The sequence below is a fragment of the Flavobacterium lipolyticum genome, assembly GCF_020905335.1.
Taxonomy (GTDB): Bacteria; Bacteroidota; Bacteroidia; order Flavobacteriales; family Flavobacteriaceae; genus Flavobacterium; species Flavobacterium lipolyticum.
Map to the genome: position 1 here is coordinate 1268773 of NZ_JAJJMN010000002.1, position 115343 is coordinate 1384115.

Below are 115343 nucleotides of genomic sequence, written 5' to 3' on the forward strand. Positions count from 1 at the left end.
TTGTAGGGAGAGGCAGAAAGCCCGGGAAAACTAATAAGCTTATTTCTGGCAAAAGTAAGATTTAGGCTGGTTGTCCACTTAAAGTTCTGAGTATTGAAGTTTTGGGTCCTTAGAGTGAATTCAAATCCTGTGTTTTGCACAACAGCATCTAAATTGGCCTGCATTGACTGAAACCCTGTAGTTCCTGCCAAAGGTATACCAACCAGCTGATTGGATGAACGGTTCTGATACCACGCGGCTGTTAGAAATATTTTATCCTGCAGGAATCCCACTTCCAGAGCAGCTTCAATTTTTTTATTGGTTTCCCATCCAAAATCAGGATTATAAAGCCGTGATGGCTGCAATCCTACATTTGAATCATAATTAAATCCCGATGAGGTATAAGTATCAAGAAACTGGTAATCCCCGATCTGGTCATTTCCTGTTGTTCCATAACTTGCACGAAGTTTGCCAAAACTCAACCATGAAATATCGTTTAAAAATCCTCCTTTAGTGAAAATCCATGCCATGCCCACGGCTCCGAAATTGGCAAACTGATTACCCGGACCAAATCGGCTTGAACCGTCCCGTCTTCCTGTAAGGTTTACAATATAACGGTCCTGCCAGTTATAGTTGATCCTTCCGAAAAAAGCCTGATATTTATACAGTGCATCATCACTATATAAGACGCGCACTGTAGATGCAGATGCCAGATCATAGATCAAATCATTTGATGTGAAACCACTTCCGAATTGATACAGTCTCTCGGTACTCTGGCTCTGGAAAGTTCCTCCCACCAGAATATTGATTTTACCAAAAGTCATTTCTTTTTCCCAACTTATCTGGGGCTCCACTATCCAGGACTGCCTGTCTGTATTATTTAAATAAATACCGGAAAAGGCACTTGTCAACTGATAAGAAGGATTATAGATGGTAGATGGAGAAGTTCTGGTTTCCTGGTGTCTTAAGTCGGTAAAACCAAAATTACTTTTCAGAACTAAATTATCCAGCAAATCATAAGATAATACAGCGCTAGTAACAAGGTCATTCGTTTTGGATCTGAACTCTGCATCTCTGTAACGAAGCGGATTCTGCCAAGTTCCATTTTCCCAATTTAAATTGCCGGCCGCATCATACAGCGCAGGCGCATTTGGCGCCAGATATCTAGAGATCGCAGTCAGATCATACGCAGGCTGATCATTATCCTGAATATTGTATCCTGCTGAAAAAGTGAGTTTAAACCTATTATCTTCTGAACGATGGCTCATGCTGAACTGTGTCCCTCCTTTCTTGTACATATACTGGCCGGGGAATACGGTAGACTCTGTGTGATAGGTACTGCTCAATAAAAACTGCGTTTTATCAGATCCGCCCGAGAGCGCGGCCTGCACATCCGTTATCTGCGCAGTACCACCTAAAAATTCTTTCTGCCAATTTGTTTCACGATTCTGGTCCCATGTCCCGTTTATATCATAGTCCCATGGATTATACTGATTGAGACCATCATTGATAAAAGCTTGTTTTCTCATTGTAAGATACTGCTGGGTACTCATCAGTTTCATAAATTTAGTTACGGCGCCGGCGCCGGTTGCAGCTTTGACACTCACAACAGTTTTTCCGCCTTTTCCTTTTTTAGTAGTGATCAGCACCACACCATTGGCACCTCTTGACCCATAGATTGAGGTGGCGTCAGCATCTTTAAGTATCTCGATATTTTCTATTGTATCAGGATTTATACTATTGAGCGGACTTGTAACGGTTGGAAATGTGGAGGCTGTCTGATTATAGCCAATAGGATCCGAGGCGTACGGAACACCATCTATTATGTAGAGTGGATTATTACCATCACTTCTAATACTGTTCTGTCCACGGATTTTAATATCGAATCCTCCACCGGGAACCCCTGTCGTCTGTGTAATGCTTACACCTGCCATCCGCCCCTGCATAGCTGCAAGCACATTTGTTACGGGCTGGTTTTCAATATCTTTTGCGGTGATTCGAGCAATGCTTCCTGTACGTTCGCTTTCTTTAATGGAATAGTATCCTGCATTGATCTTCACTTCCTTTAGAGTTGTGGTATCATACTCTAATGAAATATCTATTGATTTTCGATCCTGAACAGGAACAAGAACAGTCTTAAATCCTATAAAAGAAACGATCAAGGTATCCGATGACAAAGCAGAAAGATTGTACTGACCACTGTAATCAGAAATAGTTCCGGAACCACGCTTGTTTTTTATGGCAATAGTTACCCCAGGAAGCGGATTAACACCATCGCTAATAGTTCCCTTAACCTGAAACTGTTGAGAAAATAAAATACTATGCCTGATAGATTTCTCGGCATAAACAGATGAAAAAGAAAAACACAGCCAGATAAAAATTAGGCAATAAAGAGCTTTCCCATCCTTGTTAAATGAAAAAATATTCATAATATTGGATTGGTTAGTTAAACGATGATTTGATTAGCTATGGTCCTCTGCTCTAGTTTAGTCGCTGCTGTAGAGGACCATTTTTTATGCATCAAGTAAACGGCTTAATGTTCATAAGAGAGATGAATTATCTATTTCACAGTCATAAGTTTTTAGAAGGTTTGACTTTATGATGCGAAACTTAAAAAAAATGAAAGGAATATCGCTAAGAATAATAAGAGTTGAGTATAAAAAAAGGCATGGAACTCAGCTTACTGCCTTAGAGGTACTGGTATACCGTGCAACAATAAGTGAGCCCACGCCTATGGCGTGAGCATCTTACTTATTATCTCGTTGCAAAATTACCAGTTTTCTAAGGCGAGATTCTAAGCGAATGCTTCAATATTTTTTTGAAGAGTCGCAAAAATACGATCCTTTGAGGATCATATGCAAATATAATATAAAATATTCCATTGTTCGTGATCGCGAACACTTTTTTTAGTGCGTTTACTTTAATTTGTTAAAATAACTATATGATAATTGCCAAATGACTACTAAAAGTGAAGCTATACAAAGAAATATACTTATCAATAAGTATATCTGCAATTATATTTCGCAGCGTTGGATTGTCAATAGGGTTGATGAAAATGGCAACGAAGTTACTAAAAGACAGTATGCAAAAGAATGTAATTTAGCAACTTCAACGATAACCAAATTGCAAAGACCGGATGGATATAATATACCTTTCGCAATTATAAGTGCCATTTGTAATAAAGAAAATATAGTATTGTCAACTTTTTTTTCTGATTTTGAAAAAGAATACGGGATTTCAATCATTGATAAATATTTAGATAAGAAATAAAAAAAAGATGCTGAAGCATCTTTTTTTAGGATTATAATATTGATAAACAATCGTATATGTAAATTTTAGTTATTTTTATATTTTTAAATTAATATTCAAATATGAAAATTATTAACCCTGAATTTACTGTAATTACAATTGGAATCTCTTTTGTTATTTTGGGCTTTATTATTAGATATAAAATTAATAAACGTAGATTTAATCGTAAAGGTCCTGGTGGTTTACAACATTTTAAAAATTATGAACAAGCTTGGTTAGTAACGTTAATTGAAAGAATATTAATGGTACTATCTTTTATTATGATTGCTACTGGTATAATATTCTCTGTAGCAGTTGTATTTTTTTAAAACTTGTTCTCTCTCATTCTTAATCATAATATATTTAAAAATACCTTCCAATGGTATTTTTTTTATTAAACAGGTATTTATACGGTAGGCTTGTCATCACTAAAGAATTATTTTGCAACTTTTTTAATGACACAAATTACGTAAAACCGTAAACTAAAACAAAATCGGTTTTGTATGTTTGATTCTGAAATTTAGACAATGACATAAAGCTATCTAAAACAGTACTTATTTAAGTAAGTTTATCGCCTAAGTAAGTTGTAGGCAATGCAACCAAAATTGCGCAAAAAACCAAGAATAAAAGACAAAACCTTATCATAAATTTTGAACTATGGGATTATTTGATTTTCTAAAAAAGAAAGAGTTTGAAGAAATAAGAACCCTAAAAGAAAAACTTGAAAAATTTAAATCTATTATTAATATTCAAGATGAGGTTGATAATAAAAAGAAAAAATTAGAACTATTAATTTCACAGAAAGAATCTGAACTGGAGTTACTGATTAAAAACAAAACACGTGAAATTTCAGAAAAGGAAATAGAGCTAAATAAAATTATTTCTGACAAGGAAGTCGAATTTAATTCAACAATTGAGAACAAAAAACAGTCAATAAATTATATTCAAAAAGACTTTGACGAATTAAATCTAAATTATCAAACAGCACTTGAAACATACACACGACTTCGAAAAGATGTTAGTTTATATGAATCAAAATTAGATTTAATAGAATTTGGAATTTATGAACCAATCTATGATTTTGAAAAATCAGAAGATTATAGAACTGAACAAAATAGAATCATTGAAGAACAAAAATTGATGATTCAATCAGAAACGGCTGCAACTTGCAGAACAGAATGGACAATTGATGGAAGTGTTACAAAAGGTAGAGCAACCACTAAAAAATATATAAAATTAGTGCTTCGTGCTTTTAATGGTGAATGTAATTCTCAAATTGCAAAAGTTAAATGGAATAACGTTAATCAGATGAAAGAACGCATTCATAAATCATATGAAACTTTGAACAAACTTGGTGATGGTTATTCAGTTAGCATTTCTTACGAATTTCTTGAACTTAAATTAAAAGAAATTACTCTTGAATATGAGTTTCAAGTAAAAAGACAAGAGGAAAAAGAAGAAATGCGAGCTATTCAAGAAGAATTACGAGAAGAAGAAAAAGCAAGACGTGAATTTGAGCAAGCTCAAAAACAAGCTGAAAAAGAAGAAGAAACTTATCAAAGAGCTTTACTAAAAGCAAGAAAAGAAGTTGAAAAAGCAACTGGCGAATTACAAGAAGAATTGAATTCTAAAATTTTAATTCTCGAACAAGAATTATTAATAGCTCAAGAAAAAAAAGAACGAGCATTGTCTATGGCTCAACAAACAAAACGAGGGCACGTTTATATAATTTCTAACATTGGTTCGTTTGGAGAAAACGTTTATAAAATTGGTATGACAAGAAGACTTGAACCTATTGATAGAGTGAAAGAACTTGGAGATGCTTCTGTTCCGTTTCAATTTGACGTTCACGCTATGATTTATTCAGACGAAGCGAGAACTTTAGAATGCGAACTTCATAAAGCGTTTTCTAATAAAAAGGTAAATATGTTAAACTACAGAAAAGAATTTTTCAATGTTAGTTTAGAAGAAATTGAACAGAAAATTGACGAATTAGGATTTGAAGCAGAATTTACAATTTTACCAGAAGCAATGCAATATAGAGAAACATTAGCTTTATTGGAAAAAATGAATTCTACCGAAGAAACTAAAACTATTGAAGAGATAATTGCAGAAGAATACCCAAATAGCTTAAATTAAGCACTGCCTACAACAGCTACAACGAATTTGGGCAATTGGCATAATGGGAAGTTGGTTTTGTATTTGGGATGATTTACTTCGTATATTAGCTACGCTCGGGTGGCAAATCCGAAGAATGGACTAAATTTAGTTCAAAACCTACTGTTGTAGCAGAACATTAACGGGAAGCTAACAAAATTGTAGATAAAAATCTTTAAATATATGTTTATATTCGATAACAAAAACATTCCTTCTCAATTATTATTGCCCTCAAATTCAGATGAGGATATAAACATATTAATAGGTGAAAATGGTAGTGGTAAAAGCACTTTATTAAATGATCTTTCAAAATTCCATTTAGGTCAAAATTATAATGTGATAGCAATTGCTAATACAATTTATGACAAATTCAATTCGCGGAATCTTCATTTCAAAATACTTAGATCTTCGTTAGGCAAAACATTAGCAAGAAACACAATTGTCAATGCTTTTAAAATTTTAGCAAATGATGATTTGAAAAGACTACGAAACATTGCAAATACATTAGAATATATTGGTTTTGATCCTGTAATAAGTTTTAAATTAAAAGGTGTTAATCCGGATTTTCGAGACAAAGTAATAGATTCGGAATTACCTGGTGAAGAAATAGAAATCTTGATGTATTTTTTAAATAGATATGTGGATAGAGAATTTTACGAAGAAAAAATTGTAAATATAAATTTCAATAATGAAAAATTTGAAGATATCAAAAATTCTTATCTACTAACAATGTTCTTGTATGAGAAACAGTTAAAATCTTTAAAGCTAATTCGTGGAATAGACATATATCTACATAAAAATAATCAACATATTCCTTTAAACAAAGCAAGTTCAGGAGAATTAACTTTGGTAACATCTCTTATTTATTTGACCTCTGTCATAACTGAAAATTCTGTCATATTAATTGATGAACCCGAAAACAGTTTGCATCCGAAATGGCAAATAGAATACATAACGAGAATTAACAACCTATTTTATTTCTATCAACCAAAAATTATTGTTGCAACACATTCTCCATTAATAATAAATGGTGCAGAAATGAATTCCCAAAATTTAAAAATATTTAAAGGGACGAATGGAAACTTTATTCTTGAACTAAATGAAAAAATTAATGTTGAAGAAATTTATCAAGAATATTTTGATGTAACAACACCTGAAAACCGTTATTTATCAGAAAATCTTATAGACAAAATGAATTTGTTGGCTTCTAAAAATATTGGATTAGATGAATTTTTAAAAGAAATAAATAACATTCAAGATAATTCATATGATGAGAAGCAAAAAAAATTGCTCGATGAAGTTTTAGAAATGGGAAAAAAAATAATCACTGATTTAGAATAGATGCCTTTAAATTTTGAAAATCAAGATCATATAAATATTAGAACCGCCATTACTGCAGGTGGAAATGTTTGGGCAAATCCACTTCTTAATGAAGTTAAAAGAAAAATAAAGGATTACTACATTGAAAATGAATTGCCAAAATGCTGTTACTGTAGCAGATTATTTGTTGGCGAATTCCGTATGGTAATCGACATAGAGCATATTTTGCCACAAAGTAAATATTCAAGCCTTAGATTTGAAGAACTAAACTTAAATGTTGCTTGTAAAAGATGCAATATGGAAATTAAAAAAGCTAGGTTAGATTTTATTGTTGATGAAACCATAATTGGAACAAATTATTATCAATCCCAACATTATAAAATAATTCATCCAAATATTGACAAATATGATGATCATTTAAAAATAATTACAGGGAGAAATGGGAATATAATTTTAAATAAATACGTTATTTTAACCAAGAATAAAGGTCAGTTTACATATGATTATTTCGAATTGAAAGAATTTGAAATGAATAATTTAAACGAAGCTCAAGGAATTAAAAAGCTATCAACATTATCTCGTGAAATTCCAGATTATTTAAGAAATCAAATAATAAAAATTCTATCAAAAATAAAATAAAAGCCTATAATTAAAACACGTTTCTAGAAATTTGGAAATTAGTTTAATCGAAACAAAAGAAAGAATTATAAATTTTATTAAAAGTATTGCATTAGGAGTCGCACTCGTGGAGAAAGACGATCTTACTTCTGACTATAAAGCATAGAAATAAATAAAAACTTAATAACTGAATTCAAGACTGAATGCGAAGGGAGGTTCGATTCCTCGCTTTCTCCGCCAATCAAATAAAATATGGAAATAAAAAGCTTTAAAATTCCCGGCGAATCAACTAAACGACAATGGGCAGTTTATTTATTCATAGCAACTCCTAGAGATAAAAATGAAGTTATAAAACTTTATGTTGGTAAAGTTGGTGATAATCGTGACGGATGTAATCCCGTAATTTCAAGAATAGGAAATCATTTTTCTTACAATAAAATTCATTCTCAAATTAGAAATAAAATCGAAAAAACTGACGAATATGATTATGAATATTTTTATTGTCATTTTGGAGAATATGAAGATAATGCGCAAATTAGACTTGAAAGTAAACAAAAGATCAATGAGTTAGAAAGAGAACTTAATCGTAAAATTCAAAAACAAATTTTTGGCGATTTAAAATACATTCTACTAAATCCATACGGAGGAAAATATGTTACAAAAACTAAAAAATTGAGTAGAAACATTTTGAGCGAAACTGAAATAAATATTTTAGATAAACTAATCGAAAAAGCACTATCTACCAACAGCTACAACGGATTTGGACAAGAGGGTTAATTGTAAAGTTGGTCTTGTATTTGGGATGATTTACTTCGTCTATTAGCTACGCTCAGGTAGCAAATCCGAAAATGGCCATAAATTAGTAGCCCCCCCTTTAGCACCAGAACATCACTAGTCAATGTAACCGACTAACCTAAAAAACTTATTTTACTAAAACATGTTAACAAAAAATATGATTGACAATTGTAAAAAACTTTTTCAATTGTACATTCCGAATCTTTTAACTTATTACACCGAAAAAGATTTTTTAACTTTATTAGAAAACTTATATTCTTTTACTCTTTTAAACGATGGAAAAACTGCTAATAGTAATTTTGTAGCAACTTTCTTGATGCTAGTTGAAGAAGTCAAAAATAATAGCAGCCATGAATTAAGAAATGAACTGGGATATTTCAATTATTTATTAGGTCAATTTGAAAAGGTAAAAAAAAACAAAGAATTTAAAAACCTTGTCAAAGGCGTAATCAATAATTTTGAAAAGAATGATTTTAAAAATGTATTAGCAGAAATTGCTGTATGTCTCCATTTATCAACTAGAGCGGAATTAGTAAAATACGAAAGAGTTTTACAAAATAAAAAAAGTATAGATTTCGAGTTTAAAGATGACGGAAACAATCTTTTTTTAGTCGAGGTTTATAATATTGATTACAATTCAACCAAATATGAAATTGGCAAACCGTTTGAAAAATTTATCTGTGAACGATTAGAAAAAAAATTCAATGACAAATCTGCAAATCTAGATAACGATCTTAAAAGTAGATTATTAATTTTCCCTGTTATTCATGGGTTAACAATTGACATCGTTCGAGAAAACAAATTGTTTTTGACAACACTTAACAAAAAAAGATTTTATGAGAATGGTTTCAATAGTTTTAATCCTATGTCATTTGCTAAGGTCCAAGGAACATACTTCGATTTATTCACGATGGAAGAAATCGCTGAGGGAGAATTGAAACGATAAAAAACAATTAATTGTAACACCCGTTTCTAGACATTTTCAAATTTAGTAGAATTACCGTTTACGTTATTTTTAGCCGAAAATACTTGTTTTCACAACTTTCAACGTCTAGAAGAATGAGAACTTAATAATTAAAATTTTAAGATGCTTCCGCATCTTTTTTTATGCTCAATAAAAGTTTAAAACAGGTATTTATACAGTATTCTTTTAAGTCTAAAAGAACTATTTTGCAACTTAATATAAAATACATTATGCAAAACCGTAAATTAAGACAACAGCGGTTTTATCTATCTGATATTGGGATTTCAACAACACTGTTTAATGGAAGATATTAGTCAGTTAACAATCATTTAAAGACAGTAATAATCAATAAAATAAATTTAATGAAAGAATATGCAGTAATTTTCGACACCAATTCTTATCGATATTTAGTAAATGAAAAAACTGAAGAGCAACAAAAGACTTCATTAGCCGAAATAAAAACATTAGAGCAAAAAAAGAATATTATTCCTTACGCTTCAGTTATTGTTGGAATGGAAATGTTGGCAAATTTAACAGAGTCTGATTATGGTTTTAATTTTAAAGACTGCCTAAATGGAGTTAAGACTATGGCAACCCATTGTCAAGAAGATGATGGAGAGACTCTTCGCATATTTCCACATGCTGCTTTGCATATTACAAAATCATATTTCAACTTTATACCTACTGAATTGGAAGATCGCGTACGCAATCTTGGAGGAGTAATTAATGATTTAAAGAAGGATTCTAAATCAGCTGTAAAAACACATAGGGAGAGAAATACATTTGATGATATCAAGCAGTATATAGATGGCGAAGAAGCAACGTTTTCAAGTCAAATTACAATTCTGATTGAAGGCGTTAGACAAGAGATTATAAATAAGCATCCTAAAATCGCAAAAAAACAATTACGTGCTAAACTTTTGGATTATATAGAGAATGGTGTTTTTGAGCCGTTAATGGCTTTCGCAGTTATACTTGCAGTTTCATCAAAATACCAAATTCAATTACCAGAAAGCGAAGTCATAAATCGAGCATTTTCTCTTAATATAGAATTTCCTCTCTCAGTAGGTTTTTTTAGATGGGTAGCATATAAAATTGTAAATGACGATATAGATATGTCATCCAAAACTTCTCGAGAAAAGAGATGGAATTGGGTTTGGGACTACCACGTTTCGTTTGCTTTAAATGAAAGCACACTGTCAGGACGAGAAATTATTATCGTAACTTCTGATAAGGATATGACAGAAATGGTTGGAGATTTTGGTTATTCCAATAAAGTCTTTACACTTACTGAATACATAGAATTTCTAAAAGAATAAGCCCACTTGTAACAGCTAAAAACGGATTTGGAAATTTAGTTTGTATTTGAAGTGTTTTGGAAATCCGAAAATAAGGCTTAACATATTGCAAAAATGATTCTATACATAAAACATTATTGAATGACCAAAACAAAGACAATTAAAAAAATTAACAGAAATTAAACATCTAAAATATGGACATTCAGGCATACATCCAAAAAATGAAAGACTTTCAAAGTCAAGGTTTAAATAATTATCAGTTTAAAAGCATTTTGATGACTGACTTTAAGCAAAGTTAATTTATTAAAAGCAGAATGTTTTATCCAGCCCCGATTGCTACGCCAGTTCGCTTCGCTCGTGTGAAGCGGAAATCCTTTTCTGCCGGAGTCCGGCATAAAAGATTGAAGCGAAAAACGGGAGAAGCTGGCATAATCAAATAAGGAAATCAAAAAAAATGGGGCTTAAAAACCCCATTTTCTTCTTTTAAAAGTAAGTAAGACTGCTGAAAATTATTTCTTAGACTCCTCAATAGAAACTTTTCTAAACTCTTTCAATAATTTTTCAATTTCCAGTGTTGATTTGCGGGCTCTTGCCCCTGCTGCCTTAACACCTTTTTCAATTAAAGATTCAGATTCTGTTTTAAATGTTTCGATCTCGGCGTTTATTTTTGCTACTAAATCTTTCATGATACTCTATTTATTAAAATTAAGACCGCAAAAATAGCCTTTTACTTCAGTTTACCAAATCACAACCTTAAATTGCTTACATCATCACTGATTGTTGTAAAAAAACATTATTTTCTATACTTAGATCTTATTGATTTCCTTAATAAAAAAGGAGGGCAGGCATCCGGTTTTGGCATGAAAAGCCTGCGCGAATTTCTGGGTACTGCTGAATCCCGCTTCATCAGCGAGTGCCTTATTTGAATATTTTCTTATTTTTTTATCTTCCTTCAATAAAGTAACAATATGATCGATTTTAAGATCACTGATATAGGTTACAAACTTTTTACCTTTATGGTTCCTTATCACACTGGATAAATATTTCGGATTAGAATTTATTCTTCTCCTAAATCGTTTACAATAATTAACTGCATCTTATTCCAAGATTATGCTTACTCATACATTAAAAAATCGTACTCATTACATTTTTTGCATTATAAAAGCCTATTAGTTGGTATTTTTAATAAAGAAATTAAAAACTTAGGTAGAAAACTCTAAAATTCTAATCACATGAAAAGCAAAAAAAACTTTACCGGCGCCATCGGTGCGTGGCTGACTAATGAGCTACATCCAGCAAACGCGACCTACAGCTCACCCAACAGCAATTTTAGTTCTATTAAGCTCAACGGGATATACAGCACCCTTGATTACCTGAGCATCGGCTGGTTTGGCGTGGATATGAGTAACCCTAGCAGTCCCACCCTGCAAACCAGTAACACATATCTTGCACAACAGGTTTTAGATGCCCGTGCACAAAACCCGGACATCACCATATTTGCTTTACTGGCCTATACCCAAGAAATCACCAACGATCTGCAAACGATCATCAACAACCCCGCCCTGCTGACCACTTTTGCGATCAATGTTGCCAACTTTCTGGCTAACAATGACCTCAATGGTTTCGACATTGATTGGGAACAGCCCACGAGCCAACTCTCTCATAAGCAATGTGGCTACTGGCTCAACGCATTGAGTAAGGCTTTCGGGGATACCTATTATCTGGCCATTTCGGCGAGTTCTAACCAGTCCGGTAATGTCAACAACCTGAATGCGGATGCTGTGAATGCCAATGTGGATGTGTTCAATTTGCAAAGTTACTGGGTTAGCGATCCTAGCGTATTTATTGCACACGGCATCAATGCCGATCTATTGGGATTCGGTGCTTATTTAGAAAGTGGTGTCACTGCGCTTTATGCTTCTCAGCAATACGCTGCTGGGATTCAGTACTAGAATAAGCAATACCCCTACCAAACTATGATGAGTTGGCGGCTTGATTCCTCCAACTGGCCTTTCGAGCAAAGTCAGCAACTATTGATGCGGCCATACCTGACCGGCCAACCCGATGTGGTTGTGTTCGACGATGGAGCCATCTTGAATGCGCAAACTACTCCTACTATTATCCAAAGTATCGTTATCCGTAGCGGAGATGTTGTGGATGCCATCCAATGTACCAATGCCAGCAGCGACGGCTCGTATGTGGTACAACTATTACAACACGGTGGTGATGGCGGCAATGGGAATAATCCGATCAATCTCACAAATGGTCTCACCGCTTTCAGTTACGTAACAGGCTACTGGTACGGACAAAATGTGGTAGTTCAAATCACCATCAACGGCACAAGTTATCCCGCCACCATTAATCCCAATGTAGTTGATACACAAAATTTTCAGGTGACTGCTCCGGCGGGTAGAACTATTATTGCATTCAGTGGACAAACCTGTTATGTGAATTTGGCAGGCGGAGGTTTCAGTTGGGTGTTATCGCAGATCAACGGAGTATTCGGTTAGTGATTTTTTATTCCCTCTTGTGCTCGTATGCAACGAGTGCCTACATAATACTTAAAAGATAATTGTAGCGTTTGTAACGCGGGCAATAAAAAAAGGTTCTTAATATGTTTTATTAAGTAGTAAGTATCTAAAAAGCCACATTGCAAACGCTTTGATTTAGTTTATACAAGTAAAAGGGTACTCGTTCAAAACAATCAACAGATTGAGTTTTTACAGGAAGTTATTTTTGTAGTTTAAATCAGCTATATTTACGTTCAAAATAATAAAAAATGGAGGTTTTGAGACAAACTGACGTTAGCAGCTATGATAACGCTTACATGGAAGGAAACTCAAAAATATCTCATATTTATCATTTTATTATTTTTCCTTCTTGCAATCAGCATTTCAGCCATTGGCTTTAAAGAAAAAGTAGAAGATATGATAATACATATTTTTTCATATACAGCAATTATAATCTTCTTGATTTTTCTCTTCTACTGCATATTCAATGTTACTTTAAGGATAATAATGCTGTTAAAGGAATCTAACTTCCTTATATTGGATTATACTAGTTACAAATATTGTATTTTTTTAAAATTTGATATAAGCCATATTCCTAATCATTTGAATAACTGTAATATAAAATCGTACAAAACAAAAGGATATTTTGCTATAAAATAAAACATAGCAATATTTATAATGATAAAAACGTAATCAAAGATATTGCAAACTGGATAAATGAAAAAACAGTATAAAATTTTAAATTTCTTAATTTAAAGTCACAGCTGCTAAAACAGCTAGAGTTCCTTGCCTGCGTAGCACGAACAATGAAACCCGTGTTGAACGGAACCGCTGAGATTCCGCAACTATGGTTTTTTCGTAAAGATTTTACTCAAAAGCAAAATGCTTCTCTCCAGCCCCGATTGCTACGCCAGTTCGCTTCGCTCGTGTGCAGTGGAAATCCTTTTCTGCCGGGGTTCGGCATAAAAGATTACTTCACTTACTTTTTATCTCAATCGCAGTTCAGTAAACTTCGTTTACAGCGTAAAGCGGGAGAGGCTGCCTAATGAAAATGCCTCATGATTCTGCTTCAAATTTACTTCAGTTTACTAAACCACAGGCTTAAAACTTCATGCATCATAACTAACTGCTCAAAAACAATATTCCTTAGATCTTATTAATTTCCTTAATAAAAAAGGAAGTAGGGCATCCGGTTTTGGCATGAAAAGCCTGCGCGAATTTCTGCGTAGTACTAAATCCCGCTTCGTCAGCCAGTGCCTTATTTGAATATTTTCTTATTTTTTTATCTTCCTTCAATAAAGTAATAATATGATCGATTTTAAGATCACTGATATAGGTTACAAACTTTTTACCTTTATGGTTCCTTATCACACTGGATAAGTATTTCGGATTAGAATTTATAATTGCCGCAAGCTTGGCTGCATTTAAGTCTTTTAAAAGAAATTTTTTATCGCTTTCAAATTTATCGAGTTTTCTGAGTATCTGCGCCACGGTCTCTTTACTGATATCATCAATGACTTTTCCGCCGTTTCTGCTTTGAACTCTAGGCTGCAAGGAAGCCTTTTTATTCATTGCCTGTTCAAATTTTAATTTATAGATTTTTTTACTCCTGAAATGTGTTACGGCAAAAAACAGAAGTCCTGAAAACAGCACAATGGTAATACCGCTAAAGATAAGATCATTGTATTTTCTTTTATTCAATAAATTCTCAATTTTATTTTTATCTTCTATCAGCACTTTTGTATCATAGACTTTACGGATTCTACCCGACAGATAAACGTATCGGCTACTGAGCACACTATCGGCTTTGAGTAGTTTTTTGATGTAAAAAAGTTCTTTACTCAGATCCTGCCTGCCTTTGTAATATTTTATCAGAAGTTCATAATTCTGCCTAAGATCCGGACGAATGTAATTTTTACTCTCAAAAATCCGGTCTACTTTCATAAAGTAAGGGAGTGCCTTTTCGTGTTTGTGAAGATCCCAGTAACTTTTCCCAAGGTAGAAATAGCCCACAGATTCATTTGCAAAATCTTTGTTTTTAATTATCCCGGGAAGTGACGCATTGATGTTTTTTAAGGCATCCGAGTAGTTGCTTTTAAAATACTGATTGATGCCTTCGGAGTGCATAAAATACACTTTCATATCCTCATTGGAGAGTCTGCGGCCCTCCTGAATCCCTTTCTCATTTATCTCAGAGCACAAGCCGTAGTTTCCCATCCTGTTATAACATAAGCCGAGTGAGTGTAATGAATTGAGGTAGGCTCTGGGGTTATGTGCGTTGAAATAGTCAATGCACTCTTTAAATAAAGAAACAGCTTCATCATAAAAACCCAGGTAATACTTAATCTGGGCTAGATTGTATTTGACTTTATAAATTAGGTAATCATCATTTGTTTTTGAAATAAAATTATCAGCAATAAGGTAATGGTCTAAAGCCGACTTATATTTTTTAAAGGAGTAAAAGACAATTCCTTTTGAGAGATAAGCTGAACCGATCAGCGCATCATTTCCAGACTTTCTGGCGGTATAGATCATACTGTCGGCATAAACCAATTTTAATTTATCAGGGGCATAATGAAGGTAGTTTTTATATCCATTTACGATTTCCTGTTCATTTTTTTCTCTTTTAGCTTTCCCAAGGAAATACGCAAGATAAACTAACTGGCTGCTGTGCTCTGATTCTTCAATCCTGTCAAATAAATAATCAAAGGATTTGCCGTAAAGCGAGTCAGGTAATCTCAGTGAATTCCAGCCGGCAGAAACCTCCTGGGCCAGACATAAAAAAAGAAGTCCGAATTGTATTTTAAGCATAGATTGATAATTAAAAATGGAACAATATTTATCAAAAAATGCTTTTGCTTACTACAATTTTCAGATCTGCAGATCATAAGTAAAGCATTCTGTAAAAAAGAGCTTCAAATATAACGTAATATATTGATAACAAAGGCTTAACTTTTAAAAAACAGGGTGTGGATTTTCGGAAAATCCATAGTTGAAATTCCGAAAATCCACAGATGAGAGTTTGCAGGGCTGAATTGATGATTCTAGATTTGCGGTGAATTCAAAAGCAAAAAAAATGGCATCGTGCTGTTTTAAAGTTCTGCTTACCCGGGTGAAATGAACTGACTGAAAAGTCATTCCATTTAACACACTTTAATCATGAAAAACTTTTTAATCAGCATGCTGGCGGTATTGTCCCTTTCATGCACCAACGACTTTACTCGCGAAGATTCAATTTCTAATTTCAAAAAAAAGAATGCCCATACAAAAAAGAATGCAGGCCTGAATCCTGAAAATACGGCCAATGCGTATGACATTGCCGGGAAAATTCACAATGACTTACTGGATGCCTATCTTTCGGGTAATTTTTCGGATCACACCATTAATGCTGTCAGCAGTAAAATTGATTCTATTTCATTTCTGAACAGTGATTTTCAAAACCTGCCTTCTTATTATCCCGCCAATTTTCAGGAAATACAAGAAATGGTCGATTTCCCTGAAATACAGCTTGAGCAGATTATAGCAAATTCTTCGATGTCCATGGCTTCAAAAAACTGTCTGTCAGAATTTATGTCCTCGGCTGCACTCTGGCAGAACAGTGACTATGAGGCTGTTCATCCATCCATCATCTCTTTTGAGGCCATTGTTACAAATAACCAGCAGTTTACAGCTGAAGAAAAAAGAATAATCCTTACTTCATCAGCCATTACAAGGTATTCGCTTTATTATGCATCAAAGAGAAAAGACAAAGACTGGGAAACCTCTGTGGGAAACAGGGTCGGTGCCGTTCAGGGAGCCTTAAGCAATTCTGCAACTGCAATTACCAGATCACTACTCGCGGGGATTCTCAGCAGAAACACTACAGAATAGAAAATATGGACTGGATTTTACTTTTTGAAAAACAGATATTATACGGTTATTATGTTTTTCTGATACTATTTAATTTGACAACCATATACCTAATCCTATCCTTATTGTTTGATGATCATTTAATATGTATCTCTCTTGCAGAGATCCTTAAAATGTATTCCCTCAGAAAATTAGTATATCTCTTATTTATAAATGGGATGTCAAATATGCTGTTTATCTGTGTTTCGCTGATCGCAAAACTATACAGTTAGAAAATAGGCCTTTAATCTTAAAAAAAATACTTTGGAATTTAGAAAATCAAACTATAAAACTGGGGGAATTCAATTGTGCATTTTTGAAAGTTTAACCTCCAAGCGTACATTAAAGAATTTGATTCCGGAAGATCATTCTACTGTGCTGCTTGTAAATAAAGGCGCTGCAGCGATGAGTATTAACAGCAGAAAAGTACACTTATTCATTAATGAATCGGCAGTTATCCCTAAGAAAGCAAACTGCGAAATTCTGCTGATGAGCAGGGAATTATGCATTTCGATTGTATCTTTTACATCAGAATTTGCATTAGAGAACAGTATCAGATGGCCTCATATCGGATATTTTAATTTCTTCACTGCCCAGTATGCCTCTAAAATTTTCTTAAAGAAAAAGGAGATCAAGAACCTGATGGATTTACTGGAAATAGTGAACTCCAGGCTGTTAATATCTGATTCAAAGGTTTTTAAAAAAGAGCTGATTCTGCTGAGTTTTAATCTGTTTCTCTATGAACTTGCCAGCCATTATTATAAAGCTACCTGGCATGAAAGGGTAAAATATTCCAGCACGGAAAAAACAGCAGTCCATTTTTTTAGATTACTGGAAATTCACTGCAGAGTACAGCACAGTGTCAAGTTTTACGCAGATGCCCTGAATATATCCTCAGGGCATCTCACTAAAACAATCAAGCAAATTACAGAGATAACGGCCAAACAGTGCATTGAAAATGCATTAATTCTGGAAGCTAAGATTTTGCTTCAAAATAGTGATTTAACCATTCTTAAAATCTCTGAAGAACTAAAATTTGCAAATACTTCTTTCTTTAGTAATTTTTTTAAAAAGCATACTTCTTTATCTCCTTCTGCATACCGAATAAGGCTGAACCAACACTAAATAATTCCACCTGGGTTTGAATTGTGTACAGACATTGATTTGGAGTATTTTCAATACAATATTGAAATAATATTTACTTAAAAATGAAGCAACATGAATCAAACCTATCTTTTAGAATGGCTGGACTCAGTAGTGACGCTGAATTTAAATCCGAAAAAAAGCGCCATAAGCAACCTTACTCCCCTTGAGTCTAAGGCAATAATTGATAAAGCTGTAGAGGAAACACAATTCATCCAGACTCAGTTTACTATTCGCGTTTTTTCACTCAGTAAAGAAAAGCATATTAAAGTACTGGTAAAAAATTATCATTCCGCCCTGATTAGTCTTTGGGATCAGCTGATTGTTATCAATAAAAGCATAGCTACAGAAAGAAAGGATCTGCAGGAAGTCACCACTGCCCTTCTTAGCGCTTTGGATGAACTCTTAAATTTTCTGGAGTCGAGATTTGCCTGCTTTATAAGTTTAGATTCCAAGATACCTGTTTCCTATCTTAGTATTTCCTATAAGAAAATAAAACTCAGAATCGATAAACTCAGAACCATTCTGCATTTTAATCCGGATGAAAAGATGCTTGCAGAGATTGTTTTTAATACGCTGTACTGCTTTGCTAATGCCAAAGAAAATAAAAAAGTCACCTTTAGGGAAATACTCTACTATAAAGAGCTGCTTAAAGAACTTGAATCGCTGAAGACAAATAAAACAGAAGACCTGATTCATACCGATTTAATGCAGGTGCTGATTTATATGAATTTCAACAGCAAACTTTTCATCAACTTTTATACCCAGGCCGTAGCTATGAAAATCAGCGAATTTGAGCAAGGCTCCGATAGAATTGGATGGCTGCTGCTGTATGCTAAAGAGCTTAACCAAATTGCAGCTAACGCCACCGCGGCCCTTAATTGTGACCATCAAAATTTAAAGAAAGTACTGCTGGACTGGTTTAAACAGGAAATTAATTTTCTTGAAAAAAAGGAAAATCTTAAAACTGCTGCCAGCATTCCTTCTGAAAATAAAAAACTTTCACAGCAAAATCCAGTCAGCAGAGAAGAAAAGATCCTATGCCAGTTATCAACCGACCAGACCGCACTTATACTCAGGGCATGCCAGGAACTTGAAATCCTTGTTTCAAAATCAATGAACCAGGTTTTTAAAACCATTGTACCGTTTCTGTCAACACCTTTTAAAAAGAACCTCTCCTTTGATTCCATGCGCAGTAAAGCTTATGTTGCAGAGGAAAGGGATAAGGAGATCGCCGTGGAAACCCTGCAGCGGATCATTAAACAAATACGGGAATACTAACAACCAAAAGAGCGGAAGACTTAAATCCTTCTGCTCTTCATTTTTTACTGCCCATTTCAAACTACAGCTCTTAGAAGAATATCAAAACAGCATTATAACCTGTATGCAGTAATTCTAAGTCTTCAATTTTTCCGGCAATACAATTAACCGCTAAAAAAAAAATCACTTTTTTTTTATTTTTTTTTCCAGATTTTACTGGAGGTCCAGTGGAGTCCAGCCAGGGTACAGCCAAATGCTGGACTTGTAAGGCGGTAATTACTATTGTTCCTTTGACTTGTAAAATAAATCATAACTTATTAAGTGGTCATGATTTTTACAGGGAGATAAATGTTGAACGATAAAATGAAAAACTATGTTTACAAATATTCCATGGAGTAGTTACCTGACTCTCATAGCTATACTGGTCATAATCTGGTATCTGATCCTAATCCTTAAATTTTACAGTACCGATTTAAAGAAAATCTTATCAGGGAAAAAGAAACTTAAAATTCCCTCTTTTAAAAACAACAGCCAAAATTCAAAAGAGCCAAAATCTATCTCAGCTTCTTTTTCGGAATCATTCGATACTCTTGATGATACTGAGCAGCTTGCTTCAAGAATTATCCAGGCTACCGAGGAAAGTGCAGAAAAAAAATTATCAAAAGAGCAGTTTCAAAATTACCTGTCGATGGTGCTCGAAGAGTATCCTTATGTAAAGATCTCTTCCCTTCGTGAAAGCATCAATAAATTGATAGTCTCGGAATCTGAAAAACACCCGGCTCTGCTTTTAACCTTAAGCGAGGCGGACAGTCTGTGGGAAGGAACTGCTTTTTAAAATTCAGCGGAGGAATTATATCCCTGTTCTCTCTGGTGCGGTATGGCTTTATGTGACAAGAAAATAGAGCTGCAACAGTGGTGTTCCTCTGCTTTTTATAATAATCAAGACTTTAAAATGATGTATGATGAGAAAATGTAAAAGAAATTTAAAGCGTATTTGGAAAAAGAATAAGGTGCTGGCTACTTCATGTCTTTTGTTACTCGTGATTAATGGAACCGGCTACGCACAGGACGGTGTTGCCGGGATTAATGAGGCCAATCAGAAAGTCAGAAGCTATTTTGATGCGGGTACAGAACTTATGTATGCCGTTGGAGCAATATTGGGGCTTATTGGCGCCGTAAAAGTTTATCAGAAATGGAATGCCGGGGATCCTGATACCGGTAAAGTAGCGGCAGCCTGGTTCGGCAGCTGTGTTTTTCTGGTTGTTGTGGCAACTGTAATTAAATCTTTTTTTGGGGTTTAAAGGCAAAGCATGCAATGTACAGCAGCGTCTACCAGATCAACAAAGGAATCAACCAAAGCATAGAATTCAAGGGTTTAAAAGCGCAGTACATCTGGTATTTAGGAGGCGGAGTTGTCGCCCTTATGATACTTTTTGCCATACTGTACATTATCGGCCTTCCTTCCCTTATATGTATTGGTTTGATAGCAGCAGCAGGTGCCTTTCTTGTGCTGAAGATTTATAAAATGAGCAATAAGTATGGAGAGTATGGCATGATGAAGGCACTAGCGAAAAAGCAGATTCCAAAATGTATTAAAGTGTACAGCAGGTCTGTTTTCATTAAGATATAGCCATAAAACGTTTGAAATAAAAATGAAGGAGAAATGGAGAAAAGGATCGAAAACGTACTGCCTGTTATGGCAGTGGAACATGACTGTATTGTATCAAAACAAGGGGATATAACAGTAATATTCAAGGTAGAACTGCCTGAGATTTTTACTTTGTCGGATCAAGAATATGAAGCTTTCCACCAGTCGTGGATCAAAGCAGTCAAGATACTTCCAAAGTTCTGTGTTTTTCACAAGCAAGACTGGTTTTTAGAGCAGCATTATAAAGCTGATTTTGCAAGTGATGACAGCAGTTTTCTCACCCGCAGCAGCGAGCGGTTTTTCAATGAAAGACCTTTTCTGGATCATTCCTGTTATATCATGCTGACCAAGAAACCCAGCGGCAGAAAAAATTCAAGTTCTCTTTTTTCTAATCTTTTAAGAAGTTCCATCGTCCCGGAAGAAACTTTAAATCCGCAGCTGCTGCAGGATTTTATTGACTGCACGGGACAGTTCAAAAGAATTATGGAGGACAGCGGTTTTGTAAAACTCACCCGTCTGAAGAATAACGAACTCAAAAGCGACAGCAGAAAAAAAGGACTAATTGAGCGGTACTGTTTCCTTTCTGAGAGGGAAGATTCCTTTGTCTTTAATGACATTACCTTTAATCAGGGCCTCGAGGTGGGTGATAAACACTGTCAGCTTTTCACCCTGGGCGACGCCGCTGATCTTCCGGCGCTGTGCGGTTCAAGGATTAATTTTGACCGGTATTCCACTGATAAAACCAAGTTCAGTATTGGTTTTGCGTCCACCCTTGGGCAGCTTTTATCCTGTAACCATATCTATAATCAGTATTTGTTCCTTGAAGATGCGCAGAAAACCATCCAGAAACTCGAAAACAAAAGATTACGCCTGCAGTCTTTATCGGCCTACAGCAGGGAGAATATGATTGCCAGGGATGCCACTAATGATTTTCTCAATGAGGCGGTTGCCCAGCAACGGCTGCCGGTTAAAGCGCATTTTAATGTGCTGGCGTGGAGCACCGATACCGAAGAGCTGAAGGAAATTAAGAACAAGGTATCCTCAGCGCTGGCCCAGATGGATGCAGCGGCGAAACAGGAAACAACTGGAGCTCCCCAGATTTACTGGGCGGGAATCCCGGGAAATGCCGCGGATTTCCCTATGAATGACACTTTTGATACTTTCACTGAGCAGGCGGTATGTTTTCTGAATATGGAAACCGGCTACAGATCTTCTCTGAGTCCAGTGGGTATTCGTCTAGGAGACCGTTTGACCGGCAAACCTGTCCACGTAGACATCAGTGATGAGCCTGTGAAAATGGGAATCTGCACCAACCGGAACAAATTTATTTTGGGTCCTTCGGGGAGCGGCAAATCGTTTTTCACCAATCATATGGTCAGGAGCTATTATGAACAAGGGACGCATATTGTACTGGTAGATGTTGGTCACAGTTATAAAGGGCTTTGTGATATGGTAAAAGGGTATTATTTCACTTACGATGAAAAGAACCCGATCCGTTTTAATCCCTTTTATATTTCAGAGGGAGACAATCTGGATACAGAGAAAAAGGAAAGCATCAAAACACTGCTGCTGGCACTGTGGAAAAAAGACGATGAAACCTTTAATAGGAGCGAGTATGTTGCTCTTTCCAATGCTTTGCAGCTATATTACGAAAAATTGGATAAAGAACAGGATGTCTTTCCAAGTTTTAACAGCTTCTACGAGTTTTTGAAAGAAGATTTTGTTTCCATTTTGGAAGGTGACAAGGTGAAAGAAAAAGACTTTGACATCAATAATTTTCTCTACGTGCTACGCCCGTACTATCAGGGAGGCGAGTTTGATTACCTTCTGAATGCCACAGAAAATCTTAATCTTTTAAAAGAGCGGTTTATTGTATTTGAACTTGATAACATCAAAGACCACCCTATTTTATTTCCTGTGGTGACCATTATCATTATGGAGGTTTTTATCAGCAAGATGAGAAAACTCAAAGGCATTCGCAAGATGATCCTCATTGAAGAGGCCTGGAAAGCGATTGCCAAGGAAGGGATGGCAGAATATTTACGGTATTTATTTAAGACTGTGCGCAAATTTTTCGGAGAAGCCATAGTAGTGACCCAGGAAGTAGAAGATATTATTTCTTCCCCTGTGGTGAAACAGGCTATCATCAACAACAGTGACTGCAAAATCCTGCTGGACCAGAGCAAGTACCAGAATAAATTTGATCAGATACAGGAACTTCTCGGCCTTACCGACAAAGAAAAAGCACTTGTGCTTTCGGTAAATAAAGCCAATGATCCCAATAGAAAATACAAAGAAGTTTTTATCTCTCTGGGAGGCATGCTTTCAAAGGTCTACAGAACAGAGGTTTCACTGGAGGAATATCTGGCTTACACCACCGAGGAAAGCGAGAAGGTGAAAATGAATGCTTATGCGGCAAAGTTCGGCGGTAACATCGAAAAAGGCATTGCAGCATTGGCTGAGGACATGAGAAACGGAATTTAAATGAAAATGAACAATGAAAAAGAAACTAATTACCTGCCTGATTTTGCTGCTGCTTATAAGCACTCCTGCAAGACCTGCCGAAAAAACCGCGGCACTTCCGATACTGGAGATCGTAAAGGCAGTAACCAAAAAAGTCATCAAAGCCATTGACCTGAGGATCCAAAAACTGCAGAACAAAACCATCTGGCTTCAGAATGCCCAGAAACAGGTTGAAAATGTGCTCTCCAAACTAAAGCTTGATGAAATCTCGGACTGGACACAGAAACAGAAAGACCTTTATAAAGGCTACTACGAAGAACTGGGGAAAGTAAAATCTATTATTACTCATTACCAGAGGATAAAAGATATTACCAAAAAACAGACAAAACTTGTGCAGGAATACGAAAAGGCGTGGAACCTGCTCAGACAGGATACCCATTTTAAAGACAGCGAGATTGCGTATATGGAACATGTTTACACAGGCATTCTTGAGCAAAGCATCAAGAACATTGACCAGATCTTTTTAATACTGGATTCCTTTACCACACAGATGAGTGATCTCAAAAGACTTGAAATCATCAATAAAGCCGCTGACCAGATTGATGCCAGCTATGATGACCTTCGGATGTTTAATCAGCAGAATATACAGCTCAGCCTTCAGCGGGCCAAAACAGAAGCAGATGTAAACCATGTGAAAGAATTTTACGGAATTCCATAATTTAAAAACAATCATAATGAAAAAACTGTTTTTTATATTCTCGCTGCTTATCATTTTCCCTCTGGGAATACAGGCTCAGGCAAAGCAGAGAAAGGAACTCCTGCTTCAGATTACCGCATTGCAGGTCTATATCGATTATGCTAAAAAAGGATATTCCGCTGTGTCAAAAGGACTCAATTTTATCGGTGATGCCAAAAAGGGAGAATTGAATCTGCACGGTGATTATTTCACCTCGCTTTTGAAAATTAATCCCAGAGTCAGGAATTATTACAAGGCAGCCGAAATTGTATCGATGCAGTTTAAAATAATGAACCTATATAAAAAAACCTCTGCCGATCTTAAGGCAGGCGACCTGTTTCACGGCAGTGAACTGGATTATATAGAACGTTCTTTTGAAAGGCTGCTTCAGAACTGCAGCAGCACTCTGGACCAGCTTTTGGCAATTACGACTGATTCAAAGCTGGAACTCAAGGATGACCAGAGAATTCAGAGGATTGATGAGCTGCATAAGACCATGCTGGAGGATTACAATTTCTGCATTTCTTTCAGCCGTGATGCAAAACTGCTTGCACTTTCAAAGTCGGCAGATCAAAAAGACACTAAGAATATGGATGCTCTTTACGGATTATAAACTTAAAAATAATGAAAAAGATATTGATTTTAGGACTGCTTATCTGCCTGTCTATGATACCCAGCAAAGCTCGTGCCCAGTCAGCAGAAATACAGCAGCTGATCCTGAACATTGAAAAACTCTCCCAGTTTAAAAAGATCCTCAGTAATATGAAAAAGGGCTATGAACTGCTCTCTGGAGGTTATAAAACAGTGAAAGATATGTCAGAGGGCAACTTCACCCTGCATAAAACTTTTTTAGACGCCCTTATGCAGGTAAGCCCCGCGGTAAAGAATTACAAAAGAGTGGGCGAAATTGTAAATTTTCAAATACTGCTGGTAAAGGAAAGCAGAAACGGGCTGAACCGGTTTGCGCGAAACGGCAGCTTCAGCCCGCAGGAAATTGGATATTTTGAAAAGGTTTACGGAAATCTTCTTAGCCAGAGCCTGCGGAATCTTGATGAACTCACTATGATCGTTACAGCTGATAAACTCAGGATGTCCGATGATGAAAGACTCCAAGCCGCAGATATGATCTATCTACAGATGCAGGATAAGCTGCTTTTTCTTCGAAATTTTAATGCATCGTCAAATATTCTGGCGCTGCAGCGGGCAAAAGAGAAAAATGATGTTTATGCTTCCAAAGAGCTGCAGGAACTTAAAAACTAAAGAGATGAAACTGCCAATAAAAGACAAAATTGTTCTGGCAGCCTTGCTGCTGCCATTTTTAAGCCGGGCACAGGGTCTGGGCGATAACATGCAGAGTCTGCACTTGGTGCTGGACCAGCTTTATGATGAGATGATGCCTTTGTGCAGTAATCTGCTGGCTGTAGGACAGGGAATTGCAGGATTTGGGACCATCTGGTACATCTCCTCGCGTGTCTGGAGACATATCGCAGCTGCCGAGCCGATTGATTTTTATCCGCTGTTCCGGCCCTTTGTAATCGGGTTTTGTATTATGATTTTCCCTTCGGTGCTGGCCCTTATCAATGGCGTTATGAAACCCACAGTTACCGCAACGGCTGCTATGGTAAAAGGATCCAATAATGCAATTGCTGTTCTTTTAAAAGAAAAAGAAAAGGCAGTGAGGCAAACCGATCCCTGGAAAATGTATGTAGGTACGGCAGGCACGGGAGACCGTGATAAATGGTACAAGTACACTCATGACGGATTAGACCCATCTGATGAGAGCATGCTTGCGGGTATAGGCAACGATGTGAAATTTGCCATGGAAAAGGCTTCTTACAGTTTTAGGAATTCCGTTAAGCAGTGGATGAGTGAGGTGCTGCGGATTTTATTTGAATCGGCGGCGCTCTGCATAGATACGCTCAGGACCTTCCAGCTGGTGGTGCTTTCTATTCTCGGCCCGCTTGTTTTCGGCATAGCGGTTTTTGACGGATTCCAGCATACACTGACGGTCTGGCTCGCGAGATACATTAACATATACCTCTGGCTTCCTGTTGCTAATATTTTTGGAAGCATAATCGGCAAGATACAGGAACTGATGCTCAAGCTGGATCTGTCCCAGGTACAGTCCACCGGTGACACCTTTTTCAGCAGTACTGACATTGCTTATTTGATATTTATGATTATAGGCATTATAGGCTACTTCACTGTGCCATCGGTGGCTAACTACATCGTTCATGCAGGCGGCGGCGGAGCCCTGAGCCAGAAAGCCACTACTCTACTCGGTACCTCAACCAGTTCTGTGATTTCCAAAACATCACAAGGAACGGCTATGGTTCTGGATTCCATGGGAAATGCAGCAGGAAGAATGTCACAGAGTATTTCCGCATCGGGCGCTTCGGCTCCCTATTTTGAAGAGAAAGGAAATTACATGAGCGACAGGCTTAAAGGAAATTCAAAATAAACTTAAAAGATCAGCTCATGTTCAGCAAAATGAAAAATATAGATACCGCATTTAAATACGTGAGGGGCTTTACAATGCTGGTTGTTATGGGCTGCGTTGTGATATGCTGTTTTACGCTTCACAAAAGTTTTCAGACCGTCGCTAAAATGCAGGACAAGGTATATATCCTTGCCGCCGGAAAAGCTCTGGAGGTATATGCATCTGAGAGAAAGGATAACCTGCCTGTGGAAGCCAGGGATCACGTCAGGACTTTTCATAAGTTTTTCTTCACCCTTGATCCTGATGACAAAGTAATTAAAACCAATATTACCAAGGCACTTTATCTGGCAGACGAGAGCGCCAAGCGGATTTATGACGACCTGAAAGAAAACGGCTTTTACTCTGGAATAATTTCAGGGAATATCAGCCAGACCATTCAGATAGATAGTATTGCTGTTGATATCAAAGACTATCCCTACCGATTTAAATGTTTTGCCAGACAGAACATCATAAGAACCACAAGCATTTTGAAAAGAAACCTGATTACGGAAGGAACCCTTCGCAATGTATCGAGAAGTGACAACAATCCTCATGGTTTTTTAATTGAACGCTTCAATACTATTGAGAATACCGATTTAGCGGTTGAAAACAGAAAATAAACCTTATGAAATCAATGTTTAGAAAAAAGGAAACTCCATTTGTTTATAACAAGTATTACACTGCTGCCCAGCATAAATGGACCCAGAAAATGAGCAGCCTAACAGAAGGGCTTTCCAGAAGAAAACTCATTTTGCTGCTGGTTTTCTTTACTGCCTTATCAGCCGGTTATTTTCTCTATAACATTTACGATTCGTTTACCGAGAGCTGCCCTGCATCACTTACAAAGGCAGATACCCCTTCAAAAATTAAGAAAATCCAATAAAAAACAAGAACATGGAAACAAAAACAATATCTCGTAGAGCATCTAAAAAACGCCAGATGCTACTGGTAATGCCCGTCATTACACTTCCTTTTATAACCCTGCTGTTTTATATTTTAGGAGGAGGCAGAATGGAAGCAGCGGGAGCTGAAAATGAAATCAAAAAAGGATTTAATTTTAATCTTCCAATTCCAAAATTCAAAGAAGATTCTTCCCTGGATAAAATGAGTTATTACGATAAGGCAGCTGTCGATTCTCTAAAACTGCAGGAGCAGATTAAAAAAGACCCCAATTACCTGAACCAAAAAATTCTGGAAGAATCTTTGAATGATTTTACAAAATCGGATTTTAGCACGCAGGGCTTTTCAAAAAACAGAACGGGTCTGAATTCAAAACCTCTTCAGGACAGCAATGAGCAGAAAATCTATGAAAAACTCCAGGCGCTTCAAAAAGCGGTCAGCCAGCCGGAAGTGCCGGATAAATACGGACATGATATGCGCGAGTTTGAAAACTACGGCTCATCAAAAGGTGTCACCGATGAAATACAGCACCTTGAAAAGATGATGTCGGTAATGGGAGAATCCACAGGGCCTGATCCTGAACTGGCTCAGCTGGGCGGCATGCTGGAAAACATACTCGATATCCAGCATCCTTCAAGGGTTCAGGAACGCTTAAAACAATCATCCGAGAACAAAAAGGGAAAAACATATGCGGTAAACCATAAAAAAGCAGAAAACAACATTTCTTATCTGGAGCAAGGTCCAGTTTCTACAGCTGTAAAGCCAAACTCTTTCTATTCAATTGAGCAGAATGATGATTCACAGCAGCAGAATTCAATTCAGGCCGTTATTCATGAAACCCAGACTATTGTAAACAGCTCAATTGTTAAACTTCGTCTCCAAAATGATGTGACGCTTCAGGGAAACGTCATTCCAAAAAACACTTTTTTATACGGCACTGCGGCTTTAAAAGGAGAAAGACTTGAGGTCAAGATTGACAACATTCAATACCGCAACTCAATTTTCCCGATTCAATTATCAGTTTATGACATTGACGGCATTGAGGGGATTTATGTTCCGGGAACAATTAACAGAGATTCAGCCAAGGCTTCTGCAGACCGCTCCATACAAACTCTGGGACTTACCGGCATCACGGATTCCTGGGGAGCACAGGCGGCAGGAATGGGAATTGAAGCGGCAAAAAGCCTGATGAGTAAAAAGGTGAAACTCGTAAAAGTTTTGGTTAAAGCCGGATACCAGGTACTGCTCTACGATGAGAAACAAAAGAATTTCAACCAATAAAAAGAAATAAATATGAAAAACTATAACTGGCTGGTTACGGCCTGCATGATCCTGATCTGCCTATCAGGTTATGCACAGATTATTACTAAGGATGCAGGTTATAATGAAGATAACTATAAAAACCTGCAGATCGGCTACTCTAAAACAACAAGCATCGTTTTTCCCTATGCCGTAAAAAGTGCAGACAAGGGAAGTTCGGATATTTTAATTCAGAAAGCCAAGGGAGCTGAAAACATCCTTCTTTTAAAAGCGGCAAAACAGCATTTCCCGCAGACAAATCTAACAGTGGTTACAGCTGACAGCCGGCTTTACGTATTTGTTTTAAATTATGATGATGCCTGTCCGGATTTAAATATAAAGGCTGATCATACCGCTGTTGTAAATAACGACATTCTGTTTTCGCTGGATCATGAAAACCAGAAAAAAATTGAGCAGAATGCCAAGCTTGCCTTATCAAAGAGTAAAAAGATAAACGGGCTAAAAAAGGCAAGATATGAAATGAAGATTACCGTTAACGGCATCTTCATCCATCAGGATGTGATCTACTTTAGAATGGTGCTGGGCAATACCTCAAAGATTAATTACGATATTGACCAGCTGCGATTTTTCATACGAGACCAGAAAAAGTCAAAACGCACCGCTTCCCAGGAAATCGAGATACTGCCGCTTTATTCTACTTATAGCTCGTCTGTTATTGCGGATAAATCCGAAGTCAGCATGGTATATGCTTTTTCAAAATTTACTATCCCGGAGAACAAATACCTCACTATTGAGCTTATGGAGAAAAACGGCGGCAGGCATATAGAAATAAATGTTAAGAATACTGATTTAACACATCTGGATATTCTTAACGGTTTTTAAAATCAGTAATAACTTTAAAATAATTGTATCATGAATCAGAAAAACCTAGAGTATTTGAAAGATCAGTTGAAATATACCGGTTTTGGAGAAACGTTCGATACTGAACTGAGAGAGCGTATGGCCAAAGGAGAAAAAGAATTTAAAATCACTCACAATGGTGTCTATAATAAAGATACAATGTCGGTTGATTTAAACTTTAAGAAATCAGACCAGACTGACATGTATTTTTTTAATTCCTATGATGTGAATTTAAAAAAAGACGATTCAAAGGAAGCATTTGGGCAGACTTTTTATATCAATAATGACGGTACGAGTATCACACTCAAGGAAGCTTACAATTTAATGCAGGGACGTTCGGTGAACAAAGACCTGAAAACTAAAGAAGGCGAAGCGTACAACGCCTGGATCAAAATCGACTTTAAGCAAACCGAAAATTCGAGCAGCTTCAAACTGAATCAATATCATCAGAACTATGGTTATGATCTAGAGGCCAGTCTTGAAAAACATTCCATTAAAGAGCTCCAGACTCCCAAGTACAAAGAAGACCTTATAAATTCTCTTAAAAAGGGAAATCTGCAGTCGGTAACTTTTACGGCGGGCGCAAGAGAAACAAAAATGTATGTCGAAGCTAATCCGCAGTTTAAAACCGTAAATGTTTATGATTCCAGTTTCCAGAGAATTAACCACCGTGAAAGTAAAGACCAGAAGCAGGCTGAAGGAGAAAAAACATCGGAAAAGCAATCTGCCACAAAACAATCTCAAACTGCTGAAGACAGCACCGAAACCCCTGCCGCAAACAAAAAAAAAAGAAAACAATCTAACTCAGTTTAGAAATTCCGGAGAATTAAATCTTAAGTCATAAATGAGCAGTTTCCCATAAACAGAGTAGAAATAGAATTGGGCCAGTGGAAAGCCTGAGAAGAACGCTTCAGTAGCTTGTTTTCAATTACACCGGCTGATAATAAATCTTTACTTGCAGAGAAACTGCGCCAATTTTAGAGAATCAGGGCTAAATACAAATCTTCAAAAAATATAAAAGAGCAGCATTCGCTTCGAATTCTTAAAATGGAAAGCAGCAGAATGTCAAAGCAGCTGTACCCAGGTTTAATTTCCCACTTTTTCAGAAAAATAATTACTGCTTCGCAAAATCAGATTTCCATTGGCAGTGATGTTAAAAAAGTAGAAAAAAATTTCAATCCGCTGCAGGAGCAGATGCAGCGAATTGGATTTCCGGACCTCTCAGAGAAATTAAAAATGTTAATTGAAAAAGAGCACGAAAACTTCACCCTGCCTCTATCCTATTACATTAATGAAAAGAAAAAATTAATCACACGCTTTCGTTTTCTAAAAATGCTGAAGGATATTTTGAGCTTGAAGGATACAAAATCAACCTGTATAATAGTGCTGTTCCAGAAGAAAACAAACAATATTATTTTAAAAATGAGCAGGGATACAATTTCAAACTGCATGAAGTCCATAATTTATTATCCGGCCGCTCGGTATATCATAATGAATCATGGTTCCAGATAGACTTTAACGATAAAGATGCCGCAGGAAATAATCATCTGAAAGAATTTCGAAATGGATATGGTTACTATTTGGAAAAGACATTAAAAGCTGTTCCTTTAAAAGCTACCTCAAATAAATTTGAATTTGAGAAACTAAAAAATACTTTAAAGCAAGGTGACAGGATATCAGCAGTATTGATTAAAAATGGAAAAGAACAACTATTCCATATTGAGGCTGATCCTCATTTTAAATCTTTAACAATCTACGATCAGCATTTACGTAAAGTAGATATAACTTCATTACGAACAGAGCTGCAAAAAAATCATGAACAAAATCAGAATCTTAAATTACCCCAAAACAATCAGTCGAGAAGAACCGGAATAAAAATCTAAATAACAAGAGTAATGGACCAGCTAAATCCTTTAACGCAATTCTTCAAAGCAATAGAAAAAGATCAACGTATCAGCATTACGCATATTGGAATTTTTGCGGCATTACTACAATTCAGAACTGCTGCAGGTTATATTAATCCTATTAAAGCATATAGGCATGAAATTATGAAGATTGCTAAAATAAGCGGCCCTGTTACCTACCATAGATGTATCAGAGACCTGAATGATTACGGTTATATAAATTATCTTCCAAAGAGAAATAGAAATCAGAAGAGTATAATTTATTTCACCGTTTAAGAGTTTTCTAAAATTCTCAGTAAAAGATAGCAAAGCTGTTTTTATGAGAAACTTGAGTTCTTTATCTCACAAGTAGATTTTTTTTTGCCACAAAAAGTTTAGGTGTTTTTTTAAGATATTTTACCACTTTAAGTTTTGTGGCAATATCATGGTGCGCATTATTTGGATCAATATCCAACACGACATCCAAACCAAATTCTTAAAGTCAACGAAATGCAAATACTACATGTAGTAGGCCACTCTCTTAAAATCTTCAATAAAAATGTATAGAAATTTGTCCCATCGAATTCACCAAAAGTCGCCAATTCAAGACAATTGACGCCTTTTTTTACATATACTACTAGCCCCGATTGCTTCGCTCGTGTGCAGTGAAAATCCTTTTGTGCCGGGGTTCGGCATAAAAAATTGCAACGTATAGCGGGAAAAAGCTCCTAAAAATGCAGTATATACAATTGATAATGATCATCACTTCAATTAGATTCTCGTAACAATTATTAATACCCAATTAATTCAGGCCGTGCAGAATTCTGCCCAATACTACATCAAAGAAAGAAAAAGCTATATTTTTCACGTCAGCAAATATTCCCCAATAATCGAAAATATCAATTGGTTGAATTTCACCGCCAATTCTATGAAGATCAGACGCGTTAAAAAAAACAACCCCAAAACAGAAAAAACACTTTAAAAGTATCCCCCCTAACCCTTGACAGGCCAATACTTTTTACCTAATTTTGCCCATGACCCCAGAAGAAATAAAACGCTATTTTGAAGCCACTCCCCCTCCACAGGAAGTGGAGTTAAAGCCCCTAGAAATAAGGGCTTTGATACAACAATTCAAGGAGCAAATGTTACTTTTTTAAATGTTTTAATCATTGACCTGAAAAAACAGCGTTTTTTTAGAAAACTTTGGAAACCTGGAAATGTTTATACTTAAACTACTGTAATTCAGCCGTTTGTTCTGTTTTATTTTAAAAACCTGATCTTGAATAAGTTTCCAATCTTTAGAAACTTAATATAAAACAAAAAGTATACTTTATTTGATTAGATCCGCAGCTGCAGTTTGTCCAGTTGAGATTTTTTTACACTGAACCTAATACACCTGAAGACGATGAACTAGATTTACTGATCATCCTAATTAAAGATTTTGAAGATAAACACTATCCAATACTTAAACTTAATGCTTTACACGTAATGAAAGCAAAAGCATTAAAAATATGGAAAAAATTGATTACATGGATAAAAAAATAACGTAAAAACAAAAAAGTCCTTACAACTGGCCAATCAAAAATTATGAAAATTTTAAAGTTCGCACAGTTCTATAGAAGTCAAAAAATGAGATGGTTTAGATATTTTATAATTGATTAAACGAATCTATTTTTGTCAAATGATACAAATAATAGGCTTTTTAACGCTTTAAACTGTAGAATTCTTAAAAACTAGCTCGCAGATTTGCAGTATTTTACGTATTTATTATAAATAAAATTCCAAATAATAAAGAAAATGTTTACAAAAATCTAAATTTAGTTGTTTATTTGCATCCGATTTTAAAATTTGGCGCCAACTTTAACTTCATTCATTTTATTAATCTGCTGTATTCTGTTTAATTGTAAAATTAAAATTTACAGCTATGTCGAAAATTCTATCTCGACGTGAAAAAAGATAGATTAAATTAATTAAAATTTTGAAAATGAAAAGAATTTATGTTATAGCTGTGTTATGCATGGCTTTAGTTTCTTGCAATAATGAAGATCAGTAAAGCGCTGAATCAAATTCACTAGCTGAAAAGGAATTAAATGTGATGAGTTTTTCTTCTGAAGAAAAGATGGAAGAAAAAATAAACGAAATTGTTGCAATTAAGTCTGAAAACGAAAGAAAAGTATTAGCCGATTTCAATAGACAAGAAGCTTTAAAAGGATATAATGTAAGTAATAAGAGTACTAACGATTCTGATATTAAAAAACAAAACGAAGCCATTTATAACAGTTTAAAAGCTTATCATAATTTAGTTCTTTCAAGCATTTATGAATTAAGAAAACAATTAAAATTTACAAGTATTCAAAGTATTGCTGATGAGATAAACTCTTTAAATGCAGTTGACCCTGAAAAGGCTGTTTATTTAACTAAGATTTATAGAAATTTACTTATAAAGGATCCTAAAATTGGTGTAGTTAGTACTATTTTTGATGGTAGAACATCAAATGTATTAAATGCAGATGGTATTGTCTTAATTAATGGTAAGAAAATGGATTATGATCAGTATTTTTCTGTTCCTAGTGAAAAAAATAACACTAGGAGATATGTTGGTGATGAAGCTGTAGCTGGATCAGTAGCTGTAATAAGTAGAGATTATAAGGCTTTCTACTCTGCTGGAAGAGAAATTCATAGAAACGATCTTGGAGTTAAGTTTTTCAGATATTTTACCGAATTAAAGACGTTTTCTGGATATGCTCCTATGCCTGATAGTTTTGTTGCATGTCCGAGTACTTTTAATGTTGACCCAAGTTCTGTTGCTGGTTTTGCATTAAGTAATACTGTTGCTATAGGAGACTATTCTTTTACTTATCCATATCTATCAGGTTCAGGTGTTTCTGTTAGATACTCAGGAGGAAAAATAAATAATGCTTATGTGCCAGTTGGAGGTAAGTTAAAAGCAACTTTCACTACGACCATTGGTGGGATAAATAGAGAAATGAGCTGTGATTTGGAATATAAAGAACAATAATTAATAATCTGCTTCGTAAATTATTTTGCGAAGCAGATTATTTTAACGCATTTTATTAAACTTATTACAAAGAATTAAAAAATGGTAAAAAGAATATATTTTTTTATTTTTCTATTTTGCATCGGGTTGTTCGATACTTATGGACAAGCTGATATAATGAGATCAAAAGACACTATAAAAACTACTGAAATTGATCCGCTTAGACCTGCTAAAGCTGCTTTTTATTCCGCTATTTTGCCTGGATTAGGTCAAGCTTATAATAAAAAATATTGGAAAATTCCTTTAGTTTATGGAGCAATTGGTACAAGTGTTTATTTCTACATTGATAATCAAAAGAAGTACAACACTTATAGAGATGAATATAAAAATAGATTAGAAGGAAAGATAAACAAGGATGATTATTTAAGAAATTTAAATGACAATCAGTTAATTGCAGCTCAAAAACAATTTCAAAGAAATAGGGATTTATCTGCGTTCTTTATTGTTGGATTTTATGTTTTAAATATTGTCGATGCTAATATTGACGCGGCTATTTCACAGTTTAATGTGAGTGAGTCGTTGTCATTCAAACCTATTATAGAAAATCAATCAAGTATTTCCAATCAAAAATTTTCTATAGCTTGTATTTACGTTTTTTAAAATACCAATAGGTTACGTGTTTATAGGCTCTGATTTAACAAACAAGATTGTTTTATTTGATTTGGTAAAACTTTCATTTTTTTTACTTTTTTGATGACTTTCTCCTGTTTGAAAAAAGTTATCAGCATATGAAAAACGGCAACTAAAAAATAAAAAGCCTGTAAACATTGAGTTTGCAGGCTTTTTTGTGGAGTCGATGGAAATCGAACCCGGGTCCAAACAAGCAACTAAAGAGCTTTCTACACGTTTGTTTCCTGATTGGATTTTCGATGTTAAGCTAGGTCAGGAACAACCACTCAACACTTATCTTCTTAATTTCGATATCCACCCGAAGCTCATGGAAATCTAGGATTATTTTTACGGTTCCCCTGTACTGACCGCCACAAACCAAGGCTTTCAAGGAAAATCTAGATCGTTAGGTAAGAAAACTATATGCATGGAAGCTGTAAAAACAAAAATACTATTTTCAGGAAAATTAAAAGCAAATATTTACGAGTTCTTAAAGTACCCGGAGCCGAAATAAATCTACTTTTTTATAAAAATAAATTGTAGATTTTTTTTACTTGCGCTTCTTTCTGCAGATCTTTCCTGGATTGAAATTAATCTACTTTTAAATTACACCAGTCGTAATCATAAAACTTTTCATATATTTGTTTTTAACCAACTAAAGAACTTTTTATGAGTAGGAAATACCATTTATCTTATGATGCAATTGACGTTAAACAAGGATTTTGGAGATAGCTATGATGAAGCCAAAAGATACCTATTATGTGTACCAGGAAATACTGGATATATTAAAATATCTTCTTATTGCGAATCGACACTAATACTTGAATACGATCAGATGCAATCAAAATTGTTTCATTATTTAAAAACAAATCTTGCAAAACATTTTAATTATTTAGTCTCTCTTGTAGTCATAAGTGAATCGGGAACTGGGTTCATAAATTACAGTCAAAATGTACATCTTAATTTACGTTTGAAACTAGAACTTAAAAATATTTCCTGTGATAATTTAAAAAAAGAAATTACAAATTACTAAGCAAATAATCCTTAGAATAGATCACAAAAAGAACCGTTGCGAAACGCGGAACGGTATTTTTAACTAAAATTAAAAAACTAACTAAAAAAAACTTATTTCTGATATCTACTTTTAAACTAAATACATTACAATAAATATCAAATCCTCCATCTACAGCCTTAACAGTATTAAAGTCGAATGGCACATAAGTGCCAGTATCATCACTGCTATTTACCATCAAATACACCTCATTTGTCCTGATATCCTGACAAATTCGGAGTTACTCATCTAAGCAGTAAATATCTAGTTAAAATCAGGGAGATATTAAATAATACAATGTTTCTTGATATAGGTCATATTAAAGTTGATATCATTGCCCCCCCATATCCGTGGCAAGAACCTGTTCAAAGCGAGGATGGAATCAGACTGGTATCTTTAAATGACGTAGGTGCTATGAAGCTTCATGCTATATTTCAAAACGACACAAGAATAAAAGATTTTGTGGATATGTATTTTCTTTTAGAACATCATCCCCTTATGACCTATTTAGATGCTTACCAGAACAAATATAATGGAAATCCAGGACTGGCCGTCATTGCATTACTACATCATAAAAATATAGATAGAGAAGAAAAAGTCAAACTAATGAAAGGAAAAGAAAACAGCTAGGCAAAAATGACTCACCGTCTAAAAAAAGCAGTTTTAAATCTTTCTTTTGATTTTTCTGAACCAAAAAATCAAATTCCTCCACCTCATAAAAAATCGTAGATTAGGGAGGTGAAAATTTGAATAACAAGCCTAAAAATCGTATCTTTACTTTATGGCTGGAGTTAAAAAAAACAACAAAGTTCTTAATTTGAATCGGGTCTTTTTTTGGGATTTCGATATAGACACTATGGACTTTGAGAAAGCCTATAAAACTACCATTACACGTATCATAGAACGTGGAAAACAAGAGGAAATAGACGAAATCGTTCGCTTCTACGGTATTGAAAAAGTTATCAAAACTATTCGTGACGAAATCTATTTCCTTCCCAATTATGCCATTGACCGCGCTAAGATTCTTCCCCGAACTCAAAAAAGAAGAAATGTACTGTTACCTGAACCGTAAAGACAAACCCTATAATTGGATATAGTGATTTTTTCAAAGGAATTTCGAGCTTCTCCGTCGATAGAAGTTTTAAAAGAAACACAAAAATTTATTTTATTTTTTTTCACAAGAGAATAATCGTAATATTGCAATATAAATATAAAACGATGGGAGCTACTAAAACAGATCACTTTACAGACAATCAAAACGAACTTGCTGTTTTGGCTAAAGCATTGGGACATCCTGCCCGAATAGCCATAATGGAATACCTTTTAAAGGTTGATACATGTATCTGTGGGGATATAGTAAATGAATTGCCGCTTTCTCAGCCGACAGTATCACAACATCTTAAGGAACTTAAAAACGCTGGTTTAATTAAAGGAAGTATAGATGGTAATTCTATCTGCTACTGTATTAATGAACCGGGCTTAGAGAAAATTAAAGGATTTTTTGAACACATAAGCAGTCATCTTGAAAAAAAGAAAAATGATTGCTGTTAACTTTTTAAAACACATAAATTATGAAACTTTCACAAATCAAAGAAGTACTAACGAGGGTTGAAGCTGTAAACTTTGAACTGCCAAACGGAACTTTTGTCCCGGAATATTTCCACGTAACCGAAATTGGTTTGATAACTAAAAACTTTATTGATTGCGGTGGTACTGTAAGAAAGGAAAACGTTGTAAACTTCCAGCTTTGGGATGCCAATGATTACGAACATCGACTTAAGCCTCAAAAGCTGATTCATATTATTGAGCTTTCAGAAAAAGTTTTGGGCATTGAAGATCATGAAATTGAAGTGGAATATCAGGATACCACCATTGGTAAATATGATTTAGATTTTAATGGTAAAAACTTCATTTTATTAAATAAACAGACTGCTTGCTTAGCTCAGGACAATTGCGGTATTCCCGCTGAAAAGCAAAAAGTAAGATTATCAGATAAAAACAGTGAGCCTTGTTGTGCTCCTGATGGGAACTGTTGTTAACACACACACTAATGAGTAAAAAAGAACATTGGGAAAACGTCTTTTCCACCAAAAAAGAAACTGAAGTAAGTTGGTATCAAACAAATCCTGAAGCTTCTGTAAATGGTATTTTAAAAGCTAATTTAAAAAAAGATGCAAAAATTATTGATATTGGAGGAGGTGACAGCTACCTGATTGATAAATTGATTGAATTAGGATATACTAATCTTTTTCTTTTGGATATTTCAAAAAATGCCATTAACCGGATCAAAAATCGTTTAGGTGAGAAATCTCAATATGTAACGTTCATTGTTTCGGATATTTTGGATTTTAAACCCGAAGAGGCATTTAATTTTTGGCATGACCGGGCTTCATTCCACTTTTTAACTTACAAAGAGGAAATAGAAGCATATAAAGCAATTGTTGAAAAATCTACAGTAGAGAAAGCCAATCTTTTTATGGGAACTTTTTCAGAATCCGGTCCTTTAAAATGTAGTGGATTGGAAATAACGCAATATTCCGAATCAAAACTCGATATGATTTTTTCTGATACTTTTGATAAAATTGAATGTTTTACAGAAAATCATCATACTCCATTTGAAACGGTACAGAACTTCATTTTTTGTAATTTTAAAAAGAAATAAGAATGTACGCAGATTTAACAAAAACAATTGATTCTTTATCTTTTGGTTACCTGACCCAAGACAGAAAGGAAACATTACAACCATTAGTCGAATTTATTCAAGCCAAAATAACCAATCAACAGGAAGTACGACTTAATTTGATTTGTACCCATAATTCCAGAAGAAGCCATTTGTCTCAAGTTTGGGCACAGACAGCAGCTAACTATTATAATATCAAAAATGTATTTTGTTATTCTGGAGGTACAGAAGCTACAGCACTCTTTCCTATGGTAGCTAAGACACTAATACAACAAGGGTTTAAAGTCAATACCATTGCTGAAGGAAGCAATCCTGTTTACTTCATAAAATATGGTGAAAATGAAAATCCAATAATCGGCTTTTCCAAAACCTACGATGATGAGTTTAATCCGCAAGGTGAATTTGCAGCCATCATGACCTGTTCACAAGCCGATGGAGGCTGTCCTTTTATTCCAGGCGCAGAAAAACGTATTCCAATCACTTTTGAAGACCCAAAAGTTTCTGATAACACACCACAGCAGGAAGAAATATACAAGGAGCGCAGTCTTCAAATCGGAACTGAAATGTTTTATGTATTCTCACAAATTAAAAAATAAGTATGTCGGTAAATAATTGTGCACCAGCATTAGAAAGAAAAAAATTAGGTTTTCTTGATCAGTTTTTAACCCTTTGGATATTTCTCGCCATGATTATAGGCGTCATAGTAGGATATTTAATACCATCAAGTAGTGGATTTATTAATTCGTTTTCAAACGGAACTACTAACATTCCCTTGGCGATTGGGTTAATTCTTATGATGTACCCTCCACTGGCAAAAGTAAAATACGAACAAATGGGAGAAGTGTTCAAAAACACAAAGGTATTAGGAGCATCCTTATTCCTAAATTGGATTGTCGGTCCAATTTTAATGTTTGTATTGGCATTACTATGCTTAAAAGGTTATCCTGAATACATGATTGGAGTAATCTTAATCGGATTAGCACGCTGTATTGCCATGGTAGTGGTATGGAATGATTTAGCTGACGGCAACAGAGAACATGCAGCAGGATTAATTGCTTTAAACAGTATTTTTCAGGTATTTCTTTACAGCGTGTATGCTTATGTGTTTATAACCATTTTGCCGCCTTATTTCGGCTATACAGGCTTCAATGTAAATATCAGCATTGACCAAATTGCAGAAAGTGTCGGCATTTATTTAGGAATCCCTTTTGCGCTTGGAATAATTAGCCGTTACGGTTTAATCAAGCTAAAAGGAGAAGAATGGTTTCAAAATAAATATGTTCCTTTTATTTCTCCAATAACCTTTATAGCATTATTATTTACCATCGTATTGATGTTTAGCCTCAAAGGAGAGCTTATTATACAGATACCAATGGATGTAGTGCGTATTGCAATTCCATTAGTAATTTATTTTGTAGTGATGTTTGTAATCAGTTTTTTCATTGGAAAATACTTTGAGGCTGATTACTCGAAGTCAACGGCTATTGCATTTACCGCAACCGGTAATAATTTTGAATTAGCCATTGCAGTTGCCATAGGTGTTTTCGGAATCAACAGCGGACAGGCTTTTGCAGGTGTTGTTGGTCCATTAGTAGAAGTGCCTGCATTGATTGCATTGGTAAATGTCGCTTTTTGGTTTCGAAAAAAATATTACAGTCTTTAATAAGTTATGGAACAATTCAAAGCATTTTTAAAGCAGATAGCCCCCATCACAGATGAAGAATTCGAAAATACTCTTCCGAATTTCAAAAAGATAAGTTTAGGGAAAAACAGCTATTTTATTCAGCTGGGTAAAGTTTGCAGACAAATCGCTTTCATACAAAAGGGAACTTTAAGAACATCCTATATGAATGAAAATATGGAAGAAATAACTTCCTGTTTTTGTACTGAAAATAGTTTCACAACTTCCTATAAAAGTTTCATTCTACAAGAGCCTTCTACTCTGTCAATTCAGGCAATGGAAAATGTAGAACTTTTAGTAATTGATTACGAAGATTTGCAGAAACTGTTTAAGGAAAGTATAGTTTGGCAGACTATTGGGCGGGTCATTGCCGAAAGACAATATATCGTAATGGAACAATATGCAAGTGTGTTATGCAATGAAAACGCCAAAGAAAAGTACTTGCGTCTTTTAAAAGAACAACCAAGTATTCTGCATAAGGCAACTATAAATGACATTGCCTCTTATCTTGGGATAACCCGAAGAACATTAAGCCGGATAAGAAAAGAAATTACACAAAATTAGAGGACATTTGTCCTTAATGTTAATCCCGATGTCCCATAGCTTTGCAGTTATATTTAATTAAAAACTGAAATGGAAATAGCAATTATCATCTCATCTTTGTTTCTTGTTCTTTTTGCGGTGTTAGCCTTATATGATGGCTTTTATCTGCATATTTTTAAATACCAGCTTCATAATAGGACTGAAAGTAAAACGGAACATCTCGCCCATACTATAAGAGCTGTTTTCTTTCCAGCAATGCTGTACTTTTTGTTCTTTAAACAGGATAGTCATACTAGTTTTTTCATAGGATTAACCTTTGTGCTTTTTGATATACTGGTACTGGGGTATGATGCCTTTGTCGAAAAAGACAGCAGGCAGTTTATGGGAGGATTGCCTCGCTGGGAATATATTGTTCATTTATTCGTAAATGGTTTTCATTTTGCCTCAATTGCAGTTTATTTGTCTATCAGGCTAACCATTCAAAATGGGGAAATAATTATTTCGAATATAAACCAGTCACAAATCTCTAGTCTTTTTAATTTACTAATCATAAATCTTTTGCCAGCTGCTATTATAAATGGCTCAGAAGGCTTTCCACTGGCAGGGCTGCGCATAAAGCTTTTGTAACCTCCTAGATTACCAGGATCTACCACTGGAGCCAGTGCAGATACGGAAGCCCGCGGATTGCCAAAGAACTTTCTGCAATTGGCATTAAAGTATCCCGCCTTAGCGAAGTATGGGTCTCGGACATAACCTATATTGAGATCGACGAAGGTTGCTTGCTGTCATCGGCTGTACCAGTCCCAACAAGAGTCCTGCCGGCAAGATTAGGAGTGTAATTCCCTAAGGAGTTTCTTAATGTTACATGCTTAGCAGGTATTTCCTTTCCGTCACATATCAACCAGCCATCTAATTTGAAATCACCCTTAAACGCAAATGGTACTATCGTTCGTATCGGAACCTGAGTAAAATCTGAAATTGAATTGTTTCCCATATCAATCTTATTTTAATATTATTACTTCGCTATTAATTCACAGTCTTTTTATCCATTTATTCACTTCCGGCGTAAATAATGTAATGGATGACGTAATAAGGCTGCATGGTGTTATGGCCCTTATCGTTACCCTCAGAATCTGTACCATATAAAGGTATGTCGTTTTTAAGAAGGTCTATATCGATCTTTGCATAAAGACTGTCACCGATAAAATTTAGAAAATGAAATCCGAAATTGCCTTTGTTTATAGTATGGCTATGACTTGGCATTTCAGCAACTGTCAATTGGTGCTTGTACTCTCCACCTGTCCTGCCTAAAAGCCAATTGGTATCATTCTTATCAAAATTGGCCTTTGTCTTATCCGATTGTTCGAAATCAACATCAACAGTACCACTCCCTACAAGAGTCCTGCAGACAAGATTAGGCGTTTTTACATCCCCTAAGGCGTTTCTTAATGTCACATGCTTATCAAGTATGTCTCTTCCGTCACATTTCAACCACCCCTCCGGTATGTATTCATCCTTAAGCGCAAATGGTAATATCGTTCCTATCGGAACCTGTGTAAACTCTAAAATTGAATTTTTTCCCATATCTATTTTTATTTAATGTTGTTACTTATTTTATTTACTGTTGTCACTTATTTTCCGCTATCTCCGAAACCAATACCCGCTCTATGGCTCGTAAACGATCATCGGTCTTTTCCTGTTCTTTTTTTAACGCACTAACGGTTTTGGTTAAGGTAAATTTTTCTCCCTCCAGTACTTCAATACGCTTTAATAAGGCTTGAGTAGCACTTACATTGAGCATGCCAATTGCTTCATAGTCCACAGAATGAAAATCACGAACTTCTTTCCCGTAAACAAAAACAGTTCCTTCTCTGGTACAACTTACTCTGATTGTATTTTGTTTGATCTCCAGAATTTCTGTTAACATTTCTTCACCGCTAAAAATCAATTTGATTTTATCCGCAACGACAAGGTCTTTGGTATCTACCGGTATCCAGCTTTTATGAATCGTACTTAACCGGTAAATATTCGGAATGACCTCTGTCTGTTTGGTAATAACAGCAAGCGGATACACTTTTTCTACCTGTTGGGCAATGACTTTTTTATATACTTTATTGCCTCTTTGTACGGTATCGATCATTTTATAATCTGTTATAACAATTTTTGAAAGGATGTCCAGGTCATTGGCATTGTTACTCTCGCCCAATATTTTTTTGATACGCTCGTCTGAAAATACATTAAACTGCAGTGCTGAAATACCATCTGACGCATATATTGAATTTTTCAGCACATTCATTTCCAGTACTTTGGAAGATTTATAGCCGTATATAAAAAAATTACTGGGATAACTGCTTTCTCCTCCGGAAACAACAAATTTGCCTTGTGTAGGTGTAGAGGTGCCAATGCCCACATTTCCATTTGGAAGAATTTTTAATGCATCAGTACCTTGCGCCTGCAACTGAATTGTTATTACAAACAAAATGATTCCTGTTATTCTATGTATTTTTTTCATTTTATAAGGATTTAATTAAATAAAATTTCGAATTAATAACCTGTTTTACAAGTTAACTGAGCTCCTTTGGTAACCGTAAATCCGGGTTTGAAAGCAATGCTTCCCGCCGAATTAAAGATGGTAGTAACAGAGGGGGGTATCGTGAGCCCTTCGACAATAATAGAAGCAGAGGCGCGATATACCGTATTCGTACTTAAATTAGACTGACTAACAGTTACTTCATTTTCGGCAACTTTACTTGCAGTTACTGCTATCAGATTGGTTGCAGTAACCGTATAAAGTGTTCCATCGGGCGCAAGTGTTACATTTTTCTTGATGTTACCAACAGAAGCCTCCAAACCAACTGAAAAAGCATTGGGATGATCTACATCATTTTTAAATCCCATTATTTTTTGCGGCGAGCTGTACGAATCTGTAGCATAAATCGTAAAAGAGGCATCGGAAACCAGTATCGATGCATTATTCAACTGGACGACCGATTTATCAAAAACAACCGCTTTATTCTCGACGGGATTGTATTTTGCGAGTTTATTATTGTAAACAAAAAAAACATTTAACTTTGCATCCATAACGGGTTGCGAAATCCCGGTATTAGCGTTATTTTCTGAGTCAATAAATTGTGTTTTGATATCTCCTGTTGTTTCGTCAACATCAAAAACAAACAGCTTACTGCTATTATCATAACCATTGAGTACAAAAACTCTGAAATTGTCCTGAACCACCGGAAACGGAATATAAAAATTAGTATCATTCTTATACCCTCCCAAAACATAGTCAGATGTTGCTATACTACTTCCGTCCAAATTGTTCAATACGATCAGACGGCTTTTATTCTGCTGCGTATCAACAGCTATAAAAAAAGCTTTACTTTCATCGGGACTTAACGAAACCGGACCAATAATTTCATTGGCTTTTGGTTCGTATTTCCAACGTATTTTACATTGCGGATAGGCCGATAGGGCCACAATTCCAGGATCCGATGGGAGGTAAAGCGTTCCGTCGTACCCGATAGTTGCATTATTGTTGATGGTGCTCAACTGTCTGTTTGTGATTTCCGACAGGGATTTGCTGAACAGTATATTTCCGGAATTGTTTAAATCCAGTATGCTCAGTTTTCCGGATCTCGAAATATAATACAGCCTTCCTCTTTCGTCAATTAAAGGCCATGATCTGGCAACATCATCAACTGCTTTTAGCCACAAAACGTTTCCTCTCGAGTCCAGTTGTTTTACATAAAAAACAGCCTGTGTACCCGAAGTTGCCTGAGTAAAAACAAGAGGCTGGTTTTTATAGATTGCCAGGGCACCCGTTGGGCCAATCTCCTGAAAATACTCATTCCCTATTGGCAGTTTTCGAATTTGTGCCTCGACCACAAAGCTATTTGATTTCCAATTTAATAAACTGTTATGCTGCGCGTTTACAAAAGACTGAGACCAGTCTTCTCTAAAAGGATACGGGTCTACTTCATAAGTTGCCAGTACTTTTGGTTTTTTAGAAAAGTTCGAAGGCGTTTCGGCTGTTATAGAAGAAAAAAAACGCGTATCCTGTCCCTTTTCAGGTGAACGAGCCGCTAAAGATAAAATTCCATCCGGCAAAAATCCTAAAACAGGTTTAGGCAAATCGGGTATTCTGAGTTTCATCATCGCTGAAGCAGAACTCTTTTTTAACTGATCCATCCCTATAGGACCTTCGGTATTTTTTTTTATATCGGCCCAGTTTAATCCCGGATCCGTCAAACTAATTTCACTTCCGCTCCATCCATTAGGGCCTTTTAAAATGGTAATGGTCTGAACCGAAAATTCAGACATCCTGTCATTGGGTCTGTTGTATAATTTTAAAGCCAGTGATCCAATTTTAGCATTAACAGGTACACTTTTAAAATCAAATTTAAAAAAGGACTTACTGGTTTCTTCTCCTTTTTCATTGGCACTAACGCGTAAATCAGCACTACTCTCCGAAGGTATTGCCTTGTCAATTTCGGGCAATAAAACCGTATATTTTACTTGCGAAAACCCATTTTGAGGTTTTATCAGCATTACTAGTAAAAAAACGACACAGGTATGGTATATTTTATTCATAATCATTAATTTATATTTTTAAATTATGTTAAAATCAAAGTCTGACTAGTTACCACCGGTACCCAATAAAACAAAATAGAATACGTAATTCCGCGATCACCTCCATCAGTCAGAACCATGTACCATAAGCAACCTTTAAAAAAACCGGTTACAATTTTGGAGTCTTTTGTTGTGTCAAAACTAAATTCGACGGATGATGTGTCCAGCTGACTACTGCCATAATCGCCATTATTTAAGGTTACTCTGCTAAAATATTTTTTCTTATCAGTTTTCTCTTGATAACCTCCTAACAAAAAAATACCGGTACTGTCTATCGTATCCTTTCCTACAAATGATAAGCCACTGGACAGATAAGAATTAGTATTGATTTTTAAGGGTTTTATTTCCATCCAGCTGTTTTTATTCCATTTCCAGATATCAGAAGTCTCAGTCCCTCCTATTTCCGAAAAACCACCGCCTATCCATAGTTCTTTCCTGTTTCCGTTGTTGTCAAGTTCTACTGTAATACCGGCAAGATATCTTGGGCTCCAGGGCATTTTTGCAGGATTGTTTTTATTCACATTAACACTTCCGTTTGCGTTGATGTTGTCCCAATCTTTGCCATTTCCCGATACCCATACGTCATTTAACGCTCTTCCCCACTCGTCGACGCCTCCCAACAACCAAATTTTCTCCTCATCTCCATGAGGAAAGAGTACCGCAGAATGTCCTGTCCGTGAAGACCATGGTAAAGCCTCTGTAATGACTACTCTTGCTCCGGCTTCGGCATCTAAATTAAGGATCGCTACACGATTATTAAATTTCATAGGTTCTATATAACTCCCCCCTGTAAAAAACAATCGCCCATGTAATTCTCCCGTACTTTTCAGGTGTAACAGTGGAGAGTTGGCAAAAGGTTTTAAGCTGTTTTTCTCCTCTTCTGATAGTGTTACTCTTTGCCAATTCTCCGAGAAACCTTCATTGGTATTTGTATACCCAACATGATTGATCCGTGTACTCCCGCCTTCCGTTTTTAACATTAAACTAAATAGAAAAGAAGAATCCTGACTCACACAAAAATTACCTATCGTAAATAAAGCATCAATCCCGGTCGGGTTTGCGTTTGTATATAACTTTGATTCTCCCAGGGCTCTTACCTGAATTATTTTTGTAATAGAAGCGTCTCCGGTTTTTACTTCCAGTGTATAAGAATGATCCCCACTCGCGACACTATTTATCAAATAATTTCCGGAACCTGTTGTTACCTCCCCTTTCTGTAATTCTTGCAATCCCTCTCTCAAAATGTAGCGCTCGCCTTTAATGTTCCAGGATAGTACCACAGCCTTATTGCGTTGCAAAACCGTATAGTTGGACTCGAACAGATTAATTTCCGGTTTTGCCTGTTTCACTATAACGGTAAAAGGGATCTCCACAATTTCTCTGGGTACGCTTGTGTCCTTTTTATCTTTAAAGGTTATTAGTAATTCTGTAGACGGTGTTGTAACCGTAGCTTTCTCTGCTCTGATTTTTAGGATCAGATAGGTATATTCATCGGTATAGTCTCTTGGAAAAATATACGATCTTTTGCCCGGGTCATTGCTATCAAATAAAAACTCGCAAATTTTTACCGGAAAAGTTGCAAGTTTATTGGTATCGTCAATTTTTGCCCATAGTTCACAACTCAGGTTTTTCAAATCTTCTTTTTCTACAATAGTTTCCAGATTCCCGATCGAAAAAACGCCCATTAATAAAATGGCTCTTAAATTTTCCTCAGAAATTAGTATATCCAGCTTCAAAGCATCACCATTTCTTACCAAATTACTACTGCCAGTTGTTACATACCCCATATTTTTTTGAATTTAATACGTTAATTATTGGTTTTTAAATTGCTTAATCTCAACCATCCCTCATACACTTGTTGTTTTTTAAAACCCGAAATCTGCTTGCTTTTTCCCTCAGGGAGGTCTTCATTGTTTTTCCAGGTCATCACGTCCGACTTATGCGTCCATTTCCAGTTTGAACTAATACTCGTTGGTATCGGGATACCCGGGGCTACTTGCTCTGCAATAAAGGGAGCTACCCTAAAACTAATATTCAATTGTGACAATACCCGGGAAGAATTAGAATGAAACAGTTCAATAAATTTAGTAGGCAAAATCCCCGTCGACAGATGAGTTCCCATGGAAGGATTGAGTAACAAGCTCACTTTTAATGGATCTTGATGTAAGGTCATTTTTAATGAAGCGTTCTTTCTAAAAAAAGGGATATCGCTAAAATTAAAGTCAGGAGCATTGGTTGTCATGTAAAATGCGTCTGAATCATCATCACGAAAATAACCTACCAGGCCATCTTTCTCCATGGAATAATCCCCTATGCTCAGCGGAAATTTAACCGTGTCTATAAAGCCAATGTCTTCTTTGCCTGATCTATCCCATCTTTGGTTGTAATACGGTAATCCCAGCACCTCCAACCCTATTGCACAACGAGCCAAAGCTAATGGCTGACCGTATAACAATGCCGATGTATTTTGCTGTACCGCATTGCTGCCCAAAGCATTTAAACCTATCTTATAAGCCAAATCCATAAGACCTGATACTTTACTTCCGCTATCTAATGCATCGAGCAGCTTCTTTAAGGGTAGATTGTCCTCTAAATCCGGAATGACATTCCCGCCCGGAAAAGGCCTTTTTAGCAAACTCAGTCCTTCGTCTTTTGTCACATCTGATGCGATTTGAAGTACGACAACTTCATTACCCTCACCATCATAAATCAATATGTTTTTATCTAAATAATTGGGAACTAACCATCCAAAAATCGGATTATCGATTTTTCCGGTATCCTGATACACCAAGTTGTCTTTTGCGTTTAACCAGCTGAATTTTAAACGCGAAGGCTGAACTATTCTCGGTGGCAGCGGTATTGTGGTACCCTGATCTTTCTGATTGGCTTTTAGCATAACAGCACAGGCTATTTCAGGATTATTAGTTGCTTTATCTGTTATTACTTTTTTTACCTGTCCGAAAACATCTACTATCGAAAGGTTTTTTATATCCAGACTCCCTGAACGCAACGGATTAAAAAGGTTTAAATCGGTGCCATAAATGTTGCCGGGATTACACCCGACTTTGTAGCCATCGTCACCAATAATATTTAATTCGTCGCGGTCAATCAAATATTCCGTAGCAAATTTGTAGTCTTCATCGCTTACATATTTAAACGGAGGCAATTGAATGTCTGTTCTTTGCATTAACAAGGTTTTATTCAACCCGCTTAATGATTGAGCCAAAAGATTCAGATTTCCATATTTATTGACTAGACTATCCGGAATCGTTCTTTTAAGGTTTGCAAAAACCGAATTAGAGAATGGGCTTATGCCACTTATCGAAACCCCTTGTCCGTTAGCCCCAGTCGAATGCTTATTAAAATAAAGACCTTCCTGCAACTCCCATTTATCTGTATACTCCACCAGATCCAAATTTTTAATATCAGAATCATCGGGAGTATATACAGCATCCCACACCATAAATAAAGGGGTCCATGCCTGTTGCCATAGGGTTATGGCAAAACTTTCATGCGCTTTTTCATTATCCTCATATTGAGGCTTCAATTGAATTTTGACTACCTCTTTGCCAAAAGCTTTAATGGCAGGGCTGGTTTTGTCTTTTCCTTCCCCCAACTGTGCTTCCTTATAGGCCTCAAGAGCAAAGTCTAAAGAAAGCGAATGATCCAGCAAAAGCGTTTCACAGACCAGTGTCTTTATTTCCTTAAAAGGTATTTTGGCAGACCCTAATTCATCCACTTTCGGAATCGTAATTTTAGAACTGAAAATCGTGACCGGAATAGTGGTTTCGTTGTAGGGCACTTTTATATAAAGCTTACTCAATAACTGAGAAGCAACTCTGCAATTGATTTCTTTGTCTGAACTTTGAAAAACAGGTTTTTCGGTGTTACCAATTCCTGAACCGCAAAGTAAAAGCACAGGATCGTTGGGTTCCCAAAAACGATCTTCGAGTTTCTGCCTGAGGATAAACGCTGCGTTTTTACCTGATAGCTCCTTGTGCGTATTTAAAGCAGCAACGCGTTGTTCTACTTCTGTAGTCAATAATTCAATCTCTATCTTTCTGCTTACCAACTGGTTTAAAATAGGCTCCCGGGATGCGTTGTAATCAAAGTCCGCAACATCGTAACCATTAACAGTTTTAGAAGCTTGTTTGTACCATAAAAAATAATGTTCCTGCTGCAGGCTTATGATTTCCTCTTTTATTTTGTTACTATTAATCTGAACTTCATTCAACTCATTCAGCTCTTTTGAAATAGCATTGTTTTCAGGAAAATAAGGGCTGTCGTTTTTACTTTCCAATTGGCTGTCATCTGCTTCAACTCTCGTTATTTCCCAAAACGAACTTCTGTTTTTGGGAGAAAAACCTCTTTTATGAATTTCGGTTTGTATGGCTTTTAAACCGGGTTCATTTGTATTGTCTTCCAGAAATTGGTACTGTAAGGCATTAAGCAACTCTTCGATACCTGTTTTTTCAATTTCATTGCTTTTTATAATTTGAGCGCTTAATGATTCTACTGCCGTATTGCCCGCATAAACCTGTACCTCTCCGTCAGGAACTCCGCTTTTTAATTCCGTATTCCATTGAATGCTATGGATAGAAGAATGAAGCAAACAGGATTCAGGATATTCATTCCCGTCATATTTCCACTGTTGTTTAAACCAGTCTAATTCTCTTTCCTTGCCCGTCTGTTCGTTTGTTTTTGCTTCTCCGTCAAAATCCGGAGGCGAGATCGGATCATCGGCCGGATTGTTGTACCATCCTGTAACCACATAAGTTAAAGTACAATCCGAATCTATATCTTCCATGTCATCATGAAAGCCAAAAACGTTTTTACTACTGAGATAAAAGGACGAAAAATACGGATTGGCGGCTCCTACTCCTGTTAGAATTGACTCCGAAATGGCATCATCATACGCCGAAGACCACTCAAAGGTTTTTCCTAAATTACTAAGATCGAGTTTGTCTTTGTGTATTGTAATCCAGTTTAATTCCGCGTCCCTGCCTTTAACAGCATTTTTTTCATCGCTTCTAACAATCCATAGCCGACAATCCATATTTTCCAATCCTTTATCGGTTCGGATACGAGCTACTATCCATCGGTTAGGCGCAAATGGAAATTTTGCTTCTCCCCCTTCGTCTACAAAAGAATGTTTCAAAGCTTTCGGCAAGGTCCAATGCAGGTGTATCCCTCTTTTTAAGGTTACCTCTTTCTTTATATTGGGTTGTAACACATTTCCTAAAATACTCTGAGTGTATTGTTGCAATTGTGGACTTAAATCCACGCAATCCTTCTTGTCCTTGCTCAGCGCCAGTGCTTCCATATACATGGGTACAAAAAGTTTGGAATTATTACTCATGGTTGTCTTTTTTTATACTTCGATCAAAATTTCTTTTTTAACCGGACTGTCCACCATTTGAAAAGCAAATTCTGCAGAAGTAAAATACTTTCCGGCACTCTTTTCTGTAGTATCCATCCAATCTTTTTCTACCAGTTTCTTGTGCATTACAGCGGCTAAACCTGCTACGTCTAAGATCCTGTTTTTTAGCAAACCATTATTTAATTCTCGATTAACATCGGCAGTTCCGTCAACTATTACCTGATTGGTACCATCTTCATTTTTTATATTTTTTTTGTAACCGCCTTTATCGATTTTTAGTCCAAAATGAAGACCTTCATAAGGCTGTTTTATAATGATACGGGCAATATTCCCATTGAAAATCCCTAAAAAAATATCCGAATCAATTCGTTCAAAACGCAGGGCATTAAGAGCCTTATTTTGAGCATCAAAGGCCATAATTTCTAATCCTCTCCAGCCCGAAACCAGGTCAGAGCGAAATAAAAAGCCCGTAGTATTTAATCTTCTGCCGTATATTTCTCCTTCTTTATCAATTACAACAGATCCGGTGTTATACCCCTCTATAAATTGGCCACTTATCGTCATTTCGAGTAACGGATCATGGTTTGCTACCCTGCCAATGCTAAGCGCTCCGTCAAGCAATGCCTCAATCCAGTTTGGATCTACATAAAACAGGGAAAGTGTGCCGGAATAAGTATCTTCCTTGATGTGATGCTCCTTTTGCAATAAAAATTCATGAGGCAAGAGATAAGAAAAAGGAATACCGTTTACGCTATATAAGTTGTTTAAAAAACGTTTCACTTCTGTTGGAACATCTACTATTTCATCGAACCTCTTTTCTGTTGCCAATTCCGTTTCAACCTTGTCAATCGCGCCTAAATAATGAATTACTTTATCTTTTAAATAAAGGGTACTGTTGTCTTCAAGAATAGTATTTAGAAGCGCTTCTTTTGTTTTGCCGGCAGTAAACTGAGTTTGCGCTAGTCGCCAGTTTAGTAATGCTTTTGCGAACTCCTGATTTTGCAAACCAAGGATACGTCCTAATTGCCATGCTGCTGCAAAAGAAATATCAAAAAACCCCGTTGTTTTATCGTACCGCAAAGCAGCATCTGAAGAGGAGAACGAAACCGTTTTTGAAGTAGACGGAAATAATTTTGGAACAAACGGCCCATGATACCAGCTAATCGTACTGGCTCCTGTTCTAGTTAAATGTTCCAGGGGTACATAACCCGAATCAAAATAAGGACGCAATTCAATTGCTTCGTTTTCTCTTTGAATACTGATCGGTTTTATATCCACACTGTTCACTAATTGCGAAAAGCTCGCATTGCCCGAATCCATAAAATTCCAGCTGGCAAGTACAACAAGTCTGATCTTAATGTCGGTCGGAATATTTGCTTTGGGGCTTGCATCTGCTAGATAACGGGTATGCCCTTCCAAAGAAACTACTATTGCCGTATTCTGTTTTCCGCTTGCTGGTAGTCGGTTGCCCACAATAACAGAAAAAACTCCGTTGCCATCCGCATTTAGGTCAGTGATGCCTTCTTTGTCTTTATTTTCAATACTCACTTCTTTTGCATGTGCCAGTAAGGAAAGACTTTCCATATAGGGGACATGCGTTTCAAATTGTTCCTTTGTAAGATCAATGGTAAAGCAACCATCTGTGCTTTTTTCCCATTCCATTAATTGCAGCACCTCTTCTTTAATTGCTGATTGCGTACCAAAAATTTCAGGCCGAATAATTCCATCTGCTGTATCAGACTGAATCACTGCGGCAAGTGTATTTTTTTCTATTTGCAGCTGACTCATCTCGTCTTCATCAAAAAGAAGAAGTGCCATCCAGGGCACTGGTGGCGAATCCAGCGTATTGCGCTTTTCTTCAGGAGTTGTACTTCTCTGAAAAACCGGGGGCAAACCGTCTATAGTACGTTCCCAGGGCAGGGTTCTTCGGGTAAAAACAAGGTGCGGCAACGACTCAGAATAACTCCCCGATTTGTTTGCAGGCGGATACACCGAATAAATATCATTTGGATTAAGCGTAAAACGTGCCGCATCAACACCAAAATCAAATGTCTTTTTTATATCCTGAATACTTCTATTCTCTTTTAAGATCCGTTGGTTTACTTCAGTCGTATATTTACCGGCCACCATTGGAGGCAAAAAACACTGCACTATTTTAGTATGCTCACTCATCATTTAGTTTTTATACGATACATTATTTTACGTCGGTACTGTATTGCGGTATTTGCCCGATCTCACATAAGACAGGGATACCATTAAAATACACTTCCTCGTTCGTCATATTGGTAAAAATTGCCGCCTCATCGATATCCGAAAGACTCTCATCAAAACCTTCTTTAAGAAGCGCATGTATTTTTTTTCGACGGATCGTTACTGCTGCGTCTTCGTATGTTTTTTCAAGTATACCGGCGATTTTTACTTTATGTTCCTCGTCGTAGTACCCCAAAACTTCAAAGGCATGATAGGCTTCACCGGCTCTTGCTAACGAAAACTTCCAGAAAAATTTCTGTTCAGTCCTATCAAACAACGCTGAGAAATCAAATGTCCGTATTTGTGCAACTTCCGGTAAAGCCGGAGGCTGTAACACCAAACCACTAAGCACATTTTGAATTACTTTTGAGGTGCCCGGATTCAAATTATTGTGTACTGAATCTTCTCCGCTCCATAACGCTTCTGCTACTCCTTTGGCCAAACACAAAACGGCTACGTCCATTTTAACATTATGGAGGATGATATCCACATTCATTTCAAAAGACACCGCATCTTTTTTAAAGCCACACGGTCGTATACCAATGTTTCTTTCTCTTTCGGCATAGGTTCTAGCACCTGCTTCAGATTTCATTCTTGTATCTTTGGCGACTTCTTTGTCGTTTATTTTTAAAACTAAAACAGGGATAAATGAATCTATTGTAATCGCCAATTGAGAAGGGTTTATGACGGGAAATTTAGCTTCTCCCTTGACCTCTATCAGTCCATTACTAATGGAGATATTCGTTGGCTCCGGGCTTGTGACCGTAGCCGTTTCAAGTCTGTTTTGTTCACGTCCGGTTGCTTTTTTCTGCGGAATAAAACCTGTTGAAAACTCCTCCCAATTGAGTTTTTTCGGTTTCTGTTTAGAAGAATCTCCAAAAGGGATCGTAAATGAAAAGATAACCCAATCGACATAGGCTTCTCCTGCAAAAGGGGGCCCCCAGATATGTAATTGCGCTCCCATTTCAAAACTAAAATGGACCCGAATAAATACAATTTTAATATCGGCCTCAATTTTAATGGTGATGCCCATATCAATATAATATTGAAAAGGAGCCCAAAAAATTAACATATCTGCCCATATTACAATAGACACTTTTACAATAGAAGTCTTAAAAAGAACTTCCCATTTACCTCCTGCCATAATTGCCGAAGAAGTAAGCGCATAGTACATTTCTCCTTTAATAGACATCAGATCACTGACTCTCCAACTTAAGGCTAACCTTGGTACAGCAGGATAATGAGCCGGTTTTATAAATTTTGGATGATAGCCCCCAAGCGTAATGACAAAATCACCTTCATGAGGTCCTTTTATCCAGGTGTAAAAAGCAAAGCCTCCCGATAATCTGCAATCTCTTGAAAGAACATATGAATTTGGTGTAATAACAGCTTCAACGGAGATTACATCACTTCCGGGGCCAAAATGAGCCAGAATCGCGAATTCTATATAGACGATGGGCTCAGGTGCCATTGATTTTTCGGGCCAGCTCAATCTGGAAAGCCCCAGAATGGCAAATTCAAGCTGTGTCCCAAAATTCACGGTCAATAAAACAAACGATTCAATAAGCTTAAAAGAAGTGAATTTGATCCCTACCGCCAACCAATAATCCCCAATAGAAATTTCGATTGGTTTTTTGCCATTTTTCATTGGTGTTTCCAATGAAGCCAGCACGGCTAATAATCCCTCATCTTTTTCCGGCTTCATGGCCAAAGCTACAAGCGGGAACAGGGCTACCTCGTCAATAGACGGTACATTTACCTTACGATTGTAGCCAAATCCGGCTGCAATTCCTGTTACAAAAAAGAAGGCCGGGCCTCCAATCGGTCCATCAAAAACGCCATAAATAAATAAAGAGGCCTCATCACTTACTTTGGCATAAGATCCTATGGCGGCAATCGTAAAACGACTTACTTTTATAATTGCTCCTCCGTTGTAAACATCAATCTTTTTTCCTTCATAAATGGCTGTTGCGTGCAAAAATGCTCCGGATATTTCTATCGGAGGCGCTTTATAAGAAAGCCCCAATCCGTCTAAATAGAAATCCGGTATTGAAGGCGGCCAGTGCAGTTTAAAACCGAGACCAAACCCCATTAACTGTAACCCCATTCCTTTCATTTCCATTGAGGCATCGAGCAGCATAATAACGCTGCTGTTCTGATAAGCAAAACCCAATCTTTGAATGGTTATAGGGCCAATTTTTTTATCTAATTTTTTCCATTTTGCATTAGAAGCCCCCCCCTTTTCTAAAGGTACGACAGCGGTAACAGTAGTTTGCTTTGACTGTTCCGGTTCTTTATAGTCCTGATCCGTCCCGTTAGTTAAAACATAATATTCTTCTTTCTTATTGATCTCCAACAGTGTGGTAATATTAAAACCGGAACTAATAGCAACTTGCGGTAATCCGTCAAATTGTTCCAATTCTTCTTTTCCAAAAGTTCCGCCCGCGTAAATGGCTAAAACCTCTTTAAAAGCAAAGGCATTGTTCTCAGATAAGATTGGGCCTGCTAAAGGAAGATCTTTTAAATCTAAATTGATTCCCGATCCCATTCCAAAAAATAATCCGGAGGTATTCTTTGTTTTCTTATAAAGCAAGAAAGCCTTAAATTCTTTTAGGGTAAAAGAAACCTCAGGCATTTTATATGTGGCTTCCTCCCCAAAGAATTTTGTAGCGATTCCTCTTAAATCAATCGTTACTTCCCCTTTATTCTGATAGTTAGCATACACATACCATATTCCTTTATCCTGAGCAAATTCAAGCGAGAAAAAGTGCTCATCCACTTTTAAGATCCCTCCAAACAAAAAGGTCTTTACTCCCTCTATTACTTGAGAATGGATTACAATTCCGGCATCAAAATCTTTTTCGTTTATATTTATTTTGCAGTCAAACTCAATTTTAAATTCTGTTTCGTCAATTCCTCCGGTTCCGTAGGTTACGCAGAACCGTTTGAAAGCAACAGCATTTAAAATCTCAGGAATCTCGATCTCCTTTTCGGTACAACAATTAACTAAATCCTGTACGGTTAAACCCTCTTTTTTTTCAGACTCCAGCGAAGCATATAAAAAACTTTCTTTTTCTGCCTTTTCATTAATTCTCTTTCTATAACCTATTGTAATCGCAACAGCAACAGGATCAAACGAATTTCCTAAGTGGAATTCTGTCTGCCCTGTAAGTTCCAACAATAAAGAGTTTGAATCTGACATATTTAAAAGATATTGGGGTAAGTCAACTGGCAATCAGTCTCCTGAACGCACTATCATTGTAGTCAAGGATAGTATAAATTGCTCTTTTTGAATTTACAACTCCTTAGATATGGATTTTGATTGTGTGTAAAATATTATTCTGCCAACGCCTTAGTATCAACAACTACCGGAGTATTGGTCACTCTAAAACCTGCTTTTTTGATGATAAACTTTCCAAATTTAAAGTCACTCTCCTTTTGCGTTTGCACATCAAAATCGAAGGTATTTTGGGTGATATTGAAATAAAACTCTTTAAAAACAATCGATAAATCTTCTGGTTTATTATCCTTTTCACTTTCAGGATAAGCTGGTTTTTCAGTATCACCGGTTTTATCCTGAATCCACTCTACCAAATTCTTAAGTTTGATGCTGGAACCCGGTTTACCATCTTCTTTATCACTAAAATCGATAATCCAGTCTGCTTTTGGATTTTTGACAGAAGGAATATTCCCTATCCTCACACTAACCACTACAGCAGGTTCTGATTTGTCTTTTGGGCCAATTTCTATCTCTCCGTTTAAACCAAATTTGTAGTTTGAAACATTTATTAATCCACTAATCGTATATTTGGTCTTATCGATAGTCATTCTTCCGCCAACCGCTCTGGCTATCACCTTATCAGCATCCTTCCAGGTCACCTGAATATTATCAGTAGATATCCAATCTGAAATAATTCCATCAGCCACAATTGTGCTGGAATAAGCGATTTGATTGTCAAATTTTTTTACATTTTCTTCAGATAATAGATCTGAAGTTCTAAGATTTTTAATTTCTGTGATTGCTACTGCCATAGTTGTTGATTTTAGAATATTTATTAGTATTTAATTATATAATTCATAGCCAACCATTTTGGACGGTTATCTCCTGTATAGGTATCACTCCGAAAAACGGGTGCCTTTACGGTAACGAGATGGTGGTGACTACCGGCGTATTCGGTACCAATTTCCTTCACATCAGTACCATCAGTATCAAGACCGGAATGACCTACGCCACCAAAATCTTTTTTGTACCAGCGCTTCGGAAATTCATGATTATGATAACCGACTGTAGTGGTGATAGTTGACGTTTCCGGCGGGGTGATCAAATGCGAATGCCTGTCTGCATTGCCATTTTTGCCAACCTGTTCTGTTACATTTGCCGCATTTGCTCCCATAACAAAGGTTTGTCTTAAATCAGGAACTCTAAATTGTCCATTTCCTCCTCCATACAACGTGCCTGTTACGCTAAAAAGTTCACTTTTGTCACCTGACTGTCGCATAAGAACTTCCGTCGCACAATAGCCAGTCCTCCGGTATTTTTGAACCTGCAAAAGCCAAAATAGATCCAACTGGCATAATACTACCCGTTTTATCTGCAATTCTTCCTTCAGACTTAATGTTTCCATCTACCTAAAGTTTCTCCTTTGGATCTGTTGTTCCTATGCCAACATTACCATTGGGAAGTATTTTTAGCGCATCGTTTTGTACAAACGATACTTGAACATTTGCCACTAAGCAAACAATAAGCGTTACGATGTTTATTCCTTTTTTCATATAATTTGATATTAGTGTTATTTATTTAAAAATTCAAACTCATATTTTTTTCCAAATGCCATATAATCATTTGATTCTTCCTAAGCGCTTCAACAATTTCGATCCATACAAGTGCACATTTAGTAAATTGAAAACTTTTAAAGCTTAAAAATTTTCTCGATCTTTTTTTTATTAAACCAAGTTTTTTTTTAAAGATAAGTTAGCCCCTATGATGTAAATTAAAAAAATGACATGAGTGCCATTTTTTTATGTATAAAAAACCGAAATAACTGTACAAAAATATTTTTAGGCCAAGGGAAGTTTTGTCACATTTGAAATATGAAAGGAATACCTTTTTTGGCACAAAAAAATAAGGCAGTACTGTCGCATCTGCCATGTAAACTCGAAAGAAATCGCAGAGTTTGCAAATTCTGGCAAAAGTGAGCATCCCATTCCGGTAAAAGAGAGCAATTTGTTCCGGTTTAAAGTGACCACTCTATTCTTGTAAAAGAGATCAGTTGATTCCGGTTCAAAGTGACCACCTCAAAAAGCAGTGTTTATAAAGAATATCTTACTTGTTTTTAAAACAAAAGATATGGCAAATATTTTCTCACTCATAACAGAAAATCTCTAACTCATAGCACTAAATTATTCATTTAAAGCATTTTTTTTATTTGTATTACAATCAGATATTAGTTTTACTTCAAAAACAAAGTTTAGCATAAAAAAGTAGTTCAATCTAAGATTTTTATTTTAAAAATAAAACAATATATTATCAGAGCATAAATTGTCTTTTAGACGAAAAGTTAAATTTAATTTCCTTAAATATTTCCTTAAGGGAAAAAACGTAGAATGTTCTATCTGCGAGCAAAAATATATGACTTTTCTTCCCTTCGGATTAAAACATAAAAGACCCAATGCACTTTGCCTGAATTGTTTTTCTCTGGAACGCCACAGACTTATCTGCCTGTTTTTTAAAAATAAAACGACACTCTTAAATTCTAAAACCAGAATCAAGCTGTTTCATGTTGCGCCAGAATCGGCTTTTTTTGAGCATTTCAGAAAAAACAAAATGATTGATTATTATCCAATGGAAGTCTCTGGAAGATCGATCCTGACTTAGATGGTGAAGATAAGGAAGATGGATTAGCCAATAATCGAAAAAGCATGGAGTATATCGATAACGATAACATCACTTTGCTTCGAGTAGTGCTGAACTCCATATTGAGAGCGCCTGTAAAAAGATTATATATGCCGGTTTATACTGGCAGGCCGTTTATATCAACGACAGGAGCAGGAAATTTAACCCTAATAACGAAAACAACTTTTCAGGGACAAAACGTTTAGACGATTGGGAAAAAGTTAAGTTTAAACGTCCTTGGGATACCAATTATCAGGACATAACAGCAGATGAAATCATTTTCGACGGTTTAAATGAAACCAACATACGTGAAAGTTTTAGAAATGCTCCTTACCTGTGTTACGCAGACGTTACAAATCGCTTAAAAGAATTTGGAGATCCTAATGGTAATTATTTTGTTGCAAATGTTAAAGCAACCAAAGGAAGAAGGACTTTAGGTTCTACTTCCGGCTGGACATTAGTAATTGTGTATGAAGACATCACACAGCCCAGTAAAAAAATTGTCACTTTTGATGGTTTTGTCGGAGTTCAAAGAGATGCAAATCAGGGAGAACTGACGGAACTCAATTTTACCGTTGACGGATTTATCACCCCCGCAGGTCCCGAACCGGTAAAGGCCACTATAGGTATTGTTTCTCAGGAGGGCGAATTGGCTTACCTGGGTGACTATCTGAACATCAAAACGATAGGCAGCAATGGAAAGCCGGTGTTCAAATCTATTTTTAATGAGCTTAATGATGTGAGGAATGTTTTTAATTCTTCGATAACCATTCCATCTGCCCCTTTATTTACAGATAGTCCGGTCATACCTGGTGCCGAATACATCACCAAAAGAAGCCCTTCCAGATTAAATACCTTCGGTTTTGATATGGATCTTATCAATATCAATAAAGGGTATTTACGGAACGGTCAAACATCGCTCGACCTTCAATTAACGACCGCCGGAGATGCTTATGCCGTTTCATTAGTCACTTTAGCAATAGATATTGTACAACCAAATATTGTCATTAAACAAACGGTTACAAATGAAAATAATGTTGAAGTCAAAGACAATGAGGTTGTCAATTTAGGAGAATACTTAAAATATAAAATAACCTTTAACAATAATGGCGATGACAATGCCAGAGAAGTTTTAATTAAGAGCATTCTGCCTAAAAATGTAATTTTTAATTATCCGCAAGACCTCACCAGTTTACCCAACGGTGTTACTGTAAGTTCAGTGGTCACTTATGATGCCAATGGCAATCAGTTATCGGGCTATAATCCCGAAACGAGAACCATTATTTTTGAAGTCTCAGACAGTTTAGTAAATATTGACGGCACCCCATCTGTTATCGAATTCAGAGTTAAGGTCGTTTCCTGTATTACTTTAGATTCAGATCCAAATTTTGAACAGAGCTGCGACCTGACCATTACGAATGAGGTTTCTACCAGCTTCACGGGAGTTGTCAATCAAACCCATTTTAACGGTGACTCGGGTTTAATTTATAACTGTGAAAATATAGATGGAAAAACCAATAACATATTAAGCAATTTACTGTTTTGCGACAAACAGTCAGAAGCCCTATTATGTCCACCTAATACAATATTGTCAGCAGAAAATGGATTTGCGAGCTACAGTTGGTCCAAAAATCCATCGGGGATCCCTGTGTTTCAATCGGGTCAAACCATTACTGTAGACGCTATAGGGACTTATTATGTGGTCTGCACTCCTTTTGCAAACCCCTTACCCAATCAGGCTTGCGCCACACTTAAAGAAATTATCGAAGTCAAACCTTTCATCATGTCCGATCTGGATCCTCTGGGAGGAGCTTTTGGTGAGAAGATCATTTGTGCAGCTAACAATGCTAAGGAGTTAACCAACTTTTATCTGTGTCCCAATAGCCCTGTTAAAACTATTAATCTGAACATACCCGAAGGAGTGTCCTCTATAACATGGGAAAAAAGTAACTGTGCTCTCATTCCCGGCGCAACTTGCCCTGATGAATCCACAGCTTGTCAGTGGGATACTTTAAACAACAATAATAATCGAAATTATGCGATTACTTCAGAAGGACAATATCGTGTCATACTCAGTTACGGAACTAATTGTTCGGCTCCATTTTATTTCAACGTTTATGGCGAAATAGTACCAACAGCAACTTCTGAGAATATTTTTTGCCAAACAGCAGGCAACATTACTGTCAATAGCCCGGCAATGGGAACCGGCTATGAATACAGTCTGGATAAAATAAATTATCAGACCAGTACAAATCTGCCCGTAAAAATTGCCGGAACCTATACGGTGTACATCAGACCCAATTCAACCAATAAGGCAAAGTGCTCTTATGAGATTCCTAATATCAAAATTGAACATAAAAACTTAAATATTACCCACAAAATCTCCAATTCAATTCTAAACTGTTTTGATGATACGGCCTCTATTGAAGTCACGGCAAACAACGTACGTTCCAATTATGTGTTTACTATTTATTCCGGGAATGAAGTTCTAAAAACCTCTGGAACAATTGCAGGTAACACCTATACATTTGACAATTTGAAATCTGGCGACTATAATATTTTGGTTACTACAACAGACGGATGCGAAGCTCGTTATCCATTTACAATTACAGGTCCAAAAGTACTTACCGCCAGTACTCAAATTACTAAAGTTCCTACCTGTACTCCTGCCGAGATCACGGTGACTGCCATAGGCGGAACGCCTCCCTACACTTTTACGGTATTGGGCAATAATGCAAATGGTGAGGAATATCAAAAATATTATACCGGTCCTAGTCCAATGAGTATCATCATACCAAATCATAGTTCCGCTATGAATTATCGATTTTATGTCATAGACGCGAATAATTGCAAAGAAGTTTATGCAGGGTCATTCAACTATAATCCATTAGAGGCTTTGACGTTAAAAATAAATTCATCAAAAAACATCAAATGCAAAGGAAATTTAACGGGTGAGCTTTCGGCCCAGGCAAAAGGTGGTTTAGGCAACTATGTTTTTACGCTATTAGATCATGAAGGGCTTGAACTTCCCTTTAATCCGACACAAAGCACTCCGGGTAATTTTACGCAATTACCGGCCGGTTTGTATCAGGTTAGAGTTACAAGTGGGGACTGCGATCCGGTGATTGTTCCGATAGAAATAGAAGAACCCACGCTCTCCCTTACCCACCGCGTAAAATATGACAATGTTACCTGCGCCGGTTTAGCCAATGTAACTATTGAAATGGAAGCTAGCGGTGGAACCGGAAGAATTAAATATGCAATTTCGTCATTACCCAACCAGTTTTTTGATACGGGTATATTTAGGGGGATAAAAGCAGGAACCTATAATATTACCATTAAAGATGAAAATGATTGCCGCATTAATGATGTAATTACGATTATCGATCCGAAGCCAATACACGCTTCTGTAGTACAGGGCAGTATAAAACAAGAAATATGTATTGGAGAAAAAACAGCTGCTTTTAGTATTGACATATCAGGAGGAATTCCTCCCTATAAAACAAGTTTAGACAATCGCAATGGGACTTACACTCAGGATCAACTAGATTTCGACAACCTTTCTGGAGGCAAACACACTTTATATATTCTGGATAAAAATAATTGTCCGTTTGAATTAGCAATCCTGCTGGATATTCCAACCATTGTTCTTAAACCCACTGCAAAGGTGAGCTATGATTGCGAAAGTAATACTCCCGGAAATAAGGTTACTGTAAAGATCGACGCCAGTAATACAAATCCCACTTTAATAAAGTACTCATTAAACGGAAAAGAACCTAAGCAGGACAGTAATATATTTCGCAATGTCCCCGCCGGAAATCATTTTGTAAAGGTAGAGCATGTAAGTGGATGTAGTGAGGTTTCACCTTTGTTTGCCGTTGATGAATCAAACCCTCCTTTGACGATTTCATTAAGTCAGGGAGGACTGAATGAAATCATTATAACCATAAAAGGAGGTTCAGGTTTTTATAACAGCCTTACCATCAATGATGAAGTTTTAAAATTTACTACTAAATATATTTATTACAAATCCGGAGATTACACGGCGACTGTTGTCGATAGTAATGGCTGTACCGCAACAGCAACTAAGTACTTTGAATTTATCGATATCATAGTTCCCAACATTTTTACTCCAAATGACAGTGGTATAAATGATGGCTGGAAACCATTAAGACAGGATAACTATCCCGATATCAGAATCCGGATCTACGATCGCTATGGCCGTGAAATATGTGTGCTAAAACATGAAGAGTCCTGGGATGGAAAGTATGAAAGTGCCAACCTTCCCACCGGAGATTACTGGTATGTTTTAAAACTTAGAAACACCAGAGATGACCGGGAATTTATTGGAAATGTGACTCTTTACAGATAGTCTGTAATCTAACGTTTAAGTAATAAAAATAAGATGAAGAAAATTATAAACTGCTTCTTTCTGTTGAATGTAATGATCAATTACAGTCAAGAACTTAATGTACCGGTAGCTACTCAATATTTGGCAGATAATCCCTTTATTATTTCTCCTGGTTATGCCGGAATTGGTGATGATCTTAGGATTAATTTGAATGCTTATAAGCAATGGGTGGGTATCGAAAATGCCCCTCAGAATCAATCTTTTTATGCCGATCTTCGAATATTAGACAGATCCGGAGTTGGATTATCCTTGTATAATGATACTAATGGGAATGTCAAACAGGCTGGTGGCAAATTTACTTTTGCCCATCATCTTATTCTGGATTATTATTCAAAACAATACCTTTCTTTTGGTATTTCCTATATTTATAATTCATTTAAAATAGATATCAATAATAGTAAACCTGCTGAACCGGATCCTGATATAACCGATAACAGGTTTACATCCAATAATAATTTTGAAGCTGGTTTTTTGTATCGCAACAAAGGTTTTTATTTCAGCGCCAATATGACCAATATTTTGCCTAAAAAATTGGATTCTTTTACAAGTCCTGAACCCAAAGAACTGACCAACTACCAATTCTACACCGGATATGCTGTTCGTTTAGAAAACGAAACGGAAATCGAGCCTTCTATCTTTTACCAGTGGTATAAAAGTGATGGACGTTCTGTTACCGACCTGAATTTGAAATACCGAAAATTTAATCGGTACGATGATTATTACTGGGCCGGTATATCGTACCGATTTCTGAATGATCAAATAGGAAAACCATTAACGATCGGACCAATGATAGGCTTCAAAAAGGCTTATTTTACTTTAGGTTATTCCTATCAAATCATGATGAATGATTTATCACAATACAATTCTGGTACCCATTCCATATCTATCGGACTAAGGTTCTTTCAATCCATAAGCAATTGCCCATGTACCCAAAAATATGTGCGCAATTAATAAAAAAATGAAAGTGATACCTTTTTTTGCCACAAAAAACTAAGGTTATTAGTTTACTAAGGAATTGCCTATTTTTGATACAAATAGGATTATATCACCTCATTTAAAACAAAATAATGTTCTTAAAAATTGACCATTCTAAGTTTCGTGGCAAAATCTGGCACAGTGGTTAAAAAAATTTAACAAATGCAGTATAAGCAGGGGTTTAGACGTTTAGGTTCGAATCCTGCTCTCCTTGAAACAGTTGAAATCGTGTCAAAGCAATTAATATTAAAAGGATGTTGTATTTTTCTTTAGATAACTTATCGCTTTGCACTAATTTTTTTTGATACTGTAATGGATTGAAATAAGTATTCTTGCGGGCTATTATCCATCTATTTATTTCGATTATGATTATATTTCAATACTTCTGATTCGATTTCCTGTATTGTTTTCTTTTTCCCTTTAGAGATCCATTCTAAAAGTTCTTCTTCAAAAAAGTACAGCTTTTTACCATATTTATAGCATGGGATTTTTCTCTGCCTTACAAGAGTGTAAATTGTAGGCTTTGCTTTTCCAATTAGCCGGCTTACTTCTTCAATACCAATAGGAATACTTTTTTCTTTAGATTCAAATACCTGTATATTTTGAATCAGAATTTTAATCTCGGTAATTTCTTTCACTAAGTGTGCTACTGCTTTGGGCAGGTTCTCAAAAGAGATTTCGTTTATGTCCATAACTAACATTTTTACTTGTTATGACACAAATGAAAAAAGTGTTTCTGCTGTGTGCTTCTTTACAACAAAAACACTTGAAAAACACAGTGTTTTATACCTATTGGTATTTAAAAATTAGTAAAATCTTCCATAATCTTTATAATCCCTTTCTGTTCATCATCTTTTAGATGCGTTTTAATGCTATTCTCTTCAACATCTTTTAAAGCATCGGCAAAAGTCAGTTTTAAAAATTGTGCGACTCTGTCCTGTCTGCTGACTTTAAAGCAATTCCAGATATTCCAGCCAAAATGATAAAGATCGAGATTAGACAGATATTTTACTTTTACCGGTCTAATCTTTTCGAAATTTATGCCTTCCGCATATATGATTATATTCTTGCCCAATTGTTTCAAATCATCATCTGACGTATACAGCGCGAATTCTTGCTGTGCATAACGGATGGCAGTATCAACTCTAGATTGTTTTTGATTTTTGACTGCAAGCTGTTGCTGCTCCCTTATCTGTTCAATATCTCCGGCTGAATTTTTATTTTCAGACAATCCGGGTTTAATTAAAACATCTCGTTGCCTCTCTTCTATTTTTTCAAGGTCTATGCTTGGAATCCAGCTTTCAGGTAATTCCTTTTTTTTAGCCTTCAAAAAACGATTCAGTATTCTGGCAGCCAATTCGTTTAGAAATAAGCTTAGAATTGCAAACATTAAAACTCCAAATCCAGTGCTGATCCAGAAAAATATGCCAGCCGTATATTCATCCGCACCTTTTTCCAGAAGTACCAGTCTTCCGATTATGCCGACAAAGACGCAGACTAAAAAAACAGACAGGTAAACTGCAATATATTCGAAGTACTTTATTTTCATTACGCTCTTTTCTTTAAAGATTCCAATTGTATTGCCTGCGAAGCTCTGTTTTTCTTCTCATCTATTACTTTGGCGTATATTTCAGTAGTTTTTACATTGGTATGCCCCAGCATTTTGCTGACCGTATAGATGTCTGTCCCGCTCGACAGCTGCAGTGTTGCAAATGTATGGCGGAAGCAATGGAAGGTAATGTTTTTTTTAATGCCAGCAGATTCAACCCATTTTTTCAGAGGGCGTGAAATCCACGACGGGTCCGGTAGATCCTCAAAAACAAGCTGCGCGGAAAGCCTAGGTTCTCCGCACAGCTGGAAAGCCTGCTGGGAAATAGGCATATATTCGACACCCTTTGTCTTTTTCTGCGTGAAATGTAGTTTAGCGATGCCATCTTCCAGGCTGATCTCTTTCCAGCGGAGCTTCTGAATGTCGGAATGCCGCAGGCCAGTAAACGCTGAGAAAAGCGCGGTTCTTTTAAGGACATCTTTTTCGCAGGGCGTTTCGACCAATGTATTCAATTCTTTAATGGTAAGATATTCGCGTCTTGATTCCTGCTCAGGTATGCCTTTTATTTTTGGAGATAAGTCAACGGTTAAATATCCATCAATAAAAGCCTGTTTCAAAGCGGCTTTAAATATGGAGAAATAGGTTGCCGCAGTGTTGCGGGAAATGGTTCCTTTTTTACCTCCTCCGCGTGGAGCTGATAATAAAAACAGTTTAAAATCTTCCGCCATTCTGCTGTCAATCTGCGAAAACATTAGGCTGTCCGCTGAATAACTTTTTAAAAATTCTCTGGTGCGCTCCCAAGTGATCTGAATGGATTTTGAACTTCGGGCATGCCTTTTAGCCGCCACAGCAGCAATGTATTTAATAAAATCCTCTTTTGCTTTTTCTTTTTGCTGAGTCAATAGGTTCTCAGCATCACTGTACAGATCTGTATTATCGTATTCTTTCTGCCGTATATTACGCACTGCGTCAGCATAGAGCATTATTTCACGGTCGCTCTCGCTTCTGCACATTATAATTCCGTTATCGTTGCGTCTGGGTTTGTAGGATTTTATGCCCTCTGCATCTGTGCGGGCAGTTCTTTTCTTGTCCCACTCCACTGTTGTTACGGTTCTGTTTAAATATTCACGGATTCTCTGGGGCGTTTTCTTTCTGGAAACCTCAACAGGATAGCTTTCTATGTAGACATACCATTCTTTTTGGTTTTCTGCTTTTCGAAGACGCACAGTCACCTTGGTTTTTGCTAATTGTTTCATATAAAATCATTTCCGTTATACAAATTATCAATTTCCGTTTTGGGGGCATATACATGCTTTCCGATCAGTCTGGTTGGGATTGAATATTTCCTGATATGATTGTAGACAGAACCTTCAGATATTTGAAACCTTTCAGCTATCTCGCCAATGGAATAGCAGTCTTCTTTTTCAAGGCTGTACAATTTTCTCTTCGGTGTGTTCTCAGCTTTCGGCAGGCTGTGGCCAGGGCCGTACATCCCTTCCATGATACTCCGGTCTATCCTTACAAGGCGGGTTCCTAAATTGACTGAAGGAATTTTTCCCTGGCCGACAAGCCTATAGAGGGTTCTTTTGGCTATGCCAAAAAGTATGCCAGCTTCTGGGACAGAAAGAAATACTCTGTCCTCCGGTATTTTATCTATCATCCTTTTCAGCTCCGCGTCCTTGTTAAACTGCTTTATCTTCTGTTTGTATGCTTTTTTACTGCATATAGCCGAGCAGTAAACAGAAGCCACTGTTTTGGGCAGAAACTCCTCGCCACAGTTAAGACATTGTTTTTTTATTCTTTTCATCGCCTTTATCTCCTCATTAAGGTACCATAAGTATACATAAATGCCACTTTATCGCCTTTTAAGTGCCGGTACAAATGTGGTACAAATATATGGTAAAAAACGATTAAAAAACAGCCGAATCAAAAAGGAATAAAAAAGAAAAACCGCTGTAAACATTTCTTTTACAGCGATTTAACACTTATTATTAACCGATGTTAATCAGTACTTATTTCACTTCTTCATATTTCTGGAACTCATTTTTCCATCTATAGATGTTTGTAGCAGCGATGCCAAATTCTTTTGCAACTTTAGAAAAATTTGTTTCGAGCGCTAGTTTTACAATATTTATTTTAAAATTACGGTTATAAATTTTATTCTTCTCCATTTCCTAAAGTTTAGGTTCCATTACGTGAATTTAAGAAATAATGAGATAGATATATAAAAGATAATGCTTTTGTAATCATATCATTATCTTTATTAAAAATCTAGGTTATGTAGGGAAATTAAAGTGGTAACCTGGGTATATTAATATCTAAAATTCATTGAAAGCACTTCTTCAAACAGTAAAAGGAAACAAAGATTTATGGGATCACAAAATTATCTGCGTGTAAAAAATAAATCCAATCCCGCAGCTACAATTCTTTGATTTTCAGATGAGTTAAAAAAAACAACCCCAAAACAATAAAAATACTTTATACTATCCCCCTCCGCCCTTGCCCTCTCTGCAATTTTTACCTAATTTTGCCCCATGACCCCAGAAGAAATAAAACGCTATTTTGAAGCCACTCCCCCGCCTGAGGAAGTGGAGTTAAAGCCATGGGCTAAAATCACAGATTCCCAGCTTTTCCTTAAAAGCTGTTTCCTTACTATATACCATTATAAAGGAGACCTTGAGATGTGCCCTGCCTGGTGGCATTTAAAAGAGTTTTACGTGCTTGTCAAACGCATGGCGCAGGAAGCCAAAAGTGAAAAGCCAACGGAAGAATCTTAAGATGAAGCACGTTTAGACGCCTCTTTATCTTTACATTTTATAAATTTTACTTCTTTACACGGTTATATTCTGTAATACCGCCTGCGATTGATTATTGTTAAACGTGAAATATACAGCGTAGGAAAAAATGCCGAACCGCTAACAGCTTTTTGACTCAATTTTATCACAACTCCTTAAAAAAAATTACAATGTAAGCATGGAGCTGATAAAATTTAAAACTTCAATTTTTTTCTGCTCACCCTTCGTCCCTGTTCTTTCTTTTTGGTATATATATATTCTTTAAATTCGTGGCGTGTGAGAGATTTCATTAAAATCTCTTTTTCCATAATTACAAAATGTGCAGACAGCTGTTTTCTAATAGATTTGGAATCCATCCCTTCCCGATAGGCTTTCATTGATTTAGAGTAATAACGCTTCTTTGAAGCCTTTACTGCATAAGAAAGAAAATTCCTTTTTCCTAAATGTGAATATCTTTCAAAAATCTGCTTTTTTAATATTTTATCTCTCTTGGATTTATCACTATACGCCATCATAACAGTCTTTACAATCCTGCCTTTCATTTTTCTAAAATAACGGGAAAGACTCCCGGGTCTGATATAAATTGAGACTCCATTAAACTCAAAACCGAGGTACTGCAGATTCCTGTAAAACTGCTGCTCATTCTGGGGAGTGAAAACTGGTGAAAATTTTTCAATTTTCTTCTGGTTAAATCCTCTGATTTTCCCAGATAATGTAGGCCTGAAATGGATTATTTCAGTTTTTTTTGTCTGAATAACCAGTTTATAAGCAGCTATTTCCTTTAGAACAATTTCATTGATTTGTACTGCCTTTTCAGAGTCACAGATTATCAAAAGATCATCGCAGTAGCGACGGTAGGTAAAGTCCAGCTCGATACTGAGATTAAATATTTTTTCATCAAAATCAATCAGGTAAATATTCGACAGCAGTGCGCTCATGGGCGAGCCTTGGGGTATTCCCCGGAAACTTTTTTCACCTGCTTGGGAAACTTTAGGAAGATTGACCGTAATAAGATTTCTCTTCCTTAGCAGATCAAATTTATTGTTGAATGTTGCCCCTGCAGCATTGTCCGGCATTAAATCCAGAAGGGAGTTCCAGCTTGATGCCGTTTTTAAATCTATTTTAAAATGCTTCAATATACTGTCACGGCTTATGTAGCTGTATTTTGTCAGAGATCTGAAAATTTTATACTGGTCTTTTGTCAGCTCTTGAAGGTTCAGTATTTTACACCATTTACTTTTTAAAATAGTGTGGTCAATATTATCAAAATAACCCGTGATGTCAAGTGCGATTGAAGTGCAATGTCCGTTAGATGACGTCTTTTTCCTTACAGCTTCAAATGCTTCTTTGGCAAATTGTATATTACATTTCCCATCAAGATCTGATCTGTAGGCCAGAACACATTCACTAAAACCTTTAGCACGAATATAGTGCTGGTACTCTTCGGTTAAAGCAAAAGAATAATAACCATAAATATAAGAGTCAAAATGCGAAGCGAAAGCGATAGGTCTTATTTTAGTTTCCAGACCATAAGTTTTTTCGTTTTCCTGAAATCTGAATCTCGGTGTTTTAGTAAGTATTTTTACAAAAGGCAGAAAAGAATGTTTTGCTATAAGCTCCATATTTGACACGAGCTTTTTGATGTCATTGCTGTGTTTAAAGAAATTAAAATAAGGATCAAGATGAGGATAGGTTTTAAGTTCAAAACTCTCCTGGCTTTCGGCGGTCCTAGCTACAAAACGTTTCCATAAATCCTCAGTAAAGAGTAGAGTTTGCTTCATTACAATTTTATAGGGACACCAGCAGGAATGCAGTATCAGTCATTAACATTTCCTGCTGATGTACAATGTTAAACATTGCTTGGCAGACGACCGATTTCCATCGTCCTGGGGTTTACACCCATTCATGCCTTAATCCTCACATTGGCTGATAGAATTCTGTTCTCAGCACTTCAGATTGGCTTTTTTTTTTCCAACCTTCCCAAGATTACCGGCAGTCTGACTGAACTGCTTTTGTGGACCTTGAAACCTTGCAGAAATGTTTTACACCTGCTCGGACATACCAGACAGAGCCCGGGAAATCTTACAAACAATAGAAATGTTATGAAAGCAACTTTAATCTTGACATTATGGCTGATATTTCGTATATTGGTGGAATATTTCTTCCCCTTTGGTACAGAAATTGCAGTGTATGTCATAAATCACATTCTGTCTGTCGCGATAGGCAGAATAGTCAACTTAAACATTCAACCCTCCGGACTTTACCGAAGGCACTTATATAATTCAAAATCTGTGCCATAAATGATTCTTCCATCTTCTTGAGGTATAACGTTCTATAGATATCTGTTTTTGGCAGAAGGTTTATTGATTTTGAAATATTTGTCAGATATCTGATGACATATATGACATATACCATCCCTGTTTTTTTTCGAATCCTGTAAGGTTTTTTCGGTCACTTTCTCATTTATGATTAGCAGTACACCAACTTGGTTTGATTAATTGGCTAATTCATACCTACTCTGTGGTTGCCTGTCACAAAAAATATGCAAGCTAATACTTTAGCCCCGATAGCAGTGGAAATCCTTTTGTGCCGGGGTTCGGCACAAAAGATTGCAACGTATAGCGGGAAAAAGCTCCTAAAAAACAGCACTATATACAACTCACAAAGATGATCACTATGAATTAGATTCCGGCAATAAAAGATTGCCCAGGCAGTTCGCTAACGCTCCGGTGTAAGATACAGCGGGACCAGCTCCAAAAAAACAATATCAAACCTAAAAAAAATAATACTATATACAATTGACCATGATGACCACTTCAAAGCAGTTTCCCTGACAGTTCCTGATACGTGATTCATCCAGGTCTAAAACTAAATCAGCTGATTCTAAGCTATAATAAAACAGCATCAGGAAAAGCAAAACAACTGATTCAAAGCTATTGGTGCACAAATAAGAGATTCACTATATCATTGTTATATTCCCTAGCAAGCTTACTGCCTGCACAAAGCAGGCCAAAATAAGCCGCACTGGCGCCGTTTCATAAAAAAAGCAAACTAAATAACAATCATTAAAATTCATTTTTATGACAGCGTGAATAAAAATCTAAATAACAAGAGTAATGGACCAGCTAAATCCTTTAACGCAATTCTTCAAAGCAATAGAAAAAGACCGGCGTATCAGCATTACCCCTATTGGAATTTTTGCGGCATTACTACAATTCAGAACTGCTGCAGGTTATACGAATCCTATTAAAGCCTATAGGCATGAAATTATGAAGATTGCTAAAATAAGCGGCCCTGTTACCTACCATAGATGTATCAGAGACCTAAATGATTACGGTTATATAAATTATCTTCCAAAGAGAAATAAAAATCAGAAGAGCATAATATATTTCACCGTTTAAGAGTTTACTAAAATTCTCAGTAAAAGATAGCAAAGCTATTTTTATGAGAAACTTGAGTTCTTTATCTCACAAGTAGATATTTTTTTTGCCACAAAAAGTTTAGGTGTTTTTTAAAGATATTTCACCACTTTAAGTTTTGTGGCAGAATCGTGGCACATGCTGTTTTTGGGAACCAGAAATGTAGCAAATTCAAGGTCAAAAAAGGTGAGGCTCAAAACTGTATTACAATCTGACATCTGTCATAAAACTAATCATTGAAATAATTGATTTGATGGCAGATAATAAAATAGAATATCACTGGAGTGATGGACATTACGAAAACTTTGATCTTAGAAAAGAAGTTCTAAACCAGTAACAGTCCCAATAAAAAGAAGTCTGTTGTGATTATTAAATAAAAAACGGGCATATGAAACTTTTGTCAGACATACAGTACATGTGATATACCACTATCTAAGCCTTCTTTACTTTTTTCACAGCAGCTTCAATATCTTCTTTGACAAACTCCCAGTATTTACCTTTAAGGCACTCAGGATCAAAATCATCATCAGCTGAACTAAAATCCGTAAAGTTTTTCATGATCTGCGCTTGATCGTGTGTATATTCGCTTCTAATCTTATGAAACCTCAGCATTTTACCAATATTGTACTTGGGCAGAAGTTCGTGAAGATCCCAGAAATCCTTCTTACGTCCTCCCCTTGAAACAACATCCACCTTCATGGCAATGATCTCCTCCACTGTGGCCATACGTACCCCCTCAATTACAATAGCATCCTGGATAAACTTGTCATTGCTGTAATAAACATCCAGCTTTACTGTGTTTTCCCTGTCGATCCCTATAAGAAAAGATCTGCCCATGGCAGTAATACCTCCAAAAACTTTATCTACATATGGGAAATTTTCCCTCAAATACCCTTCAAGCACATCAAAATCTACGCTGTTGTAATCCTCATCTGTGAAAAGATCAATATCAACAGAAAGCCGGTGTCCGATCTGAAGGCTCAGAGCTGTACCGCCAACAAGCCGAAATACCTCAAACTCTTCAGCCTGCATCAGCCTTAGAAGACTCTCCTTTAAAAGCGGATTTACCGTTTTCCAATACATCACGACCTTTTGGCTTTACTGTAATTCGGACTTGCGGTAAAGTGGGGCTTTGCAGCCGTTTCGCGAAGAACAGGCTTTATTTTCTCAATACCGTAAAAACGTACAATTTCTTTTTTCTCACTCATGTTTCCGCGCTCAAAAACCCTCGAGATAACAGCCTTCGACTGCTTCTCCCAATTAATCGCATCGATATTGGTATCCCAGAAAAGTCCTCTGCGAAGACGGCTCAATTCAGGATGCCGCCTCTGTGCTGATTTTTCTTTCTCCTTTTTAATATCGTAATAAACTTGTAATACCAGCAGCGCCCCTTCTGGAACACCAAGGGCTTCTTCTATTTTAATGGCCAAAGCAGTATTCAGATTTCTCTTTCCCTTTACAATCGCATTGATAGTCTGAGCATGCTCAGAGAGGGTATGCGCAAAAGAAAGCTGGGATATGTTTCTCTTATCCAGCTCACGCTTCAGTACAGCACCGGGATGAATCCCCTTATATTTTTCATAGTCCCTTTTCATACTGCAAATATAAACAAATTTGTTTACATAACAATCTGTCTGACTGCTGCTAAATACACTAAAAAAACAGGAACACTTTCATTGAAAACAGGCTAAAAGGGCAGCCAAAGTAGTGCCCGCCGTCTCCTGCATGCGCATAACGGCTCACGACGCCCTTCGGGACTTATAGCACTCCGGCTCCTTATCCGGACACTTGATTTGTGCTTTCTTTTTTCCCGTTTTCTTCTGAAAATAATTTTTAATTGATAAGTTCTTTGACATAAATAAAACACTAGAGGGTAATATTTTCTTTTGCGCGCTCTTGGCTACAACTGTTTGTTCTTAGCGTTTAGGGGCAATTTCTTTTGCGCGATCACATTTGTGTCGGCAGCAAAAGACGACCTCAGAGGGCTTGGGTTATTTCAACCTCAATGCCCAATTTTTTTAGTTTGTCAATATAGGACTGAACTTGATTTTGCTTTCTTCTGGAATCAATGTAATCATAGCCTAATTCTAAATAAGGAACTTTATATTTTATCATGAAATAGGCAGCAGTCAGCATTTTATGACCAACAGCAACTAGAACTCTTTTTTTACCGCGTCTAACAAGAAGGTTTTCGTATTTTTTACGCAGATAACAATCTTTTACACCTGTCGCTGACCATGCACATTCTATTAACATTAGTTTCAAATGCTGATTGCCGCTTGTAATTCTGCTCGAGCTCATTTTTCCAGCACTCTCATTATTACCGGGGCAGACTCCTGCCCAAGATACCAGATGATGAACTGTTGGGAATTTGTCCATATCAACACCTATCTCAGCAATCATAGAAGCGGCACTTATAGAATTAACTCCTGGAATTGTTTTTAAAAGATCAATCTCTGTTGAATATTGATTGCACAGTAAAGCTGTTTCTCTGTCTATCTTAGCGATCCTATAATTTATGTTTTCAATACTAAGTCGAATAGTCTCAAGCATAAATTTATGGTGATCAGTAAGCTTACCTTTTAAAGCTTCTTTGAGAATATCTTTTTTCATTTTGATAGATCCATGACATAAGGCAAGTAGTTCTTCAAAATTATTATTGCCCTGCAGTAAAGCTGTTATGATTAAAATTCCTGTTTTACCAAATAAGTCCGTAATAACATTACTGAGTTTAAAATTAGCATCCTGAATAACTCTTTCAAATCGGTTCCGTTCTGCTGTTGCATTCTGTACGAGTTTTTTTCGATAACGAGTCAGGTCTCTTAAGTCTCTTATTGTATTTGGTGGAACAAAGCTTGCTTTCAACAAACCGCTAAAAAGGAGTTTAGCTAGCCATCGACTGTCCTTTTTATCGGTTTTATGCCCCGGAATATTCTTAAGATGCCTTGCATTTACAAGAAGTATTTCAAATTCATCACTGAGAATATTAAAAACAGGCTTCCAGTAAACACCTGTACTCTCTATTGACAAATGAGTGATCGCAAAAGGATTTAAGCCAACCGGATAAACCTCGTAGATCATTGGTATAAGTAGTAAAAGTTTTTGTCTCAGTTATGATACCTGTACCCATTACAGTCACAACCAAAGTATCACGATGCACATCCATGCCTGCGCCTCGCTCAACAACCTGAGGAAATGAGATTTGTGATTTCCATGATATAAAATTTACCATAAAGTTACGGTACCCCATTTTCATGGCTGTTTGCGCTTGCGTTTTTTTTATATCATGACAATTTCTTTTGAAAACAATTTTTGGGAGTACAGGGAGAAAGAAATTTTAAACAATAGTAATCACTAAAATTTAAAATCATGGAAATCACAGGACGAATTGTAAAAGACGCCTCCGTTTTTAAAGTAAAACAAAACCGTGAGGCCGTAAACTTCTCCATAGCAGTCAACGACAGCTATAAACCAAAAGACAGCACCGAGCTGAAAAAAATTGTCACCTACATCAACTGCTCCTACTGGCTTTCCGCCAAAAAAGCTCAATGGCTCAAAAAAGCCTCAGTAGTGGAACTCTTCGGGCGCATTAGTATGAATGTCTATATCGGGAACGATTCCGAGGCGCACGGCTCTCTGACCTTTCATACAAGTCACATTAAAATCCTCGCATTTGCTAAAAGTGAAAAGGAAACACTGCAGATAAGTGCAGGCGCTAAAGCCAATACCGAAAAAGAACCGGACGGCCTGCCCTTTTAATAAAACATTAAATGCATAAACCTTAAAAAAATCAGTTACGAAAGCCTTTGAAAAATCAATATACGCCGAGTTTGACCTTTGTCAAGCTTTCAATAAAATAATCCTTTCCAACTTGGAATCATACAGCGAAACCAAAAAAAGAAAAACTAAAATCCTTTATAGAAGATTTACAAAATGCAGGATGTATCAGCGGTATGATTTCCTAATTTATCTACTATACAGACTGCAAAAAATTCTACATCAAACATCTTGATGATTTGGAAAATATCCGCGAAGAACTCGAGAATTCCACTGTCTGGAATGCATCCACTCTTGGAAACCTCAACTGCAGAATGAGTCTTGCGCAAAATATATAAAATGTAATGCCTGCGGGGGAAAACTAAAAATACAGGGCTGTAACCAAGTACATTTCAGAGAAATCGAATACTCTGCCGTTTTAGAGATATGTGAAAGTTATCAGGTGGTACGCATTATCTGCTCACACAAACACATGAAAAAGAATTTCCCCCCGCTTACTCTCACAAAGAAGTCATGCAACATTGGATAAATCCAAAAGGCGAAGTGTGAACACTCTCACTGAGCACAAACGTTTTTTTAAATCTCTACGACGTTTGGAAATATTATTACCCACTTGAAATTCGCCCTAAGGATTTTCAGAACTCCTCAAAATACCACATTAACCCTTACAAGGTTTATCCCATAATGAAAATCCTGCCCCTTTTAAAACGCAATGGCTTTTAAACCGCTTTTTATGGTATCGCTCCACAAATCCTCTTCACTGCGCTTTTGAAAGATTCCATTGCAGAAACTATTCTCAAAGCTTCCCGAACTTCATTGCTCAGCTATTATCTGACCTCACGAGGACAAAACATAAAACAGAACTGGCAGGTAGTAAAAACCACTCTGAAATACCACTATAAAATTGAAGACTATAAAATATGGGAGTATTATATCGACCTGCTCCGATTCTTTAAAAAAGACCTCAGCACCGAGATGCTAGCCTGTCCTGAAAACCTCAATGAAGCACATGACAGGCTCGTTACAAAAAAAAGAAAAGTGCAGAGAAAAAAACACCTGCTGGAAATACGCTCAGAGATGCGCGAAGCACAGCAAATTTATGCCAAGCAAAAGAAACCTTTTTTCGGACTGTGTTTCTCCAAAGAAAACCTCAGCATATCTGTAATTGAAACCGTAAAGGATTTTATGGATCAAGGAGATGCCCTGCATAACTGCATTTTTACCAATGTGTAAATTCTGGTAAAAGTGACCACCCTATTCCGGTAAAAGAGATCAATTGACTCCGGTTCAAAGTGACCACCTCAAAAAGCCATGTTTGCAAAGAATATCTTACTTGTTTTTAAAACAAAAGATATGGCAAATAAACGACTAGATATGAGAAACATTTTGCAATTATTACGTTTATATACTCAAGGAGTAAGTAAGCTCCAAATAAGCAGACAATTAGATTTGTCGCGCAATACTGTAAAGAAATATATTGAATCATTTCATCAAAATTCTTTTACCTATCAAGAGTTATCAGGTCTTAGTAATGAAGATCTGGAAGAACTCTTTGATGGCCAGATAAAACCCGCTCCAGAAAAAAACATAGTTTTAGAATCCTTATTTCCCACGATAGAAAAAGAGTTAAAGCAAGTTGGTGTTACCCGCCATTTGCTCTGGGAAGAATATAGGGAACATTACCCTGATGGTTACAGTTATTCTCAGTTTTGCTATCATTATCAAAATTGGCGAGGCAAACTCAAGCCATCTATGCATATGCATCATAAGGCAGGAGATAAAGTTTTTGTAGACTATAACGGAAAGAAATTATCCGTTATTGACCAATCTACAGGAGAGCTTTATGAGGTAGAAGTTTTTGTAAGTGTTCTAGGGGCAAGCGGACTTACTTTTGTAGAGGCTACCAGAACCCACAACAAAGAAGACTTTATAGGAAGTCTGGTAAAAATGCTAGACTATTATTAGGGTGTTCCTAGTGCTATTGTAACTGATAATTTAAGAACTACTGTTAAAAAGAGTGATAAATATGAGCCCTTAGTAACGGAATATTTTCTAGACTTTGCTTCTCATTACGGAACTACGATACTACCTAACAGAGCTTATCATCCAAAAGATAAGGCTCTGGTTGAAAATGCAGTAAGAATAATTTATACCAGAATTTTTGCTCCTTTACGCAAAGAAGATTTTTTTACTATAGAAGCTTTGAATGATGCTATTTTGCCGCTTTTAGAAAAGCATAATACAATGTCTTTTAAAGGCAGGAAATACTCCAGATTAGATTTATTTAATGAAATAGAAAAAGAAACACTATCATTCTTACCTCTTAATGCCTATCAGCTTAAATGTTTTTCCAAAGCAACCGTCCATAAATCCAGTCATGTCTATCTCAACAAAGACAAACACTACTACAGTGTTCCTTTTATTTATATGGGTAAGAAGGTCTTGATTATTTACAGTAAAACCAGTGTTGAAATTTATCATGGACAGCGCATAATAGCCTGTCATAGCAGAGATTATTCCAAATATCTTTATACGACAAATAAAGAACACATACCTACATCATATCAGTTTGTGGCAGAGTGGAACCCCGAGAGGTTTATCCAATGAGGAACTTCTGTTGGAGAATTTTGTAAATCATTTATTACACAAATATTAGATAAAAAACAGCATCCAGAGCAATCTTATAAATCCTGTACCGGTGTACTAAGCTTAGCCAATAAAGTAGGCAATGACAGATTAAACAATGCTTGTAAGAGAGCGATGGATTATGAAAAAATCAATTACCCAATCATCAAATCTATCCTAGAGAAAGGATTAGATTTAATTGATGAAGATCCTACTATTGAAGACAAAGAAATACCCAAACATAATAATAATAATAATAATAATAATAATATCAGAGGTCGGGAATATTACAAATAATAACCATTAATAAATAACTGTATAAATGATCAAACGTTAAAAAAATGAAACAATTAAAGCTCTACGGGATGTCTAGAGCCTTTAATACTACTTTAAAAGCAAGTACCATTGATGAACTTATTACCTATTTAATTAACTCCGAATATGATGACAGAGAAAATCGAAAAGTAGAAAGATTAATCAATATTGCCAAGTTTAGATATAAAGCTTTTATGGAAGAAATCGATTTTGATAGTTCCAGACGAGTAGAGAAAAACCTGATAAACAGACTTGAGTTTTATGATTTTATAAAAAACAAACAAAACTTTCTAATCTGTGGAAGTACAGGTTTTGGTAAAAGCTTTATAGCTACTGCAATTGGTTATAAAGCCTGTATGATGGGCTACAAAGTAATGTATTTTAATATCAATAAACTTTTTTCCAAACTTAAAATGGCTAAAGCCGATGGCTCTTATATAAAAGAAATTAATAAAATAGAAAAGCAGGATCTCATTATTCTAGATGATTTTGGGCTGCAGTCATTAGATAATCTTAAAAGGCAGGATCTTATGGTGATAATTGAAGACAGGCATGGAAAAAAATCAACTATTATTGCTTCGCAGTTTCCAGTTGAATCCTGGCATGAAGTTATTACAGAGCAAACCATTGCAGATGCAATTTTAGACAGAATCGTTCACAATGCTCTTCGAATAGAATTAAAAGGAGAATCAATGAGAAAAAAGAAAATAGATAAACAATCATAGAGTAAAATAATTTTATATTTTAAACTACTTTTTAGACACCTTTTTGAGTTCATTTATATTGCTCACTTTCATCCAGAATTAGGTGGTCACTTCGTCCAAAATATCCACTTAGCCTCTTCTTTAGGTGTTTCTGCTGAATCAGTATCCGCATTTCTACCTTATATGTAATTGACATCCTCTTGGGATTGTGTCGAAACTTTGAGGAAAAAACGATTGCAATTTTTCAATTCATTGACCACAATTTTGTTACAACTTTTCAAGTACTTTGCCGAATTGTCTTTGGTTTGGAATAATATTCTCGCTTCAGAACACATAAGGACAACACCCAATTCCACAATAAGTTCTTCAAAAGCATAACTCTTACTTCTAAAACTTCCCGTCAAATCACTATTTAATCTTTTCTTTGCTCTTGTGGAATGGGTCAACTCATGTAAATAAGTTCAGTAATACGAAGCCTCTTTTAAAAAGCCTTAATGTTGGGCATATTGAGTTTATCTGTTGAGGGCTGATAATAAGCTCTGTCTCCAAGAAAATTCATCTGACAATAAATCTTCTTTTTTCTTAAGACTGTTTAAAAGTTAGTGAGATACTCCCCTAAATAATAGAATATACTAAACCTATTATAGATTTGATAAAAGGGGAATTTGCTATGTTATTTATTTTAAAACAAATAACTACATCAAATATAACAATTGTTTTAACACTCTTAAAAAAATAAAATCTGTTTTGTCATAAATAAAATATAAATTAATCTGTATAAAAGCTTAATACAATTGGATCTTCTTCCGGACTGTACGGCACAAAAAAAAGCTGCAAGATTACCTTGCAGCTTTTCATAACAATTTAATTGACTCAACTTTATTAAAAAAGCTAACTCTTTATTACATCGAAACAATAATGAACTCACTTCTTCGATTTGCCTGATGTTCTTCTGTAGTACATTTTACACCATCAGCACATTTATTCAGCAATTGTGTTTCTCCGTATCCTTTTCCGGTTATACGATCAACAGCTATTCCTTTTTTAACAAGCCATGCCACTGTTGCTTTAGCCCTTCTGTCGGATAGTTTTTCATTGTACGCATGTGTTTGTCTGCTATCTGTGTGCGAGCGAACATCAATTTTCATGCTTGGATTTTGAATCATCACCTGACGGATTTTTTCTAACTCAATGGCCGCCTCTTTTCGAACAATAGATTTACCCAAATCGAAGTAAATCATTTTTATGTGTAAAATTTTCGCCAAATCATCACCAACAATCAATTTTTCAATCGTTTTTTCGACCACTTTTTGAGGTGTTCTTTTCAAAGGCAATGTCAAACTTGTTTTATCGATCGCTTTAGGTAATTCATTAGTATCATAATCTTGTCTTGCCGCGCGAACAAAGTATTCCTTATTACAATTAACTTTAAAACTATATTTCCCATCGGCTCTGGTTATTACCTCACCTATTATCTGAAGCTGATTGTCAAGTAAATTTACTTTAGCGTTTTCCAGTACCAAATTTGTTTCGGCATCTATAACAATCCCTGATAAAATCTCCTCGCAAGGCAATTTTCTGGTTTCCGAAAAACGATAGACGTCATCGTAACCATGCCCTCCATCTCTATTGGAGGAGAAAAAACCAGTTCTGCTTTTACTGTCTATTATAAAACCAAAATCATCCACTTTTGTATTTATAGGAGCTCCAACATTCTGAACTTCGCTAAACGTCAAATCTTTTTTAATAGTCGAAACATACACATCAAGCCCTCCTAATCCCGGACGTCCGTCGCTGGCAAAATACAATTCATTATCTCCTGATATAAAAGGAAAGGTTTCTCTTCCTTCAGTATTAATTGCAGCTCCCAGGTTTTCAGGTTTACCAAAACTGCCATCCGTATTAATAGTCACACTATACAAATCTGATTGTCCAAAAGTACCCGGCATGTCTGAAGCAAAGTATAACTTTTTTTCATCTACACTTAATGTCGGATGTGCCACACTGTATTGATCACTGTTAAAAGGCAATTCAACGATATTCGTCCATTTACCTTCTATATAATTTGCCTTATACAATTTCAATAAAGTGACTTTCTTGTCGTCTGCCCCTCTTGTACCGTTTAGAAAATTGTTTCTGGTAAAGTACATCGTTAATCCGTCTTTTGTAAAAACGGGAGTCGATTCATTAAATTTTGAATTGATCTTATTTTCAAATCGCTTCGGAATTCCTACACTACCATCGGCGTTTAATTCTGCCGAATAAAGATTTGTAAACGATTTATTGGTCCATTTAAATTTTACTTTGGCAACTCCGCCCGTGTCTCTGGCAGACGCAAATACCAATTTATTATCTAAAAAAGAACTTCCATAATCTGAGTATCTTGAATTAATTCCGGCATCGGCTATTTCAAATCTCCCTGAATTGTTTTTTATCTGCTCTAAATAATTTTTATTCTTTTCAAATAACAATCCTCTTTTATCAGTACTTGCTTTTTGGTTGAAAAGCTCTAATATTTTATCGGCTTTGGTATAATTTCCTGTTGCTTTTAAGGTTTGAGCATATCGGTAATAATACTCAAATTCCTGTTGATCATTCATTCCGAAAAGAGCTTTGTACCATTTTAATGCTCTCACCAACTCGCCATTAAAATAATAGGCGTTACCCAATCGTTGGAGCATTTTTTCCTCTTTATATCCTTTTTCTGCTACCTTTTCGTAAGTAGCAATTGCATCTATGTAAGCATACTGATTGTAATTTTTATCAGCTTTGTCTAAACCTGACTTTTGTGCCATTCCACTAAAAAAAACGGAAGACAGAAAGACCGTATATGCTATTTTTTTTATTTTCATAATTAGAAGAATCTAGGTGAAGTTATTCGGCTGTAATTTTTTAAGAATTCAAAACGCAGAAATATCTCATGCGACCCTGAGTTGTAGTTTACCAATCGGGTGGTTTCGCGATCGTAGGAATACCCTACATACATACTATCGGTTATCTGAAATCCTGCCAAAGCACTAAAAGAGGCGCTCCATCTGTAAGCTAGTCCGATCACAAATTTATCGTTGAACATAAAATTTGCCGATGCATCTACTTGTAATGGTGAACCTTCTACCATTTTAGTCATTAAAGCCGGCTTGAATTTTATCGTTTCATAACGATTTAGATTAAATACATAACCTGCTATGAAATAATAGTTGATACGGTCTTTATAGATTGAATAATCGTTATCGTCAAAGCGGGTAGTTTGAATAAAATTAGGAACGGATAATCCCACATAAGCTTTATCCGTATGCCAGTAAACTCCGGCTCCGATATTGGGAGCGAATTTATTCTGAAAATCCTGAAACTGAGGATCTCCCTGATGTTCGGGATTTAACTTTGTAGGATCCAGCTTAAATATATTGGCAGAACCTTTAATACCAAAAGACAGTTTCGCGGTTGCTGATGTTTGTATGGAGTAAGAGAAATCAGCTGACAGATTGTTTTCATTTGTAGGGCCTATTTTATCATTGACTAACGATACTCCTAAACCTACATTATTGTTTATGGGTGTATTTAACGAAAAACTACTGGTTTCGGGTGCTCCATCCAATCCGACCCACTGGGTGCGATACAATCCGAAAATGCTCATAGCTCCGCGGGAACCGGCATAAGCAGGATTTATATTGATGGTATTATACATGTATTGTGTAAACTGCGCATCTTGCTGGGCAAAACCTGCAGTAGAACAAAACAATAAAACTAAAACTAATTTTTTCATTTATTTTATTTTTAAAGAATGGCTTAGCCTATTGACTAAGCCATTTTATTAGTACAGAATATTATTTGGTCAGGTATAAATACCCCGCCTCCTGATGTGGATTGGATTGGTTGTCTTTGTATTTAATGATATAATAATAAGTTCCTTCCGGTAATCCATCTGAATCTTTGATTGTAACACGTCCTTCAGAAATACCTCTAAAAACAATATCATTATTATTGTAATGATCACGATCAAAAACCAAAACTCCCCAACGGTTAAAAATCTGAACCGTATTATCAGGATAACATTCTAATCCCTGAATATAAAATCTCTCGTTCTTGCTGTCTCCATTTATAGAAACCGCGTTGAATACTTTAATTACACAACCTTGTAGCGATAATACTGTTGGTTTATCTCCCTCTACACTACTATCATCTGATTTGTCTTTTACGACAATATGATCAGGACTTGTTCCAAAAACTTCGGCTTGATTCGATATACTTCCTGCATTAATATCGGCTTGTACGATCGAATAAGTTCCTGTAAAAGAAGTGTTATCCTCTTCTCCTACCCCTAAATTTATTGGGCCTCCGGTCATGGTAATTCCAGTTAACGGATCTACTATATAAACATTAGTCAACGCTACATTTCCTGTATTGGTTACGGTGAAATTATACGTAATAGTCTCCCCTACTTTTGCATTACTGTCACCATTTTCATCATTGAAATGTGCCGTTTTCACTAAAGCAATACTTGGTTTAGATACTGGTATCATAACACTAACCACAACAGTACTAGATACTGTACTACAGTTAGATGGATTCGTTATTTCACATATTTTATATTCCACTGTATAGTTTCCTGCCGCAGTATTTGGAGCTACAGTTACAGTACCATCTGCATTCAAAGTTAATCCTGCAGGAACAGTTACTGACGTCAAACTTACTTGACCCGGATTTGTACCTATAACTACTGGATTACCATTTAAAGTATCGTTTGATGTCAAAGAAGTACTATTACCTCCCGTATTTCCATTAATTGATGCTGTAGTCTCTGTCAATGCAACAATTGCTGCTGCACTTACCACAACAGTACTAGATACTGTACTACAGTTAGATGGATTCGTTATTTCACATATTTTATATTCCACTGTATAGTTTCCTGCCGCAGTATTTGGAGCTACAGTTACAGTACCATCTGCATTCAAAGTTAATCCTGCAGGAACAGTTACTGACGTCAAACTTACTTGACCCGGATTTGTACCTATAACTACTGGATTACCATTTAAAGTATCATTTGATGTCAAAGAAGTACTATTACCTCCCGTATTTCCATTAATTGATGCTGTAGTCTCTGTCAATGCAACAATTGCTGCTGCACTTACCACAACAGTACTAGATACTGTACTACAGTTAGATGGATTCGTTATTTCACATATTTTATATTCCACTGTATAGTTTCCTGCCGCAGTATTTGGAGCTACAGTTACAGTACCATCTGCATTCAAAGTTAATCCTGCAGGAACAGTTACTGACGTCAAACTTACTTGACCCGGATTTGTACCTATAACTACTGGATTACCATTTAAAGTATCATTTGATGTCAAAGAAGTACTATTACCTCCCGTATTTCCATTAATTGATGCTGTAGTCTCTGTCAATGCAACAATTGCTGCTGCACTTACCACAACAGTACTAGATACTGTACTACAGTTAGATGGATTCGTTATTTCACATATTTTATATTCCACTGTATAGTTTCCTGCCGCAGTATTTGGAGCTACAGTTACAGTACCATCTGCATTCAAAGTTAATCCTGCAGGAACAGTTACTGACGTCAAACTTACTTGACCCGGATTTGTACCTATAACTACTGGATTACCATTTAAAGTATCATTTGATGTCAAAGAAGTACTATTACCTCCCGTATTTCCATTAATTGATGCTGTAGTCTCTGTCAATGCAACAATTGCTGCTGCACTTACCACAACAGTACTAGATACTGTACTACAGTTAGATGGATTCGTTATTTCACATATTTTATATTCCACTGTATAGTTTCCTGCCGCAGTATTTGGAGCTACAGTTACAGTACCATCTGCATTCAAAGTTAATCCTGCAGGAACAGTTACTGACGTCAAACTTACTTGACCCGGATTTGTACCTATAACTACTGGATTACCATTTAAAGTATCATTTGATGTCAAAGAAGTACTATTACCTCCCGTATTTCCATTAATTGATGCTGTAGTCTCTGTCAATGCAACAATTGCTGCTGCACTTACCACAACAGTACTAGATACTGTACTACAGTTAGATGGATTCGTTATTTCACATATTTTATATTCCACTGTATAGTTTCCTGCCGCAGTATTTGGAGCTACAGTTACAGTACCATCTGCATTCAAAGTTAATCCTGCAGGAACAGTTACTGACGTCAAACTTACTTGACCCGGATTTGTACCTATAACTACTGGATTACCATTTAAAGTATCATTTGATGTCAAAGAAGTACTATTACCTCCCGTATTTCCATTAATTGATGCTGTAGTCTCTGTCAATGCAACAATTGCTGCTGCACTTACCACAACAGTACTAGATACTGTACTACAGTTAGATGGATTCGTTATTTCACATATTTTATATTCCACTGTATAGTTTCCTGCCGCAGTATTTGGAGCTACAGTTACAGTACCATCTGCATTCAAAGTTAATCCTGCAGGAACAGTTACTGACGTCAAACTTACTTGACCCGGATTTGTACCTATAACTACTGGATTACCATTTAAAGTATCATTTGATGTCAAAGAAGTACTATTACCTCCCGTATTTCCATTAATTGATGCTGTAGTCTCTGTCAATGCAACAATTGCTGCTGCACTTACCACAACAGTACTAGATACTGTACTACAGTTAGATGGATTCGTTATTTCACATATTTTATATTCCACTGTATAGTTTCCTGCCGCAGTATTTGGAGCTACAGTTACAGTACCATCTGCATTCAAAGTTAATCCTGCAGGAACAGTTACTGACGTCAAACTTACTTGACCCGGATTTGTACCTATAACTACTGGATTACCATTTAAAGTATCATTTGATGTCAAAGAAGTACTATTACCTCCCGTATTTCCATTAATTGATGCTGTAGTCTCTGTCAATGCAACAATTGCTGCTGCACTTACCACAACAGTACTAGATACTGTACTACAGTTAGATGGATTCGTTATTTCACATATTTTATATTCCACTGTATAGTTTCCTGCCGCAGTATTTGGAGCTACAGTTACAGTACCATCTGCATTCAAAGTTAATCCTGCAGGAACAGTTACTGACGTCAAACTTACTTGACCCGGATTTGTACCTATAACTACTGGATTACCATTTAAAGTATCATTTGATGTCAAAGAAGTACTATTACCTCCCGTATTTCCATTAATTGATGCTGTAGTCTCTGTCAATGCAACAATTGCTGCTGCACTTACCACAACAGTACTAGATACTGTACTACAGTTAGATGGATTCGTTATTTCACATATTTTATATTCCACTGTATAGTTTCCTGCCGCAGTATTTGGAGCTACAGTTACAGTACCATCTGCATTCAAAGTTAATCCTGCAGGAACAGTTACTGACGTCAAACTTACTTGACCCGGATTTGTACCTATAACTACTGGATTACCATTTAAAGTATCATTTGATGTCAAAGAAGTACTATTACCTCCCGTATTTCCATTAATTGATGCTGTAGTCTCTGTCAATGCAACAATTGCTGCTGCACTTACCACAACAGTACTAGATACTGTACTACAGTTAGATGGATTCGTTATTTCACATATTTTATATTCCACTGTATAGTTTCCTGCCGCAGTATTTGGAGCTACAGTTACAGTACCATCTGCATTCAAAGTTAATCCTGCAGGAACAGTTACTGACGTCAAACTTACTTGACCCGGATTTGTACCTATAACTACTGGATTACCATTTAAAGTATCATTTGATGTCAAAGAAGTACTATTACCTCCCGTATTTCCATTAATTGATGCTGTAGTCTCTGTCAATGCAACAATTGCTGCTGCACTTACCACAACAGTACTAGATACTGTACTACAGTTAGATGGATTCGTTATTTCACATATTTTATATTCCACTGTATAGTTTCCTGCCGCAGTATTTGGAGCTACAGTTACAGTACCATCTGCATTCAAAGTTAATCCTGCAGGAACAGTTACTGACGTCAAACTTACTTGACCCGGATTTGTACCTATAACTACTGGATTACCATTTAAAGTATCATTTGATGTCAAAGAAGTACTATTACCTCCCGTATTTCCATTAATTGATGCTGTAGTCTCTGTCAATGCAACAATTGCTGCTGCACTTACCACAACAGTACTAGATACTGTACTACAGTTAGATGGATTCGTTATTTCACATATTTTATATTCCACTGTATAGTTTCCTGCCGCAGTATTTGGAGCTACAGTTACAGTACCATCTGCATTCAAAGTTAATCCTGCAGGAACAGTTACTGACGTCAAACTTACTTGACCCGGATTTGTACCTATAACTACTGGATTACCATTTAAAGTATCATTTGATGTCAAAGAAGTACTATTACCTCCCGTATTTCCATTAATTGATGCTGTAGTCTCTGTCAATGCAACAATTGCTGCTGCACTTACCACAACAGTACTAGATACTGTACTACAGTTAGATGGATTCGTTATTTCACATATTTTATATTCCACTGTATAGTTTCCTGCCGCAGTATTTGGAGCTACAGTTACAGTACCATCTGCATTCAAAGTTAATCCTGCAGGAACAGTTACTGACGTCAAACTTACTTGACCCGGATTTGTACCTATAACTACTGGATTACCATTTAAAGTATCATTTGATGTCAAAGAAGTACTATTACCTCCCGTATTTCCATTAATTGATGCTGTAGTCTCTGTCAATGCAACAATTGCTGCTGCACTTACCACAACAGTACTAGATACTGTACTACAGTTAGATGGATTCGTTATTTCACATATTTTATATTCCACTGTATAGTTTCCTGCCGCAGTATTTGGAGCTACAGTTACAGTACCATCTGCATTCAAAGTTAATCCTGCAGGAACAGTTACTGACGTCAAACTTACTTGACCCGGATTTGTACCTATAACTACTGGATTACCATTTAAAGTATCATTTGATGTCAAAGAAGTACTATTACCTCCCGTATTTCCATTAATTGATGCTGTAGTCTCTGTCAATGCAACAATTGCTGCTGCACTTACCACAACAGTACTAGATACTGTACTACAGTTAGATGGATTCGTTATTTCACATATTTTATATTCCACTGTATAGTTTCCTGCCGCAGTATTTGGAGCTACAGTTACAGTACCATCTGCATTCAAAGTTAATCCTGCAGGAACAGTTACTGACGTCAAACTTACTTGACCCGGATTTGTACCTATAACTACTGGATTACCATTTAAAGTATCATTTGATGTCAAAGAAGTACTATTACCTCCCGTATTTCCATTAATTGATGCTGTAGTCTCTGTCAATGCAACAATTGCTGCTGCACTTACCACAACAGTACTAGATACTGTACTACAGTTAGATGGATTCGTTATTTCACATATTTTATATTCCACTGTATAGTTTCCTGCCGCAGTATTTGGAGCTACAGTTACAGTACCATCTGCATTCAAAGTTAATCCTGCAGGAACAGTTACTGACGTCAAACTTACTTGACCCGGATTTGTACCTATAACTACTGGATTACCATTTAAAGTATCATTTGATGTCAAAGAAGTACTATTACCTCCCGTATTTCCATTAATTGATGCTGTAGTCTCTGTCAATGCACATAAATAATTATTAATAATTACTTCTATTGATCCAGACGAACACCCATTAACAGTTACTGTATAATTAAAAGTTGACCCTGCCAGTAATCCTGAAATAGTTGTAGAAGATGTACTTCCATTAATATTACCTGGGTTTATTGTCCAATTTCCTACAGGTAAATCATTCAAAACTACACTACCTGTTACGACTACACAAGTAGGTTGCATAATCGTACCTAATGTTGGTGTTGTTGGAATGACATTAACAGTAAATGTAGCGTCTGATGTTGTCGCTGCACAAGAGCCATTGGCTGCAACAGTATAACGAACTGTTACCGAGGTATCAGAAGAAACATCTGCCGGTGTATAAGTAGTTCCTGAAATCGTTCCCCCTCCTGAAACAACTGACCAGGTACCACCTGCTGGTGTAGCTGATAAGGATTTAGTACTGTTCTCACAAATAGCTGTAGTGCTTGTTGTATTAGTTGCTGTTCCTGAAAATACATTAACAGTAAATGTAGCGTCTGATGTTGTCGCTGCACAAGAGCCATTGGCTGCAACAGTATAACGAACTGTTACCGAGGTATCAGAAGAAACATCTGCCGGTGTATAAGTAGTTCCTGAAATCGTTCCCCCTCCTGAAACAACTGACCAGGTACCACCTGCTGGTGTAGCTGATAAGGATTTAGTACTGTTCTCACAAATAGCTGTAGTGCTTGTTGTATTAGTTGCTGTTCCTGAAAATACATTAACAGTAAATGTAGCGTCTGATGTTGTCGCTGCACAAGAGCCATTGGCTGCAACAGTATAACGAACTGTTACCGAGGTATCAGAAGAAACATCTGCCGGTGTATAAGTAGTTCCTGAAATCGTTCCCCCTCCTGAAACAACTGACCAGGTACCACCTGCTGGTGTAGCTGATAAGGATTTAGTACTGTTCTCACAAATAGCTGTAGTGCTTGTTGTATTAGTTGCTGTTCCTGAAAATACATTAACAGTAAATGTAGCGTCTGATGTTGTCGCTGCACAAGAGCCATTGGCTGCAACAGTATAACGAACTGTTACCGAGGTATCAGAAGAAACATCTGCCGGTGTATAAGTAGTTCCTGAAATCGTTCCCCCTCCTGAAACAACTGACCAGGTACCACCTGCTGGTGTAGCTGATAAGGATTTAGTACTGTTCTCACAAATAGCTGTAGTGCTTGTTGTATTAGTTGCTGTTCCTGAAAATACATTAACAGTAAATGTAGTGTCTGATGTTGTCGCTGCACAAGAGCCATTGGCTGCAACAGTATAACGAACTGTTACCGAGGTATCAGAAGAAACATCTGCCGGTGTATAAGTAGTTCCTGAAATCGTTCCCCCTCCTGAAACAACTGACCAGGTACCACCTGCTGGTGTAGCTGATAAGGATTTAGTACTGTTCTCACAAATAGCTGTAGTGCTTGTTGTATTAGTTGCTGTTCCTGAAAATACATTAACAGTAAATGTAGTGTCTGATGTTGTCGCTGCACAAGAGCCATTGGCTGCAACAGTATAACGAACTGTTACCGAAGTATCAGAAGAAACATCTGCCGGTGTATAAGTAGTTCCTGAAATCGTTCCACCTCCTGAAACAACTGACCAGGTACCACCTGCTGGTGTAGCTGATAAGGATTTGGTACTGTTCTCACAAATAGCTGTAGTGCTTGTTGTATTAGTTGCTGTTCCTGAAAATACATTAACAGTAAATGTAGTGTCTGATGTTGTCGCTGCACAAGAGCCATTGGCTGCAACAGTATAACGAACTGTTACCGAAGTATCAGAAGAAACATCTGCCGGTGTATAAGTAGTTCCTGAAATCGTCCCTCCTCCTGAAACAACTGACCAGGTACCACCTGCTGGTGTAGCTGATAAGGATTTGGTACTGTTCTCACAAATAGCTGTAGTGCTTGTTGTATTAGTTGCTGTTCCTGAAAATACATTAACAGTAAATGTAGTGTCTGATGTTGTCGCTGCACAAGAGCCATTGGCTGCAACAGTATAACGAACTGTTACCGAAGTATCAGAAGAAACATCTGCCGGTGTATAAGTAGTTCCTGAAATCGTTCCACCTCCTGAAACAACTGACCAGGTACCACCTGCTGGTGTAGCTGATAAGGATTTGGTACTGTTCTCACAAATAGCTGTAGTGCTTGTTGTATTAGTTGCTGTTCCTGAAAATACATTAACAGTAAATGTAGTGTCTGATGTTGTCGCTGCACAAGAGCCATTGGCTGCAACAGTATAACGAACTGTTACCGAGGTATCAGAAGAAACATCTGCCGGTGTATAAGTAGTTCCTGAAATCGTTCCCCCTCCTGAAACAACTGACCAGGTACCACCTGCTGGTGTAGCTGATAAGGATTTGGTACTGTTCTCACAAATAGCTGTAGTGCTTGTTGTATTAGTTGCTGTTCCTGAAAATACATTAACAGTAAATGTAGTGTCTGATGTTGTCGCTGCACAAGAGCCATTGGCTGCAACAGTATAACGAACTGTTACCGAGGTATCAGAAGAAACATCTGCCGGTGTATAAGTAGTTCCTGAAATCGTTCCCCCTCCTGAAACAACTGACCAGGTACCACCTGCTGGTGTAGCTGATAAGGATTTGGTACTGTTCTCACAAATAGCTGTAGTGCTTGTTGTATTAGTTGCTGTTCCTGAAAATACATTAACAGTAAATGTAGTGTCTGATGTTGTCGCTGCACAAGAGCCATTGGCTGCAACAGTATAACGAACTGTTACCGAGGTATCAGAAGAAACATCTGCCGGTGTATAAGTAGTTCCTGAAATCGTTCCCCCTCCTGAAACAACTGACCAGGTACCACCTGCTGGTGTAGCTGATAAGGATTTGGTACTGTTCTCACAAATAGCTGTAGTGCTTGTTGTATTAGTTGCTGTTCCTGAAAATACATTAACAGTAAATGTAGTGTCTGATGTTGTCGCTGCACAAGAGCCATTGGCTGCAACAGTATAACGAACTGTTACCGAAGTATCAGAAGAAACATCTGCCGGTGTATAAGTAGTTCCTGAAATCGTCCCTCCTCCTGAAACAACTGACCAGGTACCACCTGCTGGTGTAGCTGATAAGGATTTAGTACTGTTCTCGCAAATAGCTGCAGTGCTTGTTGTATTAGTTGCTACAACAGCAGCTGTGGGGACTGGGGTTACAGAAGAAGAATTATTTGTTCCATTTATATCAATAATATCTGCCGATGCTATACTTGCAGTGTTTAAATAAACACCCGACGGCTTTACTGTAGCAACTATCGACAAAGTCGGTGCAGCTCCAATATTTAACAACCCAACATCCCAAACACCATTGATTGAATTATAAGTTCCAACAGACGGCGTAGCAGATACAAATGTATATCCCGAAGGTAGTAAATCTGTAACTTTTGTATTTGTTGAGTTACTAGGTCCAGCATTACTAGCTGTTAATGTAAATGTAACACCACACCCAACTTGCGGAGACATGCTGCTTGTTGCTTTTGTTACACCTAAATCTGCATTTGTTATACCTTCAATTAAATCAACAAAAACACCTGAATCTAATGATGAATCACCAGCATCTGCAATAACAATTTTAAAAGTATAAGTTGCTCCAGGAGTTAAACCTGTTACGTTCCTAGTTATCAATTTTGTTAAACCATTAAGTTCTACAAAAACTGGAAAAGGACCTGGTTGAGGTTGAGGATTTGTAATATATCTACCTCCTGAAATCGTAGTTGTGTGTCCATTATTAGTATACAAAGCAGATTGCGTACCATCATAAGCCGCTACAGGTGGAAAACCACTAAAACCAGGAACTCCCGAATTCACCTTATTAATTGATGTTGCATTTCCATTTGGCAATGTTGCCATATTTAATGTACCCGCAATGCCAGGGCCAGTAATAAAAAAACCAAAGGCATCGTCAAAACTTGATCCTACATAATCAGGATATTCCTCAGAACCAAATTGATATCCAATTTTAAGACCAGAAACAGTAGGCCCCAATGTAATTGTAAACGAGTAAGAAATCAAATCTCGCGTAGCTGTTGCGTCTATTGTTGATAAATTAGGATCTGAAAGAGTAGTTGCACCTGCTGGATTATAAGAACTTTGATTAGCTGTGTTTCTATTTGTTAACTCAAATGGTGCATTTCCAGTAGAAAAATAAGCTCCACTTGTTAACCCCAGTCCTGCTCCCGCAACTCCATTTGTAAATGTAGCAACTTGATTAGACCTTACAGTCGAAATAGCTGCAGCGCCACTCAAAGTCCCCCCAGTGATAACGATTCCTGGACCATTAAGTGCTGAATTAATTTGAGAATTAGTTGGATTTGTAAGTATAGTAGCCTGCGAATACAAAAAGAAAGAATTGAGTAGAAAAAAAATAAATAGTGCTCTCCTTATCTCATCAAAGGGTGATAGTAATTTTTTACACATAAAAATTAGTTTAAACTTTGTTGCGAAAATATAAAATTAAAACTACATTTCATTATTGTAAGCTGATTTCTATTAATTTAAATATAAATTTTATCACTCAAACTGAAAAAAGGTTTTGTCACATCTATAAAAATAAAATATAACTATTAAAATAATTTGTAAACCAAAACTGAATATACAAACAAAAAACGGAGAAAAAATTAAACTACATTTTTACAATCAGTTAGTTTATTAAATTCTTCAATTGTTTTAAAGTTCAAAGCCGAATGCCTTCTTTTTTATTGTACCAAATTTCGATGTATTCAAAAACTTCAAGTCCCATCTGTTCTCTAGAAATTAATTTACTGCCGCAAAACAATTCGTTTTTAAAGATTTGAAAAAACTTTCAGCAACCGCATTATCCCAGCCTTCTCTTTTACGGCCCATACTTCTTGTGCTATTTTTATAGAAGTCAAATACATCAGCATTTTTTTTTATTTGCATATTGGATTCCTCGGTCAGAATTTGCATATTGATGTAATATAAAAATAATTTTACTCGATTTAAAAAAGTACAGCTTCCTGTAACTATAATCAAATAGAGCATTTAATTGTCATTTTGGGGAAACTTTCTAAAAAAAATCTTTTATTAACAATTCCTTTTGGAATAATAAAAAAATTAAAATATAAAATTTCCATGTTAGGTCTTAAAAAAAGTTATTATCTTGCTAATGCATAAGAAAATTAAAAAAAAATAGTTCTACGCTGCAATTTGGGTTTGTGATAACTTTTAATCCTCCGAAGGGCGTTTATTATAATATCGTCTTAAACTATGAACTGCATTATTATTGATGACGAAGAAATGGCAAGGGCCATCATGGGAAAAATGATTGAGAGTACCTCCCAGTTAAACGTGTTACAAGAGTTCTCAAATGCTATAAATGCCATAAAGTATCTTAATCAGAATGAGGTCGATTTGATTTTTCTGGATATCCATATGCCTGATTTTACCGGTTTCGATTTTATTCAAACAATTAAAAATCCTCCCAAAATTATACTGGTAACTTCTGATAAAAATTTTGCTATCGAAGCTTTTGAATACGAATGTATTATTGATTATTTAGTGAAACCTATTACAGAAGATCGTTTTCAAAAAGCAATTCAAAAAGCGAATACGACACCATCATCTGAAAAAAAAAATATTAATAAAGGAATAAATGAAGATAATATAAACGAATTTTATATTAATATTGATCGTCGTTTTATCAAAATTGAATTTGCTTTAGTAAATATTGTAGAAGCCAAGGGAGATTATATTCATATCAAGACGGAAAACAAAAACTATGTGGTTCACTCCACACTTAAAAAAATTGAAGACAAATTACCTAAAGATTTGTTTTTGAAAGTACATCGTTCCTTTATCATCAACACAAAAAAAATTATTGACATTGAAGACAACAGTGTCTTAGTCGGTAAGGATGTTATTCCTGTAAGTCGTGCCAATCGACCAGATTTGATGAAGCGTTTGAATTTATTATAGCTTTTAAATAAAAATAGTACTACTTGTTTATTAATAGTTAAAAGGTTTTACTCCTTGTCTTTTTTGACTTTGAATAAGGGTTTAGATGTCAACATCCATCTAAGACGCAAACCTACTTCTGTATATTGAAATCCAGCAGCCGTAGCAGACGCAATATTACTTTTAACACCATAAAAATTAACCAAAAAACGATCCGAAAATTTATAACCAAATTTAGCTTGCACCCGATAAGTCGATTGCTTGGCATCATTTTCAATGTATTGAAATCCTGTTGCGGCACTTAGTGTGTAAAAGATAGTATTGCTTTCAGTCGACCTTTCATCTTTCAAAAAATCAATAAAGATCTCATAAGCATTAAATTTACTTGGACTAAAATAAATTATCGGTACTTGTTTTTGAAATGCAATAAATTGATAGTTAAATCCAGCTTTCAAAATTGGTTTTGATAAAAAATTATAATATAATGAGGTAAATAATAAGTTTCGCTTGTTATTATCACTTTGTGTGCTGTAAAAATATTGTGTAAACCATCCTAATTTGAAGTTAGTGCCAATATTATAATTGAAATAAAAATTATCAGCTGTTATCTCTCTACTTACCAGATCAGCATTGAAGTTCTGTATATCTCGCTTGTAACCCACTTCTAAATCTTGCAATTTTAACGGCTTTATTTTGAAAAACACATCTGCTAATAATTGACTATACCTACTAACGAAAGATTGTGCATTACTAAAACCTAGTAAAACATAAAAATTTATTTTGGGATGAAATTGCCACTGTGCGCCTAACTCAAAGTCATTAGAGGTTGCCGAATTTTTAGTTACTGTATTTTCTGTTTTTCTGTATTGGTACTTTCCTAAAAATGTCCATTTTGTAGATATTGGAAAATTAAAAACTGTATTAGTTGCGTAGGCTTCGTTCTTTCCATTATCAAATGAATAACTTAACTTCTCTTCTACACTTGGTGTAAAATTTTCATTTATTTTTTTTAGAAATCCGACAGCATCTTTTTGGTTTTCAAAAATTTTTAAGGTTATATCAACTGCTTTATAAGCTTTTAATGGTTCGCCATTTGCAAAGTAAGCATTCGATATTCCTAAGTTTCCATCGAATGATTTTGCATCGTTGGCCAATATATTTTGGTAATCTGTAATACTTTCTTTAAAATCACTACGATACATTCCTAAAGTTGCAGAAAGGGCAAATACCCAATTTTCATTGGGATTACCAGCTTGGTATTCCTTAATTTTTATGGCTGCTTCTTTGTACTTTTTATTCCAAATTAATGCCTGAACATATCGCTCTTTTGTTTGATTTTGTAATTTTGCATCCTCAATATGCTGGCTTTTTTTTAATGCTTGTTCAGCTATAGATAAAGCTTCGCTATCTCTTTCAGCGATATGTGCAACCAATGATAATCCATTCAGAGAAAACAAACTGTCCTTTTTTGTTACTGCTAATTCTTGATATATCTTGGTTGCATTTTTTTCATCTTTAGTCATTAAATAAATATTAACTTTATTCATTAATGTTTCCTTGTCTTTTGGAAAATCCTCAAAATTTTCATCTAATAAATAAAGTGCGCTATCATAATCTTCTTGCTGTACAAATTGATTGGCATATCCCATTCGTATGTATTTCTTAGAAACCAAGGCATTTGGATTTTTAGCAGAAACTGCCAAAGCTTTATTTACATATACTAAAGCTTCCTTATATTCTTTCAAATTAGACAAAGTATTTGCATATCCTAACAAAGCCGGAAAACTTTCGGGATACTTTGCTATCAGACCAAGGTAATAAGGTTTTGCATCAGAAAATTTTTTATTCCATAACATGCATTCAGCATAATTCAGTTGGATTTCAAAATCATCGGGATACGTTTTTAGCAGTTCAGAAAAAATCACTGTAGCTTTTTCAGGACTTGAATTTAAACCGACAGCTCTGCCGAAACATAGCTTTGCCGTTTTATTATCTGGATATGTCTTTAAGATTTTGCTGAAAAAAATTTCAGCTTGGGCAAATTCCCCTTTCTCTAAATTGGTAAAACCCTCCTGCATATCTTGTGCTTGAATTGATAATCCAAGGAGAAAGCAAAAAAACAAGACTATTTCCTTTTTAATGTTCATTTTATAACATATAATTTGTAATTAACTGCAAGTTAAGTATAAACATTGATTATTCGTCCACAATAAACTGCATATCAATAAAAAAAAAAAAAAAAAAAAATCTTATAAGCAATGTGTATTTGCGTCAGAAATAAGAAACAAAAGAATAAATTAATTATGGATAACAGATAAAGTAGCAAGATGGCAGATTAAAATCATTTTTTTGATTTTTGTCAGCACTGTTCCAATTACTTCCATAAGTACATTGCTTTTTTCTGTTAGACTTTTGCCTTTTTCTAAAATCAATTATTTATATACAGGAAAGAAGGTTTCTTTTTTCCTTCTGAATCTATGAATCCAAACTGTTTTTGTTTGTTTTTGATCCACGGCCATTTTCCAGCAACTTTATCCGGAACTTCTGGAAAATCATATAAAGTCCAGGACACAAATGCAAGTTTTTTCTTTTTGAATATAGATTGCATCTTTTTATGATAATTGGCCTGAACATTTTTTGAATTACCAAACCAACTCCAAAGTCCACGATTAGATGAAAGCCCAAATTCTTGTACTACCAAAGGCTTCTTGGTTGCTTTTTCTAAAACAGCAAGCTTATCTTCAAAAAGCGAGCTATCTTCATAATAATGATACGATACAAAATCTACCTTATCTTTTAGTATCTCTCCCGATTCAATATTAGAATATCCAACAGTAACCAAATGATTAGGATCGAATTTTTTGACTGTTACAATCATTTGTTCCAGCCAGGGTTTTACATTTTGTTCCCCATGCAATTGAAAATCTAAATCAGGCTCGTTTTTAATATCCCAAGCAATAATATTTTTACAATCCTTAAAAATAGTTACGATTTTCTCTGCATGGCGATGCGTTAAAGTCCAGCTCTCTGGAGAATAATCTCCATAAAAATCAAATAATGTCACAATTACAGCTAGTTTTTTTTCTTCTGCCAAGTCTAAAACTATTTTTAACTTGTCTAATTTTTCTTGTGGAATCTCTGCTTTGCCAAATTCTTCATAAGGAACAAAAATCCTGATCGTATTGAGTTTTGCTTTCGTAATAATTTCAAAATCAGCAGCTATTGTGTCTCTGTTAAATTTATTTCCAAACATATCCCAGGCAGAATTTTTAGGATAATAATTAATCCCTTTTATGATATAGGGAACACCATTTTTTAAAATTTCATTACCTTTTACCGTGTATATCTTTTTATTTAATTCTACAGCAACCAAACTCTTTTCTTTTTGCATCCGAACATAATGCCGAATGCGCCAAAAACCATCTTCCAGCAGCATTAAAACCTTATAATTTGCAGTGTCCCGAACAGAAGCTATAAGCTTATTATCCTGATAGATATTTTGAAATTCAACTACATTTTTATCGGTAAAAACGACTTGTTGTCCGTCTTCGCTATAAAAATCTAAGGATGCATGATGTTCTATTGTTGTACTGCGGATTGAAATTTTTCTGGTCTTATTATAGGAAATAACCTGCTCTAATTGCCTCCTCGTACTTTCTGTAAAATAATCTTCAATTCCATCGTTGATATTGTTTTTGAGAGCATTATTTTTTATTACATAAGAAAACAAATAATGCTCCTCAATTTTCCGAATGGTTTGAGCTTCCATTGTTCTACCTTGATTTTTTAAAGTTTCCCAAGTTACTTTCGGTAAATATGTATTTGAGGTCTCTTTTTCCAGATGCAGCATAGAGCTTCTATCTGCTCCAGAATTTAAGTAACCTAAAATTTCACTAATACCAAATAATACCAAAACATTAATTGCAATAAATGAAATTATTAAAATTGACCGATAATTATTTTTATTGTTAATTACTATCATATTTTTTTTCTTCTACTTTTTCACTGCTTCCTAAGGTTGAAATTTCAAATGAATATTTTTTTTCTTTATAGTATTCAGATGAAATAATAAAAACGGCATAACCTTTTTCACTATCTTCTTGCAAAGTCGCTATGAGTTGATTATGATGATATACTTTTAGACTCACTTTAATTCCATCTGGAACTAACTGATTCATAAAACTACGCAATGGACCGACTATTATAGTACGATTATCTTTTGAAAATCCAAATTCAATTTTTGGATTGATCGGCATATAGTTAATTGCTATAGAATTACTTTCTGCTATTCCCGCTACATAAGCTTTTACGGTATAAACATCCTGGTGATCAGGATGCAAAATCTGAGCAGTTGCAATTCCGTTTATTGTTGTGCCAAATGATTTTAAAACCATACCGCCAGTGGTAGAAATTATAAATGACACCATCGTTCCGTCGCTTACAACATTACCAAATTTATCTTTAATGATAGTGGTTTTTAAGGTAGTAATTTGATTTCCATCAGCAAATTGATGATTTCTAATAAATGAAATCATAAAATTTGTAGCAATTCCAGCAAAAATTACAGCGTTAAATTCTTTAGTAATTGTGGCATTACATTGAGCAGAAACCAAAACGATTCCAGATTTTGTAGGGGCCTTAATTATTTTCCAAGCAATAAGGTCTTTCGTTTTTACTGTTTGAGTTGTAATTGCATTCAAAAACTGACTTCTAAAAATTACGAGAGTATTTTCAGGTTTTGGATTATCAAAGTCATCAGTAGGAATCGTAACGTACATTACAAAATGATCATCCCCTACTAACGTACTTGGTGGACCTAAATAATTTTCGATATTGGTTTTGGTACCGTTGTTGGGCAAAATTTCAAAATTTCCATGTAGTTTATTTTCTCCGTTTACTGCCAAAAACCAATCAATATGGCCTGCTTTTTCAGCATAAATTCTAGGAAGGATAAAAGTCAATTTATCATTTTTTATCGTACCATCTAAAAGTGTTTTTCCTAAAGAATGAATTAGAAATAACTTCGGTTTATTTGACGAATTTCCCTTAAAATCTAAAATTATTTTGTCACCCGCTATAAAGGTCTTTTGCTGTGTAATTAATACAATAGTACCTGTTTGCTTTTTAGGCATTAAAGTGACTGAGACCAATAATATAGTAAACAAACAAAAACTAAATATAGATATTTTATACTTCATTATCTAGGATTTCCAATGTAATTATTGATTTCAATTTTAATAAACGAATACCCTCTATGTCCTTTAACTTTTTGCATTTGTGCACTTTCTTGTCTGCTATTTCGTACTGGAATTATAACACGTCCAAGATCTTTTGATTTTAAACCATTTACAAAACAATTTTCTGTAGAAGATTTTATGATACAAGGCTTCAAATCCTTAGGCAATTTATACGCAAAATATTGCTTACGCTGAATGCGAACTCCCTCTTTTATAAACTGATGATCAACATAAACTAATTCTTTTCTGTCATTGTAATACGAAATTAAAAGCTCAGGGATGGTTACTTCCTGAATTCCGTAATTGAATAAAGTTCCTTTGATTTGGTTATCATCTATCAGTAAATCTGAAATAGCAACCGAATTATACAAGTCGGTGGTTGCCACATTTCCAGCACTTTGAATATCAAATGTTGTGGGAATATTTTTCAATTCCTTTGGCGTAAATTCATCAGGGTTAAAAGTAGTTGGTTTTACATCAGTTGGCTTTAACCACGCAATATCTTCAAAATTCACCTTAAAACTTGTGACCTCTTTTGGCATTAACTTATGTTTAATAGTATACTTAGCGTTAAATACGGCAATTGATTTATAATCTTTATCATACAAAGTAGCTTTCAAGACCACATCTGCAGGAACATTATCTATATTTTGAACTTCACCAATTACGATATATTGATTATTAATTTTTACCAAACTTGCCGATACAATTTCTAAATCTGGTTGGCGCAACACATCTTCATGATAGGTCTGTTGGGTAGTAATCTCTCGTCTCCCTTGCTTGTAATACGAATTAACATTGTCTGAAATAAATTCGTCCGGAGGAATATCGCTATCTTTTTTATCCCGAATAATAAACCATTTCCCTTTTATTTTCTGAACATCATGTATGTACTTTTTTTCAATAAGTTCTAATGGTGTAACCCATTTGGTTACAGCGCTTACTCGGGCTTTGTCTTTATTTTGCTGGATAATTTTAGTTTCGATAGCATCTAACTTCGCGTAAGAATTAAGAACTCCATCAGAAACAGAAATTTCCAGCATAAACTGAGCCACCGAGTATTCTTTATTAGGAACGACATAAGAGTGTGCCTTATCGTAAAACTTAAAATCTAAAGCATCATAATATGCTTTTACAACATTTTCTGGACTAATCTGCGTAGCATTCTTAATGTAAATTCGATATACTCCAAAACTTATAATTAGAAGTAAAATTACTGTCCAAACGTGTAGAAATTTTACCATCGGTGTTGGAAAATTAGCATAAATAATTCCAAACTTATTGAAAGAAGGTTTTTCTAAAGGCTTTATTTTTAAGGCCTGAAGCCAAATCATCTGAACATTAAGCATAAAAGCCACAAGAATGGTTAACATTGGAATAACTCCCCACATCAATTTCAAATAGATTGGTACATCATCTTTTGGAAGAATTTTAGACAATGGATGCACATTTAGTTTTTCCCATACCATAATACCATTTTCTAATTGTGATAATCGATGCCAACCGCAGAAATAGAGTATTGGATCGTAGAATTTATCGTTAGAAAAAACATATTTCAAATTGTATTTTTCAGGAACAGTTAGAAATTGCTGCAATGAACCAATACCTTCAAGTCCCCTGAATTTGGAGTTTTCCAACCGTTCTACTGCACGAGAAGTCAATTCTGGTAATCTTCTTGCCGAATGGTAATTTCCATCAACCGTCATTGCCTTTGTTTGTGTCGACAAGTAGGCCATCTGATCACCAAAACCTAATGGCAAAAACCTCCAGTGATCGTGCTGATCCTGATTTAAGAAATTGACAATTGGCAAAAAGTTAATTTTTTGTGGCTGAAAGGGTCTAAAATACCCTAAAGTCATAGTAAAAACAGCAAAAAACAAAAAGCAACCGGCAAATAATCCACCTATAATTCTGCGATAAACACTGCCAAATTTTACTTGCAAAGCCGTTCTTAAGTCACCTTCAACTAATCGGTAAACAAACTCACCAAAAAAAGGCAAACTCATTATAGAAGCCCAAAGTGTAAAGCGATCTAAGGTTAGGATATTAAAAGCATTTTTTCCTAAAATTGCTAACGGAATTGGAGTTGTGCCACCAGTTCCTAAAACAGTTAGCAAGGTTAAGGATAACCCGAAAAAAATATACCTTTTACTGTAATATCTATAAAATATATAAGGCAATATAAAAAGTAATATTCCCCAAGGTATTAAGAAGAACATCAACCCGGATGAGGTTACTTCTATAAAATTATCACGACTCCCATGCGGAATAGGAACCTGAGTAATGGGATTGGCTTTAGAATTAATCCAATAAGGCAGTATACAAAATACCAACAGAAAAACGGCACTACCACAGAAAAGAATAATACGTTTTAATAGTGACAGAAATGTTTTGCAGAATATTTTGAAAGTGATTTGCTTAAAGGAATTGACATTTCCACGAGCGGTATCCATTACTATCATTCCGATTAAAGGCAAAACGAAAAACACCATCCCGAATAAAGGTGTAACATGATGCGAACAAACAGTTACAGCCATCAAAGACAGAGATGTGAAGTAATATTTTTTTTTTCCTGTTTTAATAAAAAGATAAATCTCTGGAAGTGCATGCATCAAAACGGAAATTCCAATAATACTGGGTAACTGTCCAAAAATATGCAATGTTTCAATAAAAGAAGAAGAAACAACTGCCAGAATAGCTGAATAACCTGCAACAGCTCGATTTCCACTTATTAAAAGTGAAAATCTAAAAGCTCCTGTAATGAATAAAATAATTCCAACAATAGCCACAGTAAACATACCAAATTTCAAACCTCCAATTAAAGAAAGTAATCCAATGACCTGATGTACTAATGGAGGGTAACTCATCACATTAAAACCCGTATACCAACTATAATTCCAAGGTTCAAACCAACTGTGGGCATAATGATTTCCGAAAAAAATATGAATTAAAGCGTCGTAAGTACTTTCCAAAGTAAAAAAAATAGCGCTGCCATGGAAAGTTAATCCAAAAAGTAAGGCTACTATCAAATATTTATTAGAAGTCTCTCTCAATCGCTTTTATTTTAGATTATTGTTTTGTAAATACATCGATATCGCTCTATAGAAGAAAACAATATAACTGTACAGATATCCTTTCATCAAAAGAAATACTTACAAACATCTAAAATATCAAAAAAAAACATACAAAAGCACCAATATTATATCAGAATAATGATCTAAAGGTAATTATTAACAGAATGAGAACATTTACTGTGATATTATTTTATAAAAATATAATTCAATAAATTATATCAAATAAAGTTGAAGTTTTTTTTTAATAGGTTTTCAAATTGGCTTTAGGTTTAGAAAAAGACAGCATTACATAACCTTGTTTGTTTAAATCTATGTCTTGGCATTGATTTAAATTACAGTTAAATTTCAAAATTACAATTCATAATAAATATGTTGATTTAGTTAATTGTTAAAAAGAGGGAATTTATCCTAATAAATTTCTTTGTTACTCTTGTTAAAATTTTCTTATTTTTATTATATTTGTTTGTAAGAATCAGCCCTTTAAAATATTATTTTTATTATTTATTACAATACACTTGAATTGAATATTAAAACTACATATAGAAAGATCACTGCGGAGAATTTTTTCATGCTTACAATTTTATTTGTAAATGCAGGCAATTATTTGTACAATCTGCTATTAGGAAGAATACTTGGACCTTCTGGATTTGCTGATGCTGCAATCTTAATAACTTTGCTCTTAGTATTATCTTTTATTGGAATTACATTTCAGGTTACTGCTACTAAATATACCGTTTTACTCTCAGTAACTCAATCGCATTTCTTTTTAAAATTTATTTTTAAGTATGCAATGTTATTCGGTGTAATACTAGGATGTATAGTAGCCGTATTCAGTACTCAATTACAGGAAATTTTTAAAACCAAAACCTCATTAATGTTCATTTTGTTTGGTTTGGGACTTCCAATCTATTTTATAATGAGTATTAATAGAGGTTTATACCAGGGAAAAAATGATCTGAGAAATTTGTCAAAAACTTACTACTTTGAGATGTTATGTCGTTTGATTGTGACACTTTTGTTGCTCTACTTTTTACCTCAAATCCAATCTTCTATTATTATCTCACTAGGAATTTTAATTTCTTTTGCCTTTGGTTTGATTCCTTTTCAAAAAATAATTTACTGCAAAAACAACAAAACTCTAAGTAATAATTTAGATAAAAAATCCATTATTACATTTTTTGCTCTAACAGCCTTCTATGAATTAACGCAAATTATCATTAACAATAGTGATATTATGTTGGTTAAACATTATTTTGATAATGAAAAAGCGGGCTTATATGCTTCTTTAGCATTAATAGGCCGGGTTGTATATTTTGTTGCCTGGATGTTTGTAATGCTCCTTTTACCTAAAGTAATACATTTAAAAAAAAAAGGAGAAGATACACTTCCAATTCTGTTAAAATATGTTTTATATATTGTTTGCTTGTCTACTATAATTGTTTTAGGTACACTCTTATTTCCCGAAATTGTAGTGCAATTGATGTTTGGCAAGAAATACCTACCCATTGCTTTCTTGCTTTGGAAATATGCATTGGCTACTTCAATTTTTGCCATTGCAAATATTTTTACTTACTATTTTCTTTCTATAAATAAGTATGTACCTGTTATAATATCAGCCTTTCTGGGGCTTACACAAATAATTCTGATCGTCCTCTATCATAATTCAATCGAACAGATCGTTGTTATGCAAATCATCGCGATGACAGCATTATTATTATTTCAACTGTTTTTTTTCTTTTTTAATAACAATAAAAAGTAACATTTTTAAAACATGAAAGTAGCTCTAGTCACTGCATTTCCACCAAGTAAAGTTACACTAAATGAATATGGTTATCATTTGGTAAAAAACTTTGTTCACAACTCAGAAATAGCCGAATTAATTTTATTATCGGATAAAACACTTGAAGCGAAACAATTAGACTTTGACCAAAAAGAAAAAGTTAAAGTTAAAGAATGTTGGAGATTTAACAGTTACACCACTATTTTTTCTATTCTTAATGCAGTTCGACAAGAACAACCAGATGTAATTTTATTTAATCTTCAGTTTGTAAAATTTGGAGATAAAAAAATACCTTCTGCCTTGGGATTATTGTTACCTATGATTTTGAGATTTTTTGGATATAAAACAGTGGTTTTATTGCACAATATATTAGAACAGGTTGATCTGAAAAAAGCGGGATTCACAGAAAATAAATCCATGCAGAAGATTTATAATTTTATTGGAACTAACATTACCAGATGCATTTTGAAAGCCAATAGAGTTGCTGTAACTATTCATAAATATGTGGATGTTTTAAATGTTAAATACCATAGCCAAAATGTAATACTAATACCACATGGAACATTCGAATCGGTCAAAAATCCAAATTTTGAAATTAAATCCGGACCCAAACAAATTATGGCATTTGGAAAATTTGGAACTTATAAAAAAGTTGAAATTTTAATTGAAGCAGTTGAAATTGTTCGAAAAACAAATCCAGAAAAATTAGAGGTAGTGATTGCTGGAACAAATAGTCCAAACACAGCTGGATATTTAGAGGCGTTACAAGAAAAATATAAAAATGTTGAAGGAATTATTTTTACCGGATATGTTGATGAAAATGATGTAGAAAGAATCTTTACTGATAGTACAATTGTGGTTTTCCCTTATACATCTACTACTGGTAGTTCTGGAGTGTTGCACCAAGCGGGCAGCTATGGCAAAGCAGTTATCATGCCTGACTTGGGCGATTTGGCCTTGCTAATTAAAGATGAAGGGTATAAAGGAGAATTTTTTAATCCCGAAAGTGCAGAATCTTTAGCTGTAGCCATCGAAAAAATTATTTCAAACGATGCCTATAGAAAAGAATTAGCTATTGCGAATTTTCAGGCTGCGAGTGCCCATTCAATGGATAAAATTATAATGATGTATATAGAATGTTTCAAATCAATACAATAAACTTAAATTGAATATTATGAAAATACTAATAGTAGATGATCAGCAATTGGTTTTGTTGTCTTTAGAAAAATTACTAAGCAGTTCAGGATATGAAGTTATCAGTGCAGACAATATAATGGATGCCATTGCAAGATATGACAGTGAAAAACCAAATTTAATTATTGTTGACATTAATATGTCTAACCTTTCTAATGCGGAATCTTTGAACGAAAGTGGATCTGGTTTGGAGGTCGTCAAATATATCAAGCAAATCAAAAAAGACAGCACACCTGTAATGGTACTATCTGGTAATACTGATGAAGAAGTCATTATAAAAGCTTTTGATTTAGGCATTGATGACTACATGAAGAAGCCTTTGAGTTTAAGCGAAATTGGCGCAAGAGTAAAAAGGTTAATTGGCTCTACTATTGAAAAAAGTGTTACAGAAAAAACCAATTCGAAAGAGCGATATATCCAAAACAAATGTATTGGAGTTGTTATTCCGTGCTATAACGAAGAAACCCGTTTGTCTAGTGATGAATTTAAGTCTTTTGTACATAAAAATTTAGGATACCATTTGTGTTTTGTGAACGACGGAAGTAAAGACAATACATTAGCAGTTTTAAATGAATTAACAAAAGGGAAAGAAGAATATATTAGTGTATATGATTGCATAAAAAATGGTGGAAAAGCTGAAGCTGTTCGCCTCGGAATGTTACACTTAGCTAAGCAAAATCAATTTGATTATATCGGTTTTTTAGATGCCGATTTGTCTACCAATTTTGATGATTTTCAAGATTTGGCAGATACTATCTATAACTCTAAATACAAATTAGTTTTTGGTTCGAGAATTTCAAGAATGGGAGCTGACATTACCAAACAATCTGCAAGAGTACTGATCAGTAAAACCATAAATTATATTATCATAAAGATTCTTGGAATGAAAATTAATGATACACAATGTGGAGCCAAAATAATGACAAAAGAAATTATAGAAAAAACTTTTAGTGAAAAATTTGTAACAAAATGGATTTTTGATGTAGAGATTTTCATGAGAATGAAAAAAATATATGGTTCTGCAAAAACTCAGGAATTAATTTTAGAGAAACCTTTAAATAGATGGATTCATATGGATGGTTCTAAATTATCATTTAAAGATTCAGTAAAAATTATGGGGCAAATTGGCCAGATTGCACTCCATTACAGGTAAAAAAACTACAACCAATACTATATAGAGCAAGTCAAAAAAAACTTGCTTTGAGTTTTTTTTATTAGAGAAATGTGTTAATTACAAACAGTTAAAGATTATTTTTTATCATGTTTTTTTACATAATATATATATAAGAATGCAAGGTATAATAATACATCTATTTATTTAACCGCTAATAATAAATATACCATTAGAAAACTATGTTTTTTTACAAGTCGTTTACAAAACTTTGCATTAACTGTAAAATACGTGCAAATTCACCTTCAGATTCAAATGTGCCATTTTTTAATAAATGATTTTCATATTCTTGTGCAAGATCGTAGCTTTTTTCAAGACCTAAAATAGATATTTTATGTTTTAATTTATGAATAACCTCTGAGGCAAGTTTGTAATTCTTGCTTTCGATACTTTTATAGTATGCGGTTATTTCAAGCGGAAGTTCTTTTTTAATAATAGTAATAATTTTTTGCTTAAACTCATCGTCTTCTGCACAAAGTTGGTCAATATAATTTAAATTAGGCTCCTCCATAGTTTTTAGGTAAGGTAAAATAAAATGTTGTTCCAATGTTTTCTTTACTTTCAAGCCGGATCGAACCTTTATAGTACTCTATAATTTTGTTAACTATAGAAAGCCCTACTCCTGAATTTTGATTGTTATTTTCTAATTTCGTGAATATTTTAAAAATTTTGCCGTGGTATTTTTCAGCAATCCCTACCCCATTGTCTTTGATATAAAATTCAAAATCCTGCTCTTTTTCTGTACAGCCAATTTCAATTTGACCTTGAGCCTTATTGTTATAGTGAATACTATTTTCAATTAAATTTTGCATTAATTGCTTGAATCGCCAGCTATTTCCCTTTATTTTTGGTAAATCATTAATTATTGAAATTTTAATATTTTTCGGAGTATGAATTTCTCTCTTAATTTCGTCAATCACCAGATTAAAGTCAATTAACCTTTCTTCTGATTCTACTTTGTCTACAGTAGAATAATCTAAAATTCCTTTGATGAGCAAATCCATTTTTTCCACATTAAGTAATACCTGATTAAGCGAACTTAAACAACTTTGCCTCATTAGGTCTTTATTATCCTCAAGAACCCAATTAATAAGAGTATCTATATTCCTGAGTGGCGCTTTTAAATCGTGAGAAACTACATGAGCATACTCGTTAAGTTCTCTATTTTGGTTCTCTAAACTTAACAACAATTCTTCTCTTTGCTTGTTCATTGCCACAATTTCTATGGATTGCTTTTTTAAGAAATCAGACTGATTAAAATCTTTTTCATTACCCAATTTTTCGGCATCCAAATTCATAGAATTTAAAATCTCTGTCAAATTTGAATTTATTTCTTTTAAACTATTAGCTTCCTCTCGCAGTTTTTTATTGGCTTCAAAAAGCTCATCGGAACTAATTTTCATCGCACGTTGAAACATACTCATCTGATCCTCATGATTATCATAAGATTCATTGACTGCCTGCAAAAAATACTTTAAATCTTTTAAATGCTCAGGGTTTATAAATTTGACAATTTGCCTTTTTAGTAGCGTATTCATTATTCACTGATTAGAGTTAAAGTCATTGTTTGGTTATGCAACTCGCAAAAAGTATTATCGCTAAATGGAGCCATTTCGCCATAAGAGTAAAACCCAGTAATCGCTACTTTATTTCCTATTATTTCCTGAACGTGCTCTATTTCCTCTTCAACCCTTTGATTCATAACTAATTTTCTTCCCACACAACTTACTAGTAAAGCAAGTTGTGGATGATTCTTTCTATTTTTCATTGCTAAAATGGCCGCTTGAGATGCTCCCTCTGCGATAGCATCTACTGAAGCCATCATGAGCTGTACTTTGGCATTCTCGGGCGCATCTCCAGCTAAAATCATGGACTGATCATCATTATTAATATTTAAAATGGTACGAACAACAGCTTGCAATTTGCCTTCAGGAGTAACGTTTAAAGGGTACAACAAAGAAGCTTGCGGCAACTGATTGGCTTTGTCTCCTAAGTATTTTTTATACAAATCCAAAGCAGGTTGTCCATCTATCTCATACAATACATTGGCTTCTGATCGGGTAATAATTCTTTCGGGACCAAAAGAGCTCCATCCTCCAAAACTCGAAAACGAAATTTCTAAAGTCTCGCCATAAAATCCAATTAAAACAACTTCTCCTTCTTTTGGATTTTCTTTGTAAGAAGCCAACGTTTTCTCAAATTTCGCGTCATCTCCACACATACCGCCCGAGATAGAAACTTTATTTTGAATACAATTTTCAAACCCCTCAATAAGCGAACTTCCGTTTACGAAACTTCCTTCTGAAAGTACAAATAAATGCTTTAAATTTTTTTTCGGTATCTGTTGATAAAGAGAATCCCCTAAAGTATTCGCATTTTTTTTGTAATTAAAAATATTATCCGTTCTAATTTCAAAGCTGCTTTTTTCAAACTCTATAGCAGTAACTACGATAGAATCATCAAATACATTTGCATCGATAATTTCGCCTGCTGTAGAACCAAATACCAGATGTTCGTAAGGAAACTCCTTTCTAATCGCTTCAATGACTTCCAGACGTTCTAATTGCATTCTGTTTCCGAAAACAAGTACAAGTGGATTTTTTAATTCCCCTTCCTTTTTCAGATACTCCCAATTTTTATTCTTTTTTTTATACGCTTGAATTATTTTCATAGTTTCTATTTTGGTAATTTAATAAAGAAGGTTGTACCTTTAGTAAGTTCACTTTCAATCCAAATTTTTCCGTTGTAATTTTTGACTATTTTTTTTACAATAGACAATCCAATACCTGTTGATCTTTTATTAGAACTAAAAGATTGAAACATTTTAAAAATTTTTTCCTGATTCTTCAGAGCAATACCGGGTCCATTGTCTTTAATTGCAAAAACATAGTGCTTTTTTTCCTCTTCCCAACTTATTTCAATAATTCCCAGAGGCTTGTCAATATAATTTACCGCGTTGCTTATAATATTTAAAAACAATTGTTGCATTCTAAATCGTTCTGCCTTAATTGTTGGCAGTTCATTTTTTACCAAAACCTGAATGTTTTTTGGTATATGAATAATATCAATTATTTTACTTATTTCAAGATTCAAATTGATGCTTTCAGTAATCATTTCTATATCATCTACTTTAGAATATGTTAGAATTCCTTCAATCAAATGATCCATTTTCTCCACTTTGTCTTCTATCATATTGAGATATTTAACTGTTTGTGCATTAAACTCTTTATCACTGTCCTCTTTGATCCATGTAACCAGAGAATGTATACTTTGCAGCGGTGACTTTAAATCATGTGATACAATTTGAGCATAATCATTGAGCTGCTCATTCTGTTTTTCTAATTTTTTAAGCAACTCCTCTTTTTGTAATTCCAGGTTTTTTTGTTTAGTTATGTCTAGATGTATTCCTATTGAACCAATTACTTCACCATTGACATTGTAATTGGGCGCACCACTAATTAGCCAATGCCTTGTTTCTCCTTTCTTATTAATAGAGGCTACTTCATAAGAATCTGACTTCCCATTAATACGCTCTTTATTTTTAAAAGTAACTAATTTTTTATCTTCAGGATGCAGCAAAATTTCAGATGCTTTGTTGCCTAACAAATCAATCAAAGAAAAACCGCTCATATCACAAAAGCACTGATTAGCCAATTGTATTATATCATCCTTATCTACTTCCAATAAACCCATATTCATATTGGCAATAATATTTCGATATTTTTCTTTTTCTGCTTCCAGGCTTTCTTTATACTTTTTTTTAATTGTAATGTCTTCAAAGCTCCATAAATGACCGTCATTTTTGTTCCCTTTAGATATAGTAATAAAGCTTCTTTCATACACGCGTCCATCGGCCAGTTCAATTTCTTCAGAAAATACATTTTTTTTGTTTCTTAAAATTTCTTCAACTCTTTCAATAAACTCATCTGGTCTTTTAAAAAAGTATTTATTTTCCTCAGTGGCCATTTTTGAATCAAAACCTATCATCTCTTCTGGTTCTCCTTTAAAATCAAATAAATCACAAAAGCGTTTATTGGCAATTAGAACCTTTCTATCCTCATCTTCTAATAAAATACCAGATTGAAGATTGGTAATTAACGAAGTCAAACGATTCTCAGAATCTATAAGCTGTTGATTGAATTCTTTTTCCTGACTTATATTTTCTTCAATAGCAAAATACTTAATCACTTCTCCGTGTTTGTTATGCAGTGCCTGTCCCTGCACTCTAACCCAATATTTTTCTTTAAATTTTGTATAATTTAAGATTTCACAAGTGAAAGGAAGTCCTTGTTTTATTTGATTTTTTAAATAGGTAATGGTGTCTGGATTAGTTGCTTCTCCTTGCAATAAATGACCTGGACTCTGACCAATCAATTCTTCCTTAGAATAACCAGTCATTTTGGTAAAACTACTATTGATCCACTCTATTTTACCTGACTTGTCACAAATAATGACTGCACTTATATTTTTATCAGCTATCGAGGACAGTAATAAAAGTTGTTCTTCTTTTTGCTTGACTTCTGAAATATCCTCAATCATTGCAAAATATTGAATCACTTTTTTGGAGGGATCTAGAATGGGCTGTCCGACCGTTTTAGACCAAAAAGTACTTCCATTTTTTCTAGCATGCAAAATTTCTACCTCAAAAGCATTTCCATCGTAAAAAGCACTGATCATTCTACGGATTTCCTCTTTATCCGATAAAGGATCTGAACCTACCTCTAAAGGTGTTTTACCAATAATTTCATCTTTCTCATATCCTGTCAATTTAAGATAAGCATCATTACACCAAAATATCTTTCCATCCGGATATGTAAATAAAATGCCATTTTTATTTGTTTTTGCTACCATGGACAGCTTATTTAGCTCCTCATGATTTCTTTTTTGTTCTGTAATATCACGTCCATAGATCTTCACATAGTACTGTTCCTGCATACTTTTACAAACAAAGGAGTAACACTTACCATTACTCTCCGCTTCAAACATCCATCTTTTTTTTGTTTTATCTATTTTATGGACGATGAACTTGAAAAAATCCTTAATTTCATAATTAATTCCATGGTATGTAAGTCTTTTTAAATTCTGAGTTGCTGGATTCATTTTTAATAAATGCCCCTCAAAATCAATCCGAATTAATAGATCCTGATTTTGAGTAGGAAATAGTTCTCTATCATCAATTTCCTTATTGTCCACTTTTAATTCATTTTCCTCGTGATGTATTATAGTCAAAGACTTTTGTAATGCGGCATCAGACTTATCACGATTGTACATTAAATCAAATAAATCTAATGATGCATCGTGCTGAGCAAAATCATAAAGAGAGAGTTTTTTTTCTTCAAAATTTTTATCAGAAGTAAGCCAATTACTGCCTAAAAACAAATAGCCATTACCATATTTTTCAAATTGCCCTCGGAGCAAGATTTCATTCCTGAGTGATTTGATTATGACCAATTGATTTGTGATCTTATAAAAGTTGTCACTGTTTAGCTCTTCCAAAAATGGTTTGGTGATGGCAAATGAATACAAAAAATAGTCATTGCTTTTTAAGTCAGGAAGAATTTTGATTAAACTTCTACCTCTATCTTGGATAAGTAAGTTTTGATCGAGCAGAACATAAAAAGGGAAAAACCTATTGAATGTCTCACTATCAAAATGAAATTGAGAATTTTCCATACCTCTACCTCCTTTAATTTTAAAATTTTATTTGTACATAATCTAATCCTCGCAACACTATCCTATTTGGAATGTTTTTAACACCAGAAAACAGCTAAGCCAACTACTAAAACGACCTCAAATTCTAATTACTCGTTTTTACCAGAATTGTACTTCAGGAGTGCTATTTTTATTAAAATATTAAATATTTAAATTTCAAATCGTTTTCAATTAAAAAAAAGCAGATTAACAAAAAACGTTATTTTTTTTTCTATAAGACTAAATTTAAAAAATCGTGATATTTTTTTACTGCGAAATTAATTCATTTGTACTCCAATAATCAAGTAGTTTTTTTATTCTATCTACATAATCCTCATATTTAAGTGGTTTTAAAACATAGCCCGCAATACCTATTTTATAACACTCCATAACATCCCTATGATTGTTAGAAGTCGTTAAGATAATTGCTGGTATGTATTTTAACACATCATCCGCTTTTAAGATAGTCAAAAACTCGATTCCGTTTAATTTAGGCATATTGAGGTCTAAAACAATAATATCCGGAATTATTTCTTTCATTTTCAATACATTAACCGCTTCCTCACCATTATCTGCTTCGATGATTCGATGATTGAGTTCTAAACTTTTTAGCACTCTATTGAATTTCATCACTTCAATTACATCATCTTCTATTAATAGTATATTTAATGATTTTGCCATTTTTCTTATTATTTAAATTTTAATGCATACTTATTCAATTTCAAATGTATTTCATTAACGTAAGAGTAAAGATTCTTTTTCGTCAAATCATAACAAAGTGTAGACAACTGGAAAAAAAGTGTCGGTGAATAGTATTTATGCAGGTAATCCATTATAAAAATAAAATTAAAACAATTTTAAACCTCAATATTTTTTCGCACTCAATAGTGATTGAATATCATTTTTGAAATTTTATAAGTACCAAAACCGATATTAATTATAACAAGTTAGAATATCAAACAAGATCTTTTTGTGAACTCGTCTAAAATATTGTTCCATTATTGCAGCAACTTCCAGAATTACGTTGCCATTTTTTGTTGACTTTTTCTTTACAAAAATCAATTTTGAAATCGCCTACCTTTTCAAAAAAAACTTCCTAAGTACCAAAAATATGACACCCCTTTTTTTCCAAAATCCCTAAGTTTTTATGCCAATTAAAATCAGTAAAGGTGATGTAATTCTAGTGAAGTGCTATTTTTCTACTACAAAAACATTTTCTATTCTACTTTCATTAAAGAAAAAAACATAAATGCTTATTATAGACGCATAAAACGTTGCGACAAAAATTCCATCCTAATCTTTTATGATCTGTATAGAATTTAGCAGTTGTACTCTTTGGGTAAAGTAAAACAAAAACAAGCACCTTTTTTATTGGCTTCTCTATTCTTCAAATAGATAGTACCTCCTACTCTATCTATTATGGCTTTTATTGTTGACAAGCCAATACCGGCATTCTTCTCATATTTTGAACTAACCGTTTCAAATAATTCAAATACTTTTTCCCAGTATTCTTCTGGTATGCCTGGTCCATCATCTTCATAGACAAAAAAACAACTAGTTTCATTTTCTGTTAGTGATATCCAAACATTACATTCCTGTTTATCAGTATGTTTTACTGTATTTGATAAAAGATTTTGAATAATTTGAACAAAACCTATTTTTGAATGCCTTATTATGGTATTACAATTCCTATAGTGAATATAAGTTGGAACATATAAAGCACCATTATCAACTATATATTGAATAATACTTTCGACATTAAAATCTTCAAAATGAATTTGATCGTTACTAACTTTCGTATATTCTAAAATGCCATTAATCAAG

96 protein-coding genes and 1 pseudogene (2 of these 97 only partly in view) are annotated in these 115343 nt (G+C 35.3%); 56 read left to right on the forward strand and 41 right to left on the reverse strand.

What is annotated here, in order from left to right; all coding sequences use genetic code 11:
* On the reverse strand, nt 1–2408 hold the 5' portion of the coding sequence (locus LNQ34_RS21840) for a SusC/RagA family TonB-linked outer membrane protein (protein WP_230001232.1). The gene continues 616 nt to the left of window position 1, outside the view; the window shows 2408 of its 3024 coding nt (coding positions 1–2408); the start codon lies at nt 2406–2408; the stop codon falls past the left edge of the window.
* A 526-nt stretch (nt 2409–2934) separates the two neighbouring features.
* Between LNQ34_RS21840 and LNQ34_RS21845 the strand changes: the two genes are divergently transcribed.
* The 8 genes from LNQ34_RS21845 to LNQ34_RS21880 all read left to right on the forward strand — a co-directional run bounded on the left by LNQ34_RS21845 (nt 2935) and on the right by LNQ34_RS21880 (nt 10440).
* Nucleotides 2935–3249, forward strand: coding sequence for a hypothetical protein (locus tag LNQ34_RS21845; RefSeq protein WP_230001233.1), 315 nt, complete (start codon nt 2935–2937; stop codon nt 3247–3249).
* A 101-nt stretch (nt 3250–3350) separates the two neighbouring features.
* Nucleotides 3351–3596 carry a hypothetical protein gene (locus LNQ34_RS21850; protein ID WP_230001234.1) on the forward strand — a complete coding sequence of 82 codons (246 nt, stop codon included), beginning with the start codon at nt 3351–3353 and terminating at the stop codon, nt 3594–3596.
* A 328-nt stretch (nt 3597–3924) separates the two neighbouring features.
* A complete protein-coding gene (locus LNQ34_RS21855) occupies nt 3925–5406 on the forward strand; it encodes an SNIPE associated domain-containing protein (RefSeq protein ID WP_230001235.1) in 1482 nt (493 codons plus the stop codon).
* A 201-nt stretch (nt 5407–5607) separates the two neighbouring features.
* Nucleotides 5608–6765 (forward strand): AAA family ATPase, encoded by a 1158-nt coding sequence (locus tag LNQ34_RS21860; RefSeq protein WP_230001236.1) that lies wholly within the window; start codon nt 5608–5610, stop codon nt 6763–6765.
* The gene (locus tag LNQ34_RS21865; RefSeq protein ID WP_230001237.1) at nt 6766–7383 is read left to right on the forward strand and encodes an HNH endonuclease; all 618 of its coding nucleotides are present in this window, start codon (nt 6766–6768) and stop codon (nt 7381–7383) included. It abuts the gene before it with no gap.
* Nucleotides 7384–7614: 231 nt separating this feature from the next.
* Nucleotides 7615–8139, forward strand: a complete 525-nt coding sequence (locus LNQ34_RS21870; RefSeq protein ID WP_230001238.1) for a hypothetical protein — start codon at nt 7615–7617, stop codon at nt 8137–8139.
* Nucleotides 8140–8299: 160 nt separating this feature from the next.
* Complete coding sequence (locus tag LNQ34_RS21875) at nt 8300–9103, forward strand: hypothetical protein (protein WP_230001240.1); 804 nt, start codon at nt 8300–8302, stop codon at nt 9101–9103.
* A gap of 380 nt (nt 9104–9483) precedes the next feature.
* The gene (locus LNQ34_RS21880) at nt 9484–10440 is read left to right on the forward strand and encodes a hypothetical protein (protein ID WP_230001242.1); all 957 of its coding nucleotides are present in this window, start codon (nt 9484–9486) and stop codon (nt 10438–10440) included.
* Between the two features lie 488 nt (nt 10441–10928).
* On the opposite strand, the gene LNQ34_RS21885 is transcribed toward LNQ34_RS21880, so the two are convergent.
* Nucleotides 10929–11105, reverse strand: a complete 177-nt coding sequence (locus tag LNQ34_RS21885) for a histone H1 (protein WP_133525787.1) — start codon at nt 11103–11105, stop codon at nt 10929–10931.
* Nucleotides 11106–11225: 120 nt separating this feature from the next.
* Entirely contained in the window at nt 11226–11480 is a 255-nt protein-coding gene (locus tag LNQ34_RS21890) for a helix-turn-helix domain-containing protein (RefSeq protein ID WP_346432376.1), read from the reverse strand.
* A 171-nt stretch (nt 11481–11651) separates the two neighbouring features.
* Between LNQ34_RS21890 and LNQ34_RS21895 the strand changes: the two genes are divergently transcribed.
* Nucleotides 11652–12371, forward strand: coding sequence for a glycosyl hydrolase family 18 protein (locus tag LNQ34_RS21895; RefSeq protein WP_230001245.1), 720 nt, complete (start codon nt 11652–11654; stop codon nt 12369–12371).
* 120 nt (nt 12372–12491) lie between these two features.
* Complete coding sequence (locus LNQ34_RS21900) at nt 12492–12929, forward strand: jacalin-like lectin (RefSeq protein ID WP_230001247.1); 438 nt, start codon at nt 12492–12494, stop codon at nt 12927–12929.
* 1146 nt (nt 12930–14075) lie between these two features.
* Here the strand turns inward: LNQ34_RS21900 and LNQ34_RS21905 are convergent.
* The gene (locus LNQ34_RS21905; protein ID WP_230001249.1) at nt 14076–15740 is read right to left on the reverse strand and encodes an AraC family transcriptional regulator; all 1665 of its coding nucleotides are present in this window, start codon (nt 15738–15740) and stop codon (nt 14076–14078) included.
* A 348-nt stretch (nt 15741–16088) separates the two neighbouring features.
* Between LNQ34_RS21905 and LNQ34_RS21910 the strand changes: the two genes are divergently transcribed.
* The 30 genes from LNQ34_RS21910 to LNQ34_RS22055 all read left to right on the forward strand — a co-directional run bounded on the left by LNQ34_RS21910 (nt 16089) and on the right by LNQ34_RS22055 (nt 41738).
* Nucleotides 16089–16799, forward strand: a complete 711-nt coding sequence (locus LNQ34_RS21910) for a hypothetical protein (RefSeq protein ID WP_230001250.1) — start codon at nt 16089–16091, stop codon at nt 16797–16799.
* Between the two features lie 282 nt (nt 16800–17081).
* The gene (locus tag LNQ34_RS21915) at nt 17082–17942 is read left to right on the forward strand and encodes a helix-turn-helix domain-containing protein (RefSeq protein ID WP_230001251.1); all 861 of its coding nucleotides are present in this window, start codon (nt 17082–17084) and stop codon (nt 17940–17942) included.
* A 93-nt stretch (nt 17943–18035) separates the two neighbouring features.
* Nucleotides 18036–19241, forward strand: coding sequence for a hypothetical protein (locus LNQ34_RS21920; protein WP_230001252.1), 1206 nt, complete (start codon nt 18036–18038; stop codon nt 19239–19241).
* A 352-nt stretch (nt 19242–19593) separates the two neighbouring features.
* Nucleotides 19594–20055, forward strand: a complete 462-nt coding sequence (locus LNQ34_RS21925; RefSeq protein WP_230001253.1) for a hypothetical protein — start codon at nt 19594–19596, stop codon at nt 20053–20055.
* A gap of 127 nt (nt 20056–20182) precedes the next feature.
* Entirely contained in the window at nt 20183–20521 is a 339-nt protein-coding gene (locus LNQ34_RS21930) for a DUF4134 domain-containing protein (protein WP_230001342.1), read from the forward strand.
* A 14-nt stretch (nt 20522–20535) separates the two neighbouring features.
* Nucleotides 20536–20850, forward strand: a complete 315-nt coding sequence (locus LNQ34_RS21935) for a DUF4133 domain-containing protein (protein ID WP_230001254.1) — start codon at nt 20536–20538, stop codon at nt 20848–20850.
* A 33-nt stretch (nt 20851–20883) separates the two neighbouring features.
* On the forward strand, nt 20884–23352 hold the full coding sequence (locus LNQ34_RS21940; RefSeq protein WP_230001255.1) for a TraG family conjugative transposon ATPase: 2469 nt from the start codon (nt 20884–20886) through the stop codon (nt 23350–23352).
* A gap of 13 nt (nt 23353–23365) precedes the next feature.
* The gene (locus LNQ34_RS21945) at nt 23366–24049 is read left to right on the forward strand and encodes a conjugal transfer protein TraI (RefSeq protein ID WP_230001257.1); all 684 of its coding nucleotides are present in this window, start codon (nt 23366–23368) and stop codon (nt 24047–24049) included.
* Between the two features lie 16 nt (nt 24050–24065).
* Nucleotides 24066–24680 carry a hypothetical protein gene (locus LNQ34_RS21950; protein WP_230001258.1) on the forward strand — a complete coding sequence of 205 codons (615 nt, stop codon included), beginning with the start codon at nt 24066–24068 and terminating at the stop codon, nt 24678–24680.
* 11 nt (nt 24681–24691) lie between these two features.
* A complete protein-coding gene (locus tag LNQ34_RS21955; protein ID WP_230001259.1) occupies nt 24692–25327 on the forward strand; it encodes a TerB family tellurite resistance protein in 636 nt (211 codons plus the stop codon).
* A 4-nt stretch (nt 25328–25331) separates the two neighbouring features.
* The gene (gene traJ / locus LNQ34_RS21960; protein ID WP_230001260.1) at nt 25332–26528 is read left to right on the forward strand and encodes a conjugative transposon protein TraJ; all 1197 of its coding nucleotides are present in this window, start codon (nt 25332–25334) and stop codon (nt 26526–26528) included.
* A gap of 29 nt (nt 26529–26557) precedes the next feature.
* Entirely contained in the window at nt 26558–27166 is a 609-nt protein-coding gene (traK, locus tag LNQ34_RS21965) for a conjugative transposon protein TraK (protein WP_255664670.1), read from the forward strand.
* Between the two features lie 5 nt (nt 27167–27171).
* On the forward strand, nt 27172–27429 hold the full coding sequence (locus LNQ34_RS21970) for a hypothetical protein (protein WP_230001261.1): 258 nt from the start codon (nt 27172–27174) through the stop codon (nt 27427–27429).
* Nucleotides 27430–27440: 11 nt separating this feature from the next.
* Complete coding sequence (traM, locus tag LNQ34_RS21975; RefSeq protein WP_230001262.1) at nt 27441–28727, forward strand: conjugative transposon protein TraM; 1287 nt, start codon at nt 27441–27443, stop codon at nt 28725–28727.
* Nucleotides 28728–28739: 12 nt separating this feature from the next.
* Nucleotides 28740–29588, forward strand: coding sequence for a conjugative transposon protein TraN (gene traN / locus LNQ34_RS21980; protein ID WP_230001263.1), 849 nt, complete (start codon nt 28740–28742; stop codon nt 29586–29588).
* Between the two features lie 30 nt (nt 29589–29618).
* Nucleotides 29619–30419, forward strand: a complete 801-nt coding sequence (locus LNQ34_RS21985; RefSeq protein WP_230001264.1) for a hypothetical protein — start codon at nt 29619–29621, stop codon at nt 30417–30419.
* A 249-nt stretch (nt 30420–30668) separates the two neighbouring features.
* The gene (locus LNQ34_RS21990; protein WP_230001265.1) at nt 30669–31118 is read left to right on the forward strand and encodes a hypothetical protein; all 450 of its coding nucleotides are present in this window, start codon (nt 30669–30671) and stop codon (nt 31116–31118) included.
* A 68-nt stretch (nt 31119–31186) separates the two neighbouring features.
* Nucleotides 31187–31489 (forward strand): hypothetical protein, encoded by a 303-nt coding sequence (locus tag LNQ34_RS21995; RefSeq protein WP_230001266.1) that lies wholly within the window; start codon nt 31187–31189, stop codon nt 31487–31489.
* Between the two features lie 12 nt (nt 31490–31501).
* Entirely contained in the window at nt 31502–31786 is a 285-nt protein-coding gene (locus tag LNQ34_RS22000; RefSeq protein WP_230001267.1) for a hypothetical protein, read from the forward strand.
* A gap of 1798 nt (nt 31787–33584) precedes the next feature.
* The gene (locus tag LNQ34_RS22005) at nt 33585–34508 is read left to right on the forward strand and encodes a hypothetical protein (protein WP_230001268.1); all 924 of its coding nucleotides are present in this window, start codon (nt 33585–33587) and stop codon (nt 34506–34508) included.
* An 81-nt stretch (nt 34509–34589) separates the two neighbouring features.
* Nucleotides 34590–35147 (forward strand): DUF5683 domain-containing protein, encoded by a 558-nt coding sequence (locus LNQ34_RS22010; protein WP_428979072.1) that lies wholly within the window; start codon nt 34590–34592, stop codon nt 35145–35147.
* A 1357-nt stretch (nt 35148–36504) separates the two neighbouring features.
* A complete protein-coding gene (locus LNQ34_RS22015) occupies nt 36505–36837 on the forward strand; it encodes a nucleotidyl transferase AbiEii/AbiGii toxin family protein (protein ID WP_230001270.1) in 333 nt (110 codons plus the stop codon).
* Between the two features lie 151 nt (nt 36838–36988).
* Complete coding sequence (locus LNQ34_RS22020) at nt 36989–37279, forward strand: DUF6922 domain-containing protein (RefSeq protein WP_230001272.1); 291 nt, start codon at nt 36989–36991, stop codon at nt 37277–37279.
* 146 nt (nt 37280–37425) lie between these two features.
* Nucleotides 37426–37758: an ArsR/SmtB family transcription factor gene (locus tag LNQ34_RS22025; protein WP_202704070.1), complete on the forward strand. Its 333-nt coding sequence runs from the start codon at nt 37426–37428 to the stop codon at nt 37756–37758.
* Between the two features lie 20 nt (nt 37759–37778).
* A complete protein-coding gene (locus tag LNQ34_RS22030; RefSeq protein ID WP_230001273.1) occupies nt 37779–38246 on the forward strand; it encodes a DUF6428 family protein in 468 nt (155 codons plus the stop codon).
* An 11-nt stretch (nt 38247–38257) separates the two neighbouring features.
* The gene (locus LNQ34_RS22035) at nt 38258–38869 is read left to right on the forward strand and encodes a class I SAM-dependent methyltransferase (protein ID WP_230001274.1); all 612 of its coding nucleotides are present in this window, start codon (nt 38258–38260) and stop codon (nt 38867–38869) included.
* A gap of 2 nt (nt 38870–38871) precedes the next feature.
* A complete protein-coding gene (locus LNQ34_RS22040) occupies nt 38872–39483 on the forward strand; it encodes an arsenate-mycothiol transferase ArsC (protein ID WP_230001275.1) in 612 nt (203 codons plus the stop codon).
* Between the two features lie 2 nt (nt 39484–39485).
* Nucleotides 39486–40550 carry an ACR3 family arsenite efflux transporter gene (gene arsB / locus LNQ34_RS22045; protein ID WP_230001276.1) on the forward strand — a complete coding sequence of 355 codons (1065 nt, stop codon included), beginning with the start codon at nt 39486–39488 and terminating at the stop codon, nt 40548–40550.
* Nucleotides 40551–40556: 6 nt separating this feature from the next.
* A complete protein-coding gene (locus tag LNQ34_RS22050; protein ID WP_230001277.1) occupies nt 40557–41132 on the forward strand; it encodes a Crp/Fnr family transcriptional regulator in 576 nt (191 codons plus the stop codon).
* 69 nt (nt 41133–41201) lie between these two features.
* Nucleotides 41202–41738, forward strand: a complete 537-nt coding sequence (locus LNQ34_RS22055) for a hypothetical protein (protein WP_230001279.1) — start codon at nt 41202–41204, stop codon at nt 41736–41738.
* Between the two features lie 127 nt (nt 41739–41865).
* Here the strand turns inward: LNQ34_RS22055 and LNQ34_RS22060 are convergent, their stop codons facing one another.
* From LNQ34_RS22060 to LNQ34_RS22110, 12 genes are all read right to left on the reverse strand, one after another.
* Nucleotides 41866–42105: a phage tail protein gene (locus LNQ34_RS22060; RefSeq protein ID WP_230001280.1), complete on the reverse strand. Its 240-nt coding sequence runs from the start codon at nt 42103–42105 to the stop codon at nt 41866–41868.
* 56 nt (nt 42106–42161) lie between these two features.
* A complete protein-coding gene (locus LNQ34_RS22065; RefSeq protein WP_230001281.1) occupies nt 42162–42566 on the reverse strand; it encodes a hypothetical protein in 405 nt (134 codons plus the stop codon).
* 172 nt (nt 42567–42738) lie between these two features.
* On the reverse strand, nt 42739–43623 hold the full coding sequence (locus LNQ34_RS22070) for a tail fiber domain-containing protein (RefSeq protein WP_230001282.1): 885 nt from the start codon (nt 43621–43623) through the stop codon (nt 42739–42741).
* Between the two features lie 32 nt (nt 43624–43655).
* Nucleotides 43656–45701, reverse strand: coding sequence for a hypothetical protein (locus LNQ34_RS22075; RefSeq protein WP_230001283.1), 2046 nt, complete (start codon nt 45699–45701; stop codon nt 43656–43658).
* Nucleotides 45702–45724: 23 nt separating this feature from the next.
* Nucleotides 45725–47527, reverse strand: a complete 1803-nt coding sequence (locus tag LNQ34_RS22080) for a hypothetical protein (protein WP_230001284.1) — start codon at nt 47525–47527, stop codon at nt 45725–45727.
* 20 nt (nt 47528–47547) lie between these two features.
* Nucleotides 47548–51099 carry a hypothetical protein gene (locus LNQ34_RS22085; protein WP_230001285.1) on the reverse strand — a complete coding sequence of 1184 codons (3552 nt, stop codon included), beginning with the start codon at nt 51097–51099 and terminating at the stop codon, nt 47548–47550.
* Nucleotides 51100–51111: 12 nt separating this feature from the next.
* Nucleotides 51112–53295, reverse strand: coding sequence for a hypothetical protein (locus tag LNQ34_RS22090; protein ID WP_230001286.1), 2184 nt, complete (start codon nt 53293–53295; stop codon nt 51112–51114).
* A 19-nt stretch (nt 53296–53314) separates the two neighbouring features.
* Nucleotides 53315–56572 (reverse strand): DUF6603 domain-containing protein, encoded by a 3258-nt coding sequence (locus LNQ34_RS22095; RefSeq protein WP_230001287.1) that lies wholly within the window; start codon nt 56570–56572, stop codon nt 53315–53317.
* A gap of 134 nt (nt 56573–56706) precedes the next feature.
* On the reverse strand, nt 56707–57402 hold the full coding sequence (locus LNQ34_RS22100) for a hypothetical protein (protein ID WP_230001288.1): 696 nt from the start codon (nt 57400–57402) through the stop codon (nt 56707–56709).
* A gap of 23 nt (nt 57403–57425) precedes the next feature.
* The gene (locus LNQ34_RS22105) at nt 57426–57869 is read right to left on the reverse strand and encodes a tail fiber protein (RefSeq protein ID WP_230001289.1); all 444 of its coding nucleotides are present in this window, start codon (nt 57867–57869) and stop codon (nt 57426–57428) included.
* On the reverse strand, nt 57853–57945 hold the full coding sequence (locus LNQ34_RS23690; RefSeq protein WP_428979073.1) for a tail fiber protein: 93 nt from the start codon (nt 57943–57945) through the stop codon (nt 57853–57855). Before LNQ34_RS23690 ends, LNQ34_RS22105 begins: the two co-directional genes overlap by 17 nt.
* A gap of 54 nt (nt 57946–57999) precedes the next feature.
* Entirely contained in the window at nt 58000–58143 is a 144-nt protein-coding gene (locus LNQ34_RS22110; RefSeq protein ID WP_230001290.1) for a hypothetical protein, read from the reverse strand.
* 856 nt (nt 58144–58999) lie between these two features.
* Between LNQ34_RS22110 and LNQ34_RS22115 the strand changes: the two genes are divergently transcribed.
* From LNQ34_RS22115 to LNQ34_RS22130, 4 genes are all read left to right on the forward strand, one after another.
* Entirely contained in the window at nt 59000–59245 is a 246-nt protein-coding gene (locus LNQ34_RS22115) for a hypothetical protein (protein WP_230001291.1), read from the forward strand.
* Between the two features lie 44 nt (nt 59246–59289).
* Nucleotides 59290–59469, forward strand: a complete 180-nt coding sequence (locus tag LNQ34_RS22120) for a hypothetical protein (RefSeq protein ID WP_230001293.1) — start codon at nt 59290–59292, stop codon at nt 59467–59469.
* A gap of 260 nt (nt 59470–59729) precedes the next feature.
* The gene (locus LNQ34_RS22125) at nt 59730–63635 is read left to right on the forward strand and encodes a T9SS type B sorting domain-containing protein (RefSeq protein WP_230001295.1); all 3906 of its coding nucleotides are present in this window, start codon (nt 59730–59732) and stop codon (nt 63633–63635) included.
* Between the two features lie 33 nt (nt 63636–63668).
* On the forward strand, nt 63669–64625 hold the full coding sequence (locus tag LNQ34_RS22130) for a PorP/SprF family type IX secretion system membrane protein (protein WP_230001296.1): 957 nt from the start codon (nt 63669–63671) through the stop codon (nt 64623–64625).
* A 374-nt stretch (nt 64626–64999) separates the two neighbouring features.
* Here LNQ34_RS22130 and LNQ34_RS22135 read toward each other — a convergent pair whose 3' ends face one another.
* From LNQ34_RS22135 to LNQ34_RS22155, 5 genes are all read right to left on the reverse strand, one after another.
* Nucleotides 65000–65341 (reverse strand): helix-turn-helix domain-containing protein, encoded by a 342-nt coding sequence (locus tag LNQ34_RS22135; RefSeq protein ID WP_230000564.1) that lies wholly within the window; start codon nt 65339–65341, stop codon nt 65000–65002.
* 107 nt (nt 65342–65448) lie between these two features.
* Nucleotides 65449–66198, reverse strand: coding sequence for a hypothetical protein (locus tag LNQ34_RS22140; RefSeq protein ID WP_230000563.1), 750 nt, complete (start codon nt 66196–66198; stop codon nt 65449–65451).
* Nucleotides 66198–67454, reverse strand: coding sequence for a site-specific integrase (locus tag LNQ34_RS22145; protein WP_230001297.1), 1257 nt, complete (start codon nt 67452–67454; stop codon nt 66198–66200). Before LNQ34_RS22145 ends, LNQ34_RS22140 begins: the two co-directional genes overlap by 1 nt.
* Nucleotides 67451–68005, reverse strand: coding sequence for a helix-turn-helix domain-containing protein (locus LNQ34_RS22150; protein WP_230001298.1), 555 nt, complete (start codon nt 68003–68005; stop codon nt 67451–67453). The genes LNQ34_RS22145 and LNQ34_RS22150 overlap by 4 nt, the downstream gene beginning before the upstream one ends.
* Before the next feature lie 205 nt (nt 68006–68210).
* Nucleotides 68211–68369, reverse strand: a complete 159-nt coding sequence (locus LNQ34_RS22155) for a transposase (RefSeq protein WP_230001299.1) — start codon at nt 68367–68369, stop codon at nt 68211–68213.
* A gap of 363 nt (nt 68370–68732) precedes the next feature.
* Here LNQ34_RS22155 and LNQ34_RS22160 point away from each other — a divergent pair, with 363 nt between their 5' ends.
* Nucleotides 68733–68975 carry a DUF6965 family protein gene (locus LNQ34_RS22160; protein ID WP_230001300.1) on the forward strand — a complete coding sequence of 81 codons (243 nt, stop codon included), beginning with the start codon at nt 68733–68735 and terminating at the stop codon, nt 68973–68975.
* 212 nt (nt 68976–69187) lie between these two features.
* Here LNQ34_RS22160 and drt2 read toward each other — a convergent pair whose 3' ends face one another.
* Complete coding sequence (gene drt2, locus LNQ34_RS22165; protein ID WP_230001302.1) at nt 69188–70774, reverse strand: antiviral reverse transcriptase Drt2; 1587 nt, start codon at nt 70772–70774, stop codon at nt 69188–69190.
* Nucleotides 70775–72109: 1335 nt separating this feature from the next.
* Between drt2 and LNQ34_RS22170 the strand changes: the two genes are divergently transcribed.
* Nucleotides 72110–72394, forward strand: coding sequence for a hypothetical protein (locus LNQ34_RS22170; protein ID WP_230001304.1), 285 nt, complete (start codon nt 72110–72112; stop codon nt 72392–72394).
* A gap of 450 nt (nt 72395–72844) precedes the next feature.
* Here LNQ34_RS22170 and LNQ34_RS22175 read toward each other — a convergent pair whose 3' ends face one another.
* The 3 genes from LNQ34_RS22175 to LNQ34_RS22185 form a co-directional block, all read right to left on the reverse strand.
* Nucleotides 72845–73495: a nucleotidyl transferase AbiEii/AbiGii toxin family protein gene (locus LNQ34_RS22175; protein ID WP_070908640.1), complete on the reverse strand. Its 651-nt coding sequence runs from the start codon at nt 73493–73495 to the stop codon at nt 72845–72847.
* Nucleotides 73495–74007 carry a helix-turn-helix transcriptional regulator gene (locus LNQ34_RS22180; RefSeq protein WP_070908641.1) on the reverse strand — a complete coding sequence of 171 codons (513 nt, stop codon included), beginning with the start codon at nt 74005–74007 and terminating at the stop codon, nt 73495–73497. The genes LNQ34_RS22175 and LNQ34_RS22180 overlap by 1 nt, the downstream gene beginning before the upstream one ends.
* Nucleotides 74008–74389: 382 nt before the next feature.
* Complete coding sequence (locus tag LNQ34_RS22185; RefSeq protein WP_230001306.1) at nt 74390–75493, reverse strand: IS110 family RNA-guided transposase; 1104 nt, start codon at nt 75491–75493, stop codon at nt 74390–74392.
* 288 nt (nt 75494–75781) lie between these two features.
* On the opposite strand from LNQ34_RS22185, the gene LNQ34_RS22190 reads away from it, so the two are divergent.
* The 6 genes from LNQ34_RS22190 to istB all read left to right on the forward strand — a co-directional run bounded on the left by LNQ34_RS22190 (nt 75782) and on the right by istB (nt 79854).
* Nucleotides 75782–76171, forward strand: a complete 390-nt coding sequence (locus tag LNQ34_RS22190) for a single-stranded DNA-binding protein (protein ID WP_070908642.1) — start codon at nt 75782–75784, stop codon at nt 76169–76171.
* Between the two features lie 239 nt (nt 76172–76410).
* Complete coding sequence (locus LNQ34_RS23695) at nt 76411–76527, forward strand: hypothetical protein (RefSeq protein ID WP_487313000.1); 117 nt, start codon at nt 76411–76413, stop codon at nt 76525–76527.
* A gap of 430 nt (nt 76528–76957) precedes the next feature.
* Nucleotides 76958–77422 (forward strand): PcfJ domain-containing protein, encoded by a 465-nt coding sequence (locus LNQ34_RS22195; RefSeq protein ID WP_070908643.1) that lies wholly within the window; start codon nt 76958–76960, stop codon nt 77420–77422.
* 78 nt (nt 77423–77500) lie between these two features.
* On the forward strand, nt 77501–78154 hold the full coding sequence (locus LNQ34_RS22200) for a helix-turn-helix domain-containing protein (protein WP_230001308.1): 654 nt from the start codon (nt 77501–77503) through the stop codon (nt 78152–78154).
* Nucleotides 78155–78433: 279 nt separating this feature from the next.
* On the forward strand, nt 78434–78796 hold the full coding sequence (locus LNQ34_RS23700; RefSeq protein WP_428979076.1) for a Mu transposase domain-containing protein: 363 nt from the start codon (nt 78434–78436) through the stop codon (nt 78794–78796).
* Between the two features lie 359 nt (nt 78797–79155).
* Nucleotides 79156–79854 (forward strand): IS21-like element helper ATPase IstB, encoded by a 699-nt coding sequence (istB, locus tag LNQ34_RS22205; protein ID WP_230001310.1) that lies wholly within the window; start codon nt 79156–79158, stop codon nt 79852–79854.
* Nucleotides 79855–80012: 158 nt separating this feature from the next.
* Here istB and LNQ34_RS23705 read toward each other — a convergent pair.
* The 6 genes and pseudogenes from LNQ34_RS23705 to LNQ34_RS22225 form a co-directional block, all read right to left on the reverse strand.
* Nucleotides 80013–80282: pseudogene (locus LNQ34_RS23705) on the reverse strand (zincin-like metallopeptidase domain-containing protein); the annotation flags it as partial.
* Nucleotides 80283–80735: 453 nt separating this feature from the next.
* Nucleotides 80736–82685 carry an OmpA family protein gene (locus LNQ34_RS22210; protein ID WP_230001311.1) on the reverse strand — a complete coding sequence of 650 codons (1950 nt, stop codon included), beginning with the start codon at nt 82683–82685 and terminating at the stop codon, nt 80736–80738.
* Nucleotides 82686–82687: 2 nt separating this feature from the next.
* On the reverse strand, nt 82688–83596 hold the full coding sequence (locus LNQ34_RS22215; RefSeq protein ID WP_230001051.1) for a PorP/SprF family type IX secretion system membrane protein: 909 nt from the start codon (nt 83594–83596) through the stop codon (nt 82688–82690).
* 61 nt (nt 83597–83657) lie between these two features.
* Complete coding sequence (locus LNQ34_RS22220; RefSeq protein ID WP_230001312.1) at nt 83658–93875, reverse strand: choice-of-anchor L domain-containing protein; 10218 nt, start codon at nt 93873–93875, stop codon at nt 83658–83660.
* 256 nt (nt 93876–94131) lie between these two features.
* The gene (locus LNQ34_RS23710) at nt 94132–94233 is read right to left on the reverse strand and encodes a hypothetical protein (protein ID WP_165607898.1); all 102 of its coding nucleotides are present in this window, start codon (nt 94231–94233) and stop codon (nt 94132–94134) included.
* Nucleotides 94212–94460 (reverse strand): hypothetical protein, encoded by a 249-nt coding sequence (locus tag LNQ34_RS22225; protein WP_070905731.1) that lies wholly within the window; start codon nt 94458–94460, stop codon nt 94212–94214. Before LNQ34_RS22225 ends, LNQ34_RS23710 begins: the two co-directional genes overlap by 22 nt.
* A gap of 225 nt (nt 94461–94685) precedes the next feature.
* Here LNQ34_RS22225 and LNQ34_RS22230 point away from each other — a divergent pair, with 225 nt between their 5' ends.
* Nucleotides 94686–95393, forward strand: coding sequence for a LytR/AlgR family response regulator transcription factor (locus LNQ34_RS22230; RefSeq protein WP_070905730.1), 708 nt, complete (start codon nt 94686–94688; stop codon nt 95391–95393).
* 47 nt (nt 95394–95440) lie between these two features.
* Here the strand turns inward: LNQ34_RS22230 and LNQ34_RS22235 are convergent, their stop codons facing one another.
* The 4 genes from LNQ34_RS22235 to LNQ34_RS22250 all read right to left on the reverse strand — a co-directional run bounded on the left by LNQ34_RS22235 (nt 95441) and on the right by LNQ34_RS22250 (nt 103662).
* Complete coding sequence (locus LNQ34_RS22235) at nt 95441–97519, reverse strand: tetratricopeptide repeat protein (protein WP_230001313.1); 2079 nt, start codon at nt 97517–97519, stop codon at nt 95441–95443.
* A gap of 281 nt (nt 97520–97800) precedes the next feature.
* Nucleotides 97801–99354 carry a cellulase family glycosylhydrolase gene (locus LNQ34_RS22240; RefSeq protein WP_089059971.1) on the reverse strand — a complete coding sequence of 518 codons (1554 nt, stop codon included), beginning with the start codon at nt 99352–99354 and terminating at the stop codon, nt 97801–97803.
* Nucleotides 99341–100570, reverse strand: a complete 1230-nt coding sequence (locus LNQ34_RS22245; protein WP_230001314.1) for an Ig-like domain-containing protein — start codon at nt 100568–100570, stop codon at nt 99341–99343. Before LNQ34_RS22245 ends, LNQ34_RS22240 begins: the two co-directional genes overlap by 14 nt.
* Complete coding sequence (locus tag LNQ34_RS22250) at nt 100570–103662, reverse strand: hypothetical protein (protein WP_070905727.1); 3093 nt, start codon at nt 103660–103662, stop codon at nt 100570–100572. Before LNQ34_RS22250 ends, LNQ34_RS22245 begins: the two co-directional genes overlap by 1 nt.
* Nucleotides 103663–104203: 541 nt before the next feature.
* Between LNQ34_RS22250 and LNQ34_RS22255 the strand changes: the two genes are divergently transcribed.
* From LNQ34_RS22255 to LNQ34_RS22265, 3 genes are read left to right on the forward strand one after another with little or no spacing between them, the layout of a single operon-like run.
* Nucleotides 104204–105442 carry an MATE family efflux transporter gene (locus tag LNQ34_RS22255; protein ID WP_306783668.1) on the forward strand — a complete coding sequence of 413 codons (1239 nt, stop codon included), beginning with the start codon at nt 104204–104206 and terminating at the stop codon, nt 105440–105442.
* A gap of 12 nt (nt 105443–105454) precedes the next feature.
* Nucleotides 105455–106621 (forward strand): glycosyltransferase, encoded by a 1167-nt coding sequence (locus LNQ34_RS22260; RefSeq protein WP_070905725.1) that lies wholly within the window; start codon nt 105455–105457, stop codon nt 106619–106621.
* A 16-nt stretch (nt 106622–106637) separates the two neighbouring features.
* Nucleotides 106638–107810, forward strand: a complete 1173-nt coding sequence (locus tag LNQ34_RS22265; protein ID WP_166926329.1) for a response regulator — start codon at nt 106638–106640, stop codon at nt 107808–107810.
* A 208-nt stretch (nt 107811–108018) separates the two neighbouring features.
* Here the strand turns inward: LNQ34_RS22265 and LNQ34_RS22270 are convergent, their stop codons facing one another.
* From LNQ34_RS22270 to LNQ34_RS22295, 6 genes are all read right to left on the reverse strand, one after another.
* The gene (locus LNQ34_RS22270) at nt 108019–108339 is read right to left on the reverse strand and encodes a histidine kinase (protein WP_070905723.1); all 321 of its coding nucleotides are present in this window, start codon (nt 108337–108339) and stop codon (nt 108019–108021) included.
* Nucleotides 108326–109366 carry a sensor histidine kinase gene (locus tag LNQ34_RS22275; protein ID WP_070905722.1) on the reverse strand — a complete coding sequence of 347 codons (1041 nt, stop codon included), beginning with the start codon at nt 109364–109366 and terminating at the stop codon, nt 108326–108328. Before LNQ34_RS22275 ends, LNQ34_RS22270 begins: the two co-directional genes overlap by 14 nt.
* Nucleotides 109366–110499, reverse strand: a complete 1134-nt coding sequence (locus LNQ34_RS22280; protein WP_070905721.1) for an FIST signal transduction protein — start codon at nt 110497–110499, stop codon at nt 109366–109368. Before LNQ34_RS22280 ends, LNQ34_RS22275 begins: the two co-directional genes overlap by 1 nt.
* 5 nt (nt 110500–110504) lie before the next feature.
* Nucleotides 110505–113501: a PAS domain S-box protein gene (locus tag LNQ34_RS22285; protein WP_230001315.1), complete on the reverse strand. Its 2997-nt coding sequence runs from the start codon at nt 113499–113501 to the stop codon at nt 110505–110507.
* 285 nt (nt 113502–113786) lie between these two features.
* Complete coding sequence (locus LNQ34_RS22290; RefSeq protein ID WP_070905719.1) at nt 113787–114200, reverse strand: response regulator; 414 nt, start codon at nt 114198–114200, stop codon at nt 113787–113789.
* 638 nt (nt 114201–114838) lie between these two features.
* Nucleotides 114839–115343, reverse strand: the final stretch of a protein-coding gene (locus LNQ34_RS22295; RefSeq protein WP_230001316.1) for a sensor histidine kinase. 797 nt of this gene lie beyond the right edge of the window; only the last 505 of its 1302 coding nucleotides appear in the window; its start codon lies beyond the right edge, outside the window; its stop codon occupies nt 114839–114841.

What these genes read in the sequence shown, in the direction of transcription:
- LNQ34_RS21845 (WP_230001233.1), top strand. Translation starts at nt 2,935, where the DNA reads ATGACTACTAAAAGTGAAGCTATACAAAGAAATATACTTATCAATAAG.
- LNQ34_RS21850 (WP_230001234.1), top strand. Translation starts at nt 3,351, where the DNA reads ATGAAAATTATTAACCCTGAATTTACTGTAATTACAATTGGAATCTCT.
- LNQ34_RS21855 (WP_230001235.1), top strand. Translation starts at nt 3,925, where the DNA reads ATGGGATTATTTGATTTTCTAAAAAAGAAAGAGTTTGAAGAAATAAGA.
- LNQ34_RS21860 (WP_230001236.1), top strand. Translation starts at nt 5,608, where the DNA reads ATGTTTATATTCGATAACAAAAACATTCCTTCTCAATTATTATTGCCC.
- LNQ34_RS21865 (WP_230001237.1), top strand. Translation starts at nt 6,766, where the DNA reads ATGCCTTTAAATTTTGAAAATCAAGATCATATAAATATTAGAACCGCC.
- LNQ34_RS21870 (WP_230001238.1), top strand. Translation starts at nt 7,615, where the DNA reads ATGGAAATAAAAAGCTTTAAAATTCCCGGCGAATCAACTAAACGACAA.
- LNQ34_RS21875 (WP_230001240.1), top strand. Translation starts at nt 8,300, where the DNA reads ATGTTAACAAAAAATATGATTGACAATTGTAAAAAACTTTTTCAATTG.
- LNQ34_RS21880 (WP_230001242.1), top strand. Translation starts at nt 9,484, where the DNA reads ATGAAAGAATATGCAGTAATTTTCGACACCAATTCTTATCGATATTTA.
- LNQ34_RS21885 (WP_133525787.1), bottom strand. Translation starts at nt 11,105, where the DNA reads ATGAAAGATTTAGTAGCAAAAATAAACGCCGAGATCGAAACATTTAAA.
- LNQ34_RS21895 (WP_230001245.1), top strand. Translation starts at nt 11,652, where the DNA reads ATGAAAAGCAAAAAAAACTTTACCGGCGCCATCGGTGCGTGGCTGACT.
- LNQ34_RS21905 (WP_230001249.1), bottom strand. Translation starts at nt 15,740, where the DNA reads ATGCTTAAAATACAATTCGGACTTCTTTTTTTATGTCTGGCCCAGGAG.
- LNQ34_RS21910 (WP_230001250.1), top strand. Translation starts at nt 16,089, where the DNA reads ATGAAAAACTTTTTAATCAGCATGCTGGCGGTATTGTCCCTTTCATGC.
- LNQ34_RS21920 (WP_230001252.1), top strand. Translation starts at nt 18,036, where the DNA reads ATGAATCAAACCTATCTTTTAGAATGGCTGGACTCAGTAGTGACGCTG.
- LNQ34_RS21925 (WP_230001253.1), top strand. Translation starts at nt 19,594, where the DNA reads ATGTTTACAAATATTCCATGGAGTAGTTACCTGACTCTCATAGCTATA.
- LNQ34_RS21930 (WP_230001342.1), top strand. Translation starts at nt 20,183, where the DNA reads ATGAGAAAATGTAAAAGAAATTTAAAGCGTATTTGGAAAAAGAATAAG.
- LNQ34_RS21935 (WP_230001254.1), top strand. Translation starts at nt 20,536, where the DNA reads ATGTACAGCAGCGTCTACCAGATCAACAAAGGAATCAACCAAAGCATA.
- LNQ34_RS21940 (WP_230001255.1), top strand. Translation starts at nt 20,884, where the DNA reads ATGGAGAAAAGGATCGAAAACGTACTGCCTGTTATGGCAGTGGAACAT.
- LNQ34_RS21945 (WP_230001257.1), top strand. Translation starts at nt 23,366, where the DNA reads ATGAAAAAGAAACTAATTACCTGCCTGATTTTGCTGCTGCTTATAAGC.
- LNQ34_RS21950 (WP_230001258.1), top strand. Translation starts at nt 24,066, where the DNA reads ATGAAAAAACTGTTTTTTATATTCTCGCTGCTTATCATTTTCCCTCTG.
- LNQ34_RS21955 (WP_230001259.1), top strand. Translation starts at nt 24,692, where the DNA reads ATGAAAAAGATATTGATTTTAGGACTGCTTATCTGCCTGTCTATGATA.
- traJ (WP_230001260.1), top strand. Translation starts at nt 25,332, where the DNA reads ATGAAACTGCCAATAAAAGACAAAATTGTTCTGGCAGCCTTGCTGCTG.
- traK (WP_255664670.1), top strand. Translation starts at nt 26,558, where the DNA reads ATGAAAAATATAGATACCGCATTTAAATACGTGAGGGGCTTTACAATG.
- LNQ34_RS21970 (WP_230001261.1), top strand. Translation starts at nt 27,172, where the DNA reads ATGAAATCAATGTTTAGAAAAAAGGAAACTCCATTTGTTTATAACAAG.
- traM (WP_230001262.1), top strand. Translation starts at nt 27,441, where the DNA reads ATGGAAACAAAAACAATATCTCGTAGAGCATCTAAAAAACGCCAGATG.
- traN (WP_230001263.1), top strand. Translation starts at nt 28,740, where the DNA reads ATGAAAAACTATAACTGGCTGGTTACGGCCTGCATGATCCTGATCTGC.
- LNQ34_RS21985 (WP_230001264.1), top strand. Translation starts at nt 29,619, where the DNA reads ATGAATCAGAAAAACCTAGAGTATTTGAAAGATCAGTTGAAATATACC.
- LNQ34_RS21990 (WP_230001265.1), top strand. Translation starts at nt 30,669, where the DNA reads ATGTCAAAGCAGCTGTACCCAGGTTTAATTTCCCACTTTTTCAGAAAA.
- LNQ34_RS22000 (WP_230001267.1), top strand. Translation starts at nt 31,502, where the DNA reads ATGGACCAGCTAAATCCTTTAACGCAATTCTTCAAAGCAATAGAAAAA.
- LNQ34_RS22005 (WP_230001268.1), top strand. Translation starts at nt 33,585, where the DNA reads ATGAGTTTTTCTTCTGAAGAAAAGATGGAAGAAAAAATAAACGAAATT.
- LNQ34_RS22010 (WP_428979072.1), top strand. Translation starts at nt 34,590, where the DNA reads ATGGTAAAAAGAATATATTTTTTTATTTTTCTATTTTGCATCGGGTTG.
- LNQ34_RS22015 (WP_230001270.1), top strand. Translation starts at nt 36,505, where the DNA reads ATGTTTCTTGATATAGGTCATATTAAAGTTGATATCATTGCCCCCCCA.
- LNQ34_RS22020 (WP_230001272.1), top strand. Translation starts at nt 36,989, where the DNA reads ATGGCTGGAGTTAAAAAAAACAACAAAGTTCTTAATTTGAATCGGGTC.
- LNQ34_RS22025 (WP_202704070.1), top strand. Translation starts at nt 37,426, where the DNA reads ATGGGAGCTACTAAAACAGATCACTTTACAGACAATCAAAACGAACTT.
- LNQ34_RS22030 (WP_230001273.1), top strand. Translation starts at nt 37,779, where the DNA reads ATGAAACTTTCACAAATCAAAGAAGTACTAACGAGGGTTGAAGCTGTA.
- LNQ34_RS22035 (WP_230001274.1), top strand. Translation starts at nt 38,258, where the DNA reads ATGAGTAAAAAAGAACATTGGGAAAACGTCTTTTCCACCAAAAAAGAA.
- LNQ34_RS22040 (WP_230001275.1), top strand. Translation starts at nt 38,872, where the DNA reads ATGTACGCAGATTTAACAAAAACAATTGATTCTTTATCTTTTGGTTAC.
- arsB (WP_230001276.1), top strand. Translation starts at nt 39,486, where the DNA reads ATGTCGGTAAATAATTGTGCACCAGCATTAGAAAGAAAAAAATTAGGT.
- LNQ34_RS22050 (WP_230001277.1), top strand. Translation starts at nt 40,557, where the DNA reads ATGGAACAATTCAAAGCATTTTTAAAGCAGATAGCCCCCATCACAGAT.
- LNQ34_RS22055 (WP_230001279.1), top strand. Translation starts at nt 41,202, where the DNA reads ATGGAAATAGCAATTATCATCTCATCTTTGTTTCTTGTTCTTTTTGCG.
- LNQ34_RS22060 (WP_230001280.1), bottom strand. Translation starts at nt 42,105, where the DNA reads ATGGGAAACAATTCAATTTCAGATTTTACTCAGGTTCCGATACGAACG.
- LNQ34_RS22070 (WP_230001282.1), bottom strand. Translation starts at nt 43,623, where the DNA reads ATGAAAAAAATACATAGAATAACAGGAATCATTTTGTTTGTAATAACA.
- LNQ34_RS22075 (WP_230001283.1), bottom strand. Translation starts at nt 45,701, where the DNA reads ATGAATAAAATATACCATACCTGTGTCGTTTTTTTACTAGTAATGCTG.
- LNQ34_RS22080 (WP_230001284.1), bottom strand. Translation starts at nt 47,527, where the DNA reads ATGGGGTATGTAACAACTGGCAGTAGTAATTTGGTAAGAAATGGTGAT.
- LNQ34_RS22085 (WP_230001285.1), bottom strand. Translation starts at nt 51,099, where the DNA reads ATGAGTAATAATTCCAAACTTTTTGTACCCATGTATATGGAAGCACTG.
- LNQ34_RS22090 (WP_230001286.1), bottom strand. Translation starts at nt 53,295, where the DNA reads ATGATGAGTGAGCATACTAAAATAGTGCAGTGTTTTTTGCCTCCAATG.
- LNQ34_RS22095 (WP_230001287.1), bottom strand. Translation starts at nt 56,572, where the DNA reads ATGTCAGATTCAAACTCTTTATTGTTGGAACTTACAGGGCAGACAGAA.
- LNQ34_RS22100 (WP_230001288.1), bottom strand. Translation starts at nt 57,402, where the DNA reads ATGGCAGTAGCAATCACAGAAATTAAAAATCTTAGAACTTCAGATCTA.
- LNQ34_RS22105 (WP_230001289.1), bottom strand. Translation starts at nt 57,869, where the DNA reads ATGCGACAGTCAGGTGACAAAAGTGAACTTTTTAGCGTAACAGGCACG.
- LNQ34_RS23690 (WP_428979073.1), bottom strand. Translation starts at nt 57,945, where the DNA reads ATGCCAGTTGGATCTATTTTGGCTTTTGCAGGTTCAAAAATACCGGAG.
- LNQ34_RS22110 (WP_230001290.1), bottom strand. Translation starts at nt 58,143, where the DNA reads ATGAAAAAAGGAATAAACATCGTAACGCTTATTGTTTGCTTAGTGGCA.
- LNQ34_RS22115 (WP_230001291.1), top strand. Translation starts at nt 59,000, where the DNA reads ATGACTTTTCTTCCCTTCGGATTAAAACATAAAAGACCCAATGCACTT.
- LNQ34_RS22120 (WP_230001293.1), top strand. Translation starts at nt 59,290, where the DNA reads ATGGAGTATATCGATAACGATAACATCACTTTGCTTCGAGTAGTGCTG.
- LNQ34_RS22130 (WP_230001296.1), top strand. Translation starts at nt 63,669, where the DNA reads ATGAAGAAAATTATAAACTGCTTCTTTCTGTTGAATGTAATGATCAAT.
- LNQ34_RS22135 (WP_230000564.1), bottom strand. Translation starts at nt 65,341, where the DNA reads ATGGACATAAACGAAATCTCTTTTGAGAACCTGCCCAAAGCAGTAGCA.
- LNQ34_RS22140 (WP_230000563.1), bottom strand. Translation starts at nt 66,198, where the DNA reads ATGAAAATAAAGTACTTCGAATATATTGCAGTTTACCTGTCTGTTTTT.
- LNQ34_RS22145 (WP_230001297.1), bottom strand. Translation starts at nt 67,454, where the DNA reads ATGAAACAATTAGCAAAAACCAAGGTGACTGTGCGTCTTCGAAAAGCA.
- LNQ34_RS22150 (WP_230001298.1), bottom strand. Translation starts at nt 68,005, where the DNA reads ATGAAAAGAATAAAAAAACAATGTCTTAACTGTGGCGAGGAGTTTCTG.
- LNQ34_RS22155 (WP_230001299.1), bottom strand. Translation starts at nt 68,369, where the DNA reads ATGGAGAAGAATAAAATTTATAACCGTAATTTTAAAATAAATATTGTA.
- LNQ34_RS22160 (WP_230001300.1), top strand. Translation starts at nt 68,733, where the DNA reads ATGACCCCAGAAGAAATAAAACGCTATTTTGAAGCCACTCCCCCGCCT.
- drt2 (WP_230001302.1), bottom strand. Translation starts at nt 70,774, where the DNA reads ATGAAGCAAACTCTACTCTTTACTGAGGATTTATGGAAACGTTTTGTA.
- LNQ34_RS22170 (WP_230001304.1), top strand. Translation starts at nt 72,110, where the DNA reads ATGGACCAGCTAAATCCTTTAACGCAATTCTTCAAAGCAATAGAAAAA.
- LNQ34_RS22175 (WP_070908640.1), bottom strand. Translation starts at nt 73,495, where the DNA reads ATGTATTGGAAAACGGTAAATCCGCTTTTAAAGGAGAGTCTTCTAAGG.
- LNQ34_RS22180 (WP_070908641.1), bottom strand. Translation starts at nt 74,007, where the DNA reads ATGAAAAGGGACTATGAAAAATATAAGGGGATTCATCCCGGTGCTGTA.
- LNQ34_RS22185 (WP_230001306.1), bottom strand. Translation starts at nt 75,493, where the DNA reads ATGATCTACGAGGTTTATCCGGTTGGCTTAAATCCTTTTGCGATCACT.
- LNQ34_RS22190 (WP_070908642.1), top strand. Translation starts at nt 75,782, where the DNA reads ATGGAAATCACAGGACGAATTGTAAAAGACGCCTCCGTTTTTAAAGTA.
- LNQ34_RS22200 (WP_230001308.1), top strand. Translation starts at nt 77,501, where the DNA reads ATGTTTGCAAAGAATATCTTACTTGTTTTTAAAACAAAAGATATGGCA.
- LNQ34_RS23700 (WP_428979076.1), top strand. Translation starts at nt 78,434, where the DNA reads ATGTCTTTTAAAGGCAGGAAATACTCCAGATTAGATTTATTTAATGAA.
- istB (WP_230001310.1), top strand. Translation starts at nt 79,156, where the DNA reads ATGAAACAATTAAAGCTCTACGGGATGTCTAGAGCCTTTAATACTACT.
- LNQ34_RS22210 (WP_230001311.1), bottom strand. Translation starts at nt 82,685, where the DNA reads ATGAAAATAAAAAAAATAGCATATACGGTCTTTCTGTCTTCCGTTTTT.
- LNQ34_RS22215 (WP_230001051.1), bottom strand. Translation starts at nt 83,596, where the DNA reads ATGAAAAAATTAGTTTTAGTTTTATTGTTTTGTTCTACTGCAGGTTTT.
- LNQ34_RS22220 (WP_230001312.1), bottom strand. Translation starts at nt 93,875, where the DNA reads ATGTGTAAAAAATTACTATCACCCTTTGATGAGATAAGGAGAGCACTA.
- LNQ34_RS22225 (WP_070905731.1), bottom strand. Translation starts at nt 94,460, where the DNA reads ATGCTCTATTTGATTATAGTTACAGGAAGCTGTACTTTTTTAAATCGA.
- LNQ34_RS22230 (WP_070905730.1), top strand. Translation starts at nt 94,686, where the DNA reads ATGAACTGCATTATTATTGATGACGAAGAAATGGCAAGGGCCATCATG.
- LNQ34_RS22235 (WP_230001313.1), bottom strand. Translation starts at nt 97,519, where the DNA reads ATGAACATTAAAAAGGAAATAGTCTTGTTTTTTTGCTTTCTCCTTGGA.
- LNQ34_RS22240 (WP_089059971.1), bottom strand. Translation starts at nt 99,354, where the DNA reads ATGATAGTAATTAACAATAAAAATAATTATCGGTCAATTTTAATAATT.
- LNQ34_RS22245 (WP_230001314.1), bottom strand. Translation starts at nt 100,570, where the DNA reads ATGAAGTATAAAATATCTATATTTAGTTTTTGTTTGTTTACTATATTA.
- LNQ34_RS22260 (WP_070905725.1), top strand. Translation starts at nt 105,455, where the DNA reads ATGAAAGTAGCTCTAGTCACTGCATTTCCACCAAGTAAAGTTACACTA.
- LNQ34_RS22265 (WP_166926329.1), top strand. Translation starts at nt 106,638, where the DNA reads ATGAAAATACTAATAGTAGATGATCAGCAATTGGTTTTGTTGTCTTTA.
- LNQ34_RS22270 (WP_070905723.1), bottom strand. Translation starts at nt 108,339, where the DNA reads ATGGAGGAGCCTAATTTAAATTATATTGACCAACTTTGTGCAGAAGAC.
- LNQ34_RS22275 (WP_070905722.1), bottom strand. Translation starts at nt 109,366, where the DNA reads ATGAATACGCTACTAAAAAGGCAAATTGTCAAATTTATAAACCCTGAG.
- LNQ34_RS22280 (WP_070905721.1), bottom strand. Translation starts at nt 110,499, where the DNA reads ATGAAAATAATTCAAGCGTATAAAAAAAAGAATAAAAATTGGGAGTAT.
- LNQ34_RS22285 (WP_230001315.1), bottom strand. Translation starts at nt 113,501, where the DNA reads ATGGAAAATTCTCAATTTCATTTTGATAGTGAGACATTCAATAGGTTT.
- LNQ34_RS22290 (WP_070905719.1), bottom strand. Translation starts at nt 114,200, where the DNA reads ATGGCAAAATCATTAAATATACTATTAATAGAAGATGATGTAATTGAA.